This is a genomic window from Stenotrophomonas maltophilia, from assembly GCF_900186865.1.
In the GTDB taxonomy this organism is placed as follows: domain Bacteria; phylum Pseudomonadota; class Gammaproteobacteria; order Xanthomonadales; family Xanthomonadaceae; genus Stenotrophomonas; species Stenotrophomonas maltophilia.
In genome coordinates this window covers 2,482,019-2,596,826 of the sequence record NZ_LT906480.1, presented here as the reverse complement: position 1 = coordinate 2,596,826, position 114,808 = coordinate 2,482,019, and the positions used below count along the sequence as shown (strand labels likewise).

The window sequence follows — 114,808 nt, the reverse complement described above, 5'->3', positions numbered from 1 at the left end:
CTCGAAGGGCGTCGAATTCAGGGCGGTTCATATGTTCGGGATTGAAGAGCTGAGACATGGGCATATGAACAACCCAACGCTCTCCTACACCGCTGTCACCCGCGCCAAAACCGCCCTAAACGCGTACACCTCAGGAAAAACAAACCCTGAACTTGAACAGGCCTTCGCGGAGAACAAGCCTTTTGACATTGACGCACTATTCCCGGGCGCGCACTGAATGAATACTCCAAAATTTGTCTGGTACCCGCTAAGCAGGGACGAAATTCCTGATTCAATCCTAGGGCCCGACGCATATCAGGGAAAGATGCAGAGTAGCTACCCATTTTCGGGGCGGAGCTATGACAATATAGCAAGCGCGGGATTTCCCTGGGACACAGTGGATGACCCGGAAAACCAAGCTCCCACCGTCTTTGTTCTTGAAATTGGGAGCGCATCCGAAACTCTATCCTGGCTTCGCGTTTTCGCTCGCGACACATTTCCGCTAAGCCAGTTTGGGCGGGTACTTTCCTCCGACGACTGGGAGACAATTTCTATTGAGGATAATCCGACCCACTCTTTTAGAGATGACCGCTGGGCTAGCGTTGTGCTCGGGGAGCTCCTTGCGCAGAGCGAACAAGACATCAGCCTAGAAAACATTTCGCTATCGAGAGTGCAAGCTTGCTTTTCTATAGCAATTGCACGAGCGCATAAGCTCTATGATTCATACAAAGTCACGCGTACATCCACCGAACGACTAAGAGCAATCGAATCTGACCCGCGCTTTCTGAGGCGGAGCATCAACGTCGACGCACTGGTGCCGATTTGGTCAATAGCGTCTACGAACATGGGGCGCGCGTCTGAAATCTGGGAGCTGGCGGAGTTCATTGCAACTGCTGCGCACGCCTATCAGGCTCCAAATGAACCAGCGCCACGCGAAAACAACCCACTACCGCTAGCACTTCGTAGCGAATCAATCGAAGAGCGCGTGGTAGCGTTTCAGCAAGTTGCTTCGTCCGCCTCCGCGGCGATCGTGAGCTCGCCCAACCACGCGTCGCGGCACGCTGCCACGATCGCAGCTGCCGCGTTCCTTGTAGGCCGAGGGACAAGTCACGCCTTTCTAATCAAGAAGTACAGCAAGCTAGCTTCTCTAGCCCATGTATGGTTCGGCCTTATCGCCGGATTGGCTGGACGAAAATACTGGGATCCCACCTGGACCAAGGCTTTGAAAGGGGTCGAGAAGCACGTCAAGGCTTCGCTTTCATGGTCTTCCCCCCCTCTTTCCGACATTTCCTGGATTGAGTACAACTGGGTCACGAATGCCATCCGAGGGCCTCAGGCACTTCAAGGGATACCAAGACAGGTGCAAACCTCGCTTTCAATCGAGATATTTCCTGGGGTCTCGTGCCAGATGCGACTTCACGCGGATGATAACCTCAGGCAGGCTAGGCTCCCATCTTCCTCGATATCACCGCAACCTACCGATGCCGGAATCTCAATGGAGCTGGCCTCAGTAATTGAACAGCTGCATAGATACGCCGAGAAGGCCAGAAAGATTCTTCACGCACAGCGCCCATCAACTGATGACATGTTTACTGACTCAGCCCCCTCAAAGGGAAGGAAAACCAGCAAAAAGACAAAGAGCTAACTGCACGAAATTTTAGAAGAGATATATCAGGGGAGGGGGCGACTCCCCTGATTTTTTATCACGCAGGGACCGCGCGTCTCCCGTAGCCAATTCCATTGCAGAATCCTGGACTCACGTGCGCAAGTCTCCGGAGCTGTTTCCCGCGAGTCCTGTCGGTCTGCGCTACGTCGGCTCGCTTACCTTACGGCGCCGCGATGAACAGAAGGCGCGCTCTGGAACATCGAGCTGACACCGCAATCCATGTCAGCGCCGCAACTGCGCGCACTGCGCAGCGTTCACCCGAACAGCGCGCGACCGCTGCAGGCGTTCAATCATCGCGAAGTGAGCTCGGCCAAGCGTTCCGAAAGCCACGAATCGGCGAATTCTGAGGCCCTCGAGAAGGTAGATCACGCCAGATTTCGTTGCGGCGGAAGACTGGAGAGATCACCACCTCACATTGGAAGGTTCCAGCAGGTGACCTGTCTGCCGCACCGAAAACGCCCGGCCTCTAACGCATTGATTTTAGAAGATATGGATGGGGTGGGCTTAGCCTCTTCCTGGCAGCTTCCGTCCACCAAAGATGCCCGATATTTCCGGAAGTCCACCAAACATGCCCGATATTCCCGGAAGTTCACCAAAGACGCCCGGCATTTCCAGAAGTACATAAATAACGCCCAACAGTTCCGGAAGCCCATAAAACACGCCCACGACTGCCGGGGGTTCATTAGAATTGCCAATTAGCCCACGCGGCGGCAAAGCCTCCCCTTGTGTTGCGTACTCGCATGAAGGCTACTGCCGTTCGCAGTCCGGCACGAGACAGTGCCGTTGCCCCAATGATGGCAAAAATTGCTAAGAACTGCCTGCCTTAGGATTTCTGCTGGATTCTAGCTGTTTTTCGAGGTGTCACCCAGGCGACCCGGACTTCTCTCAAGGAACGGGCGGAACCCTGAAGCTCGATGACCGGATACCCACCTGAAGGCAGTACATCCTTCGGATTCAGCTTGAACACCCTTGCAAGCGTCAACGCCAAGCCTTCCTCATAAGCGGTTGCCAGAACCCACACAAGCGCGTCGACCAAGGCGGATCTTCCCTTAATGCTGTCCAATACCGAAGCGACGATTACGGAAGGGGACCTATCCGGCTTGTCGTTCGCGATACCAAAGGCCGCAGCGGCCAGCTCCAGCGCTGTGCCGCACGCTAACGTTACCATCGGGTCGACAACCGAGAGATTGAGCCAAGTCGCGCCGCTGGCAGAAACACCATAGGGAGCTAGGAACGACTCGTGCCGCTCTACCTCAGTGGGTCCTTGGGTGTCGTAGTGCGTTGAGCGGAAGCTCAGGACAGATAGGCCTTCAAGTCCGACCCTGGCGCATGCCGCTGCAGTGGCCCGCGTCAAAGCATCGTAGGCCATCAATGGGAGCGGAGCGCACATGAGGCCCGAGTTGCCGCCAATCATTGCCCAGCCCCAGAACGCCCCTGGCTCCGGATCGTCAGCGGATGGCTGGAAAGCCTCATACCTTACGTGAGCATTGCCATCGTCCTGGTGGACGGGCGGCATAGGAGTCGTTCTATCAATCAGGCGCGCCAGAGCTGAAGGCCAGCTTTGCGCATCACTGGGGAAGTGAATCACTCGGCCTGCCCGCTGGCGTGATGCCCAATGAAGGTAGTCATCCACCCACTGCGACACTTCACGAGCGGGAAATTGCCTGACGTCCAGTAGCGCTGTGTGGGCGTCGATTGGCTGAAATCCACAAGTACAAGTCCCGAGACCACCGGAGTGGTCAAAACTGGTGCCCAGCGTCCTTCCGCATGCCTCGCAGTGGCTGATGAGCTTCTCGCCATGCCAAGGGCACGCAGAGATGGAAGGAAGGAGAAATAGTGAACAATGGTAGCCGTGAAGTGCGCATGCGGGGCACCGCATATATGGAAGCTCACTACCCGCGAGAAGTCGAAGTGATTGAACTGGAAGCCACGCGGCCGGATTCCATAGATTCTTCGTTGTGACGTCACGGACTTCGATGGCTGACGCAAAAGTATCCTGCACCCGGCCCGGCAGAAGCAAAGGGCGGAGCATGGAGCGCCCAGTCTTACGCCTCACCCCCATGATCATGAGTTGCTCACTTGTTGGCATGCCCAGTGCAACGATCCGCTGCAGCACGCCGTAGCCCGATATGTATGGATAGAACTCATGCTCTGCGCCGACAATCCGAGGCGTAGAAGGATTTACGGCGCGAGAGCTATTCATTGCTTCCCCCTACCTGGTTTGCCGTATTCTGTATCTTCTCAATGATGGCGATTGCCTTGTCGGACATCTTCTCGCGCATGCGAATGAACTCGGTTCGCAGGTACCCGACATGCACAAGCGCAGCACGGACGTCAGATGGAGTGAAGCGTTCGAAACTCTGCTGAAACCAAGCGTTCGTTAGCAGATTCCGCACGGTCGATGTGAAGGAGCACATCGGCCAGCCACTATGTTCGGGAAGTCCCACCTCCCTCCGGAGGGCGGACACAGCATCGCAAATCATCTCCGTTTCAGATTCCAGCCGCCATCCGCGATCAAATGCGTCGGTGGCGAAGTATCTAGAAAATGGCATGTCCTCTGTCGGCCACCATGCTGCGCCGTCGTAGCGCGACAGGGCATGCCTGACTTCATCTCGCGCCGCAAGAGGAAGAAATGGGGCTGAGTCCAGAAACCACCGGCGAACAACATGTGACGGATGGTGCTGCCACATGTCGCCAAGCTCGATGCCCTGCTGGTCACTTTGGTACACAAAGACCAAAAAGAGAGTAAGCCTGTCCTTGCTCATCAAGTTATCAAGATCTTCTAAGCACTGAAACTCAAGATTGGTGAGCCGTTGAGCACTGTCGATGAACAATACGTACCTGCGTACGTCGGCGTGCCCACACGCGGCGCGCATGTGATTGTGTATTCGTGCCCTCAGCTCGTGAGGCCTGGCCGATGACCAGCGCGGCATTCCCAGTTGATGTGAAAGCGCGTGCCAGAAGCTCAGCGGGCTCCTGCATGCATCTGAGGTTGCGACGATTGCCCTGGCCACACCTGCGCGGCGTCCGTCCTCCACGAGCCAGCGCCAGTCGGTTTCGACTAGATAGTCTTGCGCCGTGGATTTGCCAACCCCGCTCTCTGAATAAAGAGAGCATCCATGATGACCCTGCTGAATGTTGTACAGAACGAAATCCGCCATGCGTTCGACAGGCTTCGTGTTGATACGGTAGCCAGACTCAATGAAAAGTGGATGGTCGGGGTCAAGGCGACGGACGGCCATGATGGCCTCCGCAAGGTCCGATCTAGTCATCAAGATTCACCTTGCCTCCCCGGGGGACTCTTACCGGGATGTGAGCTGGCTGGGACCGAATGTCGGGCAGACGGCCGAAGTGCAACTGCTGCAAGCGCGCAAGTTGGTCGACTGCGGGTTGGGACGTGTCTGCAGTAGATCGAAGATGCGCTATGAAGGCTTCAATTGCACACTCCACGCCAGCGATTGAGAAATCACTGCGCTGTTTGGACCAACGACAGATGATCCTTCGCGTCCTCTCGTCATGCGGCGCGCGCGACCAAGGCGCTCGCGCGGTAGCCACTCCGAATGGCACGGTGGCACTTTGAAGTAGCACGATTGAACGAAGATCGCGCCTATTCACGCGCGCAAGAATCCTGGTGCCAATCAGTCCCCATTTATCGTTAAGGGAAGGGGATCGGTAGTCCGCATACAAGTAGGTGACATGGGGCAACTCCCCATTATCCTTGTTGCCTTTTACGGGCAGGCTTACGATTGTCGAAGCCATATCTGCAGCATCCAGGCCACAGGTTTCCGGCGCAAACGCAAACGCTGACTCTTTGCGATTCGTGAGATACGCTAGCGGCGTCATCTGTCCGAGTGCGGAGTGAGGCGTCGCGTTGTAGTTGGCTATGATGACGTCCAGGAGCTCCTCGAGAAGGTGCATCTGGATGGGATGGGCATCCGGAGAGAAGTTGCTGATCCTGATCTTGTTTTCCCCCAGCCGTTTGGCGGGCTCAAAACCGCCGGGGATCTTACGCAGCGCACCACGTTCCAAGCGCGAGAAGAATTGCTCTACAATGGGTCGTGAGCGCGGTGTGTGCGACTTTCCGAAGATCATCACACCTCCCCGAGCCCTGCAGAATGCTGCTTCGAGTGCATGGGCCGAGTGCGCAAGGAAGTTGTCCAGTGCGACAGCGGCCGAGCGCGTGACTATCGGCGTTGCTGCCTGATAGACGGGCATTCCAGCGCCAGGTGCGTAGAAGAGGTCCGGGATCGTCAGGTCCCTGGGAGCCCAGGGTTCCATTGACTTGGACAAGCAGAGCGCTACATCAAGATTGTCATAGCTCTGGCCGACACAGAGAAGCCATCCCGTTACCGCCCTGGATTCAGTCTCTATTTCGATGAGAAGCCATAGCCGTGACACTTTGCGCGTAACACGCGCGCCATTGGGCATATCGATGGAGATCTTGCATTCAACATCGATTTGGTGCGCGTCAAACTCCGTTCTGGCGAACAGGCCCATCCGTACTGCTTGCTCCAAAGCGACAGGAGCGTTCGATGCCGATTGAGGTTCATAAAGGTCCACGTCGGCTACTGCCGACTGCCGCCGCTTGAGCAAAGCAAGCAGCGAGCGCTTCCCCTTGCCAGGATCGTTCAGGGGGAATTTGTCCTCCAGGTTGTGCTGCTTCAGCTCCGCAAGGACTCGTTGGTGCAATTTTACGAACGCGCTTGGAGGGCGGCCCGGCGGCAGATGGGTTGCAAAGCCATCGATCAAGGCTTTAACACTCGGCACAGCTTCGGAGACTTTGTGCCACGCAAATCTTCCTGGAACCAGCGGCAATTCCGCGGGTTCGAAGGAAAGCTCAGTCGAGTAACTGCCCCATGGAATGCATACGCGAAATCCGTGCGGCATGCCATCGTGGGCTATCGTGGGCGCTTTCATTGCCATGCGCTTCAGGCGTTTGTGGCAGATTCCATATCTCCGGGATATAGCGGTGATGGTGGAACGGCCCAGAAGCAAGGCGGTGAGTGCTTCCTTGGCCACGCGGAACTTGGAGAGATGATCTGGTGCAATATCAACCGGATGTGGGGAGTACCACTCGTCGAGTGTCGCCTGATCATAGATTTCGTACCTAGCCATGACGCACCTCCACGAGGGCATCCGGATCCCCTGGGCGATAGTCCACGAGTTGTACGCGGCCGGTGTAGACGAGGCTTGCCACTGCGCAAGCCACTGCGAACCGGGCCTGGCCCGTCTGCAGTTGTAATGCGCTCATGGTGAGGCGCTCAACGTTCTGGAGCATGTCCTCAATCCTCACTTCCAACTGCCTGGCCCCCGCGATCTTTGCATTGGCCCAGACAAGCGGAAGTAGTTCGTAGGCAACAGCGACCTCGCTGGCGCGAGATGCCAGAGAGTTTTCGTGGACGAGTCGCAATACGAGCCCTTGATTCAAGGCCATGTGGATGAGCTCGTCATCTGCGGGAAGCTTGACTAAGCCAACGCTCAGTGAAGCCACCCGTTTTGTAGGGATTACAAACTGGTAGTGCTGGGTGCCATCCCTCCGCCCGACCCAGAAGCTCAACTCCAGGTCGCGCTTCTCGCCTACCGTGATTCGACGCGGCCTCTCAACATACATCTCCACCTGGGGGTCAAATTCGAGCATCAGCGCCTGGCAAAAGTTGACCAGGTCGGCCACCGTTACGGTCCGCCCATTCTTCGGGGACTGAAATACAAAGATTTCGCGGCGGTCGCGCTTGCCGCGTGCTAGCTCGAGAGGGGAATGGGGCAGATGCCCCTCACGGCGGTCTTCGTCCGTCGGTTTGGCGGTCGCGCTTTTTCCTGCGGTCATCATCCTGCTCCTCAGCCGTCGGCTTGCGAACGTCTGCCCGGTCTCGAGATTGGAACAAGGTGCCCATTCAGGTTCGCCTCCGCCATATGAGATGGGGAGGAAATGGGCGCACCCCTCCGCGCGAACGGGAAGTCGCTTGACTTTGTCAAGGAAAAGGGTGAGCCTCAGGGTACAGGCTGAGTTTCACCACCATCTGCTCCAACAGATGTCACTTGCCCCCGCGCCAACGGGGGCAAGTCATTTCCAGGGTTCGGAGATGTTAGTTTCCGGCTCTTGGTACTCTCCTCGGCGCTCGGCGAGCGCATCTTCGGGGACGTCTTGAGTCTGTTCTTGAAACGCTACAAGCCCGGCCCCTTGAGTTTGGGTTGTGGGGCGTCATTCCTGGTTGGGCTTCAGAGCAGCCGCTTCATCTTGCGGGGTGCCAGATACTGCCGGCGGACTGATTGCGGCCCTCAGCCCAACCATCCAGTCGGCGATGTCCATCGCAAAGGCAAATTTGCCGCGGCGGCCGGGCACTTTGAATATCTTCACGGGCAAGGTTCCGCGTGCCTCTGCTTGGCGGAGCGCGTGGCTGGAGCGATAGCCAAGAGCTCGCGGCAAGTTTTCATAGCCGATGAGAGGCCCGAAATGAAAGGTCAATTCTCTTTCGATCTCACGGCGTTCCGGGGCCAGGATTGATTCGTTGGTCCGCTCCGTCATGGCGTGGTCACACCCCGTCGCTTGTGTCCTCCTGATTCTGCCCCTCTAATACGGATGGTGGAAGGAGTAACAAACTCGCGTTTCGTTACCCATCAAAGGTGAATGGGGAGGGGCACGGCCATGGCGCTCAAAGAGATACCCTTTTACGGCGAGGCGCGACTTGCCCGCATGCGTGCAAGCACGAGCATACTTCCCGCCAACCGAGCCGTGCCGTACTGCCTGCGATCACTCAGTGTCGGATTGTGGTTTGAATGCTTGCGAAGCCGAATGGGCCTATCCAGCGCATACGCGCTCGGACAGTCGATATCCCCGGAGCGTCCCGGCTGCCACTCCAATGTGTGGGTGAAATATGCCCATGCGGAACACGTCCCGTCCCAGGCGACGCAGGCAGCAGCCGAGGCGCGCTATCCCGGCTCCCGCATGGTTCTATGTTCACCGGTCTGGGCCGCTCTGAATGTCCACGAGGCACTTGGCGGTTGTGGAGAATCAATACTCATGTCGCTCAGTGCACCTGTGCAACTGGAAGTGTTCAGCGGAGCGAGCTTGCGAGCCGGCATGTTTGTCCGCCGAGACCGTCGGTTACGAGAGATCACCGAGGGCTTGTGCGGGCTGGGCACTCTGGATAGCCTGGCGGCACTAGTGGTGATGTTGAGGGTCGCCCATGAGCAGGGCAGACGGCATGACTGCTTTGCCTTGGGGCGTGCACTGCACGATTGCCTGCTACTGGTGGGGCAGGATAGTCCCATCCAGCTTATTGCCGAAGAGCTGTTCTGGTACTTCAGCCATTTCGTGCTTCCTTTCACAGGGTGCCGGGGTGTTCGGATTGCATCGTCGCGACGCCGCTTGCTCCTGCAGCATGAGGTTCTCTCCCGCCTCGTACTTGAGCTTGAAGACAGCGGGTTCGACTATCTCCCAGGCATGCGTCACCCGCTCTTGCGGGTAGTCCGCAATCAGCAGCATGCTCCGTCTTCGCGCTTCTTCTCGCCCGGCGTCGGACCCTGCAGCGCAACATCGCGGCAGATGGCGCGGTAGCGCTATCAATACAGAGTCTTGTTGAGACGAGGAGGCATCCAGGATGGTGAGCGCAGAGACTAAAGGCTCGACCGATTACGAAATGAGCCGCTTGTGGTGGGCGGCACGGCTGTCGCAGTCGAGTAGAGGCTCAAGATGATTGCCTATCTTGGTTGGGGGTCGCTGGTATGGCAACCCGACGGTCTACCGGTTCGTGGACAGTGGCTGGCAGACGGCCCAACGGTTTGCGTAGAGTTTTTAAGGCAATCCGGCAATGGACGGCTTACGTTGGTCATGCATGCGGCCGCGTCTGCTGTCACCTCCTTCTGGGTTGAGGCTGGTACCGACGACGAGGGCGACGCCAAGCGAGCCTTGCGTGAGCGGGAAGCCATTCCCTCAAAGAACATGGAGCGACACTTGGGGGTCTGGACACATGGCTGTCCAGCACCGGCGAGTATTCCTGGGCTCGCTGACTGGGCCGCTGCTCGCGGGATTACCACTGTGCTATGGACGGCGCTGCCACCGAAGTTCAACGGGGAAAATCAACGCGTCCCATCAGTGGAAGAAGCAGTTGCCTACCTCGCAAGCCTCTCAGGGCAAACTGCGACGCTCGCAGAAGAGTACGTCCGGCGAGCCCCGCCCCAGATTGACACCGTCTATCGTCGTGAGTTTGCTGCACGTCTAGGCTGGCATCCCCTTCCGAAAGGGAGCTAACTGCGACGTGCGTGTGATAGCCGATGGCCAAACTCCGGCAATGGCCAGCACCGTTTCTCACCTTGGGCCGACTTGGGCCGGAAGGCCCGGCCCTGTCAGCGCTGCCCGGGGCTCCGGCTCAACAACTGGATGAGCAGAAGCCACTTGTGTGTCACTTTGCCGGCGGAGGCAGCACAACGATGAGTGCCATCCATGGGGCGATTGCCAGAACAGTGGCAATGTACGCGTACTTCAAACAGCTGAATTTTGACGAGAGAATCTTGGAATTGCGCCAACATTGACCCAGGAGGTCTTCCTCGAACTCCATCAGCGTACGCTCCGCGCACTTCTGCAAGAACTCGTGCTCGGCCATGCTCGACACCCGTTCAAAGAAGATGAGCGAATTTGACCCGCCTCGCAGTTCCGGAAAATATCCGTACCACAGGTGCCAGAAGCTAACAGTAAGCGGTGTAAGGAACAAAACGCCCACAACCGAGATCAGGGCCGTTAGTTCATCAAGTTTCGGCAGCCGCGTCGCGATCATGGCAAGCATGCCCAGGTTGATACCCAGGCCGACCGAGAGTTTTGTGTCTACACGGGAGAAGAAGCCCAAGACCAAATTCAGCTGCTGCCAAGCGGCACTAACGCGGTCGCTTTGATTTGGCGGGTGGCCGCCAGAATTTTGAGGTTCTTGCACGGGGTGAGTTCTCTGTCTTGAGGGATACGGTTTGTGTTCGTTTGATGGCAGATCGAAGACCGCAGATGTCCAGCGTTCCGCAGCAGCGCGCTCCTGCAGCCGCACAATCCTCAAGGAAAGCTGTGTCGGCCAGCGCACATCGGTGCTGTTCCAAGATGAAAGTGACCAGGGCCGCAGCGTGGTCGCCACATGCAGTGATCGCACCGTCAGGATCGCGGCCACATGGGCAGACTGGGGGTCTCCCGACCAAGGTTTCAGTGCGCGTCGACACCCGAGCAAGGAGTAGTTTGCCGTGCCAGAGCTCGAGCCTCCGCTTCTGAGGGCGCGAATCCTTGCGGACCATGAACTGCCCCGCGAGCACATCTGCCTTGAATGCCGGACCCAGTCGTTCGGCTGCCTGCTCAGCATTGGCCTGATGCTGCGCAGCACGACCGTGCGCGCGGCCGTTCTCCGCTCCAGGAAAGACCCGGCGGGCGTTCGCGCCGATCTGGTAGGTCAGGTACTGGTAGACCGTGGCCCACCAATGCCTCGCTGCTGCTTCGTCTTGGATCCGGCTCGGATTGTCTTCTCCCCAGCCGAGGCAGAAGCTACGGTCACCGTTGATATGCCGATCGGGACAGAACCCCGGCAGCATGCCGGGGTCGGCGATCTCGCGCACTGAGACGTGCTCGCCTGCAACGGAGACGAGCAATCTAAATGCGTACTCGGCTCCGCCGGCCCGAACCACTGTGATCCCAACCAGCCCCCCGACAGGGTCTACGATCAACGTGGCACCGTAGTCCGGTGCCACGCGCTGCAGCAGCTCCAAAGGCCTTGGCGTCACGTCGCGGCCACATGAGGACGGATCGGCTGCGCGAGCGCATGAGCCACTGCGGGTGCCACTTCAGCGTAGTGTGCCTCCAGTGTTGCCTTCGCCACGCGGTCCCCGGATGCGGCGAGTTCCTCCACCGCTGCGGCATAGTCTAGGTTCGCCGCCTTTCGCTTGTCGGTAAAGACGGTCCGTATCGCGGCGCTGGCGGCCTTGTAGGCATTTTCACCAATGGCCGTCTCCACACCGTCGCAGAGTCGTTGTTGGGCTTCAGATTCCAACACCGCTCGCCCCGTGGCACACCGCAGAAGGCTCCCCTTCATGCCCAGGCGGGAAATGGCAAGGGGGCCAAGTTCGAAGCCAATGGCCAATCCCAGCTCTGCCACTTCCGCGCCTTCGGCGCTCAGTTGCTCCAGGGCAGTGGAGAAACTGCTGCGCAATGCACCCGCGCACTGGGCAGCGGTGCTGACCGTGTCCTGCGCATCTGTCGTCTGTGACGTGCCCTCCAGCAGCACCCCATGAAGGCAGTCGCCAATAAAACGGACACGACGCCCTCCAAAATCCTCGTGTACGACCGCATCCAGCTCAGAGCGCAATACGTGCAGTGTTCGAACCAGATGTTCGGGATCCTCCTCTAAGTGCTTGTCCACGAAGTCGGTGAATCCGTCAATGTCGGCATAGATCGAAACGCCATCAAATCGCCTTGAGTTCGCCGCGCTGAGCAGGGAGAAGTCCAGATCAGAAAGCGGAGGCGTCGGTCGACTGAACTTGAATTCGCCGATAGGGAGCTCGGCCTGTTCATCTTTCCAGAGTTCGATGATGCGCGACTTGGAAATGCCGAGTGCAGCGGCCTCGACGCATGCGGAAATCTGAGCATCGGTCAGCGAAGTGGTGCGGTCCTTGTTGCCGGTCAAGGTAGGCAGTTCAAGCACGGCACGTGCGCCGTGCGTCAGGTAGATGCCTTCAGCCCCTCCATGCCCGGCACACTTGGCCGCCTGATTGGCTGGGGAGCCTAAGAAAAGAGGTTCTCGGCTGGCGCGACGACCATTGTTGACGGCCAACGCCATCCCGCTGTCAATGCCGACACGAACCTGGGCATTGGGGATGTGCGCGTCCGAGTCGCCCGTTTCAGCCAGCACATCGATGGCGAGCTGGGCGATCGCAACCGCGCGCTCGATCCGGGCGCGTTCGTTGGCATCGCCGTACGGCTTGGTCACAACCGCATGCAGCCGCTGGTTGTGAAAGTCCACACGGATGGCATCACTTTCAACGAGGATGCGATGGACGGCGCGGTAGTGCTGATTCAGGAATCGAAGGGCCCGCTTGTGGCAGGTTTCGCCTGCGATGTCAGTGCAGCTAAGCATGTCCGCCAGATTGACGATGTCGATGTAGACATGCGCCCCTTGGACGCGATAGGCGCGATTGACTGGAATATCCACCAGCGAGGTTTCCCGCTTGTAATCGCGGATGTCCACGTCGCGGACTTCGGCGTAACGGGTGGCAATGCGCTTCTTGGTGCGATCTTTTTTCCAGCTGTGTCCCATCGTGCTACTCCCTGCGCCCAAGAGGAGGCCAGGCCGGGCGGGTCGCGTCGCCTACGGCGTGGCTGGCAGCCGGATTCATTCCAGCTCCTTTGGGCGTATATTGTGACCCAGTTCACACTTTCAAGGGGGCAGTATGGGGACTGGGATCGTCGAGCGCCTCGCGGCGGATGATGGCAGGCGACTGATCGCCGCCTTGGCTGAGTTCCGCCTGCTGGCCGGCTTGGACGCGGCCGCAGCCCAGCTGGCACAGGCCGGGGAATTGCTCGACGTGGGGACAGGGCAGGCCTTTATCACTCAGGACGCCCCAGAGACCGACGTTTTCTTCATTGTCTCCGGCTCCGTGGACGTGCTGGTCAACGGCAAAGTGGTTAATACCCGAAGGGCTGGGGACCACGTCGGCGAAATGGCAGCCATCGAACCGGCGCAACTGCGGGCGGCAACTGTTACTGCACGCGAGCCGACCGTAGTGCTAAAGGTGCCGGAAATCGATTTCAGCAGGATTGCGGATTCACACCCCGTCATCTGGCGGCGGCTGGCCGCGACCCTTTCGCGCCGTCTAAAAGAGCGCAATCACATGATTACCCAACCTCGCGGACAGGTCCGGGTCTTTGTGATGTCGTCGGTGGAGGCGCTCCCTGTCACGCGGTTGCTGGTACAGCACTTCGAGCACGACCCGTTCCTGACGGTGGTATGGGACCACGGGGTGTTCCGCGCCGCCAACTACACACTTGACGAGCTCGAGCGCCAGCTGGAACAGGCAGACTTTGCCATTGCCGTGGCCCACGCGGATGACATGGTCATCAGCCGCGGTGACGAGTGGCCTGTCATGCGCGACAACGTCGTCTTTGAACTGGGTATGTTCATTGGATTCCTGGGGCGTCGGCGCGCCTTCTTGATGGAGCCGCGCGAAGACAAGCTGAAGCTTCCCAGTGATCTCACGGGGCTCACGACCGTCCCCTACCGATACACCCCTGGCCCGGACGCCCGGGCTTTGATTGCACCGGCATGCGAACAAATTCGCTCCCGCATTCTCGAAGCTGGGCCGAGGGACTGACGGTGGCACTGCTGGAAGAGATGACGGCCGCCGTGCAGGCGATAGCACAAACCCGATGGTCTACACGGAGAGGTCAAGTTGTACCCGATCCAGAAGATCTGCGATTGGGCAATGACGCAGTGGAGTTTGATCGTGCCACTGTTTTGTACGCGGACCTGAACGGCTCAACGAATATGGTCGACACCGAAGCCTGGCAGTTGAGTGCAGAGATCTACAAAGCGTTCCTGCACTGTGCAGCGACGATCATCAGGAAAGAGGGCGGCAAGATCACCTCCTACGACGGAGATCGTGTCATGGGCATCTGGGTGGGTGACCGGCAAGCCACGCCGGCGGCTAAGGCCGGGTTGAAAATCAACTATGCGGTCAAGATGATCGTCATGCCAGCGTTGAAACAGCAGTACCCCGACTGGACAGGTACCGTGAGGCATGTCGTCGGAATCGACAGCAGCCCAATCCGAGCTGCTCGCACGGGTATTCGAGGCGGCAACGACATCGTCTGGGTTGGACGCGCGGCCAATCATGCGGCCAAGCTCACGGACCTGGACCTTGCCCCGTCAACCTGGATTACCGATGAGGTGTTCATCCGGTTGGCTGATGAGTTGAAGTACGGTGGAACGCCGCCGACTCTGATGTGGGAGGCGTTCCGCTGGAACCGGCAGGGTGGTCGCCGCATTCACGGATCAGACTGGGCTTGGCGCGTCTAAAGCGCCCTCTGCGGACCCGGCATTCGCAGGGCCAGCATGGCAGGGAAAGGGCGCACTGTTAGAGGCCGATTTCATGGCGCGGGAGTCAGGCAGCCGAGTCCTGCCCTCCGATGAGTGCGCGCCGGGAGAGGAACCCGCTGCCATTGCGGAGCTCTGGCAGAGGTTCATCTACGCACCGGCCCCTAGCGCCGCATTGATCTCAGCGAAGGCCTTCTCAAAGCGCTCCAGCGTTTCATTGATGGCCGTAGTTTCCGCGGCCAGCACGTGCTGATTCTGGATGAGCCAGTTGGCGGGAGTGAAATGATCCAGGGGCGGAACGGAAGCCCCCATGACATTAAACAGTGCTTCGGCCTGTTTGACCTGGCGCGTCAGGGCACCGTCTTGGCTGAACTGCCGGGCGGAAATTTGCCCTTTTCCCTTCAGACCGTAGGCACCGTTGAGGATGTCGGCGAAGACGGCGGGTGCGAAGAAGTCCTCAATGTCGCTCTCCGCCTTTCCGGTGAAATCCGTGGCTACCAAGACGCCGGAAGTCTTCATGATCTGAGACTCCCTCAGCCGCTGCACCTTGCCTTTATCGCCATTGCCGTAGTCACACAAGGCGACCATGTGGATGCCCTTGCCAGAGAAGAGCGAGGCGAACGATTGCACTTTGTCTATGCCGCCTGTGGGGCAGATCACCCACCGGCTGTCCAAGCCTTGGCGCTTGCGTTGCTTGAGCGCGTGCGATGCCGCCTGAAGATAGAGCACATCCGAAGGTCCTTCGACCAACAGGGTATGCGCTCCCACAAACAGGCTTTGGGTAACCTCGTAACCGAGATGGGCCTGAAGGGGGAACAGCGTGTCCTGATCGACGCTCAGGACGTCCGCGGAGACCTGTGTGCCCTTAACGGTGGGGCGGCGACGCTGGTCGTAGGTGACAACGTCCTCGACGACGCGAACGTCCGCAAGACGATCGGCCGGCACCATAAAGGGCGAGTGGGTGCTGTAGATGACCTGGTGGTCGGGGAGTAGACGCTCAATGATGTAGCGGAGCAGATCAGCTTGCGCCTTTCCATGTAGCGTCAATCCAGGCTCATCCAGAAGGATGATCGCACCGGGGTTCCTCTTTCGCATCTGCTTGAACTGCGACAGGAAGGAGAAGAACCAGACGAATCCGGCGCTGCGCTCAGACAGGGGCACCGAAACCTTGTGGTTGTCATTCCGAATGCGGATTTTGGCAACAGTCCCGCTATTGAAGGGGGCGGGATCCTCGGAGAGGCCTTGGGCAAGCGCTATCTCTACACTGAGCGCGTCGTTCTGACTCCAAAACTCGAAGATCTCATCGGTAATTTCATTGGAGGCGGCTTGGCAACGTGCGTTGAGCTCTTCCAGGCGTGTGCTGGACTGCAATTCGCTGACCGACGTCCCGGCGTACTCGAGGAAGTCGAGGAAAATCTGGTCACCCGGGGAGATCGTCGCGCCGCTTTGGGTGTCACGAGACAGCTTGTCCAGCGATATCTCCCCGGACATGCGATCAAAGTGAGAGGTATAGAAGAACGCCGGCATCCTTTTCTGCAGGATATCGATGGCCGCCAGCACTGGTTTCCCCTTGCGGAAGCCGCTGATGGACCGCTTGACCGCCTGCAATTGGTCAGACGGCTCGGGGTGCGCATCTATCTCGACCACGAGTCGATCCAGCAATATCTTGGAAAACTTCTCCCGCTCTTCGCCTGCCACACCGTGCTGGTCGAGCAGAAACGCGCGCACCACGTTGGGATCGACGTGAATGCTCCAAGTGCTGTGGCCACTGTAATCTGTCGTTACGTCAACGGTCGTACTACTTAACGCGCCGGCACCCAGGACGTCGGCGACCGCCTTTTGGTCTTCGTGGCTGAGCTCCCAGGTCAGGGTGGCAACCGGTGCGGGTTCGTCGTCGTGGCGTTCCTCATACCGCGTGAGGAAGCGGCGGGGGTAATCGCGCACCGTGTCGTAAGCAAACTGGTCGGCGATGGGACGGGTACCAAACAACGCCGTCAGAATTGCAGTCTTGCCCGCCTCGTTCTTACCGACCAAGCAGGTCAGCTCTCCGACATCGAACGTTCCGGAATCCTCTGCAGAACGGAAGTTTCGGATCCGTGCCTTGACTAGCTTCATGCTGCCCCCTGATTCCTGCCGTGGATGGTGCGCGTCTTGTGCAGGATAGGGCCCGAGCGGGGCACATTCAACGCGCACTGCTGGCCGCTCGGGCCGGAGGCTCAGTCCTCATCCATCAGGCGCGCGGCGGGGTTGCTGCCGACGCCGCCCTGCTGGAAATATCCGATCACGCTGGCCACGGAGCGGTGATCGGTCATCGCCATCAGCGCCGGCAGGGCCACCCCACGCCGCGCACCTTCGGTAACAAAGCCCGAGCGCAGGCTGTGGCCGGCAAAGTCCCCGTCCAGACCGGCCAACCGCGCCCGGTCCTTAACGATGGCGGCGACCGCCTTGCCGCTGAGCGCGCCGCCCAATGACCGTGGCCAGACGCGCCGGAACAGGGGGCCGTCGGTAATCTCGGCCACGTCCAGCCAGTCCTGCAGTGCGGTGGCTGCCTCTCCCAGGATGGGCTTGTCGGGGCTGCTGCCAACCACTGGCCCGGACTGCAAGGTTTTTCCGTGATCCAAGCGATAGGTGTAGCCGCCTTCGGGCAGTCGGGTGAGGTGATTCACCGTCGCCTCGGCGACTTCGCTGCGGCGGCGCCCGCCGCTAGCAAAGGCAAAGTAGAGCAGGGCGCGATCGCGCTTCCCCTTGAGCGAGGTGTCGCAGGTGGCCGCCATTGCGCGCAGATCTGCGGCTGACAGCGCGGTCTTCTTGGCCGGGCGCTCGCCTCGTTTGTGAGAAGCCCTGCGCCCCTTGGACAGTAGGGTCCTCACGGCGCGATCCTCGCAAGGGTTGTCTTGGCGGGCCTGCTTGTGGGCCGCCGACAAGACCGCCACCCGGTGGACCAGGCTGGAGAACGCCAGCGGCCCAGGCTTCTTCTTCAGGCCCGCATGCACCAAGGCGCTATCCAAGTCTGCAGGCAGATCCCAACGAAGCCCCAAATCGCCTGAGCGCCCCATGTGATCCACGATGAACTGAACCACTGCCGCCGGGGGGACGGGTAGGGCGATGGGCCTGCCATAGCGCCCTTCGAACCAGCCCGCCCAATAGCGCAGGGCGCCGGCGTAGCTGCGAATGGTGTTAGGCGCTTCGGCCTCCTGCAGGATGTCTCGCACCGCTTCTGCGGCGGAAGTGGCCAGCCGCTCCGGAACGAAGGTCGGCAGGGAATCATTACGTACAGGGCCAAAAGCTGCCTAAGCGACTGAATTTCAAAGTTGATTGCTCGTCTCTCGATCAGGTTCTCCCCATCTATGGGGTCTGTTCAAGCACCTTGGCTGTGTAGCTCAGCGGCGCCACTTCCCTTTCAAGATCCAGGTGGTAGTCGCCGAAGCGATTGATGTGGCTGGTCCGATAAGGCGACAGGCCGGCCAGGATCTCGGGCGTCAGTTCAATCCCCTCCTTCCTCATCTCGGCCAAGGTCCGGCTCATGCCTTCCACGTTGTCGAGGATGATCATGTTGGCCACCAGCTGGCTGTACTTGATGATCTTGCGCTGCTCGTGTTGGACGTTCTCAGCAATGATCCCCTGGCTGCCAAAGAACACCCATTTCACGAAGCCGTTGTATTCCTCGCTCTTGTTGGTGGCAGCATGGATCGTTTTGCGGATCTCATTGTCATCAATGTAGCGCAGCAAGAACAGCGTTCGAACGGCCTTGCCAAGTTCCCGGAAGGCGAAGTACAGCTTGTTCTTCCGGCTGTAGGTGCCCAGCCGGCGCAGGATCGAGGACGCGGTGATCTTGCCCAATCGGATTGAGATCACCACCCGCAGCATGTCGTGGAGATGGGTGGCGATCAGTTGCCAGTCGATGCTGTCCCCGAACAGTGCCTGGATGTTCTTATAAGCCCTACCCGGTTCGGGCCGAAAGAATGTCAGGTCCTTGATGTTCCGGATCCGGGGCATCAGCTGGATGCCCAGCATGTGGGCCAGGCCGAAGACCGGATAGCTTTGGGCCTGCGTGTCGCCATGGACGATCTCAGGCTGGATGTCGGAAGTGTTGGCCAACAGACCGTCGAGGATGTAGATGCCCTCGTGCACGCCACAGGGAATGAAGTGGCTGAACAGCGCTACGTATTTGTCGGACACGTGGTAGTAGCCGATGCCACCGTAGCCGCCGTAGCGGATGTGATACTCCGACAGCAGGTTGTCCTCGTAGACGCTCCACTTCGTGCCATCAGCTGATGCGCTCTTGCCGCTGCCCCAATAGCCAGGCAGGTCGAATTTGTTGTAGGTATTGATGACCTCCACGATGGCCTTCTCAAGCACATCCTCGGTCACGTATTTCAGGTTGAGCCAAGCGACTTGGCGCCGGCTGAAGCCCTTGATCGACCGCGCCGTCTGCGTCGGCCCCAGGTTGCAGCCATAGCAGAATAGCGTGGTGATCACACGTCGGGGCAGATCTTCGACCTGGCTCTCGGTGCCGGCGATCGGGCGGAAGAAACGGTGCAGATCCAGCCATTGGCTGGCATCGATCAGGACATCGACGATGCTGGATTCTGGAAGCCGTTCGGCGATGAGGCGATCCACCGTGGTAATCGCGCTGGAGACTTCGGCGCGTTGCCCCTTCCGCAGCACCAGGCGCCCATCCAGGATGTCCGCATGTACGTTCTCCGGGAAACGCGCGTCGACCTCATCGGCCAGGGAGGTCAGTTGTGCACGTAATCCCGCCACGAAAGACTCGGCGTCGGTGGGCAGGCCTGACACCTGGCCGTAGGCTTCCAGTTCCTGGGCCAAGGTGGCTTCATCGACCAGCTGCTCACGGTAGTCATCAAACCGTTCGCTGCTGGGAATGAAGAGATCTCCGGACTTCAGTTCGTCCTTGACCTGCACCAGCACGGCCAGCTCGAAGTACTTACGGTGCATCCAGCCGGCGCCGGCTGCACTGGCCCGCTTGCCGAACACGTGCTGACACCAGAGCTTGGACATCCAGTCAAAGTCCTTTTCCGGGTCCAAACCGAGGGAGGCGACCTCGATCAGCTCACGGCGCTGGTTGCGCAGCGAGAGCACCGCTGCGATCAGCGGCTCCATGCCGGCGTCGTGGCTGGTCGCCCGAAGTTTCATCAGCTCCAGCCCATTGAACAGCAGCGGCCTGACCGCGCCATAGGGCTGCAGCATGAAAGGCAGGTAGTTCTTCCCGGCGTAGGCCATATGTTCTTCGCATTCGGCCAGCAAGGTCGACACTTCCGCTTCCAGGCTGTTGTCGATGGCATCCACGCGCTGACTATCGCTGCCGTCTAGCTGATAGGCCTGCAGGATTTCCTTGAGCTGGCCGATGAGGAAGTCGGCCCGTTTGGCATGTTCGAGCTGGTAGGCCAGCAATTTCTGCTGGGCCGTGTTCTCCAGCCCGCGCACCTGCTTGATGAACAACTCGGCTGCATCATCCAGTGTCTTGGCATGCTGGGCGCGAATGAAGATGGTGGCCAGCGCATAGCGCTTGTCCGGAGCCAGTTCGGCCAGCTCGCTGGCGTCATAGGCCCGAGCCATTGCACGGAACTGCTTGAGCTTGGGCACCGGCACATCGATGGGAGGCAGCTGGTCGGCCAACTGCTGCAGCATGCGGATGTGCTGCAGGTAGAACCGAACTTCCTTGTTGGTGGGCCGGCCGGGCTCGCGCTTGAGTGATTGCCAGCCGGTGAACCTGGACCCTTCCGGTGCGCGCAGCAGTTCGTCGATGAGCGTGCGCGTGGCAGGCGTCAGCGCGTGGCTGATGCTGCGGTAGTAGCCCAGATTGACCCGCTCACGGGCGCCGATGGCGGCCAGCTCCAGAGTGCGGAAACCGGGCAGTTCGTAGCGATGGTGCACCAGCTCTTCGAGCAGGACGTTCACGATGTCCGGGATGGTGTGCTTGGTCTGGGCTGCTCCGGTGGCCACTGTGTCCAGCCAAGCCAAGCCCGATTTATCCAGGGGACGTACCCCGATGAATTGCCGAAGCTGCGGCATATGCCGGCGCTGGCTGCCGGAAGCGTCGTAGCGTTCGAGCTGGTCGGTGTCCAATACGCGCCCGAGTCGGGCGGCCTTGGCGATGTGCTTCCGGATCCGCTCGGGTACGTCGGCCAACAGCGTGAAGTAGCCCAAGCGTTGGAAGAGCTTGAGATGAATCAGTACCGCCAGCTGCGGACCCGGCTGGGTGGTCAGCTGCTTGGCGAATGCAATCTCAGCGGCGGTCGGGGTATAGATCTCCTCCAGTTCCTTGGCGGTGGGATCAGGCTTCAGTCGCGGGTAGGCGGTCTCGTGAAGGGTAGCCATTGGATCCGGAGGGTGTGAGGGAGATCAGTCCCAGTGCCGGCCGTCGTCTGTACTGAGCGACGCTTCCAGGAAGCACTGGTGCGTATCGGCCATGCGGTGCATGTCATCGAGCAACGTGGCCAGGATTTCATCCAGATCCCTTTCGGGATCGGTGGGAGCAGTCAACTGGTACTCGCTGCTGGCGGTGTTCAGGCGCACAGCCTGGAACGGGGCCAAGCAGATCTCTTCAATTCGGCCTCGGGCCTTGGCCGCGCCGCGGCCCGTGCGGGCAAACGGGGTCAGCACCATGCGCAGGCGCAGCTGCAGGGCCGATTTGCCCTCCGGCGCCGGCAGTGCCATCGCCGGTACCGGCACGGTTGGACTGGGCAGGCTTGCTTCAATGCGGTCCCGGGCAAACGGGTCACGCCCGTCCAGGTAACGCATGGCCGACTGCACATCGCGCCAGCCCACGTACTCCATCAAGGCCTTCATGTCCCAGCCTTGGTCGTTGGCCCAGCTGGCAAAGCCGCGGCGCAACGAATGGCTGCTGTGGAGCCCCGCATCGGCAAAGCCGGCACTGGTCAGCAACTCGCGCAGCAGGCGCACCAAGCTGTTGGGATGCAGGCCTTCGGCGCTCACCTGGCCCCATTGGTTGACTGCCCGAAACACCGGCCCTTCTTGCAGGTCGGCCGCCTGCAGCCACGCCTGGGTCGCCTCCACCGGACATAACCGCGACAGCGCCGGCACCTTGTAGGTGACGCCGGCTGCCTGGCGATCACCCTTGCTGCGTGGCAAGAAGCAGGTCATCCCCTGTCCCGGCACCAGCGTGAGATGGGCCACGTCCAGACGCAGCAGTTCATCGCCACGGAATCCCCGCCAGAACCCGAGCAGCACCAGCGCTCGGTCTCGTTGATGGCGCAGCGCCGCCGGCCCATCGCCCCGGGCATGTGCCGCAGCGATCGCCGCGGCCAGCCAGTCATCGAGCTCGACCAGCCGCCGAATCTGGAGCGGCGCGGCTTGCTTGACCTGGCCCGGGTGCAGGGTCTGGATGCCTTTGAGCACCTTGCGCACCAGCGGCGATCGGGTCGGGTCGACAAAGCCGTGGTCGCGGTGCCAAGAGGCGATGGCCGCCAGACGTTGGCGGAGGGTGCTGGTCGCCAAGGTCTGCGCATAAGCGGCCAGGTACCGGGCCACGCTGTCAGGTGTCGCTGGGAGGTGGCCTTGCCATTCAACCTCGAAGTGCCGCAGCGCCGACGCATAGCTGCGCACCGTGTTCTGGCGCGTGGCCGCATCGAGGTAGCGGTCCAGTTCGGTCACTGGCGCGTGGCCTCCACCGAGGTCGTCTGGCGCAGCGTCGACAGGATGGTGCATTCCGCCCGCTGCCCGCCATGGCAACTGGCAATCACCCGTTCCAGCTCGCTGGCCATGCGCTGCAGGTCGGCCATGCGGGCGCGCACGTCGGCCAGATGGCTGCGGGCCAACCGGTCCACGTCCCCGCACGAAAGCTCCTCATCGCCGGCCAGCTGCAGCAGGCTGCGGACCTCCTCCAGGCTGAAGCCCAGGTCCCGGCCACGCGCAATGAAGCGCAGCCGCTCGATGTCGGCCGGGCCATAGACCCGGTAGCCGTTGCCCGTGCGCCCCGGGCGCGGCAGCAACCCGATCCGCTCGTAATAGCGAATCGTCTCCAAGTGGCATCCGCTGGCGTCGGCAGCCTCACTGATTTTCATTCGTAGTACGCTTGACTCCGTAGTAGCTACGGACTTTACGCTGAACCCGTATCCGCCGCCACTCCGGCCGCGGCGCTGCATGTGACGACCATGCCACTGCCCATCGCCTTGATTCGCTACTGCCTGATTGCCTTGCTGATCGGCTGGGTTCTGCCCGCTTCTGCTCAGGCGGAGCCTGCCGCAGCAGACCTGCGCCAAACCTGGCAGATGCTCGATTACATCGCGGTCGACTACCCCGGCGCGGTCCAGGCCGGTCGCGTAATTGCCCCCAACGAATACGCCGAAATGAGCGAGTTTGCCGGCGCCGTGCGCAGTCAGCTGGCAGCATTGCCCGGTGGCCAGAACCAGCAGGAGCTGACGGCCCAGGCCGACCGCCTGGTCCAGGCGGTGGCAGAGAAGGCCGACCCGGCGCAAGTGGCAACGTTGGCGCGCGGGCTCGGCACGACGCTGTTGGCCCGCTACCCGATCGGCGCTGTTCCGGCGAGCGCGCCGAAGACCTCCCAGGCCGCGACCATCTACAGCCAGCAGTGCGCGGCCTGTCACGGCCCCACAGGTCACGGTGATGGCCCCGCCGCGCAAGCGTTAAGTCCGCCGCCGATCGCGTTCACCGATGCCACTCGCGCCGCGCAGCGAACGCCGCTGTCGTTGTACGAGGTCATTTCCCAGGGTGTGCCGGGTACCGGCATGGTCAGCTTCTCTGGGCTGTCAGAAAGTGATCGCTGGGCGTTGGCATTCTATGTGGGCAGCTTGGGGTACTCCTCGCAAGCCAAGGCTCAAGGTGAGGCGTTATGGCGCACCAGTGCCGAGGCCCATACGCACATTCCCTCGCTCGAAGCGCTGACACGCACGCGAGAGGCCGATCTTGCCACCACGATGCCCGCCGATCAGGCAAACGCGATCATCGCCTACCTGCGTTCGCAGCCACAGGCAGTAAACGAAGCGGTACCAGGAGCCGATCGCTTTGCGGTGGCGCGGCAGCGACTGGCCGCCAGCCAGCGCGCTTACGCTGATGAGGACCTGGCTCAAGCCAAAAAGCTTGCGCTCTCGTCCTATCTGGATGGTGTAGAGCCGCTTGAACCCACGCTGGCCACGCGCAATCCGTCATTGCTGCGAGAGATCGAGACGGCCATGGCAGGCTACCGCGCGCAGCTGGATCAGCATGCGCCCGCGGCTGACGTTGCCGGGCAGGCAGCGCAAATTGCCCAGCTGTTTGATCGCGCGGACGTGGCGCTGCAGGACACCCGAATAGGCGCCAGCACCGCGTTTCTAGGCAGCTTTACCATCTTGGTACGCGAAGGACTGGAAGTGCTGCTGATCGTGATTGGTATCGTGGCGTTCTTGCGTAAAGCCGAGCGGTCTGATGTGTTGCCGTATGTGCATGCGGGTTGGATCTGCGCGTTGTTGGCAGGCGCAGCTACCTGGGCAGTGGCCACTTACTTTGTTGATATCAGCGGTGCGAACCGGGAAGTCACTGAGGGCGTCTCGGCCTTGTTCGCTGCCGCTGTCCTGCTCAGCGTAGGCATCTGGATGCACCAAAAGAGCCTTGCAGGGCGGTGGCAGGAGTACCTGCACGCCAAGCTGACGACTGCGCTGACACGGCGCTCGGCTGTTTTCCTGTTCATGCTGGCCTTTGTCGCGGTGTACCGCGAGGTGTTTGAGACGATCTTGTTCTACATCGCGATGTGGAGCGATCAGGCGTCCACCGCCATCCTCGCAGGCCTGGTGGCGGGAATCGCGGTGTTGGCTGCGGTGGCGTACTGGATGCTGCGCATGAGCAGGCGGCTGCCGATTGGCCGGTTCTTTTCGATCAGCTCGATTCTCATCGCGGTGATGGCGGTCATCCTGATCGGTAAAGGCGTGGCCGCGTTGCAGGAAGCGGGCTGGATCTCTCAAACACCGCTCGCGTTGCCGCGCATCGAGTGGATCGGCCTGTATCCCACCTGGCAGTCGCTGCTGGCGCAGGTATTGGTAGGCACCGCCGCCATCGTGGGGTTCCTCGCCAATGCCCGTTCCGGTGTGCGCAGACAGCCAGGCGCAAACAAGCAATGAAACAACACAGCAGAGGACCAAGACATGAGTGATTGCGGGTGCCACCACGAAGCCAAGAACAAGGAGGAGCGACGCATCCTCTGGATCGCCTTGGTCCTGAATGCAGCGATGGCCGTGATCGGCGGCATTGCCGGCTGGATTGCCCATTCCACCGGGCTGCTGGCTGACGCGCTGGACATGCTGTCTGACGCCACCGCCTATGCCATTGGCCTGGTCGCTATCGGGCGCACGGCGCGCTTCAAGGCCAACGCCGCGTGGGTCAGTGGCAGCGTGCTGCTGGTGCTGGGCGTAGGCGTGCTGGTCGAAGTCGGCCGCCGGGTGATGTACGGCGCCGAGCCGGTCAGCGGTTGGATGATCGGTACCGCTCTGGTCTCGCTGGCCGTGAACCTGAAGGTGCTCCGTATGCTCGCCCCCTTGAAGTCTGGCGAAGTGCATCTGCGAGCGACCTGGCTGTTTACCCGCGCCGATGTGGTGGCCAACGTTGGGGTGATTCTGGCCGGCCTGTTGGTGTGGTGGCTGGCCAGCCCCTACCCGGATTTCGTGATCGGCGCCCTGATCGGCCTGTATGTGATCAAGGAGGCTTTCGAGATCTTGGGTGATGCTCGCCGGGCGCGTGCCGACGCGCGCAAAACGCCTGCATGACAGCGCTTGGCCGGCTGAGCTGTGGCCTGCGCTGGCTGCTGCTGGCGCACTTGGCCGTGGGCCTTGTGACGCAGCCGGTGCTGGCAGTGGTTGGCGAGCTCCATGCTCAAACCCATCTGGCCGCGGCCGACCATGACCCGGCAGTGGCATCACCAGCTTCCGAGCGTGGCGTAGACGCCGCGCTGCACCGGCTACAGCAGCTGGTGCTGTGCTGTAGCCAGGCCGCGCCGGCTCCAGAAATAGTGTTGGCCATTGCTCATATCGGCCGGCATTGGCCGTCGGCGACAGCCCATGCGGACAGATATCGGCATGAGCACCTGCTCGCGCCGTTCCGGCCGCCGATCGCAGGGTGATGCGCGCCGGCGTGCGCCGGATCCCTGTTGGCTATCGAAAATTCTGGAGTACTTCATGCATGTGCGATTGGCGGCCCTGGCCGCGTGGCTACTGTTGAGCGCGGCGGCAACGCCGGCGACAGCAGAAGAGCTGATGACCTTGGACGACGCGTTTGCACGCGTGGCCCAAACCCACCCCGAGCTGCGCCTGGTCGATGCGCGAGCCACGGTGCTCGCTGCCGAGCGCGACCAGGCCGTGCAGCGGCCACCGTGGACGTTGGGGGCGGAGGTTGAAAATGCGCTGGGCACGGGCGCGGCCCGTGGCCTGGACAGCGCGGAGTTGACCTTGAGCCTGAGCTCGGTCCTGGAGCGCGGCGGCAAGCTCGACGCCCGCCGCACCTTGGCCCAAAGCCGGATTGATGCACTGGCCGTGCAGCGCGAGACCGGGCGGCTGGACCTGCTCGCCGAGACGGCGCAGCGCTATTTGGCCGTTGTCGGTGCCGACCGGCAACGCAGCCTGGCGAACATGGATGTCGGCCAGCGCCAGCGGACCGTCGCCGCTGCCCGGCAGCGCCTGCAGGCTGGCGCGTCTCCCGAATCGGTGATGCTCACCGCACAAGCAGCACTGGCGAGAGCAGAATTGACCCGTGATCGGGCCGAGCAGCAGCGCATTGCCGCCCGGCAGCACCTTGCTGCCCTCTGGGGCGAACGTGCTCCGAGCTTCGAGGTGGTCGCGGCGGATCCCATGACCCTGCCGGCGATCGCGTCCATGCAGTCGCTGGCCGAGGAATTGGAGCGCACTCCCGAGTTGGCGCAGTTTGCCGATGCCCGCCGGATCGCGCAGGCACGACTGCAGCTGGCGCGTTCGGCGGCCTCGCCGGACTTGTCGTGGCAGCTGGGCGTGCGCCGCCTGCAGGAGACTGACGACACCGCGCTGGTGGCCAGCCTGTCCATGCCACTGGGCAGCCGCAGCCGCGCGCAGCCGGAGATCCGCGCCGGCGAAGCCGAGCTGGAGGTTCTGACGATCGAGCGCGAGGCCAAGGGCCTGTCGCTGTATTCCACGCTGGTCGAAGCCCATGGTCGCTACACCGTGGCGCAGGCCGAGGTGGCACGGCTGCAAGGCGAGGTGCTGCCGAAGTTGGCCCGGGCTGAGCAGGCCGCCGAGCGCGCCTATCGCGCCGGCGCGATCAGCTACCTGGAATGGGCACAGCTGCAGTCCGAACGCACGGCCATGGCCCAGCAGCAGCTGGACGTGGCGCTCGATGCGCAGCGCGCCCTGATCGAAATTCAACGCCTGACCGGCCAGGCGCTTGTCGCGCCGCCGGCGGCTGCTTCCACCGGAGAGACCCCATGAATCGCTTTTCCTGGACCGCACTGGGCATGGCCCTGATGATGCTGGCCGCCTGCAACGCGTCGGCCCCCAACGAAGCGTCCGAAGGCGGCGCCGCCGCTGAGGGCGAAGAGCACGGCGAGCACGAGGAAGCGCCGCTGGAAACCAAGATTGCCGCCAAAGCTGCGCAGGCAGCGGGTATCCAGGTCGCACCGGCAGGCCCCGGTGAGATTGCTGACGAGCATGAGGTGCAAGGGCTGTTGACCCCGATTGACGGTCGCATCGCGCAGGTCACGGCACGCTTCCCCGGACCGGTCCGCTCCGTGCGTGCGGGCGTGGGTGATCAGGTACGGGCCGGCCAGGCACTGGCCACGGTAGAGAGCAACCTGAGCCTGACCACCTATACCGTCACCGCGCCGATCAGTGGCGTGGTCATGGCGCGCACGGCCGCCGTAGGCATGGCCGCCGCTGAGGGCGCGCCGCTGTTTGAGGTCGCCGACCTGTCCACGCTGTGGGTGGACCTGCACATCTTCGGCGCCGACGCCCAGCACATCGGTGCTGGCGTGCCGGTGACGGTTACCCGCTTGAGCGATGGCGTCACCGCACAGACCACCTTGGAGCGCGTCCTGCCCGGCACCGCCACCGCCAGCCAAAGCACCATTGCGCGCGGCACGGTGGCCAACACCGATGGCCTGTGGCGGCCGGGGTCGGCGGTCAAGGCGCGGGTCACCGTGGATCGCCAATCGGCAGCGTTGGTGGTGCCGATCACGGCGCTGCAGACCGCAGAAGACCAGGACGTGGTCTACGTGCAGCAGGGCGAAACCTACCACACCCGGCCGGTGAAGCTGGGGCGCCGCGACGCCGAACGCGCCGAAGTGCTGGAAGGCCTCAAGGCCGGTGAACAGATGGTGGTGGCCCAAAGCTTCCTGATCAAGGCCGACATCGAAAAGTCCACCGTGGAAGAAGAATGAGGCCCGCCATGCTCGAACGCCTCATTGGGCTGTCCATCCGCCATCGCTGGCTGACGCTAGTGCTCACCGCTGCGCTGGTTGCGCTGGGCGTGTGGAGCTACCGTCACCTTTCCATTGACGCCACACCCGACATCACCAACGTCCAGGTCCAGATCAACACCCAGGCCCCGGGTTACTCGCCGCTGGAGGCCGAACAACGGGTCACCTTTGCCATCGAAACGGCCATGGCCGGTCTGCCCAAGCTGGACTACAGCCGCTCGCTGTCGCGCTACGGGCTTTCGCAGGTCACCGTCGTCTTCAAGGACGGCACCGACCTGTACTTTGCCCGCCAGCAGGTCGCCGAGCGCCTGCAGCAGATCGCCTCCCAGCTTCCCGAAGGGTTGGACCCGGAAATGGGGCCGATCTCCACCGGGTTGGGCGAGATCTTCATGTACACCGTGGAGGCCGAGCCCAACGCTCGCAAGCCCGACGGCACCCCGTACACGGCCACGGACCTGCGCACCCTGCAGGACTGGGTGATCCGGCCGCAGCTGCGCACCACGCCCGGCGTCACCGAGGTCAACACCATCGGCGGCTTCGAGCGGCAGATCCACATCACTCCCGATCCAGCTCAGTTGGTGGCGCTGGGCTTCACGTTGAACGACGTGGTCGCCGCGGTCATGCGCAACAACCAGAACATCGGCGCCGGCTACATCGAGCGCAACGGACAGCAGTTCCTGGTGCGCGTGCCGGGCCAGCTAGCCAATCTGGAGGCAATCGGCAACATCGTGCTGGACCGGCGCGATGGCGTGCCCATTCGGGTGCGCGACGTCGCTAGCGTGGGCGAAGGCAAGGAGCTGCGCACGGGCGCGGCCACCCAGAATGGCCACGAGGTCGTGGTCGGTACCGCCTTCATGTTGTTCGGCGCCAACAGCCGGGAAGTCTCCCAGGCGGCCGCGGCCAAGCTGGATGCCGCCAACGCCAGCCTGCCTGCCGGCGTCCATGCCAAGGCCGTCTATGACCGCACCGCGCTGGTGGATCGCACCATCGGCACGGTGTCCAAGAACCTGATCGAGGGCGCGCTGCTGGTGGTGGTGGTGCTGTTCCTGCTGCTGGGCAATGTGCGCGCCTCGTTGATCACCGCGGCGGTGATCCCGTTGGCGATGCTGTTCACCATCATCGGCATGGTGCGTGGCGGCGTGTCGGGCAACCTGATGAGCCTGGGCGCGCTGGACTTCGGCCTGATCGTGGACGGGGCGGTGATCATCATCGAGAACTGTCTGCGCCGGTTCGGCGAGGCGCAGCACGCGCTGGGCCGCCAGCTCAACGATGAAGAGCGCTATGACCTGACCGCCTCGGCCACCGCCGAGGTGATCCGTCCCAGCCTGTTTGGCCTGGGCATCATCGCCGCGGTCTACCTGCCGATCTTCGCGCTGTCCGGGGTAGAAGGAAAAATGTTCCACCCGATGGCGATCACGGTGGTGCTGGCCCTGACCGGCGCCATGGTGTTGTCGCTGACCTTCGTGCCGGCGGCGATCGCCAGCTTCCTGCGCGGCCGTGTGGCTGAGCACGACAACCGCCTGATGCGCTGGTCGCGTGCCCGTTATACGCCGCTGCTGGATTGGGCCCTGCGTCGGCGCGTGGTGGTGCTGGCCGGCGCGGCCGTGCTGGTGGTGGGCTGTGGCGTGCTGGCCACCCGCTTGGGTTCGGAGTTCGTGCCGAGCCTGGATGAGGGCGACATCACCTTGCAGCCCATGCGTATTCCCGGCACCAGCTTGGAGCAGTCGGTGGCCATGCAGGAAACGCTGGAGAAGCGCCTGGCCCAGTTCCCGGAGGTGGCCAACATCTTCTCAAAGATCGGCACCGCCGAGGTGGCCACCGATCCTATGCCGCCGTCGATGGCCGACACCTTCCTGATGCTCAAGCCCCGCGACCAGTGGCCCGACCCGCGCAAGCCCAAGGCCGAGCTGGTGGAAGAGCTGGAGGCGGCGGCCAAGGAAATCCCGGGCAGCAACTACGAGTTCACCCAGCCCATCCAGATGCGCACCAACGAGTTGATCTCCGGCGTCCGTTCGGACGTGGCGGTCAAGGTCTACGGCGACAACCTTGACCAGTTGACGCGCCTGGCCAGCCGGGTCGAGCGGGTCATGCGTAGCGTCCCCGGCGCCGAAGACGTCAAGGCCGAGCAGGTCTCCGGCCTGCCGCTGCTGACCATCACGCCAGATCCGGCGGCATTGGCACGGTATGGCCTGAACCCGGGCGATGTGCAGGAAACGGTGGCCACCGCCATTGGGGGCAGTGTTGCCGGCCAGTTGATCGAGGGCGACCGCCGCTTCGACCTGGTCGTGCGCCTGCCCGAAGCGCAGCGCCAAGACCCCGCTGTGCTGGCAGATCTGCCCATTCCGCTGCCGGCAAGCACCAGTGTCGATGAGTCCAGCCGTCTGGCCGCCGGCGCCAATGGGGGGCCTCGCACGGTGCCGCTGCGGGAAGTGGCGAAGATCCAGGTAGAGCGCGGGCCCAATCAGATCAACCGCGAGAACGGCAAGCGCCGCGTGGTGATCACCGCCAACGTGCGCGAGCGCGATCTGGGCGGGTTCGTCGGCGAGTTGCGCACACGCATCGGCCAGGATGCCGCGCTTCCAGAGGGCTACTGGATCGATTACGGCGGCACCTTCGAGCAGCTGATCTCGGCCACCCAACGCCTGGGCGTGGTCGTTCCGGTGACACTGGCGTTGATCTTCGCTCTGCTATTCATGGCCTTCGGCTCGGCCAAGGATGCGGCCATTGTGTTCAGTGGCGTGCCGCTGGCGCTGACCGGCGGTGTGCTGGCACTGGCTCTGCGCGGGATTCCGTTGTCGATCTCTGCCGGTGTGGGCTTCATCGCGCTGTCGGGCGTGGCCGTACTCAACGGGCTGGTCATGATCGCCTTCATCCGCCGTCTGCGCGAACAGGGCGATCCGCTAGACGACGCTGTGCGCGACGGCGCCCTTGGACGCCTGCGACCGGTGTTGATGACCGCCCTGGTAGCCTCGCTGGGCTTCCTACCCATGGCCTTGAATGTCGGTGCTGGCTCGGAAGTGCAGCGGCCGCTGGCCACTGTCGTCATCGGCGGCATCGTCTCATCCACCGCATTGACCTTGTTGGTGCTGCCGGTGCTCTATCGTTGGCTGCATCGCGACCGAGCTCCCCGCGCCGGTAGCACTGCTTTGGAGTCCCCATGAACGAGCTCAACCTGGAACAGGTCCGTGCGGCGATGTTTACCGACCCGGGCGTGAAAGCGGTGGACGACCTGCGCCTGGTCGCCGGTGAGCATGGCCGTGCGATCGCGGCCACCATCACGGTCGCGGCGCCCTCGGTCGACCTGGACCTGGTGCATGCTGTGATTGCCCAGGTCCTGGCCGATCAATTCGGCATCGATCAGATCATGCTGTGCTTCAACGACCCGGGCCCGGTACCGCCGCCGCCCACCGCGGCGCCGTTAAAGAAGATGTGATCGCAGCCCCTGGCTCTATGCGTCTGCGCTGGCAGGCGCATAGAGCTGATGACCCGGCAACGCGCACGCGCCGGCATACACAAAGGCCACGCTTTGCCGCGCCCGGGTGAAGGCCACGTAGTATTTCGGCGGCGCGGTGATACGCGCTGCATCGGCCGTGCGCAGGTACTGCGTCAACGGCCCGTTCGGAAAGATGAGGACCCGACTGTAGGTGCGGCCCTTGCACTGCCCAAAGTTCACCGCCGGCAGTCCGTCGCACGCCTGCCGCCGGTCATGCCGGAGCACGGTGGGGGCGAACTCCTGCATGTACGCGGCCACATCCCCTGGAGCGACGAGGTAGATGCCATCGTGTCCGGTGACCTCGCCATTGCCTGATTGGGTCCGCGGCATCTGCGGATAGAGCGTGTCAGCCATATCGCACAGGGCCTGGACGCAGCGCAGACTGGTGAGGCGGTGATCCAGCCGGCATAAGCCGTCGGCCTCCCAAATCTGAAACAGCGCTGCCAGATTCGGACCACGGTATTGGCTGTACCTTTGCGCATAGTTGGTGGCATACGTGGCTTGGCGCGTATCGCCTACCAACGTGATGGCAATCTCGCTCTTCAACAGCCGTTCGACCAGATCCAGATCAAAGCCGGCCAGATCCTGGACTTCGTCGATGTAGAGCTCGTCGTACATCGCCGCCAATCGCGCCACGACCTGGCCTTGGGTCAGCTCATCGCAGCGCACAGCGAAATCGGCCGCTCGGTCCGAATACATCCGGTTGCCCGCCAGGTAGTGGCGCGCCACCTGGGTGCGTGGGGCGCGGTTGTTGGTGACACCTTCTACGAACAGGATGGTCTCGATGCGAGGCTCAGGGCAAAGCGCAGCTTGGTACGGGCGAATGCACTGGCGCAGCAGAAAGCCATACCAGCTGTGCAAGGTGACATGCGCGGGGACCGCGCCTGCGTGGGCCTCAAACGAGCGCCGGATCTCTTCCAGGTTTTCCAGCGTGTAGGTGACAATCGCGATGCGGCGCCCAGGTCGCTCCAAGGCCTGCCGGACCAGCAACGTGGTCTTGCCCGAGCCGGCTGCCGAGAGCAGGACCCGGTTAGGTGATGGCACGCTGGACATAGTCCGGGAACCTGATCGAGTGCGGGCTATTGAAAATCGCCAAGGCCGTATCGGTCTTATGGCCCTTCATGTACTTGAGCAGCGCCACCTCATCGGCAAAGGCCTTGCCCAGCACGGTATTGAGTTCGGCCAGCGAGTTGGCTTTGATCAGCTGCTCTTCCAGCGAAGGGGCGCTCTCGTCGGAATCGTAATAGATCGCGTTGATGTGCTCGGCATAGCGCTCTTGCACAACTGCGATATCACCGTCGTTGTCGGTGATCACCTTGGCCTGAATCCTCAGTCGATCGGCAATCTGCAAGAAGCGTTTGAATGCCAACGACTTGACCGAAATGATGTCTACGCCGTGAGCCATCGGCGCCACGCCGTGATGGTCACTGTAGGCACGCTGCACGATCAGTTCGTCGGAAGGGCCTTCCACCAGGATCGCCTGCTTGGCCAGGATCAACCGCAGCGTGTCGTGGCCCGGCAGCTTCATGAAATAGTCGTGGGTATCGCTGGGCAGCTGGTCCAGCTTCATCTGGCCTTGCGCGCTGAACAGGATCACGTTGTCCACGCCCAGCTTGTTCAACACGAAGCTGCTGTGGGTGGCGATGATCACCTGCTGGGCGGTGGAGAGGGCCGCAATCTTGTCGATCAGCTGGGTCATGCTGGAATAGGACAGATGGTTCTCCGGCTCCTCGATCAGCAGCACGTGAGCCGCGCCGGCCGCGTGCATCGCCAGCTTCATCTTCACCGCGCTTTGCTCGCCCTTGCCGGCCTGGGTGAACGGGAGCTCATCCAGGTAGGGTGACAGGCTGGTTTCCCACGTTGAGCGCGGCGATGTGTCCACGCCTACCGTCAATGCCCTGTGGCTGATGTCCCCGGTGTGCTCGGTCAAGTAGGCATTGATCGCTGCCACATCCGCTTCTTCGGAAAAGCTCTGCCGCATGCGGCGGAAGCTCAGCGACAGCGAGACGCGCTGCGCAGGCGTCAGTGCCTGCTCGATGATGCCGGCGATATAGCGATCGGCACCGGACAAGGTCTTGATGCCGTGCGTGTCGATGATGGTCGAGTCGAACGGAATACTACGGGCGGTGACGCCATTGTTGGCGAAGGAGTACCAGCGCACCGTGTAGTACTCCACCGGCAGGCTGACCGCGCCCTGGTGCTGCTGCAGGTAGGCGTTGAACTCCTCGCGGTAGTCGTCGTTGAGCTCGACCAGCAGCCGGATGCCGGCGGTATCCAGACGCAGGGAGTTGTTGGTGCCGCGTAACGACGCCAGCGCGGCGTCGGCGCCCAAATAGGCTTCGATGGAGATCCGTGGCGGCGAGGCCGGCGTGCCCGTGGCAAGCGCTCCCAAGTACTCCTGCACCATGGGCTGGTGGAACAGGTAGGGCGTGAGCTCGTAGGCAAGATTGCGCCCATGCAGCTGGCCGGTGACCACCGCGTGGATGGCCTCCAGCAGGGTGGATTTACCGACCTCGTTGTCGCCCACCACCAGGTTCATGTGGGCATTGAGGGGCAGGTCCAGATGGCGAAACGACTTGAAGTTGTCGATGACGATACGTTCGATCGGCATGCACAGTCCTTTGATGGCCAACGGGCTCGGTGGCGGAGCCTGCCTGCACCCTGGCTGGCCTCCTTTCCGCTCTGGGCCATACTACCCAGCGATCGCCGGCCCTGGGCGGTTTCGTACTGCTTGGGACGCGGGGAAGGGTCAGAATCCGCCTTACGCGGGATAATTCAATATTATCCCGTATAACTATTTTCGCCGACGAGCGGTCGTCTACCTGCTTTAATAGTATGTAATTACATGGTATGTAATACATTACGAAATAAAGTGAGGTGGCACGATGGCGCGCGCAGGACTCTATAAGAGTGACATCCAGAAGGCGCGCGACGCGCTGCTGGCCCAAGGCAAGAAGCCGTCAGTCGACGCGGTGCGAGTGGCCTTGGGCAACACGGGCTCCAAGACCACGATCCACCGCTACTTGCGTGAACTGGAAGGAGAGGAAGGCGGCGGTCCGGCGAGGACGGTAGCCGTTAGTGATGCTTTGCAGGACTTGGTTGCGCGCTTGGCCTCGCGGCTCCAGGAGGAAGCAGAGGCCATCCTCACCCAGGAGCGTGAGCGCCATCAGGCTGAGCTCCACAGTCGGCAACAGGCGCTTTCCGGTGCCCAAGAGGAGGCTGCCGCCTTGAGCAGTCGGCTGCAGCGCACCGAAGCAAGCCTGCACCAAGAGCAAGCTGCTCACGCCCTCCTTCAACAGAATCTAGGTGACAGGATCGCGGAAATCGCCCAGTTGAACGAGCGCATCGCTGGCATGACGGTGCGGCTGGCTGATCATGAGGCGCATACGCGTTCTCTGGAGGACAAGCATGCCCATGCCCGGGAAGCGCTTGAGCACTACCGCACTTCAACCAAAGAGCAGCGTGAGCAAGAGCTTCGCCGTCACGAGCATCAGGTCCAAGAGCTGCAAGTAGCCTTACGTCAGGCCAATGAAGCCTTGGGCGCGAAGAATCAGGAGCTGTTGGTGCTGAACCGCGACAATGGTCAATGGCTGGAGCGCCACGGGCGGATTGAGCGTGAGCTTGCCCAGCTACGACAGGCCCACGAAGGCCAACACAGCGAGGTCGTGGCGTTGCGCCAGACCGCGACGGACTATTTGGCACTGCAGGAGCGCTGGAAGACTGACGCCAAGACCTTGGATACCATGCGCAACGAGCTAGCTCAAGTTCAAGACACCCTTGCGCGGGAGCGTGAGCGCCGCGAGAGCGCTGAAGCCGATGCGTTGCGTGCCAATGCACGTCTTGAAGCGCTAGAGCCTCTACTGAATCAACTGACGCCAGCACAAAATGCGGTGAAGAAAACTCGGCGCGGCCATGCGCAAGATGGGGGAGCCGACTGACGAGGCTGCTCGTTTGTCTGCTAGCGGCTGGGGTGGCGCTCACCTGTCCAGTACGCCCATTCCATAGGGACGACCCAATCTACAAACAGTTTGGCTACTGAGGACTCCGGTGCCAAATGATAGGGCTTGAACATGCCTTGCTCGGGCGAACTGGTCATCAGGTAGCGCAGGCGCTTCTGGACCTCCTGAAAGATGGCTTCCCGCACATGGGCGCTGTCGTGCACGCCAAGACGCATCGCCACCGAGGCACCTTGGCGTACCGCCGCCCAGCAGCAGTAACGCCACCGCGCGATCGGCAAGCCCCGCGGTCCGGATTGAAAGACGAACCCCACATCACGTGCCCAGCCTGGGTCGAAGTGATGTTTGAGCAATTGCTGCTCCAGAAACTGCTCGGTCTCCCAGAGTGCAAGTTCATCCCACAGCTCCAGTTTCGCGTCCGCCAAGTCTACATCGTGTGCCATATCGCCGAGTTGGTCTTCCAGCACCGGGAGCAGGTGCCTGCGCTCGTGAGTAGACCAGGCGAAAGCCCATTGCAGATCTTCGATGGGCGTGACCTCGGCATCGGGGCGGATCTGCCATCGATCCGCTGGCCAGGGAACTTGGATCAAGGCCAAGTCTCGCAGCGTGTCCAGCACCAGCAAGGTGGAGCGGCGTGTGGGCGCCACCGGTAGGCGTCGTAGCTGCGCGGCTAACAGTGCGGCTAGGAAAAGGGTGCCACGAAGGCCCAACTCCTCGATGCTGGCGACCCCAGATGGCGTCATTGACGAGGTTCCGGGCATGCGGTTTCCGGGGATGAGGGAGCGGCGTGGCTCCTGGGGGGGGGGGGGGCGGCGCTAACGGTGTCGCCGGTTGCCTCAAAGCTAAGAATATCTTAGTATGCAAGGCAGGGTACATCCGCCATCCTTATGGGGTCTCCATGGCGTGCGCGCGTGACTTTGTCCGTCGACTCAACACCGACCTTCGCTCGACGCCTCAAACAAGCCCGCCTGCACACGGGTTTGTCGCAGAAGGAGTTGGGCATCCGGGCCGGTCTGGATCCTCACGTGGCCAGCCCCCGAATCAACCAGTACGAGCGTGGCAAGCACGAGCCCATGCTGGAGATTGCTGAGCGGTTGGCCCAAGCGTTGGGGATCCCCGCCGCCTTCCTTTACACCGACGATGATCTGCTGGCCAAGTTGCTCCTGCGCTGGGGCTCGCTAAGCAAGCAGCAGAAGCGCGAGTTGGTGAAGCTGATCGAGGCCACGCCCGAGAAGTAAACCGAACAAGCGCTCGCCCTATGGGCAACTCTTCGCCTCAACCCGCCCTTTGGGCGCTTCTGGAGGGAGCTGCAGTGTCCGCGGCTAGTGCGACTGACAAGCCGCGACATCTCAGGCTTACTTGAGATTTTGTTCACGACCGATACACACGCGCCTTGTCTAAAGTGATATACCATGTCGCCCGTGTCAGCCTCCTCACTTCTACTGCGACTGTTCCTGATCACCATGCTCGTGCTTAACGGCGCGTGGTCGGCGTTTGCGTCCGTCAGTATGAACCCGGTCATGGAAGAGCAGGCCAGCGAAGTGGCTGCCGCGGTGCAAGTCGACGAAGACTGCTTCGCCCATCACAGTGCTGAGCATCATCCCGATGCCACATCGATTGAAAAGGCTGGCACTGGGCATGGCGACCATGCCGGTCCCGACTGTTGCAAGTCTTCTGCGTGCCGGTGCGCCTGCGTACACGCTTGCGCGAGCGCACTTCCTGCGCGCCTGCATGTTTCGGTGCAACTGGCCTTGGGCCTGGATGTCATGCCGCTGCCCCTAGGGCATGCGGCACCTGCCTTGCCTCATCTGATCCGACCACCGATCGGCTAAGCGTCCCTAGGCGCCGCAATGGCGCCGTTGGTGTGGCTTGCATGCCTGTTTAGGCCAGCCGCCCGCTCTGTACCACCGCCCGCCGGTGGCAACACGACGCTTGGAGCATTTTCATGTCGCATGATGATTTTCGTGGTCCACGCGGTGGACCGCTGCTGCCTTCGCGGCGGCGATTTGTCCAAGGCTTGGCCTTGGGAGGCGCAGTCGCAGGATTAGGTTTCTGGCCCAAAGCCAGTTGGGCGCTCAAGGGGCCGGGACAACCCAACGTACTATCGGGCACTGAGTTTGACCTGACCATTGGCGAGACGCCGATGAACTTCACCGGCAAGACCCGCACCGCGATCACGGTCAACGGGTCCGTTCCGGCGCCGTTGCTGCGGTGGCGGGAAGGCACCACGGTCAACTTGCGCGTCTCTAATGCATTGCCCGCTAACTCCATCCATGGCGCGGACACCTCCATCCATTGGCACGGCATCATTTTGCCGGCCAACATGGACGGCGTGCCGGGTCTGAGCTTTGACGGTATCGGACGTGGTGAGACCTACCACTACCGGTTCACCCTGCATCAGGGCGGAACCTACTGGTACCACAGCCACTCAGGGTTCCAGGAACAAGCCGGGCTCTATGGCCCGATCGTCATCGACCCATTGGAGCCGGAGCCCTTCAGTTTCGATCGCGACTACGTCGTGATGCTGAGCGATTGGACAGACCTGGACCCGACGGCCCTGTTCGATCGTTTGAAGAAGATGCCGGGCCATGACAATTACTACAAGCGCACGGTCGGCGATTTTGCGCGCGATGTGAAGCGCAACGGCCTGTCGGCCACGTTGGAAGATCGCAAGATGTGGGGCGTGATGCGGATGACGCCCACGGACCTGTCCGACGTCAACGCCAACACCTACACCTACCTGATGAACGGCACGACCTCACTGGGCAACTGGACCGGTTTGTTCCGCAGTGGCGAGAAGGTGCGCCTGCGTTTCATCAATGGCTCTGCCATGACGTACTTCGATGTGCGTATTCCGGGGCTGAAGATGACCGTGGTGGCGGCAGATGGCTTGTATGTCCATCCGGTTTCCGTCGACGAGTTCCGCATCGCGGTAGCAGAAACCTTCGATGTGATCGTGGAGCCCTCCGGGCAGGACGCATTCACCATCTTTGCCCAAGACTCCGGTCGCACCGGCTACATCAGCGGCACGCTCGCTGTGCGCGAAGGATTACGCGCGCCCGTTCCGTCTGTGGATCCCCGGCCGCTGCTGACGATGGCAGACATGGGCATGGATCATGGGTCGATGGATATGTCTGGCGGCAGCAAGGGCATGGAAGGCGGCTGTGGTGCGGCCATGGGCATGCCTGGCATGACCCCACCTGTCAGCGGTAACGCGACCTCGGCCCATGCAGGCCATGCGATGCCCGCCGCCGGCGATGGTGCCATGGCAGGCATGCAGCACGGGGGCATGCAATCACACCCTGCTAGCGAGACCAACAATCCCCTGTTGGACAACCAAGCCATGAGCGTGAGTTCGCGCTTGGATGATCCGGGCAATGGCCTGCGCGATAACGGCCGTCATGTGCTGACGTATTCCATGCTCAAGAGCACCTTTGAAGACCCTGACGGACGCGACCCCGGTCGCGAGATCGAGCTGCATCTGACCGGACACATGGAGAAATTCTCCTGGGGCTTCAACGGTCAGAAGTTTTCCGATGTCGAGCCGCTGCGGCTGAACTACGGCGAGCGTATGCGCATCGTATTGGTTAACGACACGATGATGACCCATCCCATCCATTTGCACGGCATGTGGAGTGACGTGGAGGACGACAACGGCAACTTCATGGTGCGCAAGCACACGGTGGATATGCCGCCAGGTAGCCGACGCACGTATCGCGTGCGTGCCGATGCGTTGGGCAGCTGGGCGTTCCATTGCCACCTGCTTTATCACATGGAAGCCGGAATGATGCGCACGGTGAGGGTCGACGAATGAACATCAATAGACGCGATACCACCCTGACTGCGCTGACGGCTATCTCGCTGGCCCTGGCCAATGCGGCCAGCGCCCAATCTATGCAGCACGGCTCCATGCAGATGGAGCAGGGCGCGCAGACCCAGACTCAGGATCACTCTGCACATCAGGCACCGACATCAAAACCTGCGCCAGCCCAAAAGCCTGCAACACCGGCCAAGACGAGCGAAGCGACGATCGATCATGCGGCGATGGGCCACGCCGAGCCGCAGGCTAACGCAGCCGAGCCTGCCATGCAGGGCATGGACCATTCGCAGATGGGGCACGGCTCGCCCGCGAGCACACCTGCGGCGCCCACAGCGCAGGCGCAGTCGATGCAGGGCATGGATCACAGTCAGATGGCACAGCCCGCTGCAGCCGACACCTCCGGCACGGCCACGCCTGCGATGCAGGGGATGGACCATTCGCAGATGGGCCATGATTCGCCCGCGCCCGCTACACCAGAAGCGGGAATGCAATCGATGGAGGGCATGGACCACAGTCAGATGGGACACGGGCCTGCAGCGCCAACGCAGCCGCGCACCCCGATTCCCGCGGTGACGGACGCGGATCGCAAGGCGGCCATCGCGCCGGAACACGCGCATCCGGTGCATGACAACTCGATCAAGAGCTACGTGCTGCTCAATCGCCTGGAAACCTGGGATGCCGATCCGGGCACCGGGCTGGGCTGGGAGGGCCAGGGCTGGATCGGTACGGACCTCAATCGCGTCTGGCTCCGCAGTGAAGGCGAACGCACGGATGGTCAGACCGAGTCGGCTGATCTGGAAGTGCTTTACGGCCGCAGTATCTCCACGTGGTGGGATGTGGTGGCCGGTGTGCGGCATGACTTCAAGCCTGGGGCATCGCAGAACTTCGCCGCTATCGGTGTGCAGGGCTTGGCGCCGATGAAGTTCGAAGTGTCCGCCACAGCCTATCTCGGCGAAGGGGGCCAGACTGCCGCCAATGTCGAGGCCGAGTACGAATTGCTGCTAACCAACCGGCTGATCTTGCAGCCGCTGGTGGAAGTCACCGCCTATGGCAAGAACGATCCATTGCGCGGGATAGGTTCGGGTCTGAGTGCCGCTGAGGCGGGGCTACGACTTCGCTATGAGTTCACCCGAAAGTTCGCTCCCTACATCGGCGTGGTGTACGAGCGCGCGTTTGGCAATACCGCAGACATGCGACGCGAGCATGGCGAGTCCTTTGAAGACACGCGCTTGGTTATCGGCCTTCGTACCTGGTTCTAAGGGGAACTGACAATGAAATCCAACAAAAAGATGTGGGTATGGCTCGGTGCCGGCGTGGCATTGGTTGCGGTGGTCGCAACCGCCACGGTCTCTCTGGGCGTGTACAACGTGGCCGCCGACGATCCGCATAGTCGCCCGGTGTATGCGCTACTTGAAACGGCGCGCGAGCGTTCCATTGAGGTGCGCGCCGCCAAGCTTCAGCTACCCACGAACCTTGATGATCCTGAGCGTATCCGCCAGGGTGCGGGCAACTACAACGCCATGTGCGTGACCTGCCATCTTTCACCAGACGCGGCGGCCACCGAGATGAGCAAGGGCCTGTACCCCGCGCCACCGAACCTAAGCAAACAGCCGGTCGCTCCAGCTGAGGCGTTCTGGGTGATCAAGCACGGCATCAAGGCCAGCGGCATGCCCGCTTGGGGCGGCAGCATGGACGATGAGTTCATATGGAACATGTCGGCCTTCCTGCAGAAGTTGCCCACGCTGGACGCGACTGCGTACAAGGAACTTGTCGACAGCAGCGAGGGCCATTCGCATGGCGGCGGCGAGACGCAAGGCCACCATGACGACGAAAAGGCCGAGGATCACCCTGCCTTATTCGAGCCGGGCAACAACTCCATGCCGCATGCGCACCCGCCGGGCGTGGACGACGATCACCACGGCCCGACACCCAGCGACACGGAAGTCGGGTTGGTGAGCCACGGCCATCCCGACGGCAAGGTGGAGTCGCACCCTGCACCACACACGCCCGTGGCCGATGACGGCCATGCGCACACCCATTGATCTCCTTGGAGCCCACGCAATGAACGCAACAGCAATCTCGTTCACCCTCGCACTGGCACTGGCCGTCGTGTCCCCCGCAATGGCGCAGGCGACACAGCCGCACGCACATCACCCCGCTGCCGCGGCATCTGCGGACGTCGACGTCCCAGTCACTGCAGAGGCCGCGGTCGCCGTAGCGGAGCGTTTCAACAGGGCCCTGTCTAGCGGCGATCTGGCCACGGTCGAAGCCCTGCTCGCTGCCGACGTTCTCATCCTCGAGTCCGGGGGCGCCGAACGCAGCCGCGAGGAATACATGGGCCATCACGCAGTCAGCGATGCGGCGTTCCTCAAGGGCGCCCATCGCCAGCTGCTCCATCAGCGCGCACGAGCCGCTGGCGAGTTCGCGTGGGTCGGAACCGAAAGCGAGTTGCATGCCCAGAAGGACGGCCAGCCACTGACCGTCCAGAGCGACGAGACGATGGTGCTGAAGGAGACCGCGGACGGCTGGCGGATCGTCCACATCCACTGGTCCTCGCGGACCAAGCGCTGAGTCGAGAGATTGAAATGACTACGCTCACATTGCACCGTCTGACTTTTGTGGTCCTTGCCGTGGCTGGTCTGGGTGCTTGCACCCAGGATGCTTCATCCGCGCAACCCACAACCTCGCCCTCCGCACAGGTTGTCGTCCAATCAGCGGACGCGACTCCAGCAGCCCTGCCACGCATGACCGTCCACAAGACCCCGACCTGCGGGTGCTGCGGTGTCTGGATCGACCACGTGCAGAAGGCGGGATTCACCGTGGATGCGCACGACATGGATGACCTGGGTCTGGTCAAGGAGCGGTTGGGTGTCCCCTATGCAAAGGGCTCCTGCCACACGGCCGAGATCGGCGGATACGTCATCGAAGGCCACGTTCCGGCCGCGGACATCAAGCGTCTCCTCGAAGAAAAGCCGAACGCACGCGGCCTGGTCCTCCCAGGGATGCCGCTTGGTTCTCCGGGCATGGAGGTCCCGGAGGGACGCCAGCAGCCGTTCACGGTCGAGCTGATCCATCGCGACGGAACCACTGAACCGTTCGCACAGCACTGATCCGTCGCAGCAACAGGGGACGGTGTTGCGGGCGCGCCGATTCTCGCCCGCGAGGAAGAAGGAGAACTACATGACTCACCATTCCGCAGCACACCGGCCCCAGGCCATGAACGAGTGCATCGACAACTGCACGCAATGCCATGCGATCTGCCTGGAGACCATCAACTACTGCCTGACCAAAGGAGGTGTTCACGCGGCCCCGGAGCACATCGCCCTGTTGGCGACGTGTGCCGATACCTGCGCAACCAGTGCCGACGCGATGCTGCGCGGTGCCAGCGTTCACGACGTGGTTTGCGGTGCCTGCGCGGAGATCTGCCGCCAGTGCGCCGATGCATGCGACGCCATGAACGACCCTGAGATGACGCGCTGCGCCGAAGTTTGTCGCCGCTGCGCGGAAAGCTGCAGCGCCATGGCAGCGTAATGCGTCGAGGATCCCGCCTGAGCCGGTGGGATCCTCGTCTCGCGAAAGCGGAAGTATCAAGAAAATCCGACAAATCGTGGTTTCAGTGACAGTCCGACATCTAACGCTTGTCGCATCGAACACAGCGCGGCCCCTCCCGAACGGGCTCTGCATCACATTCCAATGAGGATTTATCCATATGAAGTCGTCCAACGTCATTCGCTCCTTCGCGCTCGTCCTCGCAATCGCGGCCGGGCAGTTTTCGCTGCAGGTCGCGCACGCCCACGCCGCGCTGCAGCAGTCCACACCGGCGGCAAATGCGGTGGTGGCCTCGCCAGGCCAGATCGATCTCGTGTTCAACGAGACATTGATTCCGCGGGCGTCGCGTCTCAAGTTGCTCATGAAGCACGGCAGTTCCACCATGCCGATCGAGAATTTCACGACCGAGATCGTCAACAACGGCAAGACCCTGCGTGCCAAGTTGCCTGGACCGCTGGCTCCGGGCGTCTATACCGTGGAATACCGCGCCGTCGGTGGTGACAACCACCCCATGCCGGGCAGCTTCAGCTTCACGGTGCGCTGAGGAGTCGCGAATGTTCGACCTGTCGGCTTATGCACTGAGATTCTTGGAATACCTTGTCATCATGGTTCTTTTCGGGGTTCCACTCTTCGGTTGGTACGGGTCGCGTCGATCGGCACTCGCCGACGCCTTGGCCGGGTGGTCACTCATGGGCGTTCTATTGGCGGGTGCCGTAGCCGGTCTCGTGCTCACCGGGCTCGATGTCGTCTTCAAGACCGCGGGCATCATGGGAATGCCGCTTGCCGAGGTTGATCGCGCATCGCTTGGCTGGTATCTGCTCGAGACGTCCGGGGGCCGGGCAGCCATGGCGAGAGGCGCGCTGCTGGTCGCCCTGATGTTCGTGCTCGGATGGCATCGTCGCCGCGGGAAGGTGGAGACCGCCTTCCCGCTGGGGGCGATGCTGGCGGGCGGCGCACTCGCTTCGCTGGCATGGAACGGCCACGCCGCCGCTGGCGAGGGCTTGGCAGGCGCGGTCCGGCTTGCTGCAGGCATCGTCCATCTTCTCGCGGCAGGCGGCTGGATCGCAGCGGTCCTGATGTTCCTTGCCATGCTGCTGCGCGGCAAAGAGACGAACGGCAGCGGGCGTCTGCGATCAACGCATGACTTTCTGCATGGTTTTTCGACGCTGGGAACGATCTTCGTTGGTGCGCTCATCGTGTCCGGCATCGCGCACTACGGGGATCTCACCGCGTGGTCGTTTTCGGCCCTGTTCCAGAGCACCTACGGGAAGTTGCTGCTTTTCAAACTGGCCCTGTTCGCTGGAATGCTGGGTTTGGGAGCGCTGCACCGATGGACGCTGGTGCCGCGCTTGGAACGAGCGCTGACCAGCGGAGATCCCGCGCAGGAGGTGCGGGCTTTGCGGCAGAGTGTTACGGCTGAGGCCGCGCTGGCCATCTTGATCCTGATTGTTGTTTCAGTGCTCGGGACGCTCAGCCCCGAATAGCTGTGTAACCCGCAATGGCACACTGCCTTGGCAGTCCATCCCCACTAAAGCGAGCATCGGCATGAACTCACCGTCGTCCCATGACCATCACCATTCTGCAGGCGCAGCCCCTGTCGAGGCTGCGGATGGACGGGTCATCACCAATCCCGTCCGCTATACGGACGATGCTCCCCAGCAAGTTGAAGTGACCGCCCCAGCAGCGGTGGCCCAACCCAGCGGTACCCACGCCACGGTCTACACCTGCCCGATGCATCCGCAGATTCGTCAGCCAGGTCCCGGCACCTGTCCGATCTGCGGCATGGCGCTGGAGCCGGAGATGCCCTCGCTGGAGGAGGACGACAATCCAGAGTTACGCGATTTCACCCGAAGGTTCTGGTGGACGTTGCCTTTGACGTTGATCGTCCTGGTCTTGGCCATGCTGGGACACCGTCTGCCCGGCTTGTCCACGCAGGCGCGCACCTGGATTGAGCTCGTGCTGAGCGCCCCGGTGGTGCTCTGGGCGGGGTGGCCTTTCTTTGAGCGCTGCCTACAGTCCATCGGCAATCGCAGCCCCAACATGTGGACGCTGATCGGCATCGGCGTGGCCGCCGCGTTTGGCTACAGCGTGGTGGCCACCGTGGCACCGGACCTGTTTCCGGACTCTTTCCGCGAGCATGGACGGGTAGGGGTCTACTTCGAGGCGGCAGCGGTCATCGTCTCGCTCACCCTGCTCGGACAGCTGCTGGAACTGCGGGCGCGTTCCAAAACCTCGGCGGCCATCAAGTCCCTGCTGGGATTGGCGCCCAAGACGGCTCGCCGCGTCAAACCCGATGGGGGCGAAGAGGACGTTGCGCTGGATCACGTGCACGTGGGTGATCTGCTTCGCGTACGACCGGGCGAGAAGGTGCCGGTCGATGGGGAAGTCATCGAAGGCCGCGCCAGTGTCGATGAGTCGATGCTGACCGGTGAACCCATTCCGGTGGAGAAGGCTGTCGGTGATCACGTTATAGGCGCCACGCTCAACGGGACGGGCGCCTTAGTCATCCGGGCGGACAAAGTCGGATCCGGGACGGTACTGGCGCAGATTGTGCAGTTGGTAGCCCAAGCCCAGCGCTCCCGCGCGCCGATGCAGCGTATGGCGGACAAGGTGGCGTACTGGTTTGTCCTGGCCGTGCTGGCCACGGCGGTGCTCACGTTCTTCGGATGGGGTCTGTTTGGACCCGAACCGTCCTGGACCTTTGCCGTCCTCAATGCCGTATCGGTTCTGATCATTGCTTGCCCGTGTGCCTTGGGTTTGGCTACCCCCATGTCGATCATGGTCGCCACTGGCCGCGCTGCGCAGGTCGGGGTCCTGTTCCGCGATGCTCAGGCGATCGAGCAGCTACGTCTGATCGACACGTTGATCGTGGACAAGACCGGTACGTTGACCGAGGGGCGTCCAGCCTTTCGCGACACGCTCTCCAACGCCGGCTTCGACGCCGATCAGATCCTTTGTTTGGCCGGCAGCTTGGAGCAGGGCAGTGAGCACCCCTTGGCCGAGGCCATCGTGGCTGAAGCCCAGCGACGTGGCTTGAACCTGGTGGCCGCCCAAGATTTTGATTCGCTCACCGGCCAAGGCGTCCGCGGGCGCGTGTCCGATCAGGATGTCGTGCTCGGCAACCAAAGCCTGATGGCGTCGGTTGGCGCCGATGTAGCACCTTTGCAAAGCAGCGCCGAGCGTCTTCGGAAAGAAGGCGCTAGCGTGATGTTCCTGGCGGTCAATGGTCGGTTGGCCGGCGCCATTGCGGTGGCTGATCCCATCAAAGCCACGACCTTGCCTGCCTTGAACCTGCTACGTGCCGATGGCCTGCACGTGGTGATGGCCTCCGGTGACGCACAGGCGACGGCCGAGGCCGTGGGGCGCACGCTGGGCATCGAGGATGTGCGTGGTGGCGTCAAGCCGCAGGACAAGGCCGACCTGGTCCAGCAACTCAAAGCCCAGGGTCGTCGCGTGGCCATGGCTGGCGATGGCATCAACGATGCGCCGGCCCTGGCGGCAGCCGATGTGGGCATCGCGATGGGGACGGGCACGGATGTGGCCATGTCCAGCGCCCAGCTCACCCTGGTCAAGGGTGATTTGAGGCGCATCGTGCAAGCCCGTGCCATCTCGTCTTTGACGGTGGCCAATATGAAGCAGAACCTGGGCTTCGCCTTCGTCTACAACGCCATCGGCGTGCCTATCGCCGCCGGCTTGCTGTATCCCAGCTTCGGCCTTTTGCTCAGTCCGATGATGGCGGCCCTGGCCATGAGCCTGAGCTCGGTTTCGGTGGTCACCAATGCCCTGCGTTTGTCCGGCTCCACCGTTGTTGCCACCCCCCACCCTGACCGCGCCGATGAGCCTGCGCGCGGCCATTCCTGTCACTGATGGCTCATATCCCACAAGGAGTACTGCAATGAAGCGTTATGCCTCCCTCTCGATGATGGCCTTGTTCCTGATGGCGGGCGCGGCCTTCGCCGGCGGCCAGACCACCACGCCCACCACCGACCACGGTCAGCACAAGCCGGCGGCGGCCGATGCCGATTTCACCAAGCTCGATGCCAACAAGGACGGCTCGCTGTCCAAGGAAGAACTGGCCAAGCACAAGCTGGCGCCGCACTTTGGCATGCTCGATAGCAACAAAGATGGCAAGCTGAGCCCGCAGGAATTCGCTGCCGGCAAGGGTATGTAAGTGTTCTCAGCCCGGGAGCTCTTCCAACAGTTCCCGGGTTCTTCCGCCGTTCTGCCATTCCCACGGAGATTGTTATGTCCTCTTCGCACGGTACGCACGAAAACGCGCAAGACCCGCAGTCCCAGCACGCAAAACCGCACGCCTCACACCAACCTGCCCACCAGGCACAACAAGGGCATCAAGGCCATTACGGCCGCCTGTTGTTGATGATGGGCCTGTCTTTCGTGGCCATGTACGCATTGATGTACGCAATGGTCGATCAGTGGGCTAACGTCTATACCAACGTGAACCAGTTCTACATGGCGGGCCTGATGGCCGCTCCCATGCTGCTGATCGAGCTGTGGCTAATGTCCAGCATGTACCCCGATCGCCGACGCAATCTGATTCTGGCTGGTCTGACGGTGGCGTTCATGCTGTTCTGCTGGTGGGGCATTCGCACTCAAGCAGCGGTCACTGACAAGCAGTTCATCCGTTCGATGATTCCCCACCACGCTGGCGCCATCCTGATGTGTGAGGAGAATCGTCTGAAGGATCCTGAGTTGGTGAAGCTCTGCCAGGACATTATTACCTCGCAGACACAGGAGATCGCGCAAATGAAGCAGTTGCTGGCTGAGCGTTCCCATTAGCTCACTGCCTTTTGCCAGCCGATATCACTTCACTGAGCCTGCGCACTGACCATTCGGTGGATCAAACGCGCGGCCACACGTGCGGTGGCTTGATCCGGATCCAGGGGCGGACACAGTTCCGCCACGTCGACCACACGTACCTTGCCCGAGGCCATGACCAGATCCAGCAGGGCTTCCAGGACCTCCAGACTCACCCCGCGTGGGTTGGGGGCGCTCACGCCCGGGGCCACCACCATTGAGTACGCCGGCAAGATCACCAGCGGCTTGGGTAGCTACACCCAGTGGCGTGGCTTGGGCTCACTGCGTATGGGCAAGAACCGTTGGACCGGCGTCTATTCGGCGCAGTACATCGGCAGCGCGGACGACATCATCGCCGTGCCCGACACGATCGGCTCGCATGTGTCCAGCGTGGTGTACCACAGCCTGCAACTGAGCTACGGCATCAAGAAGAAATGGGATATCTCCGCCGGCGTTGAAAAAGTGCTCGATAAGAAGGCGCCGTTCGTGAAGAACAACCCCAACACCGACACCGACACCATGACGTACGACTTGCTGGGTCGTCGCTGGAACGTCCGCTTTGGTTACCACTGGTAAGCCACGATCACGAGGAGCTACACATCATGAGAAACACGCAACTATCCGCCACACTACTGCTGTTCGCTGTGGCCGGCAGTGCCGGTGCGCACGACCTGTTTGTCGCTTTCTCCAAGCCTGGCACCGCAGCGGGCGAGGCGAACACAGCGTTGGTGAACAATGGCACCTTCGATGAAAGTGCAGGTGCAGTCACCCGAGCCCGTCTACAGGACGTTTCGCTGAGTCAGGGCGGCGCTAAGGCTGCACCGGACTTGGCCAGTTGGAAAGAGGTCGGCAAGCAGAGCCAGCTCACCGTGCATCCGGCGGGCGAGGGCACCTATCTGCTGGGGGTCTCGACGATGGCCTCCACCAGCACGCGTACGGCCAGCGAGTTCGGCAAGTACCTGGAGTTGGAAGACTTGCCCGATACCCTGGCCACCTATGATGCGAGCAAGTTTCCCAAAGGGGTCACCTATAGCTATACCAAGCATGCTCGTACCATTGGACAGGTGGGCACAAAACTGACCGACGATTTCGCTGCCTCGCTGGGCTATCCGCTGGAGATCCGCTTGGCCCGCAATCCTGGAAGCGTGAAGGTCGGCAAACAGCTGTCGTTCCAGGTGCTGCAGCAGGGCACGCCAGTGCCCAACCTACGCGTGTACGTCGGTCATCGTGCTGACGCACCGGTCAAGGGTGGGCACGGTAGCGCTACGCTCCTGCGCACCGATGCCCAAGGCCAAGCCAGTTTCCAGGTGACCACCGCCAAGACCTGGTACATCCACACCAATCACATGGTGCCCTCTACACAAAAGGGTTTGGATTTTGTGTCGGATCGGGCGTCGCTGAGCTTTGAGATTTCCCCGCACGCCGGGCACTCATAAGTAAGCATGTAGGCGGTACTCTCCCCTTTGACGCCAGTCATGACTTCTTCCATGACTGGCGTCTTTTTGTGGGGACTTACCTCAAGTGCTCAGTCTGTCTCTCATTGGTCGCCCCGCGCCGCGCGCAATCCACGTCGCCGCACTAGATAGAACGCTGCGGGAATCACCACCATAGAGAGCACCGGTGCGGTGAGCATGCCACCCAGCATCGGCGCGGCGATACGTTGCATGACCTCCGAGCCGGCACCGGCACCGACGAAAAGCGGAAACAACCCGGCCAGGATGACGGCTACCGTCATCGCCTTCGGGCGCACCCGTTGCACGGCGCCTTCGTAGATAGCCTCTTGCAGGGTAGACACATCTTCCGGCGCACCGCTGGCCAAGCGCTGCTCCCAGGCATGACGCAGGTACAGCAGCATGATGACGCCGAACTCAGCCGCAACGCCGCCCAGGGCGATGAATCCGATCATGCTGGCCACCGAAATCGCATGGCCCAGCCCCCAGATCAACCAGAAACCGCCCACCAACGCCAAGGGCAAGCTGAGCAGGATGATGGATACATCGCTAAGCCGGCGAAACACCATCCAGATGACCAGGAAGATGATCGCCAACGCCGCGGGCACCACCCATTGCAGGCGTGCCAAAGCCCGTTGCAGATACTCGTACTGCCCCGACCACGCCAGACCATAGCCGGCAGGCAAACTCACCTGGGTCTGCACCGCGGCTTGCAGGTCCTGGACCACCGATCCCAAGTCGCGATCGGCCACATCCACGTAGATGTAGCCCACCAACCGGCCGTTATCGCTCTTGAGCATCGGCGGGCCTGGGCTGATTGACAGCTCCGCCACCTGGCTCAAGGTCAGTTGCACACCGCCTGGCGCGATCAGCGGCAGATCCTGCAAGGCCTGCAACGAGTCACGCTGGCCACGGGGGTAGCGCAAGACGATGGGATAGCGTTCGCGCCCCTCGATCGTTTCCCCGATTGGATCACCGCCAACGACCGTGGCAATCAGTTGCTGGAGTTGGCCTTGAGTGAATCCGTAACGTGCAGCGATTTCCGGGCGCACCTGTACATCGACATAGCGCCCACCCGTGACGCGTTCGGCCAGTGCCGAACTCACGCCGGGCACAGTCTTGGCCACCTGCTCGATCTGCTGGCTCAGGCGCTCGATCTGCTCCACATCGGGTCCGGAGACCTTGATCCCAATCGGGCTCTTGATGCCGGTGGCCAACATATCGATGCGATTGCGAATGGGCGGGACCCATAGGTTGGTCAGACCGGGAATCTTGACCGCTGCGTCCAACTCCTGGCGTAGCTTCTGGGGGGTCATGCCCGGGCGCCATTGATCCCGCGGCTTGAAGGTCACGGTGGTCTCAAACATTTCGATCGGTGCCGGATCGGTCGCACTTTCGGCACGGCCCGCCTTGCCGAACACGTGCTCAACCTCCGGTACGGTCTTGATCATCCGGCCCGAGAGCTGGAGCAACTGACGGGCCTTGTCGGCGGACAGGCCGGGCAGGGCCGTGGGCATGTACAACAGGCTGCCTTCTTCCAAGGGCGGCATGAACTCACTGCCCAACCGGCTAAAGGGGATCAAGGTGAGCACTAGCAGCAGGCCGCTGAGCAGCAAGGTGACACCGGGATGTTTGAGGACCCACAGCAGGATGGGCCGATAGCCAGCGATCAGGATGCGATTGATGGGGTTCTGCTGTTCCGGGCGGATGCGGCCGCGGATCAGGTAGCCCATCAAGACGGGGATCAAGGTCACCGACAACCCTGCTGCGGCGGCCATCGCGTAGGTCTTGGTGTAGGCCAGAGGCGAGAACAATCGCCCTTCCTGCGCCTGCAGGGCAAAAACCGGCACGAAAGACAGGGTGATGACCAGCAAGCTGGCGAACAGGGCCGGTCCGACCTCGGCCGCCGAGCGGGCCATCAGCTGCCAGCGCTCCTCACCCTGAGGTTCCCGGCCGTGCGCCTCCCGCCAGTGCTCCAGATGCTTGTGTGCATTTTCGATCATCACCACCGCTGCATCGACCATCGCACCAATGGCGATGGCGATGCCGCCTAATGACAGCAAGTTGGCGGAGATCCCCTGGGCGTGCATCACGATGAAGGCCGCCAGGATACCCAAAGGCAGGGTGATGACGGCCACCAACGCCGAGCGTAGGTGCCACAGGAACAGCAGGCATACCAGCGCTACGACCAGAAACTCTTCGCCAAGCTTGTGGGTGAGGTTGCGTACCGCATCCTGGATCAGCTCGGAGCGGTCGTACACCGGCACCACTTCCACGCCCTCGGGCAAGCTGGATTGCAACGCCTGCAGTCGCGCTTTGACGTTCCGAATGGCCCCCAAGGCATCCTTGCCGGTCCGCAGGACGATCACGCCGCCGGCCACCTCACCTTGACCATCCAACTCTGCGATACCACGACGGAAGACCGGCCCGCGACTGATCGTGGCCACCTCGCCGAGCAGGACGGGGATGCCGTCGTTGCCGGTTACCGGCACCTGTTCGAACGCCTCCTGTGTGCGCAGGTAGCCTTCGCTGCGCACCATCAGTTCGGCTTCGCCTTGTTCGATCACCGAGCCCCCGGTAGCGCCGTTGGCCGCATCCACCGCCTCGATGAGCTCGGCCACCGTCAGTCCACGGGCCGCCAACGCCTGCGGATCGGGCTGGATCTGCCAGGCGCGCACCGCACCGCCCACACTGGCTACTTCAGCCACGTCCGGCACGGTTTTTAGCTCATAACGAAGAAACCAGTCCTGCAACGCACGCAGCTGCCCCACATCACGTTGACCTGTCCGATCCACCAAGGCGTACTGGTAGATCCAGCCCAGTCCTGTCGCATCAGGACCCAGCGCCGGATTCACATTCGGCGGAAGTCGATCGCGTACCTGGCTCAAGTACTCGAGCACTCGAGAGCGCGCCCAGTAAAGATCAGTGGCATCGTCAAACAGGATGTAGACGAATGAATCACCGAAGAAGGAGAAGCCGCGTACCGCCTTCACGCCCGGCACGGACAACATCGTGGTGGCCAACGGGTAGGTGACCTGGTCTTCGATGATGCGCGGGGTTTGCCCCGCCCATTGCGTGCGGATGATGACCTGGGTATCGGACAGGTCCGGCAGCGCATCCAGCGGCGTGTTCTTTACCGACCAGATACCGACCACCGCCAGCAGCGCGGCGGCAACCAGCACCAGCACGCGATTGGCGATGCAAGCATGGATCAGGCGCGCGATCATGGTGTGCCCTCCATCGCTTCGGACATGACCTCGCTTGCCTGGCAATCAGCGGCTGCGGCGGGGCCGAACTTGGGTACCAACTGCATATCCATGAACGGTGACTTGCCCGGCTTGTCGAAATGCTTCTCCGGCACCATCGGGTCATACCAGTACTGCACCGGGCAGCGCGGCGGCGTAGAGGTGGAGGTGTCTGGCGCGACAGGCGCCGGCTGTCTGGACGGTGACGGCACGACAGTGCGTGGTTCGTGCCCGGCGTCATGGCGCTCGTGCACACCTGATGCGCTGGCAGGGCGTGTCGGTTGTGCAGCACCCAGGCGCTCCAACGCACCGGAGAGACTGGCTTCGGAGTCGAGCAAGAACTGACCCGAGACGACCACGCGTTCACCACCGGCCAAGCCTGCCACGATTTGCGTGCGCCCTTGCACGCTACGTCCCACACTCACCCGCACTGGCCGGAAGCTCCCGTCCGGATCCTGCACGATGACCCGGCTGTCCCGCCCGGTGGCGATCAGCGCCTCCGTGGGAACGACTGGCAAGGCCTGCTCGGCGTCGGGCTGCACCAGAACCTCGGCGAACATGCCCGGCACCAGCCGACGCTGCGGGTTGCGCAGCACAATTCGCGCCCGCTGCGTGCGACTAGCCATGTCGACCTGGGGAAGCAACGCCTGGATCTGTCCGGCAAAGCGCTCTGCCGGCCAGGCACTGACCGTGGCCTGCACTGAGGTCCCCGGCCGCAAGGTGCCCAGCGCTGCCTGGGGTACCGAGGCCTCCAGCCACAACGTGTCCAGCCCATTGATCTTGAACAGTGGCGTACCGGGCATCACCGTCTGTCCCTCGCGTGCCAGGATCTCGGTCACGACACCACTGTGATCTGCGCTAAGCACGACGCCACTTCTGGCCGAGGCGCCAGAAGGAACACCCAACGAACGCAACCGTTGTTGCGCCGCACCCTGCAGCTCACGCGCGCCCGCGGACTGAGCTTGGCTCAGGGCATGTGCTTCGGCGATGGCCGCGTTCCATGCCGGGGCCTGCACGGTGGCCAGCGTTTGACCACGACGAACCTCGGTAAACGGCGCCTTTACCTGCACGTGGGTGATCAAGCCTTCCATGCGCGCACTGATCACGCTTTCCTGGGTCAGATCCCACGTCAGTGTGCCCGGCACGCGTACGGCAGTCCCTAGTAACTCTACCGTCACTTCCTGAGTGCGTATGCCCACGTTCTGCTGCAGGCGCGGATCGATCTGCGTTCCGCCCCCTATGGCCTCATCTGCGTATTTGGGCAGCAACTCCATATCCATGAACGGAGATTTGCCCGGCTTGTCGAATCGCTGCTCCGGCGCCATGGGGTCGTACCAGTACAGCACCTTGCGTGCTTGATCTGCGACGCTCGTGCCGGGGGGCGGGGTGGTATCAGAGGTTCGAGTCATCCAGGCGTAGCCGCCGGCAAAGCCGAGCGCCAGCAACCCGAGGGCCACGGCGAGCTGTGTGAGACGCGTCTTGGTCGGGCTCATGGCGTGTTCTCCTCATGGGGTAGCAGATAGGCCAGTGCCGCCCAGGCACGGCCCTGTTCGCCCAGCAGACGGGCGTTCTCCAGGTGCAATTCGATCTCATCGCGCCGCGCTTCCAGCCACGGCTGCAGGTCGGCACCGGCGCCGTAGGCGGCCAACGCCGTGCGTGCACGATCGCGCGCCAAAGGCAGGCTCTGCGTGTTCTGGCGCTCCAACTGGCCGGTTAACCCGCGCCATCGCGCTATCGCGCGTTGCACCGACTCGGCTTGGATGCGCCGGGCCTCATCGCGCTCTGCGGACACCGCCTCCAGCTCGGCCCGCCGTGCCGCGATGCCTCGTGCTTGGCGGTTCTTCTGGAACAGCGGCAGGCCCACACCCACTTCCACCATGAGCATGTCGCTGCGCGCCATGCCGTCGGGTGCGCGCTCGCGACGTCCGTAGGTGAGCTCCACACTCCAATCCGGGCGGGTTTCGGCCACGGCCGCATCCACCTGGGCCTGGGCTAAGCTCTCGCGTGCCTCCCAGCCCAGTAGTGGCGTGTGTTGGTCCAGTTTGGCCAGCAGTTGGGTGGGCTCCAATGGCAACTGCGAAAAATCCGGTGCCGCACCACTGGCCAAGATCGCCTCTGGTGCAATACCCAACCACCGCGCCAGGCCGGCCTGCGCGGCGGCGTGCTCCGCATGTACCTGCTCCAGGCGATTGTCCAACTGCAGTAGGGCGGCCTGGGCGGCAAGCACATCACTGGCCCCGGCCGTGCCGCCTGCCAAGCGAGCACGCGCCGCACGCTCGGCTATACGGGCCGGCTCGCGCAGACCTTCCAACGCATCTACGGCTTGCTGCGTACTCCACAGCTCGATCCAGGCCAGCGCGGCCGCTTGGGCCACCATCTGCTGTTCGGCCATCGACAGTGAGCGCGCTTGCGCCAGCGTCGCTTGCGCCAACGCGTGCTCGGCACGTCGTTTCGCACGCGCAGGAAACTCCTGCATCAGACCGATTTGCTGGGTGGTCATCTCATCGGCCCGCAAGCTGAAGGCATCGGGTCCGCTGACGGGCCAGTTCGCCAGCCCCACGATCAAACGTGGGTCGGGAAGCGCGCCAGCACGCGCGGCTTCTTCGGTACTGGCATCGATCTGCGATCGGCGCACCTGCAGGGTTGGGGCGTTAGCAAGCGCCCGTTGTAGGGCTTCTGTGTAGCTGATCGGGATAGCGGGCGATGCCGCCAGCACAGGACCACTGAGCGCCAGGGCAAACACGAACCCACACGCCATCTTGCGCCTTGCACGCAAGAAGAAAGACATCTCCATAAGACCTCCGGGAAACGACAACGAGCGCGCTGCAACGCATGCAGCACGAGCACGGGTCAATCCAGGAGGGGGCTTAAATCAGCAGGCTACAGAAGCGCTGCAGGGGAGGCGGATCGGACACGCACACCGGAACATCCCGATAGAACTGCGCGTGTACCGGTGGCAACAGAGCCTGCACCAGCGCGAAGGCGGCCAGCGCGGGCTGGTAAGGCACTTGAGGGGCCTTCGCATCGGCCGTGGCGATGTGATCGCGCTGGCAATGCTGGTCGCACAACGCCGGAGCATCGGGATCCGGCGTGGACATCTCTTTGCAACCGACCATCAGGGTCGCTTGTCCAGCTTCCACCGATTCCAGCGGACAGGCGTAAGCCACCAGCGCGAGTTGCTGCAGCAGCAGCGCCCACAGTCCCAGCCATGCCAGTCGGGCACGAGAACGGGGTCGCCGCCATCGCCTCAGCAGCCTCACCATGACAGCTCCCGCACGCCCGAAGCAGCGCCTGCGGACGCTGGGCAGATCAGGGCAGGGGACGTGCGAGCTCTCATGATGGCCAGTCTAGCCCTCTTGGGGCCGACTGTCATTGATCAGGATCAAGCCCTCGCGCGGACTCAGCGGTGGCATCCGCCGCAGCAGGAGGATGCGACGGCCGGGGCGGCCGGCGTACCAGCCTCAGAAGGGAGCACCGCAGCGATCACATAGCCTTGCCGCTGGATAGCCTCAACCGCCTGTTCTACGGCAAGCAGGCCCTCGATCTTGACCACGCCACTGCCCAGATCGACGTCCACCTGGGCGTGGGGGTCAAGGGCCTGAATGGCTTGGGTGACCGTTCGGACACAGTGACCACAGGTGGCACACTAAGAGTGTTTGCGATGAACAACAAGCTCTGACCGATCAGGTGCGCAGTTGGGAACTCAAGGGCGAGCTGGATGTGGAGCCAGAAATCGAGGGCGTCTTAGGTGCGGATCCAGGAATCAAGGGCATCTTTGGGGGAGATCTGGAAATCGCGGGCGTCCTTGTGGGGAAGTACGGGCGGACAGCTGTGGGATCTGGGGCGTTTCCGTTGTGGCAGTCATGACCTTCATGCGTGAACTAGCACCCAGCTTGGAAGCCGAAACCGCCCACGGACCGGTACCATGCGGAGCTTAATAATTTCGCATAATGTATATTATGTTCTGCGCATCTGGGCCAGACTGGCACGGAGCTTGCCTCGACCCTCGGCCCTGCTGTGGCATGGAGCCTGATTGTGCGTGATCGCAACCTAACCGGCCCTTGGGCCGGTTTTTCGTTTAAGGCCGGTCGACTGGTCACACCCGAAGGCCGTGAGCTGGAACCGCAGGATCTGGCTTGGCTCTCTCTGCTGGCAGCACAGGCGCAGGAATGGCGTCGGATGATGGAGATTGCCCGAGGCGGCCAGAAACGGCCGTTCGGGCGTGCCGGTATCGTTGACCTGGCCGAGGTCGCCCATCGTCGCGCAAAGCGGTCTTCAGGGGTGATGGCTGGTCCTGACGCCGATCCTGTGGCGGGTGTCCTGCCAGTACCGGGGCCGAGGCCTCACCAGCGCGTGTGAGGCGCTTCCGTAGGGGCGCTGCCCCTACACCCCTTAGAATGGCTGCCGGATTGCTTGGGGGTGCCATAGATGGCGAGTTCGACGGGATTGGTATGGAAAGTGGCGCTCGGCGTGTTCTTGGGCGGCAGCGCATTGCTCTTGGCAACGTGCGGTGTCCTGGGGGTTGCCGGACACGCAGCGATGAAACAACAAGAGCGTGCCGGTGAGGCCCTCGCGCGTCAGATGTATCCGGAAGTCCCCATGGCCGAAGTGCGCAACAAGCGCGAGGCCGCAGAACGAGAAGCAAAGCCCAAGGAACTTGCGCCGGGTCATCGCTGCATCAACGGGCAGACGTTCCGGCGCGTGGAAAATGGATGGGTGCAGGTTTCTTCATCCTGCACCCCGTGACGCATCACGAAAATCAGAAGCTGGCCGGGTAAGGCGGCGTCTCAGGGAACGTGCCCATCGGGCGTTTCCCGACCTCAACGAGCGAGTGAGGCGAAGGCTCATGGGAACCAGTTGGCCCGGACTGAGCGATGGCTCGGGCAGGTTCATCCCGCGCCGGTTCGGTCTCCTGTCGCGGCGCTCGATACGGGTTGTAGGCCGGTCCATCGCGTGCGATCGCCACGCATACCGGTATCGAAATCTTTGCCTTGGTGCCCTGCTCCGTTACGCACGTGCAGGTGGTGTCTTGCTCAGTGGTGCCGGAGGCCATGCAGTACAGCTCGGGCTGCGATTGCACGGTGCGGTCATCAAAGGCGGGGGCGGACCACGGCTGAAACTCGACCCGTGGCTTGTGCTTCTCCACGTACTCTTCGCGGGTGAGGGGCCGGGCCGCCGCCATGCCCGCGCCCAAGGGCGCCAGGGCACTGACGGCCGGCAAAGCCCCGGCCCCCTGCTCTTCCTTCTTGCTGGTTTCGGGCAAGGGTTTGACGATGAAGAGCCAGACCAGCCACACGCCGAATATCAGGGCCACAGTCATCGACAGGCCCTGCCAAACGCGCTTGGGCACCTTGAACTTGTGGCTTGCCGTATGCAGCGTGGCGCTGCGATAGCGCTCATAGAGCGCCTTCGGGTAGGCCCATATCTCTTCTTCAGCCTTATCGCGCACCCGCTCATCGTAGGGATCGGCCTGCACGCGGGACCACGTGAGGACACCAGCTCGCTGCATGCCAAACGTACGATTCATGTGGGTATGCGAGCCAATTAGGCTGCGCACCTGGTGATGAATCTTGCTCGGCCACTGAGTGACGAACACCAGATCGAAACCGCGATGCCGGTGCGTGGACATCGAGCGAATGCGTGGGTCTTCCGATTCACCCGGCTTGCCGGTGGACGGGAACAGCCTGCCATAGCGCTCCAGCCCCTGAGTATTGCCATCGGAATGGGCTTCGTCGTACAGCACGAATGAACCATCAGGAAGCTGGGTCCAGTCATTGTGTTCTGGCAGCTTTTCGAGCCATGGGAATGCGCTCGGGTTCTCTTCGGCCGTAGCCCCGGCGATATTGGTAAAGAAGCGCCGCGGCGGTGCGCTGCCGTCCTTCACCTGCTGCTGGTTCTGCTCGTAGAACTCCTGCGCCATCGACATGGCGCGCAGTGTTTTGCCATTGCCGGGTTGCCCGGAAATCAGATACATCATTTGGACGCTGCCTTCTGTACGGCGACCTTGCCTGCGTCGATCACGACCCGCGTAACGATGGCAGAGCCGATGAGGGTGATTGCCTCCCCTGCCCCGGCCATCAGCATGACGTTAGCCAGATCGGCGGCAATGCCAGACCATTTCTGAGTGATGAGATTGAGGGCGCCTTTGACCAGTGGCAGCAGCGCTGCACCAGTAGCGAGGCCAAGCCCCGCGCCAGTGAGGACGCGGGCCAGAGAGTTGCCCAGGAGTTGAACGAGGAACGCGGCTAACCAAGGCATTATTTGCGCACTCCCGAAACGATGTAGGCCGCTGCGATACCTGCACAGGCGATCACAAGGCCCCTGATCATCAGTGCGAAATCGCAGAGCGGTTTGAACTCGAAATTGATGCTGGTAGCAAAGCCGCCCACTGCCACTGACACAACTTTCGCCGAGGGGCAGGAGCCGTTGCCTAGGCCGCTAGACCACTGGCCGAGGTAGCTGCTTGGGATCGGTGGATCCATGTAGGGCATCGGCACGTCGCCGGGATACGTAGGATTCTCAGGAAGGCTGGGATTCTCACCATCGCCATCGCCATCGCCATCACCATCACCATCGCCATCACCGCTACCACCGCCATCGCCATCGCCACCGCCGTCACCACCACCGTCACCGCCTCCATCGCCATCACCGCCACCATCCCCGCCGCCATCGCCATCACCTCCACCCGTCTCCCCACCAGTGCCGCCACCATCATCGCCACCGCCGTCGCCAGCGGGCTTAGGCTCAGGCGCGTCAGATTCCGTGCAGGTACCCCCGGTGGGCGTGTAGCTGAAACCGGCCACACCAGCCGGATCGAGTGAGCTGGAGTACATGCAACCCTTATGGCAAGCATTAACCGACGCAGCAGTGCTTCCGCCCTCCCAACCAAGCTCTTCAGGGCGTGCGCTGCATTTGACCTTGAAACTACGGTATTTTGACGATGATCGGCCAATGGGATTTGTACAGTAACTGACATAGCCCACGTAACTCTCTGACCCATCAGCCTCTACGTGTGCGCACCAGCGGAGCCCTGGCTTCAGATTAGATATGCCAACCTGTTCTTGGGCCGCGGCCCATGCAGCGCTATAAGCGGCGCCCTCATCAGGACAAGAATCTGAAACAACGGAAGCGCTAGGGGAGCAGCTTGTTGACTGCGCCAACGCAGTGAAGCTGTAGAGCATCCCGATTAGAAGTGCCAAAACGATGCGCATCGATCAGTCGCCGAATGCGATGTAGAGCGCGGCACTGCCGACGCAGAGAACGAATAGACCGAGCATCACCAATCCCCCATAGAAAGGGGCCGGATTGCCCGGCCCCGGTGTTACTGCGATCAACCGAAGATCGCGCCCTTGATCCACTTGAAGCCGACCGAGATTGCGGCCGGTGCCAGCTTGGCCGCGCCGATCAGGCCGATGGTTGCCGAGAGACCGGCCAGAATCTCGAGGGCCTCAGATGCACTCAACATGTTGTTTCCCCTTGCTAGGTAGTTAAGAACGGATGGTTCTGCCTAGTTGCTTGTATGCCCAGGCCACGGCGAAACACACTGCGACCATGGACAATAGCCCCGACACTTCGGCAGTGGAAAGTGCGGGAATATCGGTGCGCGGCACGAATCCAGCCTGCTCACAGGTGCCGGTCTGTTCGTTGAATTGCAGGCACTCGTAGACGTACCGCGCCATGACTTAGGCCTGCGCCGCCGGGCGCGGTGCAGCCTTCTGCAGCGGGCGCAGCACGGTGAACTTGCTCAGGGTTGCAACGCCCTTATTGACCTGCAGCATGGCCGGAACATCCAGCTCGTATTCGCCCGCCTGATAGCCGGGCTGGCCCTTGTCCAGGCGCACGTCGAACGGATATGCAAAGCCATCCGCTTCCAGCTTGCCGCGCTGCTTGCGGGTGGTGAACTCGACGTTCTCGTTGCGGTCGTTGGTGAAGCTGCCGCCACGCTCGTTGATCTGCGAATCCAGTACGGTGACCTTAATCATTTCGTTACCCCTTGGAGGTTGGTTGTACGGCCGCGATTTCGGGCCAGTGCGCTGCTGTGTCACCTGTGACCCACTTCGGCAGCGATGGCGAAGTGCAGGAATCGATTACCGCCCGCAGTGACTGATCGTCCGGGCAGTTCTTGGAAATGAAATTCAGTGCCGCGCCGTACTGGCGGCGGATGTGGCGACGAACGCTCTTCCACGTCGCCTCAACGGCGGCTTTCGTGATCTCAATGCGTGTGGCAACGCAGCGCAGGAAGCACAGAACTGGATACGCGCCGAGCAGGTAAGAGGCCGGGTCGCGCAGAATGTCGAGCGGCAGTTCCTTGCGGTTAGATGCGCGGAACTGGGCCTCATAGCGAACCCATGGTGACAACTTGTCGCCCTGCTCCCTGCCCTTCTCGTAGACGCGCAGCTGCTTTTCCGACTTCTTGCCGCCCACGTAGAGGGTCTTGCCGTCACCGCTGTCGTAGTCGTGAACCAGCTGTGCCTTGGGGCGCTGACCACGGTTGTCGAACTCGCCCTGGGCGTACCACTTCTGTGCCAGACGCAAGGGGTAGTTGCCCACAAGATCATCGGCGCACACGTCAACACGGGTGATTCTGCCGCCGCAGCTTTCGAGCTTCGCTCGAAGCTCCAGCCACCGCTGCGCATGGCCGCAGCGCGCTGCTGCTACTGCCCTACATCCATCGCCGGTCAACTCAATTCGGGCGGTATAGGTGCCATCAGCACGACGGCAGTTCTCGCCGCCAAGTTCGATCATTCCAACGAACTTCTTTTCAGCGTTGAGGATCTTGATGCGCCACAGGTAGAACCGCCCTCCCCCGGCTGCTTCGTCCAGTTCCAGCCCCAGCCCGGCGAAGAACCAACAGAAGATCTGCAGGGCGACTACGCGGGCGTTGTCGGCGCTGAAATCGACCCACTGCCGAATCTCTTCGTATGAGTCGCCCTCACGGAATGCCAGCTCGTTCAACACCGCGAGCATGTCTACAGAGGCGGAGAACCAGTCAATGCCGACCGTCAGGGTTCCCTCGGGGTTCCTGAATTCACTGACTCCCCTGTTAGACGAGGGGAGTCCCGACGCGACCAGCACCGCGCGATCACCGGCCACAGAGCGACTCCTGCTGTTCGGCGAGGCGTGCAGCGCCCAGCAGATCGCCGCGCTTGGTAGCGGCAATCTCGGCCTTTGCGATTGCGATGACCTGGGCTTCGCGGGACTGCTGCGAGGCGGTGTAATCACGCCGGTCGAGCAACCACGAAACGAGCTTTGCGCAGCCAATGGACACGGCCACGATAGCCGCCAGCAGCACGAAGGTAATGAGCGGATCGATCATCCCTGTTCCCCTGCCCCAAGCCCCAAGGCAACCCGCCAGCGGCCTTGGGGTGCCGGTGGCGGGGTGTTTAGCCACGCCAAACACGGAGGCATGTATAGTCCTGCCATACACCCCTGTCAAGGATTGCTAACCATGGATACCGCCAACGATCTGCTTGACAAAGTGAAGGCCGCTTGCAACTTCCCGTCCGACAACGTTTTGGCGCAGAAGATCGGGCTTACGCGAGCGATGGTCAGTTCGTGGCGACATGGCCGCCATCCGATCCCGGATGAGCGAATTGCGCAGATGTGTGCGCTGGCAAAGCTCGATGGGCCCACGTGGATTGCCATGCTCCACGCGGAACGCGCGCAGACTGCGACCGAGCGTGCCTTGTGGCGTCTCATGCTGGACAGGCTGAGCGCGGCGGCTGCGGTCGTCGCGCTGGTGGCGCTGTCGTTGCCCAGCATCGGAAACGCAAAAACCGCCCAAAATCAGGCGGTTAGCGAGGGTCTACTGACCCATTCTGTATATTATGTTACAAAGAGGTCTGCCCAGCCGAACCCAACCAGTCCAGTCCTGGCCGCAAGCTGCTCCCCTTCAAGTAATCCCCCCAACGCCCGCAGAACCAGGCTCCACGGCGCCAACTTCTCACCCAGCATGCAGGCCCGCCGGTGTAGGCTCGACGCACCACTTAAGGACGGGTTTGGCGATGCGCCTGGCTGATTTTATCGAACGGAATGCGCGGGAAATCCTGGAAGACGCGGTGGCATTCGCCGAGACGCAGGCACCCGATACTGTCGAGTTCAGCGCAAAGCAACTTCGGAATCATCTTCCCCAGATTCTTCAGGCAGTTGTAGACGATCTCAGATCGCCGCAGACAGCCTCCCAGCAGCTCGCAAAGTCCCACGGGCTTGCACCGTTGAAACCCGGCCCCGAGTCCGCCGCGTCCTATCATGGCCGAACCCGCGCCATCGCCGGCTTTGGTCTCAACCAGATGGTGGCCGAGTATCGAGCACTCCGGGCCTCGGTACTTCGGCGATGGGCATCCGACCAGCAGCTGATCACTTCATCGATCGATGACATCCTTCGTTTCAATGAGGCCATCGACCAGGCGGTCGCCGAATCCCTTGCTCAGTTCTCTGCCGAGGTCGAATCCTGGCGGCAGATCTTCCTGGCAGCGCTCGGGCATGATCTCCGAGGTCCTTTGGCAGCGGTCATGTTCTCGGCGGACACTCTGGCCAGTGGGCTGCAGGATCCGGCATTGTCCAGGCAGGCCGAGCGGATCATCAATGGCAGCATGCGCATGAACAAGCTGCTCGACGACCTGCTGGCTTACAGCCGCAGCAAGCTGGGCGATGGGATGGCCATTCATCCGGTGGACTGCGATCTTGCCCAATCGCTTGGCGAGGAAGTCGAATTGCTTCGCGCTGCCCCGCCCCACGTCCCCATCAAGTATGAGGCTGAAGGCGATGCCCGCGGTTGCTTCGATGCCTCTTCGTTGCGCGAGGCGGTTCACAACCTCACGACCAACGCTGCAAAGTACGGCGAACACGGCACCGATGTGCGGATCAGCCTTGAAGGCCTCGTCGACCAGATCATGATCACGGTGAGCAACACCGGGGCCGAACTATCGGACGAAGCGTTCAACAGTCTGTTCGATCCCTTGCGCAGAGGCTCGCACAACGCGTCACAAGGCGAACACGCAAGCTTGGGCCTCGGCCTGTTCCTGGTGCGGGAAATCTGCCACGCGCACCGCGGCACGGTCCATGGACGATGGCGGAATGGTCGCACTTCATTCGTCATCACGCTCCCAAAGAACGCTGATTGAGGCGACCGGCCCGGCGACGCCACTACAGGAACCTGTGCATCACGAAGACATCGACCAACCCCAACTGACCGTGCCGGAACGCCTTCGGTAACGTCCCGACCACGTCGAACCCCAGCTTCCGGTACAGCGCCACCGCCGGGCCGTTGGTACTGACCACGTAATTGAACTGCATGGCCAGGAATCCTTCCGCCCTCGCCCGCTCCAGGCTGTGTTCCACCAGCGCCCGGCCCACGCCTTGCCCTTGTGCCGGCGCATCCACCACATACGTGGCGCTGGCCACGTGCGCCCCCAGATCAGGGAAGTTCGGGCCCATCTTGTACATGCCCACCACCCGGCCCTCCAGCACAGCTACATGAGGCGCCTGGGCCTGGAACCAATGCGCGCGAAACGTCTCGACGGCGAAAGAGCCTGCAAAGGGCAGCGCATCCTGCGTCGCAATGGCTTCCTTGAACATGTCCCACATCACGTCGAAATCGCCTGCGCGGGCGGGCCGGATCTCCATGCGTCTCCTGCAGATCTGTGGTCATGACCAGGCCGGACACTACCAGAATCGAGCTCCGGCCCCGTAGCTGCTTCACGCGCCACCGCCATCCGCTCCGTAATAGTTGAGGAAATTCCAACCTTTTGAGCAGTAGATGCCCCCTGTTTCCGCGCACATCCCGCACCGGCTTCGTCGATGGCGCGTTCCTGCCTACGTCCTGCTGGGGATCTACCTGCTGTATCTGCTGGCCGGCAACATCTTCCTCAACACGCCCCTGTTCGACCAGGTCACCAACCGCAAGCCGCACAAGTTCGTAATGACCACTGGGCCGGCCATTACGCTGTTGCCCGGCCACGTGATCGCCTGGAACGTGCACATGCGCGGCCACGTGAACCACACCGTCTACGTGTTGCATGCAGACCGCGCCAGCGCCCGATTGGCGGTGCTGCCCCTGTTCCAGCGCGAGGTGCGGGTGCCAAGGCTGCAGGCCACCGGAGTTTCCGCCGAGATCAGCCGCGTCGAAGAAGCCATCCCTTCACCGCCGCGCAGCGACCAGGGCTGGACCTTGCGTTTCGACGCCATCCACAGCGACAGCATCCGCAGCGCACGCTTCGGCAAGCTGCTGATCATCGGCAAGGGCCAAGGTACCGTGGGGTTCCTGAAGCAGCTGCGTGGCGGCCCATCCGAACTGTTCGATTCCGAGGTCTCGTTCAGCAAGGCAGACACCAGCTATGACGGCGTGCAGCTGTTGGGCGACATGGATCTCACCGCGCGCTTCAGCTATCCGCGCCATTATCGGGACCAGGCGCCCGGCCTGGCCAAGTTGAAGCTGCTGCATGCCCAGCTCGAGGTGGATGCCCGCAGCCAGGGCCTGCGCATGGACACCGATGCCAAAACGCCGAAGATCTCCAGCGCGCCCGTGCCCGGGCGCCTGCAGCTGGCGCTCCACCTGATCGATAGCCAGCTGCAGCCCGGCGACCACGCGCTGTGGCAGGTGCCGCTCCATCTGGGCGATGGCGCCCCCGATCGCGGCATGCTGGCACTGCAGCTCAATGTGGCCAAGGACCTGCGCCTGCAGGCGCGCCTGCCGCCAAAGCCCGGTTCAGGTAGCGAGGTGGATGCCGATCTGCATATCAGTGGCCGGGACCTTCCCTTCCAGCAGCCCGCACAGCTGCTGGAACGCAGCTCCGGCACAGTGCGCGGCGAATGGACGTTCACCTCGCTCAACTGGATCCCTGCCCTGTTCGTCCGCAAGCCGTGGCTGCAACTGGACGGCGGCGGCACGCTGAAAGCCGATCTGCGCCTGCGCAATGGCGAACTGATCGAAGGCAGCACCGTGGACATCCCGGCTGCCGAGGCCGTGGCCGAAGTCGCCGGCGTACGCCTGGTGGGCACGGCCAGCGCCCATGGCGAGTTGAAGGCCGGCAGCCCCAGCCAGGCCCAGCTGGCCGTCCGGCTGCCGCGATTCACTGCGCGGCCAACCGATGCCAGGGACGTGCGCCTGTTCGACGGCCGGGATCTGGCCCTGGACCTGACCGGCGATGGCCGCCTGCAGGAACTGCGCAAAGGCGTCCGCGCGCAGCTGCGCTTCAGCGAAGCCACCATCCCTGATCTGACCGCCTACAACCGCTACCTCGGCTCACCGCAGGTGCGGCTGCTGCGTGGCACCGGCACCGTGAGCGGTGATGCGACCCTCGATACCGACGGGCGCGTCGGCCATGGCACGGCCCGGCTGTTGGGGCGCAACGCCAGTGCAAAGGTGGCAGGGTTGGACATGGGCGGCGATATCGACGTGAACGCAACGCTGCGCCGCGGTGACTTCAACCAGCGTCATTTCGATCTGTCCGGCACCACGGTCGAGCTGCGCAACGTGCAGGTGGCGGACACGCAGGGTTCGACGGCATGGAAAGGCCGCGTCGCCTTCAAGCGTGGCCGTATCGATGCGCAGTCTCCGTTCCAGGTGGATGCCACCACGGACCTGGATCTCAGCGATGCGCGACCGTTGCTGGCGCTGTTCGCAGAGCGCACCGACTACCCGCGCTGGACCTTGTCCCTGCTGGATTCCGGACAGGTACAGGCACAGGCGACGCTGCGCTGGCGCCCGGGCCATCTGGTCATCGATGGCCTGCAGGCCGAGAACGATCGGCTGTCGGTACGCGCGCGGCTGGATCTGCTCGAACAGCGCAAACGCGGTGATCTCTATCTTCGGTGGGGACTGCTGGGTGCGGGGATCGAACTGGACGGTGACCAGCGCCAATGGCATCTGGCCAAGGCACGCGAGTGGTTTGATCAACGGCCTTCGCTGCTGCCAGCAAGCCAGGGATCGTCTGCCGCCGGATCTTCAGACTGAAGGCCCGCGACACCTGCATCCATTCGCGGCCTCTGTGCGTACACGGGACCATGCGCATCAGGGAGCTGGACGGTATGAAGCGGAGTATGAAGCGGAGTTCGCAGGTTTTCGGGCTGCTGGGATGGGTGGCGATCACCTTCGTCGCGGCCGCCCTGGGCGCGTGGGCGTCCACATCCGCAGCCAGCTTCTACGCCACCCTCGATCTTCCCCCGTGGGCACCACCGGCCAGTGTCTTTGGTCCGGTGTGGACCCTGCTCTACGCCATGATGGCGATTGCCGCGTGGCTGGTGTGGCGCGAACGCGGCTGGCGCGGGGCACGACCGCCGCTGATGCTCTACCTGGTGCAGCTTGCCGTCAATGCGCTGTGGAGTTGGCTGTTCTTCGGCTGGAAGCTGGGCGCGCCGGCCTTCGTTGACATTCTTGTATTGATTGCGCTGGTTTGCGCAGCGATCGTCGCGTTTGCGCGCATCCGCCCTACTGCGGCGGCGCTGCTGCTTCCCTATCTGGCCTGGATCTCGTTCGCCTCGGCGCTCAACTTCGCGGTATGGCGAGCCAATCCCGCGCTACTGTGATCTCCGCCGCTCACGCCTGGGCAACCACCTGTGGGCGCCAGGTCCGCAGCAGGGCCGGCTTGAACGCCTGCTGCCCGCAGCCGGTAGGGCATCGCACCACCCGCGCTGCAGTATGGCTGACCAGGCCCTGCCCTTCTTCGGCCTTGAAGATCGTCTCGCAGGACAGGCAGCGGGCAACCAGCGAATACAGGTGCAGCAGCCGGCCACTGGCCGGGTCCTGCAGCGCATCCACATCCAGCAGTTCAAACTGGCAGCTGTCAGCCAGCATGCGGTACGGGGACAGGGGTGCGGGCTGCAGGTTCACGGGGCGGTCGCTCATGGAAGTGGATCCACTCTAGGCAATGACCTGTCGAGCTGATGTGCAGCGTAGATGTATTCTTCGCGAAAACCGCAAGTGCTCGACCTCGTCCCTACATGAAGAATTCAGCTTGGACAGATGCACGCTTCACACGCATACACTGGTAGGCGAATGCACGATTTTGCTTCACCATTGATGGGTACCGGATGTACCACTGGGCCTTCCAGCCATCCACGAATGATGAGTCCCGCCCTTGATGCCTTCTGCTGAGTCCGCGCACGACACTGCCTTGTCCAGTTGCGCGCGCGAACCGATCCACACCCCCGGCGCGATCCAGCCCTATGGTGTGCTTCTGGTCGTTGAACCGCAGTCCCTGCAGGTGCGCGAACGCGCCATCAGCCAGCCCGGGCTGCTGCAGCTGCTCGGCGAACCGTTGATGCGGCACGTCAGTGAGGTGTTCGGCGGCGTGCTGGCGCCGTTCCAGGGCTTGTTCCAGCAGGCCGTGATCGGCAGCAGTGCCCATGTCGGTGCCGTGCATCTGGACGGCCACGGCCGGCATCAGCTGCTGGTGCACCGTTCCGCCACCGATCTGCTGGTCGAGCTGGAAGCACCGGTTCCGGGCCAGCCCGGCTCGCTGGAAGAGCTGTATCCGGCCATCCGCGAGCTGATGGCCGGCATCGAGTCGGCCAGCACCGTGGAAGACCTCTGCCAGCTGGCTGCCGCGCACATGCGCCGGCTCACCGGCTTCGACCGCACCCTGGTCTACCAGTTCGATGCTGGCTGGAACGGCATCGTGGTGGCCGAGGATGGCAACGGCCTGTTGCCGTCCTACCTGGACCTGCGCTTCCCCGAATCGGATATTCCAGCACAGGCCCGCGAACTCTACCGCCGCAACCGGGTACGCCTGATCGCGGACAACAGCTACACCCCGGCCCCGCTTATGCGGGCCGAGGATCAACGCGACGCGCCGCCCACCGACCTGAGCATGGCGGTGCTGCGCAGCGTCTCGCCGGTGCACCTGCACTACATGCGCAACATGGGTACCGGCGCGTCGATGTCGGTATCGCTGGTGCATGAAGGCCGCTTGTGGGGCCTGGTGTCCTGCCACACCGTGCAGCCACGCCGCCTGCCCTACCACGTGCGCACTGCCTGCGAGTTCATGGGCCAGATCCTGTCGCTGCAGATTGCGTTGAAGGAGCGAGCGCGTGCGATCGAAGAGCGCGTTGCCCGTCGTTCCATACTGGTCAAGCTACTGGGTCGCATGGCCGGCGACGAGGACTTCATGGCGGCCCTGCGCCAGGACGAGGCCAGCCTGCTGTCGCTGACCGGCGCGGCCGGCGCGGCGATCGTGCACAAGGGCGATTGCCTGCGAGTTGGCCAGTGCCCTTCCTCCAGCGACGTGCTGGCCCTGGCGAACTGGCTGGCCACGCAGCAGGCCGGCCAGGAAACCTATTGCACCGATCACCTGGCAGCCGACTGGTCGCCTGCCGCGCACCTGGCCGACGTCGCCAGCGGCCTGCTGGCGGTGTCCATTTCGCAGCTGCATGACAGTTACCTGATGTGGTTCCGCCCGGAAGTGGTGCGCACCGTGCGATGGGGTGGCGATCCCCGCAAGGAAGCAGCACCGGGCGTGGCGCTGTCCCCGCGCAACTCGTTCGAGGCCTGGAAGGAGACCGTGCAGCAGCGCAGCCTGCCGTGGAGCGACGCTGACTGCGACGCGGCACACGAGATGCGCACGGCCATCGTCGATATCGTGCTGCGCAAGGCCGAGGAAATGGCCGAACTGAACGAGCAGCTGCTCCGCAGCAACAAGGAACTGGAAGCCTTCTCCTATTCGGTCAGCCACGACCTGCGCGCTCCGTTCCGTCACATTGTCGGTTACTCCGAACTGCTGGGCAGCTCGGCAGGCGAGCGCCTGAACGATACCGAGCGCCGATTCCTGGACACGATCGTGGAATCGGCCAAGTCCGCCGGAACACTGGTGGATGACCTGCTCAGCTTCTCGCAGATGGGGCGCTCCACGCTGGGGCGTGTGCGGCTGGACATGACCGCGCTGGCCGAGGATGTGCGCCGGAGCCTGGCCTTGGACTACACCGGCCGCGACGTGCAGTGGACGCTCGCACCGCTGCCGGAGGTCGAGGCCGATCCGACGATGCTGCGCCTGGTATGGCAGAACCTGCTGGCCAACGCGATCAAGTTCACCCGCGAGCGCGAACACGCGGTGATCGAGGTTGGTCACGAGCGAAACGACGACGAAGACCACTTCTTCGTGCGCGACAACGGCTGCGGCTTCGACATGCGCTACGTGGACAAGCTGTTCGGCGTGTTCCAGCGCCTGCACCACGTCGAAGAGTTCGAAGGCACCGGCATCGGCCTGGCCAATGTCCGCCGCATCATCGGCCGCCATGGCGGCCGTACCTGGGCCGAGGGCGAGCCCGGCAAGGGCGCCACGATCCATTTCACCCTACCCCGCTTCACAGGAGAACACCCATGAGGGACCTGCGGCCGATCCTCCTGGTAGAGGACAGCCCCAAGGATGCAGAGCTGACGATGGCCGCGCTTGCGCGCTGCCAGCTGTTGAACGATGTCATCCATGTACGCGACGGCGCCGAAGCGCTGGATTACCTGCGCTGCGAAGGCAAGTTCGCCGGCGCCATGCACGGCGGCCCGGTGGTGGTGCTGCTGGACCTGAAGCTGCCCAAGGTCAATGGCCTGGAGGTGCTGGAACAGGTGCGTGGCGACCCGCAGCTGAGCAGCACGCCGGTGGTGATGTTGACCTCCTCGCGCGAAGAACAGGATCTCGTGCGCAGTTACGAACTGGGCGTGAATGCCTTCGTGGTCAAGCCGGTCGACTTCAAGGAATTCTTCGACGCCATCCAGGGGCTGGGCATGTTCTGGGGCATCACCAACCAGCCACCACCGCATCGGCCCAATGGCTCGGGGCAGCACAACAATGCGTGATGGATCGCGCCGCAGCGAGCGCCTGCGCATCCTCATGCTGGAGGACAGCGCGCTTGATGCGGAGCTGATCACCGCACAGCTGCAGCGTGCCGGCCTGGAATTCGAGGCCGAGCGCCTGTGGACCCGCAACGCGTTCATCGAGGCCATCGACAGCCGTGCGTTCGACGTGATCCTCGCCGACCACGTACTGCCCGGATTCGATGGCGATGCGGCCCTCGCACTGGCACGCGAGCGAACTCCGCAGACCCCTTTCATCTTCGTCTCCGGCACGCTGACCGAAGAGCTGGCGGTGCAGGCGCTGACCCGTGGCGCGCGCGACTATGTAGTCAAGCAGCGCCTGCAGCGCCTGCCGGATGCGATTCGCCGCGCCCGCCAGGAAGCCCATGAGCGCAACCAGCTGCTTCATGCGCAGGCTGCGCTGAATGAGAGCCAGGCGCAGCTGCAGCAGGTGACGGATGCCGTACCCGCGCTGATCGCCCAGCTCGACAACGCGCATCGCTACCGGTTCGCCAACAAGGCGTTCCTGGACTGGCATGGATTCAGCCTGGCCGAGCTGCTGGGCCGGACAGCGCGCGATGTCAGCGGCATTTCCGCCTTCGAACACGCCCTGCCGAGCCTGGAACGGGTGCTGCAGGGCGAACGCACCAGCTTCCAGGTCGAGCTGGTGCACCGCAGCGGCCAATCACGATTCGTGCAGATGGACTGCGTGCCTGAGCATGCGGCCGACGGCAGCGTGGCCGGCTACATCTGCCTGGGTAGCGACGTCTCGCAGCTGAAACAGGCCGAGCTGGCCCTGCGCGAGGACAACCAGCTGCTCGAGCAGCAGGTGCAGGCGCGCACGGCCGAGTTGCGCGCCAGCAAGCGGCGCCTGCAGGCGATCTTCGAATCCAGCTTCCAGCATCAGATGCTGCTGGATCTGTCCGGGCGCGTGGTGGATGCCAATGACGCGTCACTGGCCGCAGTGCTGGCGGACAAGAAGGACGTGGTTGGCCAACGCTTCGGTGAATCGCTCTGGTTCGCCACAACCGATGGCATCGGCGCGCTGATCGATCGGGCCGTCGCTGCAGCCGTGCAGGGCCGGAGTTCGCTGCATTCATTGGAGCTGGAACTCCCGACCGGGCCGCGCAGCTTCGATTTTTCGTTCCGCCCCCTGCTCGATGCCGAAGGCGTGGTCACCGCCGTGGTCTCCGAGGCCGTGGAAACCACGGCGCGCCTCCAGGCCGAACATGCACTGCGCCAATCACAGAAGATCGAGGCGGTCGGCCAGCTCACCGGCGGCATCGCGCATGATTTCAACAACATCCTGACGGTCATCTCCGGCAACGTCGAGCACGCCATGCTGCTGAATGAGCGCGCGGGCGAAGCCGGGGCGATGGTCAGCCGGGCGCTGGACAACGCGCTGAAGGGTGTCGGGCGTGCCGCCAGCCTGACCCAGCGCCTGCTGGCGTTTGCCCGACGCCAGCCGCTGCACAGCCAGGCCGCCAACCTCCACGAGCGCCTGCTGGACATGCACGACATGCTGCAGCGTGCACTGGGTGAGCTGGTGCAGCTGGAGATCCGCAGCGCCGAGGACATCTGGTGCGTGGAGATCGACATCAGCCAGCTGGAGGCCTCCGTACTGAACCTGGCGGTGAATGCCCGCGATGCGATGCCGCACGGCGGGCGGTTGGTGATCGAGGTCGACAACAGCCACCTCGACCACGACTACGCTGCCCTGTTCCCGGATGCAACACCAGGCCAGTACGTGATGTTGCGGGTGCGCGACAACGGCCATGGCATGGACGCGGCCACCCTGGCCCGGGTGTTCGAACCGTTCTTCACCACCAAGCAGGTCGGCCGCGGCACCGGGCTGGGACTGTCGATGGTGCATGGGTTCGTCAAGCAGTCCGGCGGCCACGTGCTGATCGATTCGGTGGAAGGCGGCGGCACGAGCATTACCATGATGTTTCCGCGCTCGCCGCTGACCCTGCCCCGCGAAACACGCACCCCGCAGACCGGCCTGGCCGGCTACTCGCCGCGCGAGGAAACCATTCTGGTGGCCGAGGACAACGACGATGTCCGCGCCTACACGGTGGATTCGCTGCGGCTGCTCGGCTACCGCGTGCTGGAAGCCCACGATGGCCCCTCCGCGCTACGGTTGCTGGAGCGCCCCGACACCAGGGTGGACCTGCTGTTCTCGGACGTGGTGATGCCCGGCATGTTGGGCTGGGAGCTGGTCCGTCAAGTCCGCGAACGCTGGCCGGAAGTCGCCGTCCTGTTCACGTCGGGCTATCCACGTGACCACGATCAGGCGGGCAGCCAGGGACGCGCGGTTGCCCTGCTGCCGAAGCCGTTTACGCGAAGTGACCTGGCGCTGGCGGTACGCACTGCGCTGGAGGCCGCGCCGCACTGAGCTCAGGAGGCCGGGTCGACTACGCCAGCGGCGATCCGGTTGATGTCCGCGCACTCCACCGTGGCCGGCGGATGCTCCCTGCCGGCCAGTGCAATCATCGCCTGACCGAGAGCCAGATTGCTGGTCATCAGCGATGGCGCAATCGCGCTGGCCAGCTTCATCAACGGCGCGCCGCCCCAGTACAGGGGCTTCAACAGGGCATGACGGGTGCCGGTGCCCGGGACCGGCCTGACACCGCCCGGGCGCAGCATCACGGTGCGCACCGGCAGGCCCTGCAATGCGACCTCGGTCTCGCCCTTGATCCTCAACGGCATCAGCCGGCTCCGAGGGTCCGCGCCGGCACCGGATACATACAGAAAGCACCCTTCGGGATTCGCAACCGCCCAGGCACGGGCCACCGCCAGGGTGGTGTCCAGGGTCACGCGTCGGTACTCGGCCTCTGCCGTGCCAACCGGTGGCGCCCCGGCACAGTAGAAGCAGGCATCGAACCCGGCCAGTTCATCCGACCGGTCCTGGATGCGCAGGAAGTCCGGAACGATCAGTTCGCTGCCGGCGCCACTCAGACTTCCCGGATGGCGGACCAGCGCTGTCAGGCGGGATACCTGTGGTGAGCGTTGGCAGGCCAACGCCACACCCTGCCCGACCAGGCCTGCGGCACCGGTCAACAGAATCCGTAATGCGCCCGTCCCGGCCATCGTCATCCCCGCTAGAGTTTCACGAAACGCTGGATCTTCCGCGCCAGCCAGCCACTGAACACCAGCGGCGCATCCAGCGCTGACACGCAGATGCAGGGGACACCGGGCGCGGTCACCGGTTGATGTTCCACGTCTTCGTCCAGATCTGCCACGTCACCCGGTGCGAACAGCCCCAGCGCATCGTTGTACGAACCCCGCAGGATCTGGGTCAGTTCGCTGCGGCCATGGCTGTGCATGGGCAGGCATTTGCCCGGGGCGATCTTCAGCATGATCAGCGAAGGCATCTGCTCTGCACGGATGCAGTGCACACCCGGCGCCATCCAGCGCCAGCGCAGGTCGCTGAGCGAGGCGCCGAAGTACGGATGCAGCGATGCAGGCAGATGGTCCGGATTGGCCTCAGGGCGCTCCTTCGGCACGGGGCGTGCGACCCCAGCCATGGGCACCGGCGCTTCCGCGGCCAGCTGCATCAGCATCGCCTCGCGCAGTTGTTCGCGTCGCGTCTCCGCTGCAGGTGGCTGGGTCTGCTCCAGCAGCACCGAGCCGATCGCTTCGGCGTCGCGCAGGCGCTGTCGGCAATGGGGGCACTGCTCCAGATGGGCACCGGCGACGATGCTCAACGGCGCCGGCAGCGCGCCGGCGGCATAGCTCATCAGGGTCGATTCGTGCAGATGGTGGTGCGGGTTCACTGCGCACCTCCCACTTTGGCCTGAAGCTGCAGGAAGGCGCGGCGCAGGTGCGATTTGACCGTTCCCAGCGGCATGCCCAGCGCCTCTGCGATCTCGCTGTGGCTCTTGGCCTCGAAATAGGACATCCGCACCAGCCGCGCCTGTACCGCGGGCAGTTCGTTGATGCGCTGGCGCAGACGTGCCTGGTCGGCGAACTGCTCGGCACTGCTGCGCTCGATCACATCCAGTGTGGCAGCGTCCTCCACCGCTGCCTGCACCTGCATCCAGCTGCGCTCGCGACGGATGCGATCGATATGCAGGTTTCGCGCAATCCGGTACAGCCACGTACTGAGGGCGCCTTGGGCTGCGTCGTAGTCGGCGGCCCGCAGCCACAGGCGCAGCAGGCATTCCTGGGCCAGTTCCTCGGCGACGCCGTCGGGTGCACCCAGGCCGCGCAGGTACACGCACAGCCGCGGCATGAAGTAGTCATAGATCCGCATGAAACAGTCGCGGTCGCGCAGGAGCGCCACGCCGTCCATGTCACCGGCCCAGTTCGTCGGCTCGCTGCTCGGCTGCTGGGAACTGGACACGGTGCGTGCGCTATCGAAGTTGAGGAGTGTGCTGGCGGCGTCAGGGTACATCCGGGTTCGCGGCGGGCGGGTGAAGGTCTGTCCTCTGTACGCGCAGGGGCAGCAATTGGATGCAGCCGGCACGACGCATCCAACCGGCCGCCCCCGCCGTATGACCGTGGCCCTCCTCTTCCGGATGAAGACCCATGCGCACTGCCTGGCTGCTGCTGTGCCTGCCCCAAGCCGCGCTGGCGGCACCCTGGTTGCGAAGCGAGGGCGTGGCCACCTCCGCGCAGGGCGACCTCCTCTACCGTGAAGTGCACTGGCGACGCGAGGCAACGGAGGGCGCCGAGCGCTGGGTGCTGTACCAGTGCCCGGATGGCCAACCCTTCGCCCGCAAGCATCTGCCCGCCAGCGCCCGCCCACAGGCACGGGGATATTCGCTGGAGGACCGCCGCAGCGGCCAGACCGCCGAGGTCGACGCCGCCGGCGACTCGGTGTCGATTGCATGGAAGGATGCCGCCAGTGAGCTGCGCAGGCGCCGGCTTGAACAGCCGGCGGACGCGGTGATCGATGCGGGGTTTGATGCCGCAGTACGCCTGCACTGGCCGGCGCTGCTGCGCGGCGAGCGCATCACACTGCCGTTCCTGGTGCCTGCACGCCAGCGCTACTTCCCGGTGCAGGTGCGGCGCATCGGCCCGGTACGCTGGCAGAGCATCGACGCCCAGGCCATCGAGGTCAGCCTGGACACCTGGTACGGCGGCATCGCGCCGCGCCTGGCCCTGGTCTACGCCACGGCCGACCGTCGTCTGCTGGAGTTCCGCGGCACCAGCAACCTACGCGATGCGCGCGGCACTTATCCGCAGGTGACGGTGCGCTTCCGGTCGCCAGCTGCCGAGCGACCGGCAGGTGACTGGCAACAGGCGTGGGCGCAGCCCCTGGCCGAGCGTTGCGCCGTGACGCCCAGGTGAAGCGAAATTCAGTTCGAAGTGGCGCATCCATTGCGCACCCTGCTGCGTAAAGGAAGACACGACACCCGCCGAGATCCGCCATGGCCTCTGTAGCGCCCCTCCCCCGTCGACGCTGGCGCCCGCTGCGTACGTTGCAGCGGTGGGTGGATACCAGCAACGCCACAGAGACCACCGGCGAACAGCCAGGACGCATCGACTGGGTGCGCGCGGTACCCTTTGCACTGATGCACCTGGCCTGCATCGCGGCGATCTGGGTGGGCGTGTCATGGACGGCGGTCGTCGTGGCCACGGCGCTCTACGCCGTGCGCATGTTCGCCATCACGGCGTTCTATCACCGCTACTTCTCGCACCGCACCTTCCAGGCATCGCGTCCGGTGCAGTTCGTGTTCGCGGTCATCGGCGCGTCCAGCGTGCAGCGCGGTCCGCTGTGGTGGGCAGCCCATCATCGCCACCACCATCGGCATGCCGACCAGCCGCTGGACCCGCATTCGCCGCGCGAAGGCGGCTTCTGGCGCAGCCACATGGGCTGGTTCCTCACCCGCGAGGCATTCGCCACCGATCTGTCGCGGGTACCTGACCTGGCGCGCTTCCCCGAACTGCGCTGGCTCGACCGTTTCGATACCGCCATTCCCGTGCTGCTGGCCATCGGACTGTATGCATTGGGTGCAGCACTGGAACGCTGGGCGCCCGGCCTGCACACCACGGGCCCGCAATTGCTGGTGTGGGGCTTCTTCATCTCCACCATCGTGCTGTTCCACGCCACCGTCACCATCAATTCGCTGGCCCACCGTTTCGGCCGCCGCCGCTTCGAGACCCGCGACGACAGCCGCAACAACCTGTGGCTGGCGCTGCTCACCTTCGGTGAGGGCTGGCACAACAACCATCACTTTTTCCCCGGCACCGTGCGCCAGGGCTTCCGCTGGTGGGAAGTGGACCTGACCTGGTACGGGCTGCGCGCGATGGCGGCGCTGGGCCTGGTCAAAGGGCTCAAGCCCATCCCCGAGTGGGTTCTGGCCAAGGCGAGGTACTGAGATGCGCATCGCGGTCATCGGCTCGGGTATCGCGGGGCTGGCCAGTGCCTGGTGGCTGGATGGCCAGCACGACGTCACGCTGTTCGAGGCCAACGATTACCTCGGCGGCCACACCCATACCCACGACGTGCAGGTGGCGGGCCGAGGCATGGCGGTGGATACCGGTTTCATCGTCTTCAACCCCCAGCACTATCCCTTGCTGTCGGCGCTGTTCGACGAGTTGGGCGTGGCCTCGCAACCGACCACGATGAGTTTCTCCATGCACAGCGAGCGCAGCGGCGTGGAGTACAACGCCACCTCGCTGGATGGGCTGTTCTGCCAGCGCCGCAACCTGGTATCGCCGCGCTTCTGGGGCATGCTGGCCGATCTGCGCCGGTTCTATCGCGACGCGCCGTTGCTGCTGGCCGAAGAAGACGGTCCCACGCTCGGCGAGTACCTGCGCAGCCAGCGCTATGGCGAGGCGTTCATCGACGAGCACCTGCTGCCGATGGCCTCGGCGCTGTGGTCCTCGCCGACGGCCACCGTGCAGGCGTTCCCGGCGCGCTACCTGGCCCAGTTCATGGCCAACCACCAGATGCTGCAGATGACCGGGCGACCAAGCTGGCGGGTGGTCAGCGGGGGATCGACGCGCTACGTGGATGCGCTGCGTCGCCGCTGGCGCGTGCATGAGCGGCTCCAATGTCCGGTCAGCAGGGTCGAGCGCATGCCCTGGGGTGCACGCGTGCACAGCAGCGCCGGCGTGGACGCCTTCGACGAAGTGATCCTGGCCTGCCACAGCGACCAGGCACTCGCGTTGCTTGCCGACGCAGATGCCATCGAGCGTGAGGTCCTCGGCGCCATCCGCTATCAGTCCAACGAGGCGGTGCTGCATACCGATGCGTCGTTGCTGCCGCGCAACCGCAAGGCGTGGGCGGCCTGGAACGCGCACGTACCACAGGATCGCGCGGCGCCCTGCACGGTCAGCTACTGCATGAACCTGCTGCAGGGCCTGCCGGGCGACATCCCCCTGGTAGTGACCCTCAACCGCAGCGAGGCAATCGATCCGGCCAAGGTGCTGCGGACCCTGCATTACGCGCACCCGGTACACGACCACGCTGCAGTGCGCGCACAGCAGCGCTGGGCGGAACTGCAGGGCCGCCGCCACACATGGTTTGCAGGCGCCTATTGGGGCTGGGGATTCCACGAGGATGGCATCCGCAGTGCCCGCCACGTGGTCGATGCCCTGCAGGCCTGCGCTCCGCATCGGAACGTATCCGCCTCGGATGAGGTGGCGGCATGAGTGCCAGCGCGCTCTACATCGGGCAGGTGATGCATCGCCGGCATCATCCGCATCCGCATGCATTCCGTTACCCCATCGCGCAGCTGCTGCTCGACCTGGATGAACTCGACACGGTGTTCGCCGGGCGCTGGTTGTGGTCGGTCAATCGCCGCAACCTGGCCGAGTTCCGCCGCAGCGACTACTTCGGTGATCCCGCGCGGCCGCTGGCCGATGCGGTGCGCGACCACGCTGCAGGCACGCTTGGCTACCGGCCAGCCGGTCCGGTGCGCCTGCTCACCCACCTCCGCTTCGCCGGGCATGTCTTCAACCCGGTCAGCTTCTACTACTGCTACCAGGCCGACGGCAGCACGCTGGACTGCATCGTGGCCGAGATCACCAATACCCCCTGGAAGGAACGGCACGCCTATGTGCTGCCGGTTGCCACGGCGCTCCACGAAGGGGCGTCATTGCGCTGGCAGTTCGACAAGCACTTCCATGTCTCGCCGTTCATGCCGATGGATTGCCGCTACGACTGGCGCTTCAACCGACCGGACCAGGACCTGCGCGTACACATGCAGGTCTGGCGCGACGGGGTGCGCCAGTTTGATGCCACCCAGGCCATGCAGCGACATGCCTTGAACGGCCGTGGGCTGGCCCGGGTGCTGGCCTGCTATCCGCTGATGACCACCCAGGTGGTGGCCGCCATCCACTGGCATGCACTTCGGCTGTGGATGAAACGCAACCCCGTGCACGACCACCCTGCTCTTGCCGAGAAACCACGATGAACTCGATGACCCCTCTGGTCGCCCTGCCGGGCCCCGGCGCCCTGGATGCGTTCCTGCGCCGCCGCCTGCTGGCCCAGCTTGCCCCCATGCGCGACGGTCGCCTGTGCGTACGTGACGCATTGGGCGAGGTCTGGCTGGGCGATGCCTGTGGCGAACTGCATGTCACCGTCACCATCGATGACCCGGGGTTCTATCGCAAGGTTGCAGCGCAAGGCAGTGTGGGCGCAGGTGAAAGCTACATCCAGGGCGAATGGCACTGTGATGATCTGGTGGCACTGATCCGGCTGCTGGTACGCAATCGCGACCTGCTGGACGGCATGGAGCGTGGCCCGGCCCGCGTGGGTGGCTGGCTGCTGCGGGGCTGGAACCGCCTGCGCCGCAACAGCCGTGAGGGCAGCCGCCGCAACATCGCCGCGCACTATGATCTGGGCAACGATTTCTTTGCCCTGTTCCTGTCGCCGGACCTGATGTACTCGTCGGCGTTGTTCGCCAGTGAGTCCGAACCACTCGAATCGGCCTCGCGGCGCAAGCTGGACCGCATCTGCCAGCAGCTGCAGCTCAAACCCGGCGACCGCGTGGTGGAAATCGGCACCGGCTGGGGTGGTTTCGCGGTCCATGCCGCCCGGCACTACGGCTGCCATGTCACGACCACCACCATCTCTGCGGAACAGCATGCGCTGGCCGCCCGGCGCGTACGGGAGGCGGGCCTGCAGGACCAGGTCACGCTGCTGATGCAGGACTACCGCGACCTGCAGGGCCAGTTCGACAAGCTGGTGTCGATCGAGATGATCGAAGCGATCGGCGCCGAATACCTGGACACCTACATGGCCACGCTGCAGCGCCTGCTCAAGCCTGATGGCGTTGCCCTGCTGCAGGCCATCACCATCGAGGACCACCGCTACGAACAGGCCCGGCGCAGCGTCGATTACATCAAGCGCTATGTGTTTCCGGGCAGCTTCATCCCATCGATCAACGCGATCATGGCCGCCAAGAGCCGATCCAGCGACCTGCAGCTGATCGCCCAGCAGGATTTCGGCCACTCCTACGCATTGACCCTTCGCGCCTGGCGCCAACGTTTCCTGGCCCAGCTGCCGGCAGTGCAGGCGCAGGGCTTTGACGCGCGCTTCTGCCGGCTGTGGGAATTCTACCTGGCCTATTGCGAGGGTGGCTTCCTGGAACGTTCGATCGGCGTCTCGCATCTGCTGCTGGCCCGTCCGGACCACCGGCCCATTTTCGCTGCGACCGACAGCCACTGACATGCATCGCTTCTGGGCCAATCTGCTCGGCAACCAGCTGGTCTGGCTGTGTGCCGTGGCCGGCGCGGGCCGCGGCTGGCAGTGGCCCGCGCTACTGGCCGCGTCGCTCTACATCGGCAGCCAGCTGCTGACCTCACCGCGCCCCCGGCTGGATCTGCGGCTGTTGCTGTTGGCACTGGCCTGCGCATGGCTGGTCGACGCCAGTGCCGCCGCCAGCGGCACGGTGCGCTACGCGGCGGCCCCACTGGGTTGGGCGCCACCGCCGTGGATCATGGCGTTGTGGGCGGCGTTCGCGATGACGCTGACCACGTCGATGCGCTTCCTGCAGCACCACCCGGCCCTGCCGGCCCTGTTCGGCCTGCTGCTGGCACCGCTGGCCTATCTGTCTGCCGCACGCGGTTTCGACGCAGTGCGGTTCGCAGATCCCGTATGGCCAGGACTGCTGGTGCTGGGCGCGGGCTGGAGCATTGCGCTTTCCCTGCTGTGCCGGACCGCCCGTCGCGGCATGCACATCCCGCAGCCGCCCTTCGCAGGAGCGTCGTCATGATCAATCTGATGTGGGTCCTGCTGTACGCCGTACTGGTGATGAGCTGGGGCTGGGCCTGGCAGCGCCGCCACCACAACATCGGCGTGGTCGATGTGCTCTGGGCAAAGGGCGTGGGCGCCTCGGCGCTGTTGCTGGCGCTGCTCGGCGACGGTGCGGTGATGCCGCGGATCGCGCTGGGCGTGCTCGGCGGCCTGTGGGGCAGTCGACTCGCCCTGCATCTGTGGCACCGGGTCCGTCACGAAGAAGAGGACGGACGCTACCGCTACCTGCGCCAATACTGGCACGGCCACCAGGGCAAGATCTTCGGCTTCTTCATGGCGCAGGCGCTGCTGATCGTCCTGTTCGCCCTGCCCTTCGTGGCGGTGGCTGCCAATCCTCGGGCCGACCTGACCCTGTGGGTGGTGGCCGCAGCGCTGGTCTGGCTGCTGAGCGTCGGCGGCGAAAGCCTGGCCGACCGCCAGCTGGCGCGTTTCCGCGCCGACCCGGCGAACAAGGGCCGCACCTGCCGCGCCGGGCTCTGGCGCTATTCCCGCCACCCCAACTACTTCTTCGAGTGGCTGCACTGGTTCACCTATGTCCTGCTCGCGGTCGGCTCGCCACTCTGGTGGCTGGCCTGGGCCGGCCCGCTGCTGATGTATGTGTTCCTGCGCTATCTGAGCGGCATTCCATTCACCGAGAAACAGGCGCTGCGCAGCCGCGGCGACGACTATCGCGCCTACCAGCGCAGTACACCGATGTTCTTTCCCTGGTTTCCCCGTTCTTCCAAGGAGCATTCCGCATGAGCGCGATCCCGTCACTGAACCCGGCCGAAGATGCGGAAACCGGGCTGATCGCCTGGGCCGAACGCGGGCTGGTCCCCGATGCGGCGCTGCGTGCGGGCATCCGCCGCTTGTGCGCGCAGCGCCTGCATGAGGAAAGCGAGGGTGGCATCGAGGGCCAATCGGCACGCTTCAGCCGGCGCATCGCCGAGCTGGCCGACAGCCCGCTCGCGTTGCATACCGACGCAGCCAACCGCCAACACTATGAAGTGCCGGCAGCCTTCTTCCAGGCCTGCCTGGGCAAGCGACTGAAGTACAGCAGCTGCTACTACCCCACCGGGCGCGAAACGCTGGACCAGGCGGAGGACGCCATGCTGGAACTGTACGGCCAGCGCGCCGGACTGGCCGATGGCCAGCAGATTCTTGAGCTGGGCTGCGGCTGGGGCTCACTGACCCTGTGGATGGCCGAACGCTACCCGAAGGCGCATATCACTGCCGTCTCCAACTCGCACAGCCAACGCCAGCACATCATGGCGCAGTGCCAGGCGCGCGGCCTGGACAACGTCGAGGTGCTGACCTGTGACGTCAACCAACTTGATCTACCGACAGCCCGGTTCGACCGCTGTGTCTCGGTGGAGATGTTCGAGCACGTACGCAACTACGAGCGCCTGCTGGCAGGCATCGCACGGTGGCTGAAACCGGATGGCGCGTTGTTCGTGCACATCTTCGCCCATCGCACACTGATGTATCCGTTCGAGACCGAGGGTGGCGACAACTGGATGGGTCGCCACTTCTTCACCGGCGGACTGATGCCGGCCGCCGACACGCTGCTGCATTTCCAGCGCGACCTGCGCCTGGATCAACGCTGGTTGCTGGACGGCACCCACTACCAGCGCACGGCCGACCACTGGCTGGCCAACCAGGATGCCGCCCGCGAGCAGGTGATGCCGGTGCTGATCGCCACCTACGGCCAGGCTGCAGCGAAGGTCTGGTGGCAGCGCTGGCGGATGTTCTGGATGGCGTGCGCCGAGCTGTTCGGCTACGACGATGGCCAGCAGTGGCTGGTCGCCCACTATCTGTTCCGACCCCGCTGAGGTGCCCCATGCGCATGTTCTCGCTGCTTCCGCTGATCGCAGTCGGCCTGTTCGGCTCGGGCTGCTCCTCCAGCGACACCCGGCCGCTTCCGCGTGCGCCGTCGGTGGATGTGCCACGCTTCATGGGCGACTGGTACGTGATCGCCCATATTCCGTCCTGGCCCGAACGCGATGCCTACGATGCGGTGGAAAGTTATGCCTTGAAGCCCGACGGGCGCATCCAGACCACCTTCACCTATCGCAAGGGCAGCTTCGATGCGCCGCAGAAGTCGATGCACCCCGTCGGCCGTGTCGAGAAGGAAGGCAATGGCGCGATCTGGGGCATGCAGTTCATCTGGCCGATCCAGGCCGAGTACGTGATCGCCTGGCGGGATGACGACTACCGCCAGACCATCGTGGCGCGCAGCAAGCGCGACTATGTCTGGTACATGGCGCGTACGCCGCAGGTGTCCGACGGCGACTACCAGAAGGCCGTGCAGCGCATCGCCGAGATGGGCTACGACATCCGCCGACTGCGGCGCGTGCCGCAATCCGTCCGGTAGCATTCGATCCCATCAATTGACAGCTCCGAATCGATGGATGCAGCGAATCACTTCTTAGGAATATTCGCAAAAATCAAGCAATTTCGATGTTCGCCGCGACAGCAGCGCCAGAATGGTCATCACGCCCCATGGGCGCCGATCACCTCCCTGCGCATGAATGGACTTCCTGCCCCGCGCCCGCTGCGACTGGCACTACTGGACGACCACGAAGTCGTCCGTCGCGGCACTGCCCTGCACCTCTCCCGCGACGCCCGCTTCCGTATCGTCGCCAGCCACGCCCGAAGCGACGAACTCATCGACAGCCTCCAGCAGATGCGGGTGGATGTCGCGATCATCGATCTGACCCTGGCCCGCGACGATCGCAGCGCGTCCGAGCTGACCCCGCTGCTGCGCGAGCACTTTCCTCACGTCACCCTGCTCGCTTTTGCGACCCTTTCACCCTCGATCCACATCAACCAGCTCATCGCCACGGGTGTCGGTGGCGTGGTCAGCAAGGCCGAACCACTGCCGATGCTCTCGGACGCAATCGTGCGGGTATCGCAGGGCCTTCCGCGACTGCCACCCGACTGCACGCTGCCGGGAGACTGCGAAGAGCTCAGCCGCAACGAGCGCGAAGTACTGGAGCTCCTGCTGGCGGGCCTGACCGTTTCGGAAATCGCGCTCCGCCGCCATCGCAGCATCAAGACCGTCAGCACACAGAAGGTTGCGGCCCTGCGCAAGCTCAGGCTGCGCAACGATGCCGAGATCTACGCCATGCGGCAGCAGCTGGAATCACCGTGAAGATGCGCGATCGAATGCGTACATCCGCCCTCCTGCTGTTGGCGCTCATCCTGCTTCCCGCCGCGTCGGCCGAGGATGCGTCATCACTTGAATGGGGGCCGGGGCGCGAAGTCCGGGTGGCGACCACGCCGTCGCTGCACCCGGTACCCGCTGCACTCGCTGGCGGCACGACGTTGCCAAGCCTGGCCCATGGCTACGCCAATCTGGTTGCACGGCGTTCGCAGCTGCAGTTCCAGGAGCACCAGCATCCCAGCACCGGCGCATCGGTGGCTGCCGTCTGCAGACGCGAAGCGGATCTGGTACTGGTGATTGGCAACCACCTGCAGCCACCCTGCCCCGGCCTGGTGGCATCCAGCACGTTCCGCGGTGGCAAGACGATGCTCGCCGGCCGCAGCGGCGAACGCCTGCCACGCGATATCACGGAACTGGACCACCAGGTCCTGGCCGTGCTCGAAGGGGGGCCGTATGCGGAATGGCTGGCCGCGCGCCATCCGCACGTCCGCCTGCTACACCTGGCCGATCGGCACGCCACGCTGGCAGCTGTTGAAAACGGCACCGCCGATCTGGCAATCGGCCTGGAAACGACCCTGCGGCCCCTGATCCGTCGGCACTTCGCCGGGCACCTGCACCTGCAGCCTTTCGACAGCGATTTCTCCACCGACCTGCACCTGCTTGCGCGCCACGAAGATCGCCAGCTGCTGGAGCGCATCGAGCGGGCATTGCACGACATTACGCTGGAGGAACATGCCGGCCTGTTGCAGCTATGGGCCCAACAGGCGGCCCCCGCCTCGCTGGAGCACGTCCTGGACTGGATGCGTCAGCTGCCCCCGCAGTGGCTGCCGGCCCTGGCTGCCGCATTGGCAGTCGCCCCGTTCCTGTGGCATGCCTGGCACAGGCGCCTGCGTGCTGAAGGCCGTGCCCGCGCCCGCGCGATTGGCATGTTGAGCCACGAGGTGCGCAATTCGGCCCAGGCAGTCCTTGCCTCGATCGACCTGCTCAGCCAGCCGTCGGCGCCCATGGGGCAGCGAGAAGCACTGGCGGCTGCACATGCCGCGGGCTCCTCGCTGCGCAACCTGCTCAACCGCTCGCTGGAGTTCTCACGCCTGGCCAGCGGCACCTTCAAGCCGCACGTAGAACCTTGCGACATTGCACGACTCTGCCGCCAATCGCTGGATGCGATTCGTCCCCAGGCTCGGCAGCGCGGGCTGACGCTTCGCTTCGACTGCCTCCCCGAGCCCTGCCCCATTGTCGCCATCGATCCGGAAGGACTGCGCCGGATCATCGACAACCTGCTGGGAAACGCACTCAAGTTCACCGACGTCGGCGGCATCGAGCTGCGCCTTCAACTGACGCCAGGCAACCACCCTCGTGAGCTCATGCTGGATGTGATCGACAGCGGAATCGGCATCACTGCAGAGCAACTCACCGTGCTGTTCCAGCCATTCCAGCAGGGCGAAGACGGCAAGGAGCGCGGAGGCAGCGGATTGGGACTGATGATCGCGCATGCGCTTGCCCGCGCAATGGGCGGCAACCTGTCAGTACACAGCGTCCCCGGGCGCGGCAGTCGCTTCACCCTGCGCCTGCCGGTACGCCCCGCCAAGGCCAAGGTGGGGTCAGCCGCCAGCGCCGGCGCGGGAACGCCGCTGGGCGGGGTTGAACTGCTGCTGGTGGAGGACCACGCCCTCAATCGCCGGGTCATCAGCGAGCAGCTGCGCCGCCTGGGTGCCGATGTACACGCGTCTGGCGACGCCGCCAGCGCGCTTGCCGAGCAGGCCGTGAGACCGCGCAGCGTGATCCTGCTCGACATCGGGCTCGGGGACATGGATGGCTATGCGCTGGCCATGCAGTTGCGCAGGCAGGCGCGCGCCCCGCTGCGACTGATCGCGCTGTCGGCACGCCGTGATCGTCGGCATGTGGCGCGCTGCCGGAAAGCAGGGTTCGACGCCACCCTGACCAAGCCACTCCAGCTTGAGTCACTGCTGCGGGCGCTGGAGCTGCCGGCGACCGGACAGGCCATCGCAACGGGCACGGCCGCAGGTGACCCCGCCTACATCACGGACATCGGCAACGAGCTGCTGCGGATCGAACAGGCCATCGATGACGCCAGTGCCACTGACCTATGCCATCACGCGCATCGGCTTCAGGGGGCCCTGCAGATATACGGGGCTGCCCCAGAGGCGGACACGGCGGGCGACCTGTGGGAGCTGGGTCGCGACGCCACACCCGACTGGGCCGATGCGCGACGCCTGTTGCGCGTCCTTCAGCAATGGCATGGCTCCCGCGCTGCGGAAGCCATGCCCGGGGCCTGATCAGGCCGCCAGACGCTCGACCTGGCGACGGGTCAGGTCGTTGAAGCGACCCAGCGACATCAGATGCTGGTGGATCAGCGCCAGCCAACCACTGCGATGCCACTCGATCACAGTGGCTTCCGGCAGCGCGACGAACTTCTCGACGTCGACGACCTGGAAACCATTGAGGTTGAATTCACGGCCATCCGGGGTACGCACGGTGGCGTTGCGCTCGACCAGCAGGCCGTTGTCGATCAGGGCCTTGGAGAAGGCCTGGGTCTGTTCGTGCTCACGGGTGAACTGGCCACAGAACTCCAGCGCCTGCTGCACCATGTCGGTGGCCTTGCCATCGACGAACAGCGGCTGGCCTTCGTCACCGCCCTTGACCACGCGCGAGCTCTCTTCGTCGATGCCCAGCAGGAAATCATTGTCCGAGCCGGTGTCGATGAAGATGAAGGGGTGGCGACGCAGGTAGGCCGGGATATAGGCCTCGTCTTCCCACAGGCCATCCTTGATGAACAGGTTCTGGTCGGATACGCCAACGGCAGCCATCGGCACTGCGGTCGGGCCAGCGAAGAGGATCGGGAAGTGGTGCAGCGCCAGCGAGAACTCGCCGAGCACCAGCGGAATGGCGTTGTTGCCCGCGGCAAACTCGAGCCTGCCCGGCAGGATGCGCAGGTCGGCGTGCACATCGGCCTGCAGCGGCACCGGACGGGTGTAGAACAGGGGGGCGTTGCTCGGCGCCGCTTCGGTGGTGGTGTCGCTGGTGGTGGTCATCTTGGGAACCGTTCGATCATGCGCGCCTGCCATCCCGGGCGCGCCAGCGGGAACAACCTGAATCCCGCATTATCAACAAGCTCGATGACAACGGCCACCCCATCGTCGGCCTATTTCAGCTGCAGGGGGTACCGCTGCCAGAGCACATGGACCAGGAAACCGGCCAGTTCGGTGTCACGCGCGCTGACCGCTGCGCGGATCTTGTCCAGCAGCACCATATCCGAACAGGAGCGCACATCCGCGTGGTTGGCCTGCCCTGCCCGGCGCGCGCGGTAGCGCGCGGCCCGTTGCGCGTCACTCATGGCGTACCCGAACTTGGGCGGACGGCCGCGCTTTCGCGGCAGGGTCAGCTCCAGGGTTCCGGGGTCTTTGTCATCACGCATGAGAAGGGTGCGGGCGGCGGCGAGCAACGGGGGGTGCGCAATTTATCGTGAGGCATCACTTTAATCCAGCCTTTTCTGCAGTTTTGTTGCGATGCAATGCAAAAAATCGCATCCCGAGGGCCCCATCCCCGCATGGAGTGGATCTACTGCAGAGCTCGCGACCCGATCGCCCGGTAGATCCACGCCATGCGTGGATGCGCGCCCCGAACACAAAAAGGGGAGCCCGCGAACGGGCTCCCCACCTTTCCTCATGCAGCGCGTACCGGCTCGTAGCCGTGCAGGTGCGCCTCGCTACTCGCCCGCCCCTGGCTGAGCGAACGCAGCGACGTGGTGTAACCCACCAGCTGCGCCAATGGCGCAAAACCGCTGACCTCAGCGCGACCGTCCTGGTCCTCGATGCGGGCGATGCGACCGTGGCGCCGGTTGAGGTCGCCGACCACATCGCCCACCGACGCCGACGGCGAATGCACCGTCACCGCCATCACCGGTTCCAGCAGCTGCGTGCCACCTTCGGCCAGCGCGGCCTTGATCGCCTCGGCACCCGCGCGACGGAACGCCATCTCCGAAGAGTCCTTGGCATGGGTCTGGCCATCGACAAGACTGACCTCGATGCCGACCACCGGATGACCCTGCGGCCCTTCCGACAGCGCGGCACCTACACCCTTCTCCACCGCAGCGATGAAGCTGCGCGGCACCACGCCACCGACGATGCGGTCGTTGAACACCACCTGGTCGTCCTCACGCGGCGACACATCCAGCACCACGTGCGCGAACTGGCCCTGGCCACCGGTCTGCTTGACCAGTCGCCCGACGACGCCGGTCATCGCACGCAGCGGCGTCTCCTGGTAGGCCACGCGCGGCGCACCTACGCCCACGTCGACCTTCCATTCGCTGCGCAGGCGCTCGACCATCACCTCCAGGTGCAGCTCGCCCATGCCCCAGACCAGGGTTTCCGCCGTGTCGCGATCGGTTTCGACGCGGAATGACGGGTCTTCCTGGGCCAGGCTGGCCAGGCCCTGCGCCATCCTGATCAGGTCGGCCGCACGCGCCGGCTCCAGCCGCCACGCCAGCACCGGCGCCTGGGCCTGGATGTTCTCCAGGCGCAGCGGCTGCGCACGGCCGCTCAGCGTTTCGCCACTGACCGCATCCTTCCAGCCCAGCACCGCGAAAATGTCACCGGCCACGGCCTGCTCGATGTCGTGGGTCTGGTCGGCCTGCACCCGCACCAGCCGGCTGACACGCCGTCCCTGTGGGTGCTGCGAGCTGGCCACCGCGTCGCCCACCTTCAAGGTCCCCGAGTACAGCCGCACGAAGCTCAGCGCGCCGTGCTGCTGGTGGGTGATCTTGAACAGCAGGCCCGCCAGCGGACCGTCCGGATCCGGCGGCAGCACCACCTCGCCGCTCTCGCTTTCGGCGGTCACGGCAGGGCGATCCAGCGGCGACGGCAGGTAATCGACCACCGCATCGAGCAGCGTCTCGATACCCTTGTCCTTGAACGCAGCACCGGCCAGCACGGGCACGCCCGCACCCGCCAGCGTCGCCCGGCGGATCGCCGCGCGCAGCTGTTCGGCATCGATCACGCGACCTTCCAGCCAGGCATCGGCCAGTTGTTCATCGTGATCGGCCACGGCCTCGACCAGCGCATCGCGCTGAGCCTGCCACTGCGCGCGTGCCGCGTCGTCCCACGGGGCCACCGTGGTTGCGGCGCCATCCTGCCACTGCAGCACGCGCTCATCGACCAGGTCGACCCAGCCGTTGAAGCCGCTTTCGCTGCCCAACGGCACGCCCAATGCCCACGGTCGCGCCTGCAGTTTGTCCTGCAGCTGCTCCAGCACGCGCGCGAACGACGCGCCGACGCGGTCCATCTTGTTGACGAAAGCGATCAGCGGCACGCGATGGCGACGCGCCTGGCGCCACACCGTCTCGGACTGCGGCTGCACGCCGTCCACGGCCGAGAATACGGCCACCGCGCCGTCGAGCACGCGCAGTGAACGCTCGACTTCGATGGCGAAGTCGATATGGCCGGGGGTGTCGATCAGGGTCAGCCGATGCGGCGGCAGGTCACGCGGCGCCCACTGCGCCTGAACCGCGGCCGCGCCGATGGTGATGCCGCGCTCGCGTTCGATCGCCGAGAAATCGGTGGTCGCATTGCCGTCGTGCACTTCGCCGACGCGGTGGATTTCGCCGCTTTTCCACAGCAGGCGTTCGGTAAGCGTGGTTTTGCCGGCGTCGATGTGGGCAATGATGCCAAGGTTGCGACGGCGGGAAAGGACTTGGGTGTTCATGAGAAAGGTTCCTGCAAAGCCAACTTCAGGGGCCGCACACCCCGGTTGGCGACAGGGTGCGCGGCTAGCGTTCGGTCTCGGCGATCTGGTGCATGGCACGTTCTCCTTCGCAGTACTGGGTAGAGTCGACTGGGTAGAGTCGACTGTTAGTCGACTCACAAAAAACAAAAACGAAAAGAGCGCCCCGGAGGGCGCTCTGTCGAAGGTCCAGCGACAGCCGCTTCAACGGCCTCGTGGGGCTCCAGGCAGACACGCCCGTTCCGCGCTTGCGCGGGTCAGGGTGAAAAACTTCAGGAGCGGCGTCCGGTTCATGGGGCGCATTCTAGACCTGCCAATCTGGCGCGCAAGTGAATATTGCACACAATAATAGAACGATGAGGCCGACCGACATCGGGGTCGGATCCCTTTGCCCAAAGCAAAGGGCTCTGACCCCTGCCATGCCCTACTTGCAGTCGTGCAGCTTGCGCGCCTCACCCACGGTCGCAGCCTGGTCGTCGCCCATCGAGATCCAGCCCTTCAATGGCATTGCCGGATCCACATGCGGCTGCCGTGCGCCACCGTGGACCACCACTTCGGTCCAGCTGCCCACCGGCGCCAGCTCGGACAGGCGTGCCGCCTGATCGTCCTCGGTACTGAACATGTCGTCCGGGCCCGCCGGAGGCGTGGTATTCACGGTTTCCGTCTTGCGGGTCCGGACCCGAAGTGCACCGTCCGGCAGCCGCTGGGTGATCACCTCGTATCGCTCAACACCATACGCCCAGCTGCTTTCGCCAACGCTGCGGGTCTCGCTGCCGTCATCGGCCACGGTCACCACCTCGCCTGCCGGCCCGATGACGCCCGCGACAGCCCCCAGGCCTGACATCAGCGCCTGATAGACGATCATCTGCCGCTGTTCGGAGGTCAACGCACCGGCCTTGAGCTTGGTCGCAGGAATCTTCAGGTACGCCGTCTCCCTGCACAGCACCAGCACCTGCTGGTCGTCCCAGCTCACCGACATTTCCTCGTTGGCGAAGTACTGCGTCTTCATCGACGTCACAGCGGCACCGTCGCTACTGGAATGTCGGGTCTCGATCAGCGAGGCGTTCTCGGCCGCGTCGGTCAGCGAAACCTGAGCGGTCGAAGCCGCATTGGCAGCGCAAGCGGAAGCAATCATTGCGGCGAGCAGCACGCTGCAGGTAACGGTGCGGAACATGGCATCAGTCCATTGAAGAAAACGAAGCAATCATGATACCCGGAGCAACCTGGCGGGCCCTCGCTCAGGTCACCACCACCAGCGGCACGCCGCGCCGCGGGTGCTCCAGCACCACCACGTCCTGCTGGTAGACGCGCTGCAGGTTGTCTTCGGTCAGCACCTGCAGCGGCGTGCCATCGGCCGCCACCCTGCCCTGTTCCAGCAGCACGATGCGGTCGGCATAGCCAGCGGCAAGATTGAGGTCGTGCAGCACCACGATCACGCACGCACCGGCTTCGGCACAGGCGCGCACACTGCGCAGCGTGCGCTCCTGGTGGCGCAGGTCCAGCGCGGCGGTCGGCTCATCGAGCAGCAGCAGCGGCGTATCCTGCGCCAGCACACGCGCGAACGTGGTGCGGGCGGACTCGCCACCGGACAGCTGCTGCACCTCGCGCAGGCGCAGCGCCTGCAGTTCGGCGGCATCGATGGCCGCTTCCACCCGGGCATCGTCCGTGACCGGGTCCGGCGGGTGTGGCAACCGGCCCATCGCCACCACCTCCTCTACGCTGAAGGCGAAACGAACGCCGTGCTCCTGCGGCATTACCGCGCGCTCGCGCGCCAGCGGCCCGGCCTTGTAGCTGGCCAGCGGTTTGCCCAACAGGCTCACCTCGCCCGCATCGGCGCGCAGGTCGCCGGCCGCTACCGCCAGCAAGGTGGACTTTCCTGCGCCGTTCGGGCCAACCAGCGCGGTCACCGTACCCGGCTCGAACGCGAGCGAGATGCCGTGCAGGATCTCGCGCTGCTGGCGGCGCACCACCACCTCATGCAGCTTCAACAGCACGCTCATGGCGCCGCCTTGCGGCGCTGCTGCAGCACCAGCCAGAGGAAGAACGGCGCGCCCAGCGCGGCCGAGAACAAGCCCAGCGGAATCTCCGCCGGCGGATCGAGCGTGCGGGCCGCGGTGTCGGCCACTACGATCAGCAACGCACCGAGCAGGCCGGACAACGGCAGCAACCAGCGATGCCCGGGGCCGACCAGCAGGCGTGCCACGTGCGGCACCACCAGGCCCACGAAACTGATCGAACCGGCAAAGGCCACCGCCGCGCCCACCAGCAGCGCACTGAACGCCACCAGGCGACGCCGCGTGCGGGTCACGTCCAGCCCGAGGTGCTGTGCCTGGCGTTCGCCCAGCGCCAGCATGTCCAGCGGCGTGGCCAACCGCTGCAACGCGAACACGCCGATGGCAAACAGGGGCACCACCGCCGCCACATCGGCCCAGTTGGCACGCGCCAGCGAGCCCATCTGCCAGAACACCAGCGACTGCAATTCGCTTTCGCTGGCGATGTAGGTGAGGAAACCGATCAGCGCCGAGCAGAACGCGGCCATCGCGATGCCGACCAGCAGCAGCGTGGCATTGCCACTGCCTTTCCCGGGCCGCGCCAGCGCATAGGTCAGGCCAATCGCCAGCGCACCGCCAACGAACGCGGCCACAGGCACCAGCCAGCCGGCTGCGCCCGCAGCGCCGAGAACAATGGCAGCCACTGCCCCCAGCGCAGCACCCTGGCTGACACCGACGATGCCGGGATCGGCCAGCGGGTTACCGAACAGGCCCTGCAGACTGGCACCGGCCATCGCCAGCGACGCACCGACCATCGCACCCAGCAGGGCACGCGGAATGCGCAGCTGCCAGACCACCGCCAGATCACGGCTGCTGACCGCCTGCGGATCGAGCAGGCCCAGCTTCACCGCCAACGCCTGCATCACCTCCAGCGGCGGCAGCCGCAGCGGGCCCACGGCGAACGAGGCCAGCACCGCACCCAGCAGTGCCAGCAACGCCACCAGCAACATCGTCCGCCCGCGACGGCGGCGCCGATCCGCCGGACTCATGCCTTCGGCAACGCCGCCAGGGCCTTGGCCAGCGCCAGCGCGCCAGCACCGGAACCGACACTGGTGTACTTCAGCTGCACGTCCGGCATCACCCAGACCCGATTGGCCTGCCCAGCCGGAGTCTGCTTCAGCGTCGGGTACGCCTTCCACAGGCCCTCGGCACCGCCGAACAGCTGCAGGTCATGCTCGGTCACCAGGATCACCTCCGGCGCTGAGGCGACCACGCCTTCATTGCTCAGCTGCGAGTAGTTCTTCACCCCCGCCTCGGTGCCGATGTTGACGCCGCCAGCCAGCGCGATCAGCTGCGCCGAGGCGCTGTCGGCACCGGCAACAGTCGGTGAGCCGCCAGCGCCGGTGGCCGACACGTGGATCAGTCGTGGCGCATGGCCCAGGCCCTTGCCAATCGCTGCAGCCTCGTCGAGCTGACGCTGCACCTGCGTGGCCAGTGCTTGCCCTGCCTCGGCCAGCCCTAGTGCAGCAGCGACCTTGCGCACCTTGTCCGGCGCTGGCTGCAGGTCATCGATGACTACCGCCGGCTCGCCCACTTCGCGCAGCTTCTTGGCCAGTTCGGTATGGCGGCGCAGGCTGTTGCCGAGGAACAGCGAGCCCTGCAGGCTCAGCACGCCCTCCACGCCAGTGGTTCGGTTGAACAGGAACTGGTGCGGCGCGGCCAGGCCGGCCTGGGTGGTGGTGTTGGTCGGCGCGGCAAATACCTGCTTGCCCAGCCCCAGTGCTTCGATCACCGCGATGACGTCGTCGCCACCGGCGATGATCCGGCTGGTATCGGCCACTTCGATATCGGCGCCATCATCGGAATGCACCTTGGCCGGCAGCACCGCCTTCTGGCCGTGCACGGCCGGCATTTCGGCTCCTGCCACTCGCTGCCAGCCTCCCGGCAGCGCGGTTTCCGCAGCGGCCGCCGTTGCTGCGGGCGACTCGGCAGGCGTATTGGCATCAGAGGGAGCCGACGAGCCGCCACAGGCAGCCAACGCCAGCGAAACAGCGAACGGAAGCGCACACAGGCGCAGACGGGACGCGATGTTCATGCACTTTCTCCTTGCTGGCAGGGCGACGCGCACGCCGCCCCACCGTGTGACTTACTGCTTCGGGGTGATGCGGGTGATGCGGTCACCCTTCGGGTCTTCAGCGCCGCGCGACTTGTTCACCGCGAACACGTTGCCCTTGCCATCGGCGCGGACGTGGTTCGGCAGCGTGCCGCCATCAAGATTGGCGACCACCTTGCCGTCACCGTTCACCACGGTGACCGTGCCAGCGCCACGGTTGCTGACGTAGGCCAGGCCGGAGGCATCATCGAAGGCGACGTTCAGCGCGCCGGCGCCGACCGGCACATCGTGCAGCACCTTGCCGGCGGCCACGTCGACGATCAGCAGGTTGTCGGTGCCCTGCGAGGCCACGTACAGGCGGTTGCGCGCCGCGTCGAAGGCCACGCCCGAGGCACTGATCGAATTGCCCAGATCGATGACCTTCTCGACCTTGCCGCTGGCCACATCGATCACTGCCGCCTCCGGGGTGCCGATGCTGACGGTGAACAGCTTGCCGCCCTTCTCGTCCAGCACCAGGCTCATCGGGGTGAACTTGCCGTCGTCCACGCCGGATTCCAGCGTCACCTGCGGCAGTTCCTTGAAGGTCTTCGCATCGAACACCGACAGGTGGTCCTCGCCGGTGGCAGAGGCGAACACCTTGCCGCGCGTGCCGTCGACCACCACGTCGCGCGCGTGCGGCACGGCATCGACCGGGAACTGATGGACCAGCGACAGGTCCTTCTGGCGATAGACCGCGATGGAATTCTGGCGGGTGTTGGTGACCCAGACATTGCCGTTGGGGTCATCCACGCCCACGCCGTAGACCGCGTACACCGCACCATTGGTGCTGCCCGGCACCTGCGCCGGGGTGATCGCCTTGGTCACCTTCAGCGACTTCGGGTCCAGCTTCAGCAGCTGCGACTGGGTCACCGGCGGGCGGCCCACCGCCGAGGTCACGAACACCGCATTGCTGGCGGCGCTGTAGGCCGACTGGTACAGGCCCGGCACCAGCTTGTTGGACTGGGTGGCGAACTGCGCCTGGCCGGACAGCGGCAGCTGCGGCGAGACGCGCAGCTTCAGCACGGTGGCCGCAGCCGGTTGGCTGGCGCGCACCACAACCGGATGGGTGCCCGGCACCGCGTCGGCCGGAATGCTCAACTGGGTCTTGAAGTTGCCATCCGCGTCGACCACCAGCGGCTGCGCGTTGAGCTCGCTGTCACCGCGCAGCAGGCTGACCTTCTGGCCCGGCACGAACCCACGGCCGACCACGTCGGCAGTGCTGCCGGGAACCACGTTCTCACCGCGTGAGACGACTTCACCCTTGAATGTGGCGTTGGCCGGCTGGTCGAACACCGGCTGCGCGGTGGCGGTCACCGCCAGCAACAGGCCGGCGGCGAGAGAGGTGAGACGGAAAGACGGACGGAACGACATGGAAGGCTCCTTGCACACGTAGGCCGCGCCACGTGACGCGGGATTCATCAGTTGCCTGGGCCGCTGCACGCCGGCAGCCTCGCCTGGGTAGTGGGGTCGCACGGCATCGCGTGCGAAGGGATTCACTCGGCGGCGTTGTCACCATCCGTGGGGGCACCGTCACCGGCGCTGCGGTCGGTCACGCCGTACAGTTCATGCAGCGCGGCATGGAACGAGGCCGGCAGCATCGGGCCGTGTCCCAGCCCCGGGAACTCGCGGTACTGCACGCTCATGCCCGGCACCTTGGCCAACCGTTCTGACAACTGCCACGCCGCATCCGGCGTGGCGCCACCGATGCGGCGCAGGTGCGCGACCACCCTTGGGTTGCTCAGGTCGCGCTTGCCACGATCGCCAACACGCTCGGCACCGCCCAGCATCAACCAGAGCTTTGCCGGCTGGCCATGCACGTTCTGCACGAACTGCTGTTCCGGATCACCCAGCGCCGCGCCCTGGCTCCACCACAGCGAGGGACTGGCCGCCAGATAGGACTGGAAGGCGGCGGGACGGGTGTACAGCGCATTGAGCACGAACAACCCACCCAGCGAGTGGCCCCACAGCGCTTGCTGCTGCGTATCGATGCGTGCGCGACGCTCGACTTCCGGCTTGATGCGGCGTTCGATCACATCCAGGAAGACCGCAGCACCACCGCCGACCGCCTGTGTCGTACCGCTCTCATCGTCGGCGCGGTCGATCCACGCGGTGTAGTCGCGGGTGCGCGCCTTGGAATCGATGCGCAGGTCGTTGTCGTAGCCGATCAGCACCAGCACCGGTGGCGCCTTGCGCGCGGCCAGCTCGGCCAGCAGCGGCTGGTCCAGCACCATGGCGACGGCATTGCCGTCCAGCGCGTAGAGCACCGGGGAGGGCGTCTTGCCGGCCTTGGCCGGAATCACCAGGTTCACCCGCCAGCGGCGTTGCTGGTCGGGACTGTCCACCACGAAATGCTCGAAGCGATAGCTGGCCGCCGGCTCGTCGAGTACGGTGTGGCCAATTTTCTGCAGTGGATTGCGCTGCTGCGCATGGGCGTACGGGGTGGCCAGGAGCAGACCCATCATCAAGGCGGCCAGGCCGCGGGCCAGCGGACCACGGCGCGAAGGCGGGACGAAATGCATCATCAGCGGCGGCAGGAGCGACCAATGGCCGCCGGTTCATAGGGGACCGCAGTCTACCTTAAACGCGAATGATTATCACATCGATCAAACGTCACGCTGTGTATCACGCGCGCGATACGTTCATTTTCCCGGTTGCGCCGGAAACACTGAACCCACTATTTTGCCCGGCAGCGGGGCGCAGGAGCGCCCTACCCTCGCAGGGCTGCGGACGGATGGGTGATCGTGCCATCGGCCGCGCCCTGTCCTTGCCAAACCTATCCACGCATGGCGTGGATCTACTGACCACCACCCACGGGAATGGATCCCGTGACTGCGAGAACGCCTTGAAGCGAACCACCCTGATCGTCCTTTCCCTTGGCCTGCTCGCACCGCTGGCCGCCCATGCCGCACAGGACCTGCCAACGCTCTACCAGGCCTTTGAAGAGGCCGGCAGTTCATCACTGGGCATGGACCAACTCAACCAGACGGTGACATTCACTGCCGTCGCACTGAGCGTTTCCAGCAACCTGGCGGGCGAGCCACTGATCGAGGCCGGCGATGACCAGGGCAATGTCCTGGCCCGGCTGACCAGCGACGACGAACAGCAGGCGGCCAAGCTGGGCGCACTGGAAGAAGGCGCGACTTTCACCGCCAGCTGCACGCTGCAGTTCAGCTCGGGCACCGATTACCTGTCCTTCGAAGATTGCACCATCAAGTAAAGATGAAGCCGGCAAAATGCCGGCTTCTTTTCTTTGCCTCTGTAGCGTCGAGCCATGCTCGACTCATGCATCATCACGGCCCCGTAGGCACCGGACCATACACGTTCTCCTGCGGCGTGCCCGGCAGCAGCGAGAAGATCATGATCACGATCCCGCCACCCGGTACCAGCGCCAGCAGGAACAGCCAGCCCGACTGGTTGCAGTCATGCAGGCGGCGTACGGTCACTGCGATCAGCGGCACGATCGTGGCCAGCCACATCACACACAGCAGCACCACCATGCCGATCAGGATGCCGGCCAGCGCTTCGGCACTGTTGCGCAGGAGGATCGCCAGCACGCCGGCCAGCAGCATCACTGCCGTTGCGACCAGGAACAGGAACAGCTGGTACATCCAGTACTCGCGGCGGTTCGCGCGGCCCTCGAACTGGGCGTAGCGCTTCAACGGCAGAATCATTTCCTGCACGGCATCGATCCTTGAAAAAGTAGCCGCGCAGTGTGCCAAATGAACGTGCCGGGAACAATGTTGCCACTGCAGGGTCGAGCCGTGCTCGACTGCCTTACCGAATATGCCAACAAGCCTGCCAAGAGCGAAGTCGAGCATGGCTCGACGCCACATGAACCGGGTCAGCGGCCCTTCGCGGCGCGCGCAGCCTCGCGCTCGGCGCGCAAACGGTCCAGCTTTTCCTTCAACTTGATTTCCAGCCCGCGCGGCACCGGGTTGTAGTACACCCGTTCGCCCATCGCATCCGGGAAACCGGTCTGGTCGAGCGCGATGCCACCCTCCGCATCGTGGTCATACTGGTACTCGGCGCCGTAGCCCAGTTCCTTCATCAGCTTGGTCGGCGCATTGCGCAGGTGCAGCGGCACCTCTTCTGTGCCGCTCTCGCGCACATCGGACTTGGCCTGGTTGAAGGCCGCATAGCCGGCATTCGACTTCGCCGTGCTGGCCAGATAAAGCACCAGTTGGGCGAACGCGAGTTCGCCCTCCGGACTGCCCAGTCGCTCATAGATGTCCCACGCTTCCAGCGCCATGCTCTGCGCACGCGGGTCGGCCAGGCCGATATCCTCGATGGCCATGCGGGTCAGCCGGCGCGCCAGGTAAGACGGATCGCAGCCGCCATCGAGCATGCGGGTCAGCCAGTACAGCGCGGCGTCCGGGTTGGAGCTGCGCACGGATTTGTGCAGCGCCGAGATCTGGTCGTAGAACTGCTCGCCGCCCTTGTCGAAGCGGCGGGTACGATCGGCCAGCACCTGGGTCAGGGTCTGCGGCGTGATGCGCCCACCCTCCCCGCCCGCCAGTTCGGCGGCGATTTCCAGCAGGGTCAGCGCACGGCGCACATCACCGTCGGCGGCGGTGGCGATTTCGAGGAGCAGTTCCGGAGCGACCTCTATACCCTCCTCACCCAGGCCGCGTTCGCGGTCACCCAGCGCACGCTCCAGCGCCTCAACGATGTCTGTGGGCGAAACGCCTTCCAGCACATGCACGCGGCAACGCGACAGCAGCGCCGAATTCAGCTCGAACGATGGATTCTCGGTGGTGGCACCGACGAACAGGATGGTGCCGCGCTCGATATGCGGCAGGAACGCATCCTGCTGCGCCTTGTTGAAGCGGTGCACCTCATCCACGAACAGCACGGTGCGGCGGCCTTCGGCGAAGCGTTGCGCGGCCTCGGCCAGCACCTGGCGCACCTCCGGCAGGCCGGACAGCACGGCAGAGATGGCGCGGAATTCCGCATCGGCGTACTCGGCCAGCAGCAGCGCCAGCGTGGTCTTGCCGCAGCCCGGCGGCCCCCACAGGATCATCGAATGCACGCGACCGGATTCGACCGCGCGGCGCAGCGCACTGTCCGGCGCCAGCAGGCGCTTCTGCCCGACCATTTCGTCCAGGGTGCGGGGGCGCATGCGCTCGGCCAGCGGGCGCATGTGTTCCCGATCGACGCTCAGCAGATCGCGTCCGGGGAATGAAGTGGAGCGATGTCTTGGCACCCGGTCATTGTACCGCGCCGCCAAACGGTAGCGCCGGGCCGTGCCCGGCGGGCGGGACGCGATGTCTGGTAGTGCCGGCCGCTGGCCGGCAGATCAACAGCGTGTCAACCAAGGTTGACACCCACCAAGGCAGTGCCGGTTGGCACCCACCGGAGCAGTTGGCGCTAGGCCATGCCGGCGATCACGCCGCACGGGTGGTAGTGCCGGCCGCTGGCCGGCAGCCCCTCAATGTGTCGGAAATGAGCCGAAGCCGCCGCAGCCAATCCACCGGTAAGCCACTGATTAACATAGAGCGCTCTTTCCCGGGGTCCGTGCGTCCTCATCAGTAACCGAGAATTTGGAACTCAACCCTTCAGGACCCAAGCGTGCGAGATCCCGAATCCAATGTCCTTGAGTTCATTGCTGGCTGCGCGGTCGATGCGGACATCTACTATCTGGCTGCCGCCCTAGGCCCTGGGCATGAATACTACGACCCGGATCCAGGCCCACCCACCCGCATGTTCGTCTTTGGCCGCACCCCCAGAGAGGAGTGGTTCTACCATGACCTGCAGGACTTCCAGGTGATGTCCACAGAGTTTGTCCCGGAGGAAGAAGGCGGTCGCCCCCGTCGTGTGCTTGCCCTGGATTTCTATGGGCAGCTGGAAGATTACTCCCGTGCTGGGGCAACGATCGAGTACGTCCCGGCTGAAGGCGCCGACTTTCCCGGAGGTCTTACCCGTTTGCGACTGCTGGGCGACGTCCTTTTCTGCGCGGGCACAAGAGGACAGATCCATCATCGGGGCGACGGCGGATGGCGGCAGCTTCCAACCCAATTCGCGACTGCCTTCTGCGAGGAGGACGAAGACGAGTCGGATCTGGATGACTTCGTCAGTTGGCTCGACGATTTCGGCCACCTGCTCGAACTGGGCGATGCTCCCGCACTTCCTCGAGATCCGATGGAACGCGACGCAGAGCTTCGCCGGAGATTCGCCGATTGGCGAGCCCACATGACCCATGTCCGGGAGGATGAAGGATTCAACCAGCTACTCGCTGAGTTCCGCGTGGGCAGCGTGAACGACCTCTGCGGAACGGGCTTTGCTGACCTCTACGCAATCGGCTCCCAAGGCCTGATTGCGCACTGGGATGGCTCGAGCTGGACCGTGCCCGAACAAGTCACTACTGCGGAGCTGCTTCATGCTTGCAGGACCGACCAGGGCCGCCTCGTCCTTGTAGGAATGCACGGCACCATCGTTACGGGCGACATCTCCACTGGATTCGAGTGCCTCCAACACGAAGTCGGCGAAGGCATCAACTTCAACGCTGCGTGCCAGTACAAGCAACAGGTTTACATCGGCTCGGAGAATGGCGGCCTCTACGTCTACAGTCTAGAAACCGGCGTAGTTGAACCGTTGCTGGAAGGCATCCCCGAAGAACTGAGAGATGCAACGATTGTTGATATCAGTTCCGTCGGTAGCGTGCTTTGGGTGCTGACGCCCTGGGACCTGATTCGATTTGATGGCACCGCGTGGCAGGTGATCGTTCACCCGGACAACGGATGAGCTGGCCGAACGCGTGCCAACCAAGGTTGGCACCCACCAGAGCGGGTCAGGTCGGATTGCGGCAGCGCCGAACCCTGCCCGGCGGATCAGGCCGCAAGGGTCGGTAGTGCCGGCCGCTGGCCGGCAGATCAATAGCATGTCAACCAAGGTTAACACCCACCAAGGTGGTGCCGGTTGACACCCACCCGAGCAGGTAGGACCAGGCCCTGCCCGGCGGATCAGGCCGCACGGGTGGTAGTGCCGGCCGCTGGCCGGCAGATCAACAGCGTGTCAACCAAGGTTGACACCCCACCAAAGCGCCTCCACCCACAGATCAATTGCCGATGACGTCGGTGCCCTTCGGCGGGGTGAAGCTGAAGGTGCCGGCCGCGAAGCCCGGATTGCGCTTCCAGCCACTGAAGCTGATCACGGTACGCTGGCCAACCGCATCGGTGATTTCCATCTTGGCCAGGCCCTGCGCGTTGAAGCCCAGCGCGGCGTACTGGAAGCTGGCTTCGGTCTCGCGCTTCGGCGACAGCGACAGCCACTGCAGGCCGTCGCGCTGTGCCGCCTCTTCACTGACGTCGTACTGCTGCTCCAGCAGCGCCGGGTTGATCAGTGCGGTCAGCGGGCTGTTCTGCTCTTCCTTGCCCTGCTCGCGCACGGTGGCCTGCTCAAGGTCCGGCTCGTACATCCAGACCTTCCTGCCGTCAGCCACGATCAGCTGTTCGTGCGGGCGCACGTATTCCCAGCGGAACAGGCGCGGCGCCGACAGCGCCACACGGCCACTGGTCGATTCCTTCACCTTGCCGCGACTGTCGAACACCTGCTGGCTGAACTGGCCATCCAGGCCCTTCAAGCCGCTGGTGAAGGTCTTCAGGTCATCGCGGGCGCCAGCCCAGGCGCTGCCAGCGGCGGCGCAGGCCACGGCCAGGGTGGTGGTGGCAAGGAAACGGCGGAAGCGGAAGTTCATGCGGGAATCCTGTGGGCGCGGGCGCCAGGAAAGGTGGTTGCCAGTGTGCCCGGGGAAAGATGAATGGGCGATCAGGGCGACATTATGCCGCCCTGAACATCCATCGGCGATTCAGCCACCGGATCCCGGCAGCTCGCCGTACAGCACCTGGCCGCGGAAGCCACGCCGCACTTCGCGATACAGCGCGCGGAACGCCGGATAGTCCTGCGGCTGGCACAACGCCTCTGGCCCACGCACCGCATTCTGCTGCAAGCGGTGGTGCACTATCACCTCCTGGCCCTCGCGACTCCAGTCCACCCGGTACTCGCCGGCGGCATTGGCGAAACGCTGGCTGGCCGGGATGGCGATGATCGGCGCATTGGCCGGGAACTGCAGGCGATAGGTTTCCTCGCGCAGGCTGGCATTGCAGTAGAACGGCGTTTCGTTGGCCGGCGCCGAGGCAGTGGCGTACAGCCCACGCACCGACTCGCCACCCGGCGGGTCCGGCACGGCCATGCCGCCGGCCACGCTGAAGTCGGCGTAGTCCTCGGCCTGGAACGCCATGCGATAGCCAAACGGCCGGGTCAGGTCGACCGGCACGCCCTGGATCTGCAGCTGCCCTCGCCCATCGAAACCTGAGGCGGCCATGATCTGCTCTTCAGCGCGCGCACGGTTCTGCGCGTTGAGCTGGGAGAACTGGGCGCGCATGCCGATCTCGGCGTTCTCGCCCAGCTTCGGAATGGTCTCGCCGCGCAGGTCGCCGTTGGCGTCGAAGGTGAAACGCACCTCCATCGAGGTGGCGTTACGCTCCGGCGTGTTGGCCGGGGTGCGCGCCAGCGTGGCGTCGCGGGTACGCATCACCGGTGCACCCAGGTCACCCTCTGGCAGCTGACCGAAGCGCGCCCACGCGGTGGTCGAATCCAGGTACAGATCAAACTCGGGAATGTAGGTGATGGCGTGGTTGAAGCGGCCCAGCACCGGAATCTTCGGCAACGTCGGGCCACCGCCGGCACCGATCAGCACTGGCGAGCTGGCGATCCCCTTGGCCGCCAGCAGCGCCTCCAGGATCGTCACATGGTCCTTGCAGTCACCATAGTGGTTGTCGAGGATGCTCTGCGCGCTGTTCGGCTCCAGCCCGCCATTGCCCAGGTACACCGCCACGTAGCGGATGTTCTGCGCAACCCAGCGGTACAGCGCATCAGCCTGCTCGCGGCGGTCGCTGATACCCGCGGTGATCTCATCAGCCAGCGCCTGCAGCGCCGGGGTCACCTCGGCCGCCGGGCCCGCCTTGAGCTGGTAGGCGCGACCCATCTGCGACCAGTCACGATAGGTACTGGCCATGATGTTCGGGCCGAACTCCCAGCCCGCCGCCGACCAGTTCTGCGCCGGCATCGCCTCGCGACGCTGGTAGCGCCAGCGCCACTGCGCCTGGCCATTCTTCACCGTCGGCCGATCGCTGCCCTGCACGCCGCGGCTGTCGATGAACATCGGCAGGTTGGCCGGCGCACTCAGGGTGACTTCGGCGTCCTCGTACTCGGTGAACACATTGAAGGTCTCCCACAGGCCGAAATAGCCCGGGAAGTACGGCGTGGCCTGGGTGCGGCGCACCTGGTAGTACAGACGGGTGCCCGGGGCCAGGTTCGGGAACACGATCACCCGCACCTTGCGGTCGGCATACATCGCCGCCGAGGCGCTGGAGTAGCTTTCCTGGGTGTAGATGCGGTCGGCCGGCACGTCACGGCGCTGGCCGTCGGCGGTGATGGTGTAGGCGCCAAGCACCTCCAGGGTTTCCATCTTCTCGCTGTAGCTCAGCCGCACCTGGCTGAACTGCTCGACCGAGGCCTTGGTCTTGAGCAGCACTTCGTAGGTTTCGGTCTGCACATTGCCGGCATCCGGCCGCACCTGGTAGTCGGCGCGGTAACGGACAATGCTGAAGTTGTTGCTGGCTTCGGTATCGCCGCTGGTGGAAGGCGGCGCCGTGGCGGGCGCGGAGGTGGCGGTGTCTGCCAGTGCCGGGCCGGCAGCCAGGAAGGCTGCCAGCGCCAGTGCCAGCGCGCTTGGTACGGGGTGAAGCATGCGTCGGTTCCTTGGACGTCGTGGGGGATACGTCGGGTCTTACTTCGGCGGCGGCGGTGCCAGCACCGTGCGGTCGCCGTTGTGCTCGGGCGGGCTGACCACGCCGGCCGCTTCCATGGCCTCGATCAGTCGCGCTGCACGGTTGTAGCCGATCTTCAGCCGGCGCTGCACGCCGGAAATCGATGCACGGCGGGTCTCGGTGACCACCCGCAGCGCTTCGTCATACAACGGGTCGGACTCGTCGCCGGACGAACTGTTCTCGGGCAGGCCGGTGGCGCCGACGACCACGCCGTCGCCCATCGTCTGAACTTCGTCCAGCACGCCGTCGACATAGTCGGCAGGTCCCATCGCCTTGAGGTGCTCGACCACGCGATGCACTTCATCGTCGGACACGAACGCACCATGCACGCGCTCGGGCAGCGCGGTGCCCGGCGGCAGGTACAACATGTCGCCGTGGCCCAGCAGTGTTTCCGCGCCGGACTGGTCGAGGATGGTGCGCGAGTCAATCTTGGAGCTGACCTGGAAGGCGATACGGGTCGGGATGTTGGCCTTGATCAGGCCGGTGATCACGTCCACCGACGGGCGCTGCGTGGCCAGGATCAGGTGGATGCCGGCCGCACGCGCCTTCTGCGCCAGGCGCGCGATCAGCTCTTCCACCTTCTTGCCGACGATCATCATCATGTCGGCGAATTCGTCGATGAAGATGACGATGAACGGCAGCGTTTCCAGCGGACGCGGTGCCTCGCCGAGCTCCGGGTTCGGCTTGAACAGCGGGTCCATCAGCGGCTGTCCTGCGTCCTGGGCTTCCTTCACCTTCTTGTTGAAGCCGGCCAGGTTGCGCACGCCCACTGCGCTCATCAACTTGTAGCGGCGCTCCATCTCGGCCACGCACCAGCGCAGGCCGTTGGCGGCCTCCTTCATGTCGGTGACCACAGGTGCCAGCAGGTGCGGGATGCCCTGGTAGACGCTCAGTTCGAGCATCTTCGGGTCGATCATCAGCATCCGCAGGTCTTTCGGCGAGGCCTTGAACAGCAGGCTCAGCACCATCGCGTTGACCGCCACCGACTTGCCCGAACCGGTGGTACCGGCCACCAGCAGATGCGGCATGCGTGCCAGGTCGGCCACGGTCGGGCGACCGGCGATGTCCTTGCCCAGCGCCAGGGTCAGTACGCTGGTCGACTTGTCATATTCCTTCGAGCGCAGCAGCTCGGACAGGAAGATCATCTCGCGGGTGACGTTGGGGATTTCCAGGCCGATCACCGACTTGCCCGGAATGACGTCGACCACGCGCACCGACTTCACCGACAAGCCGCGCGCGATGTCCTTGTCCAGCGAACTGATCTGGCTGACCTTGATGCCCGGTGCCGGCTCGATCTCGAAGCGGGTGATGACCGGGCCGGGATTGGCGCCGACCACCTGCGCATCGATGCGGAAGTCCTTCAGCTTGAACTCGATCTGCCGCGACAGGGTCTCCAGCGTCTCTTCGTCGTAGCCCTTGGGCTGCGGCTTGGGATCATCCAGCAGCGCCAGCGGCGGCAGGTCCGAGCCATCACCGTTGACGCCGCGGAACATCGGAATCTGGGTGTCGCGCTTGGCCCGATCGCTCTTCTCGATCACCGGCTCCGGACGCGGCTCGATCTTCACCGGCTCGCGCTTGGCGCGCACCTCGGCGTCGGCCTTGCGCACTTCCTGGCGCTCCTCGCGCATCACCCGGGTCTGCTTCCACTCGGTGACTTCTTCCTTCTTGCGTTCCAGCAACGGCGCCAGCGACATCACGCCACGGCCGATCTTCTCCATCACCGTGAACCAGGACAGCCCGGTCGCGAGCGTGATCGAGGCCAGCAGCAGCACCAGCACGAACAGGTTGGCGCCCAGCGCGCCGAAGCCCACCGTGAGCGAATTGCCGACCAGCTTGCCGAGGATGCCGCCGGCACTGGAGACATCGCCACTGAACAGGCGCACATGCAGGAAGCCGGTGCCGGCAATCAGGAAGCCGACCAGGCCAACCAGGCGCAGCGCCGGGTCCAGGTCGTTCTCGCCCTTGCTCTCTCGCTTGAGCCCGAACATGGCGATCCACGCCAGCGCGCCGAGCACCACCGGCAGCAGGAAGGCGATGTAGCCGAACAGCTGCAGCAGCACGTCGGCGATCCAGGCCCCGGCGCGGCCACCCAGGTTGTGCACTGGCGCGACCACGCTGCCGGTATGCGACCAGCCCGGATCAGTCGCTGAATACGTGAAAAGACTGGCCGCCAGGTACAGCAGGGCCGGCGCGATGGCGATCAGGCCCAGATCGCGCCAGAGGCGCTGGCGGCGTGGATTGTCGGTCGTCGCCGCCGCGGCCGTGCGACGTGACGCCTTGCTGTCGTCGGACTTGGAGCGTTCGGGGACCTGCTTCGCCACCTTAGACCATACCTTTGGAATGCGCTGTTAGTGATTGATAATAAATGAGACGGCGTCAGTTTTCAGTTATGCGACGTCCGGCAGGCCAATCCGGGGGCCGAAACCACTGCTGGATGACGGCGTTCCGTTCATCGGCTTGAATCGCCCTGCCCCAGCCGCCACTCTATGACCAGCCAAGGATGCTGCGCAAACATCGCCAGCGCCTTGTCCCATCTACCTTTTCGCGAGTTTACATGAGCACCAGCCTGCCCTCCCGCCACCAGCGCCTCGTCATCCTCGGTTCCGGCCCGGCCGGTTGGACCGCCGCCGTCTACGCCGCCCGCGCCAACCTGAAGCCGGTCGTCATCACCGGCCTGCAGCAGGGCGGCCAGCTGATGACCACCACCGAGGTGGACAACTGGCCGGGTGACGCCCACGGCCTGATGGGCCCGGACCTGATGGCGCGCATGCAGGCCCATGCCGAGCGCTTCGAGACCGAGGTCATTTTCGACCACATCCACACCGCCGACCTGTCGCAGCGTCCGTTCAAGCTGATCGGCGACAGCCACGAGTACACCTGCGATGCGCTGATCATCGCCACCGGCGCCACCGCCAAGTACCTGGGCATCCCGACCGAAGACGAGTTCAAGGGCCGCGGTGTGTCCGCCTGCGCCACCTGTGACGGCTTCTTCTACCGCGACCAGGACGTGGTCGTGGTCGGTGGCGGCAACACCGCCGTGGAAGAGGCCCTGTACCTGTCCAACATCGCCCGCAAGGTCTACCTGGTCCACCGCCGCGACACACTGAAGGCGGAAAAGATCATGCAGGACAAGCTGTTCAAGAAGGTGGCCGAAGGCAAGATCGAGACCGTCTGGCACCACCAGGTGGAAGAAGTGCTGGGCAACGACGCCGGCGTGACCGGTGTGCGCGTGAAGTCCACGCTGGACGGCAGCACCCGCGACATCGACGCCCACGGCTTCTTCGTGGCCATCGGCCACCACCCGAACACCACCCTGTTCGACGGCCAACTGGCGATGAACAACGGCTACCTGGAAATCCGCTCGGGCCTGGGCGGCAATGCCACCCAGACCTCGGTGGAAGGCGTGTTCGCCGCCGGCGACGTGGCCGACCAGCACTACCGCCAGGCGATCACCTCGGCCGGCTTCGGCTGCATGGCCGCACTGGATGCCGAGCGCTACCTGGACGCGCAGGGCAAGGCCAGCTGAGAGGCTGACCCGCTCCTGTAGGGCCGAGCCACGCCCGACTCCGGATGAAAGGCCGACGCCAGTGCGTCGGCCTTTCTGTTTCATCTGCCCTATCCTTCCCTCATGCCTTCCCCCCGCTTCCTCGACTCCCTGCAGTCCATCCCCGCCACCGACTGGGATGCCCTGCACGACGGTCAGAACCCCTTCGTCAGCCACGCCTTCCTCTCAGGCCTTGAACAGCACGGCTGCCTGCGCGAGGACTGGGGCTGGCAGCCCCGGCACTTCACGCTCTGGGAAGGCGACAGCTTGGTCGGCGCCATTCCGGGCTACCTGAAGACCAATTCGCACGGCGAGTTCGTGTTCGACCATGCGTGGGCCAACGCGTATGCCCGTCATGGCCGCGATTACTATCCGAAGTGGCTGGGCGCGGTGCCGTACTCGCCGGTCACCGGCCCGCGGTTGCTGGCCCGTCACGATTCAGGTCGCGCCACCTTGCTGTCGGCATTGCGCGAGGCGCTGCCTGCACTGGACGTGTCCTCGGCCCATATCAACTTCCACACCGCAGTGGACGAGGCGCTGTTCGGCGATGACTGGCTGCTGCGCGAAGACGTGCAGTTCCAGTGGCAGAACCCGGGCGATTGGGCCACATTCGAGCAGTTCCTTGGCGCGATGAACCACAAGCATCGCAAGAACATCCGCCAGGAACGGGCCAAAGTCACCCGCCAGGGCATCACCTTCCGCGTGGTGCACGGCGATGAAGCCAGCCGCGCGGACCTGCAGGCGATGTATCGCTTCTACCTGCAGACGTTCCTCGAGTACGGCAACGCCCCGGCGCTCACCGAGGCCTTCCTGCGCCATCTGGCCATTTCATTGGGCCGCGGGCTGGTGCTGTTCCTGGCCGAACAGGACGGCGAGCCGATTGCCGGCGCGCTGTGCCTGCGCGGTGGCGACACCCTGTACGGCCGCTACTGGGGCGGCGCCACCCTGCCCGGCCTGCACTTCGAGGCCTGCTACTACCAGGGTATCGAGTACTGCCTGCGCGAAGGGCTGACCCGATTCGAACCGGGTGCACAGGGCGAGCACAAGCTGGCGCGGGGCTTCCTGCCGACGCTGGTGCGCAGCCGGCACTGGGTGGCCGATGCGGATTTCGCAGAAGCACTGCAGGACTGGTGCCGGCAGGAACGGCGCGATGTGCGGCGCTACCAGCAGGAGCTGCAGGGGCATGGGCCGTTCCGCGTAGAGCCGTAGAGTCGGGCTTGCTCGACTGGCGCGGCGCCGAGAAGCGTGCCAACCAAGGTTGGCACCTACCAGGGCAGCGGGGCGCGCCAACCAACGTTGGCACCTATCAGGACAATGGCGAGCGCGCTGCGCTCAGGTGCACTGCCAGAAGTGCCCACTCACCCGACACGTCGCGCACCAGAACGTATAGAGCATGCCGCCGCTGCCCCACAGCAGCGTGCCCTCACTCGTGGTCGGCAGCGTCGAATCCAGCTGCATCACGAAGGGCATCTCCTCGCCGCAATCGATGCACGCCGGGTACCAGGCACTCTGCACCCAGCTGGGCGCGCCGCCCACGCGCGACAGGTTCTGCCGATGGTTGGACTGGCCCCAGTCCTGCTGCTGCCACCGCATGGTATCCATGGCGACCAGGCCGATCTCGGCACGCATCAGGTCACCGCTGTCGGTCGGCGTGGCCGGCACCTCCAGACGCTGGCTGGGGTGGCAGCTGGGCAGGCCGACGGCATCGTGGCGATAGAAGCGCACGGGCGGGTCTTCCCAGCCGCAGCAGTCCAGGCACAGGCCCAGCGTGATCTCACCCGCCGCGCCCGGCTGCACCGCGGCAGCGTCGGTTCGCAGCAGGCGCTGCAGCGGTGCATGGCAGCTGCCACACAACGCTTCCAGCGGCCCTCCCATCTGCCCCGCATGGTGCACCTGCCCACCATTCCAGGTCGGGTGCAGGCGCCAGATACGCTTGCGCCAGCTCGGTTCGTCCGCCTGCTGCGCGCGATGCTGCTCGCGGCCAAAGCGGATGTGCAGCGGCCGCTCCCCATGCAGGCGGCGCGGCAGCGGCCCATCAGCCACGCCGGCCCAATGCGCCCAGACCTCAGCATCCAGCGCGCCCCAGTCAGCGAGGTAGCCGCGGGCAACGGCATAGCTCTCGGGCTGCGCCGCGAGCAGCAGCGCCCTGGCCCGCGCCATTTCGCGATCGTCATCGGCTTCGGCCAGAATCTGCGCCCACTGCACGGCAGTGGCAGACGGCAGGCCCCGCCACACCTGCGAAGCCAGCTGCAGCTCATTCTCACTGGCAATCGCCAGCAAGGCCTCCCAGTCGTCCTGCAGCACCTGCGGCGCCTGGTAGCTGGCGAATTCGATCACGCTGGCCAGCAGCTCACCGCGCTCGCCATCACGATAGCGACGCCAGGCCTCGGCACAGATCGGCGCAACCGCTTCGTCGGGCAGCAGATCCAGCGTCATGTCGAGAAAGGCCGAGCTGGGTGAACGCCGGGCAAGGGCCAGCCGCATCAGCGCACCGAGCTGGCCCGGCTGCTCAGTCGCCAGCGCCAGCAGCATGCTCTGGCTGTCGTTGCACGTGCGCGGGTTGTCGTGCACATCGAGGATGGCGGTGATCGCGTCACTCATGCGTGGGCTCCTTGCCGTTGGACGCTGATGGTGCCAGACATCAGCGGTCACCACGGCGAATACAATGGCGGCATGACCCGCCAGCTGCCCTGGCGCCTGGCTGATGCGCCGGACGCCCCCTTTCCTCCAGCCGAGACCGCGCTGCGCCAGCCCGATGGCCTGCTCGCCGTCGGCGGTGACCTGCACCCGGTGCGCCTGCTCAATGCCTACGCTGGCGGCATCTTTCCGTGGTTCAGCGAGGGCAAGCCGATCCTGTGGTGGTCGCCGGACCCGCGCATGGTGTTCCGCACCGAGGGCGTGCATCTGTCCAGCCGGTTCCGCCGCCAGCTGCGCAGCAGTACGTGGGAGGTCACCGCCGACACCGCCTTCAGCCGCGTGATGCGCGCCTGTGCGGCAGCACCGCGGCCCGGCCAGGACGGCACCTGGATCAGCCCGGCGATGGTCGAGGCCTACGGCCAGCTGCACGACCTGGGCTTCGCCCATTCGTTTGAAGTCTGGGACCGGCAGACCCTGGTCGGTGGCATCTACGGGGTGGCAATCGGGTCGATGTTCTTCGGCGAAAGCATGTTCAGCGGCGCCAGCGGCGGCTCCAAGATCGCCCTGGCCGCCCTGGCATCCACCCTGCATGGTTGGGGCTGGGAACTGATCGATGCCCAGGTGGAGAATCCGCACCTGCTGCGGATGGGCGCCGAGCACCTGCCGCGCGCGGAATTCCTGCAGCACGTGCGCCGGGCCGTGCGCGGTGACGGCCGGGAAGGCCCGTGGACCCAAGCGGTTGGACGCCTGCCAGCACGGCGTTTGGCCGGGGGTTAACACAAACTTTGCAAGCTGGCGCCGTCAAGCGTAAAATACCGCGCCTTAGGCCCAGCGTGGCCGTTTTCTGAACCGCACAGGACTACATGTCGAAAGACGATTCCATCGAGTTCGAGGGCACCGTCAGCGAGACGCTGCCGAACACCACTTTCCGCGTTCGCCTGGAAAATGGGCACGAAATCATCGCCCATATCTCCGGCCGCATGCGCAAGAACTACATCCGCATCCTCACCGGTGACCGGGTCAAGGTTGAAATGACCCCGTATGACCTGACCAAGGGTCGTATCACCTACCGCATGAAGTAAGCGGTCGGCGCCTGGCGCCACTCGACAAGGCCAGCCCTGGTTGCTGGCCTTTTGTCATGCCCGGAATCCGGCCCTGCCGGAGGTCACCGTGACCGAGCTCACCGTGGCGTCGGTCAGCCCCGCTTGCGGCAGATTCGCGCCTGCAGCCGCCGCGGCATCGTGGGATCCGATCCAGTCCGGATCGCCACCCCCTCCCGATCATGAACGCCCTGCTCCCGCACGTCCTGCTGCCGGCAGTTCTGCTGGTCAGCCTCCCCCTGGCGGCATTCGCCGCTGAATCCAGCAAGCCCTCCAACGCGTCCGAGTGCATTGCCCTCGGCGCCAATCGCGATATCCGCCCCTCCAGCACGGAACGCGAGGTGCTGCTGCGCGACGGCGACAACCACTATCGGGTGCACCTGCAGAAGCGCTGCCTGGGCGCTGCCGCCTCGGCCAGCTATGTCTTCTTCACGCCCAGCACCCCTGAACGGATCTGCGGCGATGCCCGCAGCACACTGAAAACCGACAGCAATCACTGCACCGTGACCCGGATCGAACCGATCGATGCGGCGACCTTCAGGCGGCTGGCGCAGCAGGGGCGTTGAGTTGCAGTGCATGCGACAAGGGCGGCCGAAGCCGCCCTTGTCATTTCCAGTCTTTCACGCCAAGCCTGCGGCGTCAGCTCATTCCACCGTGACCGGCAGCAGCCGCTCCGGCTCGGCCTGGGTCTCGACCACCAGCTCGTCGTCGCGCACGTCGATGCTGACCTTGCCGCCGTTGACCAGCTTGCCGAACAGCAGTTCGTCGGCCAACGGACGCTTGATCTTGTCCTGGATCACGCGGGCCATCGGACGGGCACCCATCAGCGGGTCGAAACCATGGTGGGCCAGCCAGTCGCGCGCGGTCGGGGTGGCCGACAGGCTGACGTGCTTGTCCTGCAGCAGCATCTCCAGCTCGATCAGGAACTTGTCGACCACGCGCAGGATGTGCTCGAAGCCCAGCGCCTGGAACTGCACCACCGCGTCAAGACGGTTGCGGAATTCCGGGGTGAAGCTGCGGCGGATGGTCTCCATCGCGTCGGTGGCATGGTCCTGCTTGGTGAAGCCGATCGACCGCCGCGAGGCCTGCGCGGCGCCGGCATTGGTGGTCATCACCAGCACCACGTTCTTGAAGTTCGCTTCGCGACCGTTGGTATCGGTCAGCACACCGCGGTCCATCACCTGCAACAGGATGTTGAAGATGTCCGGATGCGCCTTCTCGATCTCATCCAGCAGCAGCACGCAATGCGGCGTCTTGACGATCTTCTCGGTCAGCAGGCCGCCCTGGTCGAAACCGACGTAGCCCGGAGGCGCGCCGATCAGGCGGCTGATCGAATGCGGCTCCATGTACTCGGACATGTCGAAGCGGACCAGCTCGATGCCCAGCTGCAACGCCAGCTGCTTGGTCACTTCGGTCTTGCCGACACCGGTCGGGCCGGCGAACAGGAAATTGCCGATCGGCTTTTCCGGGTTGCCCAGGCCCGAACGGGCCAGCTTGATCGCCGAGGACAGCGTCTCGATGGCCGGGTCCTGGCCGAAGATCACCATCTTCAGGTTGCGCTCCAGGTGCTGCAGCACATCCTTGTCGGTGGCACTGACCTGCTTGGCCGGGATCCGCGCCATCTTGGCCACGATCGCCTCGACCTCCTCGACGTCGATCAGCTCCTTGCGCTGCTCCTCGGGCAGCAGGCGCTGGCGGGCACCGGCCTCGTCGATCACGTCGATGGCCTTGTCCGGCAGCAGGCGGTCGCCGATGTGCTTCACCGACAGGTCCACTGCGGCCTGCAGGGCCTCGTCGGAGTAGGTCACACCGTGATGCAGCTCGTACTTGGACTTCAGGCCCTGCAGGATCTCGTAGGTCTCGCCCACCGTCGGCTCGACGATGTCGATCTTCTGGAAGCGGCGCGCCAGCGCGCGGTCCTTCTCGAAGATGCCGCGGTATTCCTGGAACGTGGTCGAGCCGATGCAGCGCAGCTCGCCCGACGCCAGCGCCGGCTTGATCAGGTTGGACGCATCCATGGTGCCGCCCGACGCCGAACCGGCACCGATGATGGTGTGGATCTCGTCGATGAACAGCACCGCGTTGGGCACCTTCTTCAGCGCGGTCAGCACGCTCTTCAGGCGCTTCTCGAAGTCGCCACGGTACTTGGTACCGGCCACCAGTGCGCCCAGGTCGAGCGAGTAGATCACCGCGTCGGCCAGCACGTCGGGCACCGAGCCTTCGATGATGCGGCGGGCCAGGCCCTCGGCGATGGCCGTCTTGCCTACGCCCGCCTCACCGACGTACAGCGGGTTGTTCTTGCGGCGGCGGCACAGGACCTGGATGGTGCGCTCGATCTCGTCGGCACGGCCGACCAGCGGGTCGATGCGACCGGCCCGGGCCTGGTCGTTGAGGTTGCTGGCGAATTCGGTCAGGGCATCCCCCTTGGGCTCGCCCTCCCCGCCTTCCATGCGGCTCTCGCCCTCCGGGGACGAAGACGACTGCTCGCCTTCATCGCCCAGCTTGGCGATGCCATGGGACAGGTAATTGACCACATCCAGCCGGGTCACATCCTGCTGGTTGAGGTAATAGACGGCGTGGGAGTCCTTTTCGCCGAAGATGGCGACCAGCACATTGGCGCCGGTGACCTCCTTCTTGCCCGAGGACTGCACGTGGTACACGGCCCGCTGCAGCACACGCTGGAAGCCCAGGGTCGGCTGGGTGTCGCGGCCATCGTCTTCCGCCAGGCGGGACACGGAGGCCTCGATGGCCTGCTCCAGCTCCTGGCGCAGGCGGTCGGCATCGGCACCACAGGCCTTCAGTACGGCCTGGGCTGACGGGTTGTCGAGCAGTGCCAGCAGCAGGTGTTCGACCGTCATGAACTCATGCCGGGCCTCACGGGCGCGCTTGTAGCACTGGCCGATGGTGTGTTCGAGGTCTTTGCTGAACATGGATTACTCCGGCGGCAGATGGGGACAATATGCGGCCTGACTACGCGATTTCCATCACCCTAGCGGATTGCGGCGTTCAGATGGCGTTAGCAGTACAGATCGCTTGATGTTCATTCACTCCAGGACAGCCCACCCAGCATGAGCGAACCCTACCTGAGCCGCTGGCGATTGCGGCGTGATGGCCCGGCCATCCGTACGCCCCACGCCCGGCTCTGGCCGGTGCTGACCGCTGCGGGCGAGCCAGCGATGCTGAAGATCAGCAGCGAGACCGAGGAGCAGAACAGCCATCGCCTGCTACGCTGGTGGAACGGCGATGGCGCCGCCCGCCTGCTGGCCCACGAGGGGCCTGCGATCCTGATCGAGCGTGCCCGCGGTGACTCGCTGCGGCAACGCTCGATCGAGGGCGACGATGACGCCTGCACCGCGATCCTGTGCCAGGCCCTGCAGCGGCTGCACCGGCCACGGAGCGCGCCGCCAGCGGAACTGGTCTGCCTGCGTACATGGTTCGCCGACCTGCTGCAGCCAAGGGCTGTCCTGCCGCCACTGCTGGAACAGTGCAGATCACTGGCGGAGGGGCTGCTGCATGACGAACAGGAGATCCGCCCGCTGCACGGCGACCTGCATCATGACAATGTGCTGGATTTCGGCCCGCGCGGCTGGTTGGCGATCGACCCGAAGCGACTGCTGGGGGACCGTGCGTTCGATTACACGACGATGTTCAGCAACCCGGACCTCTGTGGTCCGGGCATCCACGTTGCGACGCGGCCCGAGCGGTTTGCGATCCGCCTTGAGCAGGTCTGTGCGCTGGCCGAACTGGAACGCACACGCCTGCTGCGCTGGATCGCGGCCAGCACTGCGCTGTCGGCAGTGTGGTTCAGGGATGACGGCGACCCGGCCGATATCGACGAGACAGTCGCCCGGATGGCCCTGGAGGCGCTGGCGGAAGCGTGAAACCCACCCCGTAGGCGCCCAGCTTGGTGGGCACGCGCCATCCCTGATCGACACGGGCTTCTGCCTTGGTAGGTGCCCACCTTGGTGGGCACACCCATCCGGGATCGATGTGCCCGGACGAGAACCGGCAGCTGGTCAGGCCTTTTCCATCGTGCACAGCAGCGGGTGCTGGTTCATCCGCGAGTACTCGTTGACCTGGGCGACCTTGGTCTCGGCCACTTCGCGGGTGAACACCCCGCACACGCCGCGGCCGCGGGTATGGACGTGCAGCATCACCTGCGTGGCCTTGTCCAAGTCCATGCTGAAGAACTGCTGCAGCACATCCACCACGAAATCCATCGGGGTGTAGTCGTCATTGAGCAG

Annotated in this window: 106 protein-coding genes and 1 pseudogene (2 of these 107 cut by a window edge); 55 read left to right on the top strand and 52 right to left on the bottom strand. The window is 64.0% G+C overall.

The genetic code is table 11. From position 1 onward, the window contains the following. Together CKW06_RS12465 and CKW06_RS23600 are read left to right on the top strand one after the other, a co-directional pair. Positions 1–217, top strand: partial view of a UvrD-helicase domain-containing protein gene (locus CKW06_RS12465; protein ID WP_024956853.1) — the 3' portion only. 938 nt of this gene lie to the left of the window's left edge; the window shows 217 of its 1,155 coding nt (coding positions 939–1,155); its start codon lies beyond the left edge, outside the window; it ends in the stop codon at positions 215–217. Next, positions 218–1,624 carry a hypothetical protein gene (locus CKW06_RS23600; protein ID WP_143568558.1) on the top strand — a complete coding sequence of 469 codons (1,407 nt, stop codon included), beginning with the start codon at positions 218–220 and terminating at the stop codon, positions 1,622–1,624. Positions 1,625–2,468: 844 nt separating this feature from the next. On the opposite strand, the gene CKW06_RS12455 is transcribed toward CKW06_RS23600, so the two are convergent. The 9 genes from CKW06_RS12455 to CKW06_RS12415 all read right to left on the bottom strand — a co-directional run bounded on the left by CKW06_RS12455 (position 2,469) and on the right by CKW06_RS12415 (position 12,921). Next, positions 2,469–3,014 (bottom strand): hypothetical protein, encoded by a 546-nt coding sequence (locus CKW06_RS12455; RefSeq protein WP_126412179.1) that lies wholly within the window; start codon positions 3,012–3,014, stop codon positions 2,469–2,471. Positions 3,015–3,840: 826 nt separating this feature from the next. Next, the gene (locus tag CKW06_RS12450; RefSeq protein ID WP_072167141.1) at positions 3,841–4,887 is read right to left on the bottom strand and encodes an ATP-binding protein; all 1,047 of its coding nucleotides are present in this window, start codon (positions 4,885–4,887) and stop codon (positions 3,841–3,843) included. A gap of 22 nt (positions 4,888–4,909) precedes the next feature. Further along, on the bottom strand, positions 4,910–6,760 hold the full coding sequence (locus CKW06_RS12445) for a hypothetical protein (RefSeq protein WP_024956856.1): 1,851 nt from the start codon (positions 6,758–6,760) through the stop codon (positions 4,910–4,912). After that, a complete protein-coding gene (locus tag CKW06_RS12440) occupies positions 6,753–7,469 on the bottom strand; it encodes a hypothetical protein (protein ID WP_049401583.1) in 717 nt (238 codons plus the stop codon). Before CKW06_RS12440 ends, CKW06_RS12445 begins: the two co-directional genes overlap by 8 nt. A 375-nt stretch (positions 7,470–7,844) precedes the next feature. Continuing rightward, the gene (locus CKW06_RS12435; protein WP_024956858.1) at positions 7,845–8,168 is read right to left on the bottom strand and encodes a hypothetical protein; all 324 of its coding nucleotides are present in this window, start codon (positions 8,166–8,168) and stop codon (positions 7,845–7,847) included. 720 nt (positions 8,169–8,888) lie between these two features. Next, on the bottom strand, positions 8,889–9,128 hold the full coding sequence (locus CKW06_RS23595) for a hypothetical protein (protein WP_126412177.1): 240 nt from the start codon (positions 9,126–9,128) through the stop codon (positions 8,889–8,891). Positions 9,129–10,044: 916 nt separating this feature from the next. Further along, positions 10,045–10,569: a Pycsar system effector family protein gene (locus CKW06_RS24210; RefSeq protein ID WP_474752781.1), complete on the bottom strand. Its 525-nt coding sequence runs from the start codon at positions 10,567–10,569 to the stop codon at positions 10,045–10,047. After that, entirely contained in the window at positions 10,514–11,296 is a 783-nt protein-coding gene (locus CKW06_RS24205; protein ID WP_369332838.1) for an E2 domain-containing protein, read from the bottom strand. Before CKW06_RS24205 ends, CKW06_RS24210 begins: the two co-directional genes overlap by 56 nt. Positions 11,297–11,388: 92 nt before the next feature. Further along, positions 11,389–12,921: an adenylate/guanylate cyclase domain-containing protein gene (locus tag CKW06_RS12415; protein ID WP_024956862.1), complete on the bottom strand. Its 1,533-nt coding sequence runs from the start codon at positions 12,919–12,921 to the stop codon at positions 11,389–11,391. A gap of 133 nt (positions 12,922–13,054) precedes the next feature. Here CKW06_RS12415 and CKW06_RS12410 point away from each other — a divergent pair, with 133 nt between their 5' ends. Both CKW06_RS12410 and CKW06_RS12405 read left to right on the top strand, forming a co-directional pair. Beyond that, complete coding sequence (locus CKW06_RS12410) at positions 13,055–13,975, top strand: TIR domain-containing protein (RefSeq protein WP_095052052.1); 921 nt, start codon at positions 13,055–13,057, stop codon at positions 13,973–13,975. Between the two features lie 2 nt (positions 13,976–13,977). After that, the gene (locus CKW06_RS12405; protein ID WP_024956864.1) at positions 13,978–14,679 is read left to right on the top strand and encodes an adenylate/guanylate cyclase domain-containing protein; all 702 of its coding nucleotides are present in this window, start codon (positions 13,978–13,980) and stop codon (positions 14,677–14,679) included. A gap of 168 nt (positions 14,680–14,847) precedes the next feature. Here the strand turns inward: CKW06_RS12405 and CKW06_RS12400 are convergent, their stop codons facing one another. The 5 genes from CKW06_RS12400 to CKW06_RS12380 form a co-directional block, all read right to left on the bottom strand. Then, positions 14,848–16,812, bottom strand: coding sequence for an AAA family ATPase (locus tag CKW06_RS12400; protein WP_024956865.1), 1,965 nt, complete (start codon positions 16,810–16,812; stop codon positions 14,848–14,850). Positions 16,813–16,913: 101 nt separating this feature from the next. After that, positions 16,914–17,909, bottom strand: coding sequence for a site-specific integrase (locus CKW06_RS12395; RefSeq protein ID WP_024956866.1), 996 nt, complete (start codon positions 17,907–17,909; stop codon positions 16,914–16,916). A 133-nt stretch (positions 17,910–18,042) separates the two neighbouring features. Further along, positions 18,043–21,036, bottom strand: a complete 2,994-nt coding sequence (locus CKW06_RS12390; protein WP_024956867.1) for a Tn3 family transposase — start codon at positions 21,034–21,036, stop codon at positions 18,043–18,045. Between the two features lie 24 nt (positions 21,037–21,060). After that, positions 21,061–22,332, bottom strand: coding sequence for a site-specific integrase (locus CKW06_RS12385; RefSeq protein ID WP_005413373.1), 1,272 nt, complete (start codon positions 22,330–22,332; stop codon positions 21,061–21,063). Then, complete coding sequence (locus tag CKW06_RS12380) at positions 22,329–22,742, bottom strand: MerR family transcriptional regulator (protein ID WP_012480230.1); 414 nt, start codon at positions 22,740–22,742, stop codon at positions 22,329–22,331. Before CKW06_RS12380 ends, CKW06_RS12385 begins: the two co-directional genes overlap by 4 nt. Before the next feature lie 90 nt (positions 22,743–22,832). Here CKW06_RS12380 and CKW06_RS12375 point away from each other — a divergent pair, with 90 nt between their 5' ends. From CKW06_RS12375 to CKW06_RS12345, 7 genes are read left to right on the top strand one after another with little or no spacing between them, the layout of a single operon-like run. Next, complete coding sequence (locus tag CKW06_RS12375) at positions 22,833–24,791, top strand: FTR1 family protein (RefSeq protein WP_024956868.1); 1,959 nt, start codon at positions 22,833–22,835, stop codon at positions 24,789–24,791. 24 nt (positions 24,792–24,815) lie between these two features. Then, the gene (locus CKW06_RS12370; RefSeq protein ID WP_005413376.1) at positions 24,816–25,433 is read left to right on the top strand and encodes a cation efflux transmembrane domain-containing protein; all 618 of its coding nucleotides are present in this window, start codon (positions 24,816–24,818) and stop codon (positions 25,431–25,433) included. Beyond that, positions 25,430–25,786, top strand: coding sequence for a hypothetical protein (locus tag CKW06_RS12365; protein ID WP_012480228.1), 357 nt, complete (start codon positions 25,430–25,432; stop codon positions 25,784–25,786). The genes CKW06_RS12370 and CKW06_RS12365 overlap by 4 nt, the downstream gene beginning before the upstream one ends. A gap of 55 nt (positions 25,787–25,841) precedes the next feature. Next, complete coding sequence (locus CKW06_RS12360; protein WP_024956869.1) at positions 25,842–27,119, top strand: TolC family protein; 1,278 nt, start codon at positions 25,842–25,844, stop codon at positions 27,117–27,119. Next, positions 27,116–28,066, top strand: coding sequence for an efflux RND transporter periplasmic adaptor subunit (locus CKW06_RS12355; RefSeq protein ID WP_024956870.1), 951 nt, complete (start codon positions 27,116–27,118; stop codon positions 28,064–28,066). The genes CKW06_RS12360 and CKW06_RS12355 overlap by 4 nt, the downstream gene beginning before the upstream one ends. Before the next feature lie 8 nt (positions 28,067–28,074). Then, complete coding sequence (locus tag CKW06_RS12350; protein ID WP_021201905.1) at positions 28,075–31,266, top strand: efflux RND transporter permease subunit; 3,192 nt, start codon at positions 28,075–28,077, stop codon at positions 31,264–31,266. Beyond that, complete coding sequence (locus CKW06_RS12345; RefSeq protein ID WP_019184735.1) at positions 31,263–31,538, top strand: hypothetical protein; 276 nt, start codon at positions 31,263–31,265, stop codon at positions 31,536–31,538. Before CKW06_RS12350 ends, CKW06_RS12345 begins: the two co-directional genes overlap by 4 nt. 15 nt (positions 31,539–31,553) lie before the next feature. Here CKW06_RS12345 and CKW06_RS12340 read toward each other — a convergent pair whose 3' ends face one another. Both CKW06_RS12340 and CKW06_RS12335 read right to left on the bottom strand, forming a co-directional pair. Further along, the gene (locus tag CKW06_RS12340) at positions 31,554–32,651 is read right to left on the bottom strand and encodes a UvrD-helicase domain-containing protein (protein ID WP_012480224.1); all 1,098 of its coding nucleotides are present in this window, start codon (positions 32,649–32,651) and stop codon (positions 31,554–31,556) included. Next, positions 32,629–34,209, bottom strand: a complete 1,581-nt coding sequence (locus tag CKW06_RS12335; protein WP_021201904.1) for an ATP-dependent nuclease — start codon at positions 34,207–34,209, stop codon at positions 32,629–32,631. Before CKW06_RS12335 ends, CKW06_RS12340 begins: the two co-directional genes overlap by 23 nt. A gap of 274 nt (positions 34,210–34,483) precedes the next feature. Between CKW06_RS12335 and CKW06_RS12330 the strand changes: the two genes are divergently transcribed. Beyond that, positions 34,484–35,536, top strand: coding sequence for a DNA-binding protein (locus tag CKW06_RS12330; RefSeq protein ID WP_024956871.1), 1,053 nt, complete (start codon positions 34,484–34,486; stop codon positions 35,534–35,536). A gap of 20 nt (positions 35,537–35,556) precedes the next feature. Here CKW06_RS12330 and CKW06_RS12325 read toward each other — a convergent pair whose 3' ends face one another. Beyond that, complete coding sequence (locus tag CKW06_RS12325; RefSeq protein ID WP_223224790.1) at positions 35,557–36,315, bottom strand: hypothetical protein; 759 nt, start codon at positions 36,313–36,315, stop codon at positions 35,557–35,559. 126 nt (positions 36,316–36,441) lie between these two features. On the opposite strand from CKW06_RS12325, the gene CKW06_RS12320 reads away from it, so the two are divergent. The 13 genes from CKW06_RS12320 to CKW06_RS12260 all read left to right on the top strand — a co-directional run bounded on the left by CKW06_RS12320 (position 36,442) and on the right by CKW06_RS12260 (position 47,720). After that, on the top strand, positions 36,442–36,792 hold the full coding sequence (locus CKW06_RS12320) for a helix-turn-helix domain-containing protein (RefSeq protein WP_050426950.1): 351 nt from the start codon (positions 36,442–36,444) through the stop codon (positions 36,790–36,792). Positions 36,793–36,966: 174 nt separating this feature from the next. Further along, positions 36,967–37,386 (top strand): transcriptional regulator CopL, encoded by a 420-nt coding sequence (gene copL / locus CKW06_RS12315; RefSeq protein WP_076738343.1) that lies wholly within the window; start codon positions 36,967–36,969, stop codon positions 37,384–37,386. A gap of 113 nt (positions 37,387–37,499) precedes the next feature. Further along, positions 37,500–39,368, top strand: a complete 1,869-nt coding sequence (locus tag CKW06_RS12310) for a copper resistance system multicopper oxidase (RefSeq protein ID WP_012480217.1) — start codon at positions 37,500–37,502, stop codon at positions 39,366–39,368. Then, positions 39,365–40,633, top strand: coding sequence for a copper-binding protein CopB (locus CKW06_RS12305; RefSeq protein ID WP_005413421.1), 1,269 nt, complete (start codon positions 39,365–39,367; stop codon positions 40,631–40,633). The genes CKW06_RS12310 and CKW06_RS12305 overlap by 4 nt, the downstream gene beginning before the upstream one ends. A gap of 12 nt (positions 40,634–40,645) precedes the next feature. After that, a complete protein-coding gene (locus CKW06_RS12300; protein ID WP_012480216.1) occupies positions 40,646–41,416 on the top strand; it encodes a c-type cytochrome in 771 nt (256 codons plus the stop codon). A 19-nt stretch (positions 41,417–41,435) separates the two neighbouring features. Beyond that, positions 41,436–41,945, top strand: a complete 510-nt coding sequence (locus tag CKW06_RS12295; RefSeq protein WP_024957404.1) for a nuclear transport factor 2 family protein — start codon at positions 41,436–41,438, stop codon at positions 41,943–41,945. A 14-nt stretch (positions 41,946–41,959) separates the two neighbouring features. Then, positions 41,960–42,484, top strand: coding sequence for a DUF411 domain-containing protein (locus CKW06_RS12290; RefSeq protein WP_024957403.1), 525 nt, complete (start codon positions 41,960–41,962; stop codon positions 42,482–42,484). A gap of 70 nt (positions 42,485–42,554) precedes the next feature. Further along, positions 42,555–42,905, top strand: a complete 351-nt coding sequence (locus CKW06_RS12285; protein WP_012480213.1) for a four-helix bundle copper-binding protein — start codon at positions 42,555–42,557, stop codon at positions 42,903–42,905. Positions 42,906–43,083: 178 nt separating this feature from the next. Continuing rightward, positions 43,084–43,467, top strand: coding sequence for a copper homeostasis periplasmic binding protein CopC (gene copC, locus CKW06_RS12280; RefSeq protein WP_005413416.1), 384 nt, complete (start codon positions 43,084–43,086; stop codon positions 43,465–43,467). A gap of 10 nt (positions 43,468–43,477) precedes the next feature. Continuing rightward, the gene (gene copD / locus CKW06_RS12275) at positions 43,478–44,407 is read left to right on the top strand and encodes a copper homeostasis membrane protein CopD (RefSeq protein WP_024957402.1); all 930 of its coding nucleotides are present in this window, start codon (positions 43,478–43,480) and stop codon (positions 44,405–44,407) included. 247 nt (positions 44,408–44,654) lie between these two features. Then, a complete protein-coding gene (locus CKW06_RS12270) occupies positions 44,655–46,790 on the top strand; it encodes a copper-transporting P-type ATPase (protein WP_024957401.1) in 2,136 nt (711 codons plus the stop codon). 28 nt (positions 46,791–46,818) lie between these two features. Then, positions 46,819–47,094 carry a hypothetical protein gene (locus CKW06_RS12265; protein ID WP_005413412.1) on the top strand — a complete coding sequence of 92 codons (276 nt, stop codon included), beginning with the start codon at positions 46,819–46,821 and terminating at the stop codon, positions 47,092–47,094. Positions 47,095–47,168: 74 nt separating this feature from the next. Continuing rightward, positions 47,169–47,720: a DUF305 domain-containing protein gene (locus CKW06_RS12260; RefSeq protein ID WP_024957400.1), complete on the top strand. Its 552-nt coding sequence runs from the start codon at positions 47,169–47,171 to the stop codon at positions 47,718–47,720. A 29-nt stretch (positions 47,721–47,749) separates the two neighbouring features. Here the strand turns inward: CKW06_RS12260 and CKW06_RS24200 are convergent, their stop codons facing one another. Beyond that, on the bottom strand, positions 47,750–47,956 hold the full coding sequence (locus tag CKW06_RS24200; RefSeq protein WP_005413410.1) for an arginase family protein: 207 nt from the start codon (positions 47,954–47,956) through the stop codon (positions 47,750–47,752). Here CKW06_RS24200 and CKW06_RS12250 point away from each other — a divergent pair. Both CKW06_RS12250 and CKW06_RS12245 read left to right on the top strand, forming a co-directional pair. Beyond that, on the top strand, positions 47,874–48,314 hold the full coding sequence (locus tag CKW06_RS12250; RefSeq protein ID WP_229298439.1) for a TonB-dependent receptor: 441 nt from the start codon (positions 47,874–47,876) through the stop codon (positions 48,312–48,314). The genes CKW06_RS24200 and CKW06_RS12250 overlap by 83 nt on opposite strands. A 26-nt stretch (positions 48,315–48,340) precedes the next feature. Beyond that, positions 48,341–49,174 carry a DUF4198 domain-containing protein gene (locus CKW06_RS12245; RefSeq protein ID WP_024957399.1) on the top strand — a complete coding sequence of 278 codons (834 nt, stop codon included), beginning with the start codon at positions 48,341–48,343 and terminating at the stop codon, positions 49,172–49,174. A 101-nt stretch (positions 49,175–49,275) separates the two neighbouring features. Here CKW06_RS12245 and CKW06_RS12240 read toward each other — a convergent pair whose 3' ends face one another. The 5 genes from CKW06_RS12240 to CKW06_RS12220 all read right to left on the bottom strand — a co-directional run bounded on the left by CKW06_RS12240 (position 49,276) and on the right by CKW06_RS12220 (position 56,038). Then, a complete protein-coding gene (locus CKW06_RS12240; RefSeq protein ID WP_005413407.1) occupies positions 49,276–52,416 on the bottom strand; it encodes an efflux RND transporter permease subunit in 3,141 nt (1,046 codons plus the stop codon). Beyond that, the gene (locus CKW06_RS24100) at positions 52,413–53,927 is read right to left on the bottom strand and encodes an efflux RND transporter periplasmic adaptor subunit (RefSeq protein ID WP_005413406.1); all 1,515 of its coding nucleotides are present in this window, start codon (positions 53,925–53,927) and stop codon (positions 52,413–52,415) included. Before CKW06_RS24100 ends, CKW06_RS12240 begins: the two co-directional genes overlap by 4 nt. Further along, a complete protein-coding gene (locus CKW06_RS12230; protein ID WP_279703838.1) occupies positions 53,924–55,177 on the bottom strand; it encodes a TolC family protein in 1,254 nt (417 codons plus the stop codon). The genes CKW06_RS24100 and CKW06_RS12230 overlap by 4 nt, the downstream gene beginning before the upstream one ends. A 124-nt stretch (positions 55,178–55,301) precedes the next feature. Next, a complete protein-coding gene (locus CKW06_RS12225; protein WP_024957397.1) occupies positions 55,302–55,697 on the bottom strand; it encodes a hypothetical protein in 396 nt (131 codons plus the stop codon). Between the two features lie 137 nt (positions 55,698–55,834). Further along, positions 55,835–56,038 carry a hypothetical protein gene (locus CKW06_RS12220; RefSeq protein ID WP_076738464.1) on the bottom strand — a complete coding sequence of 68 codons (204 nt, stop codon included), beginning with the start codon at positions 56,036–56,038 and terminating at the stop codon, positions 55,835–55,837. A 413-nt stretch (positions 56,039–56,451) separates the two neighbouring features. On the opposite strand from CKW06_RS12220, the gene CKW06_RS12215 reads away from it, so the two are divergent. Next, positions 56,452–56,793, top strand: coding sequence for a DUF3653 domain-containing protein (locus CKW06_RS12215; protein WP_321029313.1), 342 nt, complete (start codon positions 56,452–56,454; stop codon positions 56,791–56,793). A 69-nt stretch (positions 56,794–56,862) separates the two neighbouring features. Then, a complete protein-coding gene (locus tag CKW06_RS23585; RefSeq protein ID WP_143568600.1) occupies positions 56,863–57,180 on the top strand; it encodes a hypothetical protein in 318 nt (105 codons plus the stop codon). 13 nt (positions 57,181–57,193) lie between these two features. Here the strand turns inward: CKW06_RS23585 and CKW06_RS12210 are convergent, their stop codons facing one another. From CKW06_RS12210 to CKW06_RS12180, 7 genes are all read right to left on the bottom strand, one after another. Next, entirely contained in the window at positions 57,194–58,411 is a 1,218-nt protein-coding gene (locus CKW06_RS12210) for a zonular occludens toxin domain-containing protein (RefSeq protein ID WP_024957394.1), read from the bottom strand. Beyond that, complete coding sequence (locus CKW06_RS12205; RefSeq protein ID WP_024957393.1) at positions 58,408–58,692, bottom strand: DUF2523 domain-containing protein; 285 nt, start codon at positions 58,690–58,692, stop codon at positions 58,408–58,410. Before CKW06_RS12205 ends, CKW06_RS12210 begins: the two co-directional genes overlap by 4 nt. Further along, positions 58,692–59,417 carry a virulence factor TspB C-terminal domain-related protein gene (locus CKW06_RS23580; protein ID WP_024957392.1) on the bottom strand — a complete coding sequence of 242 codons (726 nt, stop codon included), beginning with the start codon at positions 59,415–59,417 and terminating at the stop codon, positions 58,692–58,694. Before CKW06_RS23580 ends, CKW06_RS12205 begins: the two co-directional genes overlap by 1 nt. A gap of 347 nt (positions 59,418–59,764) precedes the next feature. Then, the gene (locus CKW06_RS24095; RefSeq protein ID WP_255211727.1) at positions 59,765–59,899 is read right to left on the bottom strand and encodes a major capsid protein; all 135 of its coding nucleotides are present in this window, start codon (positions 59,897–59,899) and stop codon (positions 59,765–59,767) included. Between the two features lie 217 nt (positions 59,900–60,116). After that, positions 60,117–60,416 carry a hypothetical protein gene (locus tag CKW06_RS12190; protein ID WP_005413368.1) on the bottom strand — a complete coding sequence of 100 codons (300 nt, stop codon included), beginning with the start codon at positions 60,414–60,416 and terminating at the stop codon, positions 60,117–60,119. Positions 60,417–60,420: 4 nt separating this feature from the next. After that, positions 60,421–61,527 (bottom strand): replication initiation factor domain-containing protein, encoded by a 1,107-nt coding sequence (locus tag CKW06_RS12185; protein ID WP_024957390.1) that lies wholly within the window; start codon positions 61,525–61,527, stop codon positions 60,421–60,423. Beyond that, entirely contained in the window at positions 61,517–61,750 is a 234-nt protein-coding gene (locus CKW06_RS12180; RefSeq protein WP_024957389.1) for a hypothetical protein, read from the bottom strand. The genes CKW06_RS12185 and CKW06_RS12180 overlap by 11 nt, the downstream gene beginning before the upstream one ends. A 132-nt stretch (positions 61,751–61,882) precedes the next feature. On the opposite strand from CKW06_RS12180, the pseudogene CKW06_RS24125 reads away from it, so the two are divergent. Together CKW06_RS24125 and CKW06_RS12170 are read left to right on the top strand one after the other, a co-directional pair. Next, a pseudogene (locus tag CKW06_RS24125) lies at positions 61,883–62,183 on the top strand (DUF3693 domain-containing protein); the annotation flags it as partial. 255 nt (positions 62,184–62,438) lie between these two features. Continuing rightward, on the top strand, positions 62,439–63,557 hold the full coding sequence (locus CKW06_RS12170; protein WP_024957387.1) for a sensor histidine kinase: 1,119 nt from the start codon (positions 62,439–62,441) through the stop codon (positions 63,555–63,557). A 22-nt stretch (positions 63,558–63,579) separates the two neighbouring features. Here the strand turns inward: CKW06_RS12170 and CKW06_RS12165 are convergent, their stop codons facing one another. Beyond that, entirely contained in the window at positions 63,580–64,059 is a 480-nt protein-coding gene (locus CKW06_RS12165) for a GNAT family N-acetyltransferase (protein WP_024957386.1), read from the bottom strand. 133 nt (positions 64,060–64,192) lie between these two features. Between CKW06_RS12165 and CKW06_RS12160 the strand changes: the two genes are divergently transcribed. Beyond that, the gene (locus CKW06_RS12160) at positions 64,193–66,388 is read left to right on the top strand and encodes an AsmA family protein (RefSeq protein ID WP_024957385.1); all 2,196 of its coding nucleotides are present in this window, start codon (positions 64,193–64,195) and stop codon (positions 66,386–66,388) included. 86 nt (positions 66,389–66,474) lie between these two features. Next, positions 66,475–66,960, top strand: coding sequence for a TspO/MBR family protein (locus CKW06_RS12155; protein WP_024957384.1), 486 nt, complete (start codon positions 66,475–66,477; stop codon positions 66,958–66,960). 10 nt (positions 66,961–66,970) lie between these two features. On the opposite strand, the gene CKW06_RS12150 is transcribed toward CKW06_RS12155, so the two are convergent. Beyond that, on the bottom strand, positions 66,971–67,264 hold the full coding sequence (locus CKW06_RS12150) for a hypothetical protein (protein WP_005413314.1): 294 nt from the start codon (positions 67,262–67,264) through the stop codon (positions 66,971–66,973). Between the two features lie 250 nt (positions 67,265–67,514). Here CKW06_RS12150 and CKW06_RS12145 point away from each other — a divergent pair, with 250 nt between their 5' ends. Genes CKW06_RS12145 through CKW06_RS12135 form a run of 3 tightly spaced genes read left to right on the top strand, consistent with a single transcriptional unit; the run spans position 67,515 to position 72,611 of the window. Next, positions 67,515–69,752 carry an ATP-binding protein gene (locus tag CKW06_RS12145; protein WP_024957383.1) on the top strand — a complete coding sequence of 746 codons (2,238 nt, stop codon included), beginning with the start codon at positions 67,515–67,517 and terminating at the stop codon, positions 69,750–69,752. After that, a complete protein-coding gene (locus CKW06_RS12140) occupies positions 69,749–70,219 on the top strand; it encodes a response regulator (RefSeq protein ID WP_005409633.1) in 471 nt (156 codons plus the stop codon). Before CKW06_RS12145 ends, CKW06_RS12140 begins: the two co-directional genes overlap by 4 nt. Next, positions 70,212–72,611, top strand: coding sequence for a hybrid sensor histidine kinase/response regulator (locus tag CKW06_RS12135; protein ID WP_024957382.1), 2,400 nt, complete (start codon positions 70,212–70,214; stop codon positions 72,609–72,611). Before CKW06_RS12140 ends, CKW06_RS12135 begins: the two co-directional genes overlap by 8 nt. 2 nt (positions 72,612–72,613) lie before the next feature. Here CKW06_RS12135 and CKW06_RS12130 read toward each other — a convergent pair whose 3' ends face one another. The 3 genes from CKW06_RS12130 to CKW06_RS12120 are packed head-to-tail and all read right to left on the bottom strand — an operon-like array spanning position 72,614 to position 74,612. Beyond that, positions 72,614–73,306, bottom strand: a complete 693-nt coding sequence (locus CKW06_RS12130) for a Rossmann-fold NAD(P)-binding domain-containing protein (protein WP_032963797.1) — start codon at positions 73,304–73,306, stop codon at positions 72,614–72,616. Between the two features lie 11 nt (positions 73,307–73,317). Continuing rightward, the gene (locus CKW06_RS12125; RefSeq protein WP_005409630.1) at positions 73,318–73,992 is read right to left on the bottom strand and encodes a ChrR family anti-sigma-E factor; all 675 of its coding nucleotides are present in this window, start codon (positions 73,990–73,992) and stop codon (positions 73,318–73,320) included. After that, the gene (locus CKW06_RS12120; RefSeq protein WP_024957380.1) at positions 73,989–74,612 is read right to left on the bottom strand and encodes a sigma-70 family RNA polymerase sigma factor; all 624 of its coding nucleotides are present in this window, start codon (positions 74,610–74,612) and stop codon (positions 73,989–73,991) included. Before CKW06_RS12120 ends, CKW06_RS12125 begins: the two co-directional genes overlap by 4 nt. A 134-nt stretch (positions 74,613–74,746) precedes the next feature. Here CKW06_RS12120 and CKW06_RS12115 point away from each other — a divergent pair, with 134 nt between their 5' ends. The 11 genes from CKW06_RS12115 (at position 74,747) to CKW06_RS12065 (ending at position 85,871) form a co-directional block, all read left to right on the top strand. Further along, positions 74,747–75,511 carry a hypothetical protein gene (locus CKW06_RS12115; RefSeq protein ID WP_024957379.1) on the top strand — a complete coding sequence of 255 codons (765 nt, stop codon included), beginning with the start codon at positions 74,747–74,749 and terminating at the stop codon, positions 75,509–75,511. Between the two features lie 80 nt (positions 75,512–75,591). Beyond that, positions 75,592–76,542 carry an acyl-CoA desaturase gene (locus CKW06_RS12110; RefSeq protein ID WP_024957378.1) on the top strand — a complete coding sequence of 317 codons (951 nt, stop codon included), beginning with the start codon at positions 75,592–75,594 and terminating at the stop codon, positions 76,540–76,542. Position 76,543: 1 nt separating this feature from the next. After that, positions 76,544–77,821, top strand: a complete 1,278-nt coding sequence (locus CKW06_RS12105) for an NAD(P)/FAD-dependent oxidoreductase (RefSeq protein WP_024957377.1) — start codon at positions 76,544–76,546, stop codon at positions 77,819–77,821. Further along, on the top strand, positions 77,818–78,585 hold the full coding sequence (locus CKW06_RS12100) for a DUF1365 domain-containing protein (RefSeq protein ID WP_024957376.1): 768 nt from the start codon (positions 77,818–77,820) through the stop codon (positions 78,583–78,585). The genes CKW06_RS12105 and CKW06_RS12100 overlap by 4 nt, the downstream gene beginning before the upstream one ends. Beyond that, positions 78,582–79,841 carry an SAM-dependent methyltransferase gene (locus CKW06_RS12095; RefSeq protein WP_024957375.1) on the top strand — a complete coding sequence of 420 codons (1,260 nt, stop codon included), beginning with the start codon at positions 78,582–78,584 and terminating at the stop codon, positions 79,839–79,841. Before CKW06_RS12100 ends, CKW06_RS12095 begins: the two co-directional genes overlap by 4 nt. Position 79,842: 1 nt before the next feature. Beyond that, positions 79,843–80,388 carry a DUF2878 domain-containing protein gene (locus CKW06_RS12090; protein WP_024957374.1) on the top strand — a complete coding sequence of 182 codons (546 nt, stop codon included), beginning with the start codon at positions 79,843–79,845 and terminating at the stop codon, positions 80,386–80,388. Beyond that, on the top strand, positions 80,385–81,170 hold the full coding sequence (locus CKW06_RS12085; RefSeq protein WP_024957373.1) for a DUF1295 domain-containing protein: 786 nt from the start codon (positions 80,385–80,387) through the stop codon (positions 81,168–81,170). The genes CKW06_RS12090 and CKW06_RS12085 overlap by 4 nt, the downstream gene beginning before the upstream one ends. Further along, positions 81,167–82,240: an SAM-dependent methyltransferase gene (locus CKW06_RS12080; RefSeq protein ID WP_024957372.1), complete on the top strand. Its 1,074-nt coding sequence runs from the start codon at positions 81,167–81,169 to the stop codon at positions 82,238–82,240. The genes CKW06_RS12085 and CKW06_RS12080 overlap by 4 nt, the downstream gene beginning before the upstream one ends. Positions 82,241–82,248: 8 nt before the next feature. Next, complete coding sequence (locus CKW06_RS12075) at positions 82,249–82,782, top strand: lipocalin family protein (RefSeq protein ID WP_024957371.1); 534 nt, start codon at positions 82,249–82,251, stop codon at positions 82,780–82,782. Positions 82,783–82,815: 33 nt separating this feature from the next. After that, the gene (locus CKW06_RS12070) at positions 82,816–83,562 is read left to right on the top strand and encodes a LuxR C-terminal-related transcriptional regulator (RefSeq protein WP_231910748.1); all 747 of its coding nucleotides are present in this window, start codon (positions 82,816–82,818) and stop codon (positions 83,560–83,562) included. Between the two features lie 2 nt (positions 83,563–83,564). Beyond that, entirely contained in the window at positions 83,565–85,871 is a 2,307-nt protein-coding gene (locus tag CKW06_RS12065; protein ID WP_032963781.1) for an ATP-binding protein, read from the top strand. Here the strand turns inward: CKW06_RS12065 and CKW06_RS12060 are convergent, their stop codons facing one another. From CKW06_RS12060 to CKW06_RS12020, 9 genes are all read right to left on the bottom strand, one after another. Beyond that, positions 85,872–86,627, bottom strand: coding sequence for a SapC family protein (locus CKW06_RS12060; protein WP_005409617.1), 756 nt, complete (start codon positions 86,625–86,627; stop codon positions 85,872–85,874). It lies immediately after the preceding gene. Between the two features lie 110 nt (positions 86,628–86,737). Continuing rightward, complete coding sequence (locus CKW06_RS12055; RefSeq protein WP_005409616.1) at positions 86,738–87,010, bottom strand: hypothetical protein; 273 nt, start codon at positions 87,008–87,010, stop codon at positions 86,738–86,740. 248 nt (positions 87,011–87,258) lie between these two features. After that, positions 87,259–89,295 carry an elongation factor G gene (gene fusA / locus CKW06_RS12050; protein ID WP_024957368.1) on the bottom strand — a complete coding sequence of 679 codons (2,037 nt, stop codon included), beginning with the start codon at positions 89,293–89,295 and terminating at the stop codon, positions 87,259–87,261. Positions 89,296–89,737: 442 nt separating this feature from the next. Then, entirely contained in the window at positions 89,738–90,487 is a 750-nt protein-coding gene (locus CKW06_RS12045) for a hypothetical protein (RefSeq protein ID WP_024957367.1), read from the bottom strand. A gap of 64 nt (positions 90,488–90,551) precedes the next feature. Then, positions 90,552–91,313, bottom strand: a complete 762-nt coding sequence (locus tag CKW06_RS12040) for a heme ABC transporter ATP-binding protein (protein ID WP_024957366.1) — start codon at positions 91,311–91,313, stop codon at positions 90,552–90,554. Then, complete coding sequence (locus tag CKW06_RS12035; RefSeq protein WP_012480148.1) at positions 91,310–92,353, bottom strand: FecCD family ABC transporter permease; 1,044 nt, start codon at positions 92,351–92,353, stop codon at positions 91,310–91,312. The genes CKW06_RS12040 and CKW06_RS12035 overlap by 4 nt, the downstream gene beginning before the upstream one ends. Further along, positions 92,350–93,399, bottom strand: a complete 1,050-nt coding sequence (locus CKW06_RS12030; protein WP_024957365.1) for a heme/hemin ABC transporter substrate-binding protein — start codon at positions 93,397–93,399, stop codon at positions 92,350–92,352. Before CKW06_RS12030 ends, CKW06_RS12035 begins: the two co-directional genes overlap by 4 nt. Before the next feature lie 51 nt (positions 93,400–93,450). Beyond that, a complete protein-coding gene (locus CKW06_RS12025; protein ID WP_024957364.1) occupies positions 93,451–94,827 on the bottom strand; it encodes a YncE family protein in 1,377 nt (458 codons plus the stop codon). Between the two features lie 122 nt (positions 94,828–94,949). Beyond that, the gene (locus CKW06_RS12020) at positions 94,950–95,978 is read right to left on the bottom strand and encodes an alpha/beta hydrolase (RefSeq protein WP_024957363.1); all 1,029 of its coding nucleotides are present in this window, start codon (positions 95,976–95,978) and stop codon (positions 94,950–94,952) included. 320 nt (positions 95,979–96,298) lie between these two features. Between CKW06_RS12020 and CKW06_RS12015 the strand changes: the two genes are divergently transcribed. Continuing rightward, positions 96,299–96,673: a hypothetical protein gene (locus CKW06_RS12015; RefSeq protein WP_024957362.1), complete on the top strand. Its 375-nt coding sequence runs from the start codon at positions 96,299–96,301 to the stop codon at positions 96,671–96,673. A 73-nt stretch (positions 96,674–96,746) separates the two neighbouring features. Here CKW06_RS12015 and CKW06_RS12010 read toward each other — a convergent pair whose 3' ends face one another. Next, the gene (locus tag CKW06_RS12010) at positions 96,747–97,136 is read right to left on the bottom strand and encodes a DUF805 domain-containing protein (RefSeq protein ID WP_005413291.1); all 390 of its coding nucleotides are present in this window, start codon (positions 97,134–97,136) and stop codon (positions 96,747–96,749) included. Between the two features lie 161 nt (positions 97,137–97,297). After that, complete coding sequence (locus CKW06_RS12005; protein WP_229297714.1) at positions 97,298–98,596, bottom strand: replication-associated recombination protein A; 1,299 nt, start codon at positions 98,594–98,596, stop codon at positions 97,298–97,300. Positions 98,597–99,024: 428 nt separating this feature from the next. On the opposite strand from CKW06_RS12005, the gene CKW06_RS12000 reads away from it, so the two are divergent. Beyond that, the gene (locus CKW06_RS12000) at positions 99,025–100,197 is read left to right on the top strand and encodes a hypothetical protein (RefSeq protein ID WP_024958743.1); all 1,173 of its coding nucleotides are present in this window, start codon (positions 99,025–99,027) and stop codon (positions 100,195–100,197) included. A gap of 313 nt (positions 100,198–100,510) precedes the next feature. Here CKW06_RS12000 and lolA read toward each other — a convergent pair whose 3' ends face one another. The 3 genes from lolA to CKW06_RS11985 all read right to left on the bottom strand — a co-directional run bounded on the left by lolA (position 100,511) and on the right by CKW06_RS11985 (position 105,604). Further along, positions 100,511–101,149 carry an outer membrane lipoprotein periplasmic chaperone LolA gene (lolA, locus tag CKW06_RS11995; RefSeq protein ID WP_024958744.1) on the bottom strand — a complete coding sequence of 213 codons (639 nt, stop codon included), beginning with the start codon at positions 101,147–101,149 and terminating at the stop codon, positions 100,511–100,513. Positions 101,150–101,260: 111 nt separating this feature from the next. Further along, positions 101,261–103,204, bottom strand: coding sequence for a DUF3857 domain-containing protein (locus CKW06_RS11990; RefSeq protein WP_024958745.1), 1,944 nt, complete (start codon positions 103,202–103,204; stop codon positions 101,261–101,263). A 39-nt stretch (positions 103,205–103,243) separates the two neighbouring features. Continuing rightward, entirely contained in the window at positions 103,244–105,604 is a 2,361-nt protein-coding gene (locus CKW06_RS11985; RefSeq protein ID WP_005409601.1) for a DNA translocase FtsK, read from the bottom strand. A 233-nt stretch (positions 105,605–105,837) separates the two neighbouring features. Here CKW06_RS11985 and trxB point away from each other — a divergent pair, with 233 nt between their 5' ends. Together trxB and CKW06_RS11975 are read left to right on the top strand one after the other, a co-directional pair. Further along, on the top strand, positions 105,838–106,809 hold the full coding sequence (gene trxB / locus CKW06_RS11980) for a thioredoxin-disulfide reductase (RefSeq protein WP_005409600.1): 972 nt from the start codon (positions 105,838–105,840) through the stop codon (positions 106,807–106,809). A 102-nt stretch (positions 106,810–106,911) separates the two neighbouring features. Continuing rightward, complete coding sequence (locus tag CKW06_RS11975; RefSeq protein WP_024958747.1) at positions 106,912–108,036, top strand: GNAT family N-acetyltransferase; 1,125 nt, start codon at positions 106,912–106,914, stop codon at positions 108,034–108,036. Between the two features lie 123 nt (positions 108,037–108,159). Here CKW06_RS11975 and CKW06_RS11970 read toward each other — a convergent pair whose 3' ends face one another. Then, complete coding sequence (locus tag CKW06_RS11970; protein ID WP_024958748.1) at positions 108,160–109,428, bottom strand: hypothetical protein; 1,269 nt, start codon at positions 109,426–109,428, stop codon at positions 108,160–108,162. Between the two features lie 72 nt (positions 109,429–109,500). Here CKW06_RS11970 and aat point away from each other — a divergent pair, with 72 nt between their 5' ends. The 3 genes from aat (at position 109,501) to CKW06_RS11955 (ending at position 111,130) form a co-directional block, all read left to right on the top strand. Continuing rightward, a complete protein-coding gene (gene aat / locus CKW06_RS11965) occupies positions 109,501–110,241 on the top strand; it encodes a leucyl/phenylalanyl-tRNA--protein transferase (RefSeq protein WP_024958749.1) in 741 nt (246 codons plus the stop codon). 86 nt (positions 110,242–110,327) lie between these two features. Next, positions 110,328–110,546 (top strand): translation initiation factor IF-1, encoded by a 219-nt coding sequence (gene infA, locus CKW06_RS11960; protein WP_005409596.1) that lies wholly within the window; start codon positions 110,328–110,330, stop codon positions 110,544–110,546. Between the two features lie 200 nt (positions 110,547–110,746). Then, positions 110,747–111,130 carry a hypothetical protein gene (locus CKW06_RS11955; RefSeq protein ID WP_024958750.1) on the top strand — a complete coding sequence of 128 codons (384 nt, stop codon included), beginning with the start codon at positions 110,747–110,749 and terminating at the stop codon, positions 111,128–111,130. A 78-nt stretch (positions 111,131–111,208) separates the two neighbouring features. Here the strand turns inward: CKW06_RS11955 and clpA are convergent, their stop codons facing one another. Beyond that, positions 111,209–113,494 carry an ATP-dependent Clp protease ATP-binding subunit ClpA gene (gene clpA / locus CKW06_RS11950; protein ID WP_005409594.1) on the bottom strand — a complete coding sequence of 762 codons (2,286 nt, stop codon included), beginning with the start codon at positions 113,492–113,494 and terminating at the stop codon, positions 111,209–111,211. Positions 113,495–113,632: 138 nt separating this feature from the next. Here clpA and CKW06_RS11945 point away from each other — a divergent pair, with 138 nt between their 5' ends. Continuing rightward, positions 113,633–114,445, top strand: a complete 813-nt coding sequence (locus tag CKW06_RS11945; protein WP_024958751.1) for an APH(6) family putative aminoglycoside O-phosphotransferase — start codon at positions 113,633–113,635, stop codon at positions 114,443–114,445. A 135-nt stretch (positions 114,446–114,580) separates the two neighbouring features. Here CKW06_RS11945 and clpS read toward each other — a convergent pair whose 3' ends face one another. Continuing rightward, on the bottom strand, positions 114,581–114,808 hold the 3' portion of the coding sequence (gene clpS / locus CKW06_RS11940; RefSeq protein WP_038645966.1) for an ATP-dependent Clp protease adapter ClpS. 99 nt of this gene lie beyond the right edge of the window; 228 of the gene's 327 nt are visible here — the last part of the coding sequence; its start codon lies beyond the right edge, outside the window; the stop codon is at positions 114,581–114,583.

Coding starts and splice junctions, on each gene's coding strand:
- CKW06_RS12040 (WP_024957366.1), bottom strand. CDS start 91,313: ATGAGCGTGCTGTTGAAGCTGCATGAGGTGGTGGTGCGCCGCCAGCAG.
- CKW06_RS12450 (WP_072167141.1), bottom strand. CDS start 4,887: ATGGCCGTCCGTCGCCTTGACCCCGACCATCCACTTTTCATTGAGTCT.
- CKW06_RS12115 (WP_024957379.1), top strand. CDS start 74,747: ATGCGCACTGCCTGGCTGCTGCTGTGCCTGCCCCAAGCCGCGCTGGCG.
- CKW06_RS12180 (WP_024957389.1), bottom strand. CDS start 61,750: ATGATCGATCCGCTCATTACCTTCGTGCTGCTGGCGGCTATCGTGGCC.
- CKW06_RS12145 (WP_024957383.1), top strand. CDS start 67,515: ATGCCTTCTGCTGAGTCCGCGCACGACACTGCCTTGTCCAGTTGCGCG.
- CKW06_RS12340 (WP_012480224.1), bottom strand. CDS start 32,651: ATGTCCAGCGTGCCATCACCTAACCGGGTCCTGCTCTCGGCAGCCGGC.
- CKW06_RS12165 (WP_024957386.1), bottom strand. CDS start 64,059: ATGGAGATCCGGCCCGCCCGCGCAGGCGATTTCGACGTGATGTGGGAC.
- CKW06_RS12295 (WP_024957404.1), top strand. CDS start 41,436: ATGAACGCAACAGCAATCTCGTTCACCCTCGCACTGGCACTGGCCGTC.
- CKW06_RS12140 (WP_005409633.1), top strand. CDS start 69,749: ATGAGGGACCTGCGGCCGATCCTCCTGGTAGAGGACAGCCCCAAGGAT.
- CKW06_RS11990 (WP_024958745.1), bottom strand. CDS start 103,204: ATGCTTCACCCCGTACCAAGCGCGCTGGCACTGGCGCTGGCAGCCTTC.
- CKW06_RS12310 (WP_012480217.1), top strand. CDS start 37,500: ATGTCGCATGATGATTTTCGTGGTCCACGCGGTGGACCGCTGCTGCCT.
- CKW06_RS12110 (WP_024957378.1), top strand. CDS start 75,592: ATGGCCTCTGTAGCGCCCCTCCCCCGTCGACGCTGGCGCCCGCTGCGT.
- CKW06_RS12330 (WP_024956871.1), top strand. CDS start 34,484: ATGGCGCGCGCAGGACTCTATAAGAGTGACATCCAGAAGGCGCGCGAC.
- CKW06_RS12250 (WP_229298439.1), top strand. CDS start 47,874: ATGACCAGATCCAGCAGGGCTTCCAGGACCTCCAGACTCACCCCGCGT.
- CKW06_RS12300 (WP_012480216.1), top strand. CDS start 40,646: ATGAAATCCAACAAAAAGATGTGGGTATGGCTCGGTGCCGGCGTGGCA.
- CKW06_RS12225 (WP_024957397.1), bottom strand. CDS start 55,697: ATGGTGAGGCTGCTGAGGCGATGGCGGCGACCCCGTTCTCGTGCCCGA.
- CKW06_RS12205 (WP_024957393.1), bottom strand. CDS start 58,692: ATGCCTTGGTTAGCCGCGTTCCTCGTTCAACTCCTGGGCAACTCTCTG.
- CKW06_RS23585 (WP_143568600.1), top strand. CDS start 56,863: ATGGCGAGTTCGACGGGATTGGTATGGAAAGTGGCGCTCGGCGTGTTC.
- CKW06_RS12440 (WP_049401583.1), bottom strand. CDS start 7,469: ATGACCGCAGGAAAAAGCGCGACCGCCAAACCGACGGACGAAGACCGC.
- CKW06_RS12065 (WP_032963781.1), top strand. CDS start 83,565: ATGCGCGATCGAATGCGTACATCCGCCCTCCTGCTGTTGGCGCTCATC.
- CKW06_RS24200 (WP_005413410.1), bottom strand. CDS start 47,956: ATGGTGGTGGCCCCGGGCGTGAGCGCCCCCAACCCACGCGGGGTGAGT.
- CKW06_RS12030 (WP_024957365.1), bottom strand. CDS start 93,399: ATGAACATCGCGTCCCGTCTGCGCCTGTGTGCGCTTCCGTTCGCTGTT.
- CKW06_RS12100 (WP_024957376.1), top strand. CDS start 77,818: ATGAGTGCCAGCGCGCTCTACATCGGGCAGGTGATGCATCGCCGGCAT.
- CKW06_RS12095 (WP_024957375.1), top strand. CDS start 78,582: ATGAACTCGATGACCCCTCTGGTCGCCCTGCCGGGCCCCGGCGCCCTG.
- CKW06_RS12085 (WP_024957373.1), top strand. CDS start 80,385: ATGATCAATCTGATGTGGGTCCTGCTGTACGCCGTACTGGTGATGAGC.
- copD (WP_024957402.1), top strand. CDS start 43,478: ATGTTCGACCTGTCGGCTTATGCACTGAGATTCTTGGAATACCTTGTC.
- CKW06_RS24100 (WP_005413406.1), bottom strand. CDS start 53,927: ATGAGCCCGACCAAGACGCGTCTCACACAGCTCGCCGTGGCCCTCGGG.
- clpA (WP_005409594.1), bottom strand. CDS start 113,494: ATGTTCAGCAAAGACCTCGAACACACCATCGGCCAGTGCTACAAGCGC.
- CKW06_RS12035 (WP_012480148.1), bottom strand. CDS start 92,353: ATGAGTCCGGCGGATCGGCGCCGCCGTCGCGGGCGGACGATGTTGCTG.
- CKW06_RS11945 (WP_024958751.1), top strand. CDS start 113,633: ATGAGCGAACCCTACCTGAGCCGCTGGCGATTGCGGCGTGATGGCCCG.
- fusA (WP_024957368.1), bottom strand. CDS start 89,295: ATGAACACCCAAGTCCTTTCCCGCCGTCGCAACCTTGGCATCATTGCC.
- lolA (WP_024958744.1), bottom strand. CDS start 101,149: ATGAACTTCCGCTTCCGCCGTTTCCTTGCCACCACCACCCTGGCCGTG.
- CKW06_RS12105 (WP_024957377.1), top strand. CDS start 76,544: ATGCGCATCGCGGTCATCGGCTCGGGTATCGCGGGGCTGGCCAGTGCC.
- CKW06_RS11955 (WP_024958750.1), top strand. CDS start 110,747: ATGAACGCCCTGCTCCCGCACGTCCTGCTGCCGGCAGTTCTGCTGGTC.
- CKW06_RS12240 (WP_005413407.1), bottom strand. CDS start 52,416: ATGATCGCGCGCCTGATCCATGCTTGCATCGCCAATCGCGTGCTGGTG.
- CKW06_RS12375 (WP_024956868.1), top strand. CDS start 22,833: ATGCCACTGCCCATCGCCTTGATTCGCTACTGCCTGATTGCCTTGCTG.
- CKW06_RS12130 (WP_032963797.1), bottom strand. CDS start 73,306: ATGGCCGGGACGGGCGCATTACGGATTCTGTTGACCGGTGCCGCAGGC.
- CKW06_RS12415 (WP_024956862.1), bottom strand. CDS start 12,921: ATGGGACACAGCTGGAAAAAAGATCGCACCAAGAAGCGCATTGCCACC.
- CKW06_RS12400 (WP_024956865.1), bottom strand. CDS start 16,812: ATGAAGCTAGTCAAGGCACGGATCCGAAACTTCCGTTCTGCAGAGGAT.
- CKW06_RS11970 (WP_024958748.1), bottom strand. CDS start 109,428: ATGAGTGACGCGATCACCGCCATCCTCGATGTGCACGACAACCCGCGC.
- copL (WP_076738343.1), top strand. CDS start 36,967: ATGTCGCCCGTGTCAGCCTCCTCACTTCTACTGCGACTGTTCCTGATC.
- CKW06_RS12265 (WP_005413412.1), top strand. CDS start 46,819: ATGAAGCGTTATGCCTCCCTCTCGATGATGGCCTTGTTCCTGATGGCG.
- CKW06_RS12170 (WP_024957387.1), top strand. CDS start 62,439: ATGCGCCTGGCTGATTTTATCGAACGGAATGCGCGGGAAATCCTGGAA.
- CKW06_RS12285 (WP_012480213.1), top strand. CDS start 42,555: ATGACTCACCATTCCGCAGCACACCGGCCCCAGGCCATGAACGAGTGC.
- CKW06_RS12445 (WP_024956856.1), bottom strand. CDS start 6,760: ATGGCTAGGTACGAAATCTATGATCAGGCGACACTCGACGAGTGGTAC.
- CKW06_RS12410 (WP_095052052.1), top strand. CDS start 13,055: ATGGGGACTGGGATCGTCGAGCGCCTCGCGGCGGATGATGGCAGGCGA.
- CKW06_RS12090 (WP_024957374.1), top strand. CDS start 79,843: ATGCATCGCTTCTGGGCCAATCTGCTCGGCAACCAGCTGGTCTGGCTG.
- CKW06_RS12335 (WP_021201904.1), bottom strand. CDS start 34,209: ATGCCGATCGAACGTATCGTCATCGACAACTTCAAGTCGTTTCGCCAT.
- CKW06_RS12060 (WP_005409617.1), bottom strand. CDS start 86,627: ATGACCACCACCAGCGACACCACCACCGAAGCGGCGCCGAGCAACGCC.
- CKW06_RS12380 (WP_012480230.1), bottom strand. CDS start 22,742: ATGAAAATCAGTGAGGCTGCCGACGCCAGCGGATGCCACTTGGAGACG.
- CKW06_RS24095 (WP_255211727.1), bottom strand. CDS start 59,899: ATGTTGAGTGCATCTGAGGCCCTCGAGATTCTGGCCGGTCTCTCGGCA.
- CKW06_RS12435 (WP_024956858.1), bottom strand. CDS start 8,168: ATGACGGAGCGGACCAACGAATCAATCCTGGCCCCGGAACGCCGTGAG.
- CKW06_RS12245 (WP_024957399.1), top strand. CDS start 48,341: ATGAGAAACACGCAACTATCCGCCACACTACTGCTGTTCGCTGTGGCC.
- CKW06_RS12365 (WP_012480228.1), top strand. CDS start 25,430: ATGACAGCGCTTGGCCGGCTGAGCTGTGGCCTGCGCTGGCTGCTGCTG.
- CKW06_RS12080 (WP_024957372.1), top strand. CDS start 81,167: ATGAGCGCGATCCCGTCACTGAACCCGGCCGAAGATGCGGAAACCGGG.
- CKW06_RS12020 (WP_024957363.1), bottom strand. CDS start 95,978: ATGATGCATTTCGTCCCGCCTTCGCGCCGTGGTCCGCTGGCCCGCGGC.
- CKW06_RS12325 (WP_223224790.1), bottom strand. CDS start 36,315: ATGCCCGGAACCTCGTCAATGACGCCATCTGGGGTCGCCAGCATCGAG.
- trxB (WP_005409600.1), top strand. CDS start 105,838: ATGAGCACCAGCCTGCCCTCCCGCCACCAGCGCCTCGTCATCCTCGGT.
- CKW06_RS12005 (WP_229297714.1), bottom strand. CDS start 98,596: ATGCGCCCGCTGGCCGAGCGCATGCGCCCCCGCACCCTGGACGAAATG.
- CKW06_RS12045 (WP_024957367.1), bottom strand. CDS start 90,487: ATGTTCCGCACCGTTACCTGCAGCGTGCTGCTCGCCGCAATGATTGCT.
- CKW06_RS12055 (WP_005409616.1), bottom strand. CDS start 87,010: ATGCGTGATGACAAAGACCCCGGAACCCTGGAGCTGACCCTGCCGCGA.
- CKW06_RS12320 (WP_050426950.1), top strand. CDS start 36,442: ATGGGGTCTCCATGGCGTGCGCGCGTGACTTTGTCCGTCGACTCAACA.
- copC (WP_005413416.1), top strand. CDS start 43,084: ATGAAGTCGTCCAACGTCATTCGCTCCTTCGCGCTCGTCCTCGCAATC.
- CKW06_RS12360 (WP_024956869.1), top strand. CDS start 25,842: ATGCATGTGCGATTGGCGGCCCTGGCCGCGTGGCTACTGTTGAGCGCG.
- CKW06_RS12070 (WP_231910748.1), top strand. CDS start 82,816: ATGGATGCAGCGAATCACTTCTTAGGAATATTCGCAAAAATCAAGCAA.
- CKW06_RS12290 (WP_024957403.1), top strand. CDS start 41,960: ATGACTACGCTCACATTGCACCGTCTGACTTTTGTGGTCCTTGCCGTG.
- CKW06_RS12260 (WP_024957400.1), top strand. CDS start 47,169: ATGTCCTCTTCGCACGGTACGCACGAAAACGCGCAAGACCCGCAGTCC.
- infA (WP_005409596.1), top strand. CDS start 110,328: ATGTCGAAAGACGATTCCATCGAGTTCGAGGGCACCGTCAGCGAGACG.
- CKW06_RS12345 (WP_019184735.1), top strand. CDS start 31,263: ATGAACGAGCTCAACCTGGAACAGGTCCGTGCGGCGATGTTTACCGAC.
- CKW06_RS12155 (WP_024957384.1), top strand. CDS start 66,475: ATGAAGCGGAGTTCGCAGGTTTTCGGGCTGCTGGGATGGGTGGCGATC.
- CKW06_RS12025 (WP_024957364.1), bottom strand. CDS start 94,827: ATGTCGTTCCGTCCGTCTTTCCGTCTCACCTCTCTCGCCGCCGGCCTG.
- CKW06_RS12270 (WP_024957401.1), top strand. CDS start 44,655: ATGCATCCGCAGATTCGTCAGCCAGGTCCCGGCACCTGTCCGATCTGC.
- CKW06_RS23600 (WP_143568558.1), top strand. CDS start 218: ATGAATACTCCAAAATTTGTCTGGTACCCGCTAAGCAGGGACGAAATT.
- CKW06_RS12355 (WP_024956870.1), top strand. CDS start 27,116: ATGAATCGCTTTTCCTGGACCGCACTGGGCATGGCCCTGATGATGCTG.
- CKW06_RS12390 (WP_024956867.1), bottom strand. CDS start 21,036: ATGGCTACCCTTCACGAGACCGCCTACCCGCGACTGAAGCCTGATCCC.
- CKW06_RS12075 (WP_024957371.1), top strand. CDS start 82,249: ATGCGCATGTTCTCGCTGCTTCCGCTGATCGCAGTCGGCCTGTTCGGC.
- CKW06_RS12370 (WP_005413376.1), top strand. CDS start 24,816: ATGAGTGATTGCGGGTGCCACCACGAAGCCAAGAACAAGGAGGAGCGA.
- CKW06_RS12120 (WP_024957380.1), bottom strand. CDS start 74,612: ATGTACCCTGACGCCGCCAGCACACTCCTCAACTTCGATAGCGCACGC.
- CKW06_RS23595 (WP_126412177.1), bottom strand. CDS start 9,128: ATGCTGCTGATTGCGGACTACCCGCAAGAGCGGGTGACGCATGCCTGG.
- aat (WP_024958749.1), top strand. CDS start 109,501: ATGACCCGCCAGCTGCCCTGGCGCCTGGCTGATGCGCCGGACGCCCCC.
- CKW06_RS12350 (WP_021201905.1), top strand. CDS start 28,075: ATGCTCGAACGCCTCATTGGGCTGTCCATCCGCCATCGCTGGCTGACG.
- CKW06_RS12305 (WP_005413421.1), top strand. CDS start 39,365: ATGAACATCAATAGACGCGATACCACCCTGACTGCGCTGACGGCTATC.
- CKW06_RS12455 (WP_126412179.1), bottom strand. CDS start 3,014: ATGGCCTACGATGCTTTGACGCGGGCCACTGCAGCGGCATGCGCCAGG.
- CKW06_RS12210 (WP_024957394.1), bottom strand. CDS start 58,411: ATGATGTATCTGATTTCCGGGCAACCCGGCAATGGCAAAACACTGCGC.
- CKW06_RS11975 (WP_024958747.1), top strand. CDS start 106,912: ATGCCTTCCCCCCGCTTCCTCGACTCCCTGCAGTCCATCCCCGCCACC.
- CKW06_RS12160 (WP_024957385.1), top strand. CDS start 64,193: ATGCCCCCTGTTTCCGCGCACATCCCGCACCGGCTTCGTCGATGGCGC.
- CKW06_RS12190 (WP_005413368.1), bottom strand. CDS start 60,416: ATGATTAAGGTCACCGTACTGGATTCGCAGATCAACGAGCGTGGCGGC.
- CKW06_RS12135 (WP_024957382.1), top strand. CDS start 70,212: ATGCGTGATGGATCGCGCCGCAGCGAGCGCCTGCGCATCCTCATGCTG.